Below are 115,343 nucleotides of genomic sequence, written 5' to 3' on the forward strand. Positions count from 1 at the left end.
ACCCCGTTATTTTGAGCAATTTTCAGATGCGCTTTTAATTGCGGAAAAGCACCTTGAGTCATTAAAGATGCGCAAGTAATTAAACTACGTTCCCGGGCAGATAATTGCTTTTCACGTGACCAAACTTGACCAAATAAAACATCATCATTCAATTCAGCAAACTTCGGGGCCAGCTTACCTAAATTAGCACGTCCAGCTGTTTGTTTTTTCATCATTAATCCTCCAATTGTTGATATACTTCATCTGGTACTGGTTCAAGCCATTCTGGTGTACCACTTGTAATAGCCACATGCGCAAACCAACTATCCTTAGTCGCTCCATGCCAATGCTTGACTCCATCATGGACTACCACAACATCACCTGGATAAAGTTTTCGAGCCGGTTGACCCTCTGCTTGATACCAACCTTCACCAGCAGTTACCAATAAAATTTGAAACCCACCATTATGTTTATGCCAGTTATTACGACATCCAGGCTCAAAACTAACATTAGCTACATTAACATTGAGCTTGGGATCAGCTACTAAATTTTGCAAATAGCTTTGTCCAATAAAATATTTTTGGTAGGCCGTATTTTTTTCACCTAATGCAAATAGGGCTTGCTTAACTTCATTTTCATGTTTAATCATTTTGTTTCCTCTCCCTAATTCGATTTAAATAAGCTACAAAAGTTTCATCATCGGCAATGGTTGCATTTTTCTTACCTTCGTACCAAGCAATTTTTTGTTTAACAATGGTTAAACTATTTTTTAAATTAAATAATTGCGCTTCAGCCTGAACTTGGACTTGCTTGAGTAAAGCTAGGCGCTGACTAATTGTCTCATCTCCTTGAGCGCGTAAATCAACATATTTTTTCAGGTCAGTAATGGTCATCCCCGTGTCTTTTAAATGTAGGATAAAATTTAACCAAGCTAAATCTGCATCAGTATAAAATCGTTGACCCAAACTATCACGTTTTGGCGCCAACAAACCTTCTTGCTCATAATAACGCAAAGTTGCTGCTGGCAAATAAGTTACCTGACTAAATTGACCGATACGATACTTATTCGCCCTTCTCATTAATTACTCCTAATTTTAATTTAGACAAGAATACTGTCTGTTTTTACTAAATTATAGGATAACCATACCCCTTAAAGTTAACTTTAAGTCAAGTATTTTGGATGTAAAATATTTGGTTAGTAAATTTAGTAATTATAAAAACCGCTAGTTACAAGCGACTAGCGGTTTGATTTCTTTTTTTATAGCTCAATTAATATCAATTATTAATTCTGGTAAACTGGCCTAATTAACCCAAAAATGTTCCACTATTTTGTGTTCTGGGTTGGAGCTTGATAAGCACTATCCTTAATATAAATATACTTGACTACTTGTGCTTCCGCTTTAAAGCGTCCTTTAGCATTATCTGTCCGCTTTTTTAGTAAATAACCTTTAACCGGCTTGAAGATCGAAGCATAACTAACTCCTTCTTTCCCCCTTAAAATTTCACTTTGGGCAATCAAATTATTATCCTCATCCACATAGTTAACTAGAACCTGGCAATTACTAGTAGTTCCAGCTGTTGAATGCGGGGCTGAAACTTCAGGTTCAGTCACAGTCTCACTAGCAGCTGTAGTAACTGGTAAAATTTCTAATGCCGATGCTTGCTTATTAGACAATTTGTTTTTGTCAAAATTACACAATTTTTGTACAGCATTACCCATTACTTGCAATTGTTGCTTAGCTCTTTTTTTAAAGTTAGTTCTGTCAGCTAACAAGTCAGACCAAGAGATGTGCTTGTCTTTCAGTGATCGCTGTTGAAAATAAAAAAAGCTAACTGCCGCTGAAAGTACAATGCCACTCAACATTAATTTGGTGTGATGCTGATCGCTTCTTTTCATTTTATTCACCAATTACCCCTTCAATAATACAAAAAAATAAACTTTGCTTATAGTATAGCAAGTTAATTCAATACATGCACCGTTTAATAACTATAAAAAAATTTTATAACAAAAAAGACCATTCAGATTCCTCTAAAATAGTCTTTTACTGATTAATTAATCATCTAGCTTTTCTTTGTTAACAACCTTTAATTTGTCATCAAAAGTGTAGACAACTGGTTCACCAGTCTTCATTTCCAAATCCATAATATCTTCATCAGAAATGTTTTCAATGTACTTAGTCAAGGCACGAAGTGAATTACCATGAGCAGCAATAATAACGTTCTTACCAGCTAGTAAGTCAGGAGCAATATGATCTTCCCAGAATGGCATTACTCGCTCTAAGCAAACCTTTAAATTCTCTGTCCGTGGAATGATGTTCGGATCAAGATCAGCATAACGACGATCGTGCACTTGACTAAATTCTGAATCATCTTCCAATTTTGGTGGCAAAACATCATATGAACGACGCCAAATGTGAACTTGATCATCTCCATATTTGTCAGCAGTTGCTTGTTTATTCAAACCTTGCAAACCACCATAGTGACGTTCATTTAAACGCCATGATTTAGTTTCTGGTACCCATAGTTGGTCACTTTCAGCTAAAGCATAGTGCAAAGTCTTAATTGCACGTGTTAAAACTGAAGTATAAGCTTGGTCAAACTTAAGACCATGCGCTTTAATTAAACGACCAGCATTTTTGGCTTCTGCAACACCTTGTTCTGAAAGGTTAACATCAACCCAACCAGTAAACTTGTTTTCAAGATTCCATTCACTTTGTCCATGACGGATCAAAACTAATTTTGACATGAAATATCTCCTTTGCAAATTAAAAGCTTCACTTATTATTTTACACATTTAAATTTTGTTTTCATAGGGTTTAGAACTAAAAATCGTTTTTTAATTTAACATTTTACGATACAATAGAGATATTAATGATTATAAGAAAAGAGATTTTTTAACAAAATGAGATTAAAAAAAGTATTACTTGGTATGGGGCTCATTGTAGCACTGATTAGCAGTGGTTGTGCAGCACCAAAAAAGCCAGCTGAACCGGTTCTGAACAAATCAACCGTAATCAAAAAGTCACAACAAACTTTTAAAAGTGGCCAAGCCAAGCAGCTAATTAATTTAAAAACTGATACGGAAAGTCAAGTTATCACTTCTACATATACCTTTGGTGGTAATCCAACTATTTTTCATTTGAATTATCAAACTCAAGCTAAAGGCAAAAGCAGTAATTTAGAGGAATGGATCAGTAATACTAATAAGGCTTATATTAATGGGCAAAGTACGTGGTATGTTACTCCCCTTGATAAACTAACTGGACATTCATATAACGATATTGTCGACGCTGTTATGAATAACAAAATGCTACTAGATCCACCTAATAAACTCATTAATGCCTATCAAATGAAGCGGTCAAGTAATAAATATACTTTAACTGCAACACTTACTGATAAAAAAATAATGCAAGCTGCCGTTCAGCCAATCTTTAGGACAAATAACCAAAGCAAAAAACAATTACCAGCTTATAAACAACTCGCTCAAAAAGGGACCTATCAAAAAATGGACGTTAAACTTGTTGTTAAAAAGCAAAAATTGGCATCTTTTAGTTATAAAGTATATATGAAAATAGGAAAAATGATGCAACTTGAAGTTGGTCAAAGCTATGCCAATATTGGCACCCATGATTTTTTAAAGATGCCAAACAATGTTTTAGATGCGAAGCCTTTACCGCAAAAGAAAAAATAAAACTAATAAAAACACACTATAACCTTAGTTATAATGTGTTTTTTATTTTAGAGAGACAGGCACGCCTATTGCCCATCTATATCGAATCATCTAAGATTGAAGTAGTAATAGATATAATTTTTAAAAGGAGGATTATTCATGAAATTAGGAATCATTGGTAGTGGTATGATTGTACACGATTTTTTACAAACAGCAGATAAAATTGCCAATATGAAAATAACCGCTATTTCAACCACTGAACGCAGCCAACACGTTGCCCAAAGTCTGGCCAAACAATATAACATTAAAGATGTCTTTACAAATAACGAACTTTTATGTAACGATAACAACGTTGACACTGTTTATGTGGCTGTACCAAATTCATTACACTACCAAGTAGTAAAACAAGCTATTTTAGCTGGTAAAAATGTAATTTGTGAAAAGCCTTATGTAGCAACAGTTGCCGAAGCTACTGAACTCAAGCAATTGGCTGACCAGCATAAGGTAATTATTTTAGAGGCAATTACAAATATTCATTTAAAAAATTATCAAGCAATCAAAAAAATAATAAATAAAATTGGACCCATTCACATTATTTGCCTCAATTATACTCAATATTCTAGTCGTTATGATGACTTTTTAGCCAATAAAATTGCGCCTGTTTTCGACCCCACTAAGGGGGGTGGAACCTTAATGGACCTAAATATATATAATATTCACCTAGTAGTTGGTCTTTTTGGCAAACCGATTAGTGTGCAATATTATCCAGTTATGCAAAAAGGTATTGATACTTCAGGTAGCTTAAATTTAGTTTACTCAGATAAGCAGGCCATTCTTATTGCAGCTAAAGACTGCTATACTACACCCCGTTCTTTTATTGAAGGAGAAAAAGGTTCTATTTATTTTGATGGATCAACAGGTGTTATTAACGACTTTACAGTTGAAATGCGTAATGGCGAAACTAACCGCTTACGTTTTAATCAATATTCACACCGTATGGCTAGCGAATTCAATGATTTCAGTAAAATTATTGATCAACATGATCAGCAAATGGCTAACAAATTATATGAGCATAGTACTGCTGTCATTGATGTTTTAGCTAAAGCTAAGGCATCGATTAAAAATTAATTTTTCTACATAAAAAAACAGTCCAAGGAAACAACCTACATCACTAAATAAAACGGTTTTAGCGATTAACTAAAAATTTCCTTTGAACTGTTTTTAATTACTTAAAATTAGTTACTTTCACAAATTGGTTAGCATTAATTGGATAATAAAATTCACCTGCAATATTAATAGGACTACCATAAACTTTGACGGCTTGATCACATTTAAGTTCCGGCTCATTCATAAGCACACCAGCTGTATCATAAATATAAGCATCCTGCTTCAAAGTTCGCTTTGTACCAATAATATTACTTGCATCAACATATTGATTATCATCAATTTTTAAGTATGGCTTACCATTTATAGTCTTAGACCCACTCAAGGTTACTTGCGTTCCAGCTAGCATTAATGGGGCACTAGTTAACTCACCGTTAGCATCGTAAATATAGGAATCGTGCATCAAAGTCTTCGTTCCTGTTGTTTCAGATTCATTTATGCTAGGATTATCAGTTCTATCATTTTTAGGATTAGGACTAGGTTCTGCTCCTTGCAAATTATAGTAATATTTCAGTAAGGCATAAAATTGATCCATTGAATAACCCCACCTAGCAAAGTAATCATCAGGATCAGTATGATTTGTTCCACCTAAAAAACGGGAGACTGCATGATGTGACCAAACTGTACCCTTGCCTGTATTGCAGGCGTTACTTGGTTTAATATTATAACGATGAAGTAGCTTAGCCGCATAAATTGCATCATTATTTACACTTTTAGCAAATTTAGCACGCGTGTTCTCTTGGCATAATTCAATTTGAATATAGCGATTGTTAGCAATTGCTCCTGCACCCCATACACCATAATTTGGCGTCATCATTTGGATTACCTGGTCGTGATCGACAAAGGCATGCACATATGAATACATGTTCTTCCACTCACGATTAAAATAAATTGCCTCATTATAAGCTGATGCACCAGGAGTGGCTGTTTCGTGAATAACAATTCCTTCTGGCTTACCCTTACGGTACTTAATTTTGTTACCATTAGCATAAAACTTATTATAGCGAATATTTTGTGTTTGCAACATTTTATATAAAAAAGTAACATTGCTATAACTATTTTGCTTAGCAATTGAATTTACGGTAGCAGCTTCAACTACTTGATTTTGATTTATTTTAAAAATAGGGATAACTAAACCTACTCCGATAGCAATAGTAGTTATTAGTTTCTTTATCTTCATCTAAAAGTTAGTTCCTCATTTCTTGCTGATAGGGGTTGGTTAATTAAGGCTAAAATCTGCGCGCTTAATGTATTGGTTGACCCCAATACGGTAATATTGCACACCATAAATAGAGACTGCTGCCCCATAAGTGGCCACAGATTTACCTTTTTTCATAATTTCTTGGTTATCACGATTACCATAATTATTATAAACATAGGTATCATGTTTTAAAATTCTCATTGTACCATCAATATTGCCACCGGCAAGGTAATGGTTTTGCCCAATACGGTAATATTTTTTATTATTAATAGTCTTGGTACCATAAGTAGCAATTACCTTGCCGTTACCACTAACCTTAATGGCTTTCATACCTTTAGCTTTGTTACCTTTAGCATCGTAAATGTAAGCTGTATGCATTAAAGTCTTGTTAACTTTCTTTTCATTCTTTGGTGCCTGCGCTGCCGGTGGTAAGGCACTACCCATTTCCAAAACTGAGTCATTTACCCAGCCTTTACCTGAAATATATAGGCGTTGTTTACCATTATAAAAAGTAATGGTCTTAGTAACTGTCACCGCATCACCCTTACTAATCGAATCAGTCTTAGTCGTTACACTGTGATCAGTTGGCCAAGCATAAGTTGCACCTGACTTTTTAACAACATAAGACTTGCTGGTACTAGACACTTGCGGATCATATTGGGTTAAATTGTAAGTTGTAATTCTATTATTTAAGATGGTGTTGTAGTTATTGGCAGTCGCATATGTTCCTGTCAAAGCTTTAGTTGCATCAGTATATGCAGTGGCATTTTCAAGCCAAGCACCCTGATAACGGTCAGGTTGCCAAGAAACACCTTGGCGCAACTTCTTACCATTATCATCAAATGAGTTTTGATAACTAGGATATTTTCTAAATTTAGCAACGATATAATAGCTCTTGCCGTTTTTATCTTCTTCTCGCGTTCTCGCTGCATACGTTTCACCTGGCCAGCTATCATCAGCTTTCATGCCAAATAAATTATTAGCGTTCACTGCTAACCCTGATTGTCCCCAATTAGATTCAACAATTGCTTGTGCAATCATAACTGATGGGTATAAACCATATTTTTTAGCAACTTTTTGTGCTTGTGAAGCTGCAGTATTTAAAAATGTTGCTTCATTACCTTGAGCTGCTGAAACTGGCTTAGTTTGCCAAATAGAATTGGCAATCAGGTTGTTGGTAACCGGTCCAACAGCAGTTGTTGCAAGTACTGCTGCCGAAATACCGGTGATTAGTTTCTTTTTCATAAATCATGTTTCCTCCTTAACTGACACTTTTATTGTATCGAGCAATCTTACTATAAACAATAGATTAGTTTTAATTGTAGTCAAAAAGTAATATTGAATACGTTATATTACAAATCGTAATCTAAAATCAAAATTTTCCGTAAATGGACTAATAGCTGACGTTTAACTCGTTGCAATTGTACTCGATTAATCTGATTCTTTTGTGCAATAGATGTAATTGATTGTCCATTAATTAAATGACTATAAAATAACATTCTTTCAGTATTGTTCAGCTTAGGAAGCTCTTGTATTAACGCCAAGTTGAGCTCAGGACTACTAAATTGTCTATTTGTTATTAATAATTTCAAAATATGTTCAAGATTTTGGTTACGCTTTTCTTTACGTAATAAATCGATTGTATGCCAAACTACTTTTCGAAAACTCAAGCGGTTCAATTCCCTTGTCAACTTTCCATGCAGTTCAATCATTCCAGCATAAGTGATAATTCCTTCTTGAAATAAATCTTCATAACCTTGATAAGTTCGGCTAACATGTACATATTTCAAAGCATCTCGGACTAATTTTTGATTATGCCAAGCCAGCAAAAATGCCTGCTCACTAATCTTCATTTGTGACATTCCTTTCAATATATTGTCACAAGCGCTTGTGCATCATCAGATTAGCAAGTTTAAATTAATTCTGAAAACCATAATTAACCTGAGCTAAAATGCCATTAGCTTAATTAACCTTATTTTCTAGTATTATTAATATTTTACGCGGGCTTTTAACTGTAGGCGACCAAAATCCGGTTAAAAAACAGCTAAACCGAATTGGTTTAGCTGTTACTTTAATATAACGTATCTGGTCGTTTGCTTAAATAATATACTGTCTTATTTGCCTCAATTAAATAAGGCATTTCAAATTCGTCAGCTAAATAGTGTACATACCTTAGTTGCCTTTTTTGATTAACAGCAGAAATAATACTCTTCAAGGAAAGATCACCTATTGCCTTATGCGGATGAAAATAATCAGATTGATCAATCAACGAGGGCCCACGTTTTTTGGATAAAGTAATCCCAAAATAAATAGCTGCATGCTGTGCTAATAATTTAGAAATTACATGATTAAAAAATAAAGCATTAGATATCTTTTCAAATAAATATTTACTATGCTTATTGAAAATAAAACTGTAACGATGCCCGTTATAGTTAATTGTTTTAAAAATAACGGTTGCTGAACTTAAAAACTCAAATTTACTAATTTGATGTAAGGCTATCCAGTCAACATTGCTACTATTATAGCTTTGGAGGGAAAAGTAGGTTAAATTCCCAGTTGCAATTACATTATGTCCTTTTAAATTAAGTTTATCGGCTAATTCTCGTTGAAATTCTAACCCACCAAGTAAGACTTTTTGTGCAAAAGCAGTGATTAGGGCACTACTACTTTGCTGACAAAGTACAATCCCTTCTTGACAATCAAAAATCACGCTTTTATAAATTCCTAAAAATGGTTGCTGATGAAATTCATAAATTGCAAGTGTATTGGCATTAAGCAAATAAGTGTTAGTCCTAATTAAATATTGCTCTACTGCCTTATCTTTTCCAACTCGTTCCTGTAATAACTGCTTTGACCAAACTTGATAGCGCGGGTTATGTGGTAAGTGACAAGTAGTATGCGTCTTATTCATGATAATACTCCTTTCTAGCACAATAAAATATACATTTATAGTAATACTATCATGAACAACTTTAACTTAAACACCAAAAAACGGAAACGATAATCGTTTCCGCTCTGGTAATTAATTATTTAATTGACTAATTAATTAAAAGTTAGCAACTTTAACGTATTGCTTAGCAGGTCCACCGATACGGTAGTATGACTTACCATTCTTGAACTTGTAAGGGTTACCGTAAGTAGTTACCTTCTCACCCTTACGCAATACACGACGGTCAGCACGCTTGGTGCTAGTCTTGTAAACGTAAGCATTGTGAGTCAAAGTACGTACAGTACCATCAATGTTGTCAGCCATTACGTATTGGTTGTCACCAATCTTGTAAACTAAGCTACCATCAGCAAGCTTAGTAGCTTTACCATAAACGTCAACGTTAGTGTAAGCTGCTAAAGTCTTGTCGCCAACACGCTTGTGGTTAGCATCGTAAATGTAAGCATTGTGCATAACCTTCTTAGTTACCTTGTCGCCAGGTTTAACTGAACCATCAACGTACTTAGTTTCTACGTAAAGGTCTGAATCGGCACTGTTAATGTGAGTGTATGACTTACCATTAACTACAATTGCATCACCAAAAGTAGCAATTTGGTCACCGTTCTTAACAACAGTCTTAGTGTCAGTTACAGTGTTACCAGTAATCTTGTAAACTGGAACATCTACATCTGATTGAACAGTCTTATAAGTAGCACCCTTAGTACCAACAGTTAACATGAAGGTTACCTTAGTAGTCTTCTTGTCAGCGTTAGTAGCAGAAACAGTAACTGGGTACTTACCAGCAACCTTAGTGTTTACCTTGCTGATATCAACAGTTGGTGTCATAGCAGCTGCACCAGTAGTGTTACTTACTTTTGCAGTAAAGGCATCTTCAATAGCCTTCTTGTCAACTACACCATTAACTGGTACATAGTTGAAGCTTGCGCTATCTGGAAGAGCATCAATTGTCTTATTACCAACATAACCAGTACCATTGTAGCTGATTAATGGGAATGAATCATCAGTAGCAGCTTGTGGATTAACAGTAACTACAAAAGTAGCAGTTTTACCATTAGTTGACTTCAAGTTCAAAGTAACTGGGAAAGCAGCTGCTGGCTTATCAAAACTACTATCAGCCTTTACAGTTACACCAGCATTCTTAAGTGCAGCGCGAACATCTGCCTCAACATCAGCAAATGAAGCAGTAGCAGCATTAGCATCAGTAGTGGTGTTAGCAGCTACATACTTAGCGTTAATTGCAGCTACTACAGCAGCTACATTCAATTGAGCACTAGTAAGATCAACTGAGCCAGCATCTACAGCCTTACCATCAGTCTTGTTTTCTCTAACGTAAGGTGCACCAGTCTTAGTTGCATCAGCAAGGTTGAAGCCGTCACTTACAATACCAAAACCAGCAATTGTACCAGTTGCATCAGCATTAACAGTGTAAGTAGTACCATTAGCTGTAATCTTGTATTCCTTATTAGCTGTTAAACCAGTAAGAGTAATAGTAGCAGCAGCATAGTAAGTAGCACCAGTAGCAAGTTGTGTAACTTCAGTACCGGAACCTACTTTACCTTTAGCTGGAGCTGTAGCATCAGCTGTAGCTGTGTAAACCTTAGCTTTTGAAACAGATACTGAAGCACCTGTTGGCAAAGTTGGGGTTGCAAGTGATGCAGTTACTTTAGAAGCTGGATCATTTGCTGCTAAACTAGCAACGTTAGTGATGTTTAACTTGATTGAAGCTTCAGCTGGAGCTGTATTAGTAGTTCCACCTTCAACCGGTACGTTAATATCAGCTGAAACAGTTGATACAACAGAAGTAGCAACTGGGGCTACGGCTAATAATGCAGCAGCAGCAGCGCTAACAATTCTTAAATTTTTCTTCATGTGGTCTTTCCTCCTTGTGTATATACAAAATAGTAATAGGCTATAGGTTCAGTCGTTTTGATCCTACATTGTTACAACACCCTTCGAGTCGAATTCATAAGTTTATAACTCTTATGAGGTAGCTCTCCAACTGAAGAACGCGCATGCGTACAGGCTGTCGAACCTGAAGCATAGCTATTACTTACCACATTCCATATTGTACCTAGCTTTAAACTAAAATGCAAGGTATGGGGTTATTTTACATACTTTTGTAATAAACGGTTTCATTTTTTTCAAAATGACTAAATTTTGCAATATTAATTAAGCCTATGAATTCAGTTTTTTTATCAAATTAAAGTTATAATCGTTATTTTATTTTACTTTTTATTTTACAAAATATTAACAAAATAATTTGAATATATCAAAAAAGTCACGCGTTTTATAGTTTGCGTGACTTTAACGGTGAAATAATTATAGTTTACGCCATAAATGGCGCAGTTTATAACTTATTTTTTGCAGTATCATCAGAATTTGCAGATCTACTTTCCTAATTTCTAGTATGGTCGAACAAACTAGTAACAGTTCGTTCAATATATGAAGCAGACTGAGGAATTTTATACAAATCAACTCCATCCTTACTAAAGCTGTCTGCTTGAGCAATTTGATTCATTGCCCTTTCAACAGTGACTGCAGTTAAATTTTCAATTGCATCCGGTAAAGCAACATTAGTCTTTTTACCAGCACCATTTAAGAATGTTAATTGCAAAATTTTACTTTTTACGGACATGATTTTTGCCTTTCTTCCTATCATTATTAATCTTTAGTCTTGCTCATTTAGCTTAATTGCTTGCTTTTGAATTAAAGTCGCACTGCCTAAGCTATTACCTTGCAAACTGGCAATGGCAGTGCCAAATTGGGCCAATCCCGTTGCTGTTGCTCCCTTTTTAACATGGGGAAAGATACGATTTTTGCCTTTTTTAGAATTACTGTTTTCATCGACAAACGTATATTCTATTGCTTGATCAATTAGTTCAAAATTCATTTTTATCAACCTTCCTTAATTAAAACTGTTTTAAGTAAGCAATCTGCGCGCTAGATCTCTTACACTATTAATAACGAATTAAAAAATCAAAATGTAACATTTTTTAAAAAATTGACTTTCTTTTATTAAAAACAGCCCTTAGGTAGTCAAATCAATCCAAACAAACTATAATTAATATTAATATTAGTAAGGAGGACAAATTCCTATTATGAAAAAAACTACGATTTGGACAATTGTAGCTGCAGTAGTTGTTGTCTTAGGAGGCAGTTTCTTTTTTGTTAAACAAAATTCAACTAATAATCAAGTTGAAGCTTCCTATAATCAAGCAATTACACATGGTAAAAAAGCAGTCGCAAATAAAAATTATGCTGAAGCTAGTAATAAGTTTAAGCAGGCACTAAATATTAAAAAGACCAAACAAGCAGCTGCTTATAAAAGTCAGGCTGATAACATGCTTGTTACAATTAAATATGCCCAAGATGGTAAATATAATCAGGCATTAAAAGCTATCAATCAAGTCATCACTAAAAGTAATGGGTATCCTGTTTTAACCAAACAGGGAGAAAAGTTGAAGTCTCTTGTTGAAGACGTAGAAGATGATTATAAACACGAAATTAAGCCAATTTTTGCAACCGCCTCTCAAGCTGAGGCTGATAAACAATATTTAAAAGCTATTGAACAATACCAAAAAGTTTTAAATTTACCTTACATTGGCGATAAATACTACCAAAAATATAAAAATATCGCTCAAGCAGGAATTAAAAAGGATAAAAAAGCTGCCACTAATGGTAAATCTGCTATTCAGGGTTATGCCGCTATCTCAGGTAATGGATCCAGTTCAAATAACCATGCTAAAAGCAATAATGCCCAAAATAGTATTGGCGCAACTGGCAATGCTGGCAAAACTGGTGAAGGCTCAATGGGCAATCACCAAGTTAACGGTAAAACTGTTGCCAAAAATCAAATTGCCCAATTACGTAAACGCGTTGGTAAGTTGGGTTACGATGCTATGTCATGGAGCCCACAGGACTTAATTGATCTTTACCGTAGCTCTAAGCGAGCTAATCCTAATCTAATTACTAAAAAGGATGTGCAAAAATATCTAAAGCCCTAATTTAACTCCAAAAAATCGCCCTTAACTTGGGCGTTTTTGGTTATCTTGTACTATTGCTAATGGAACTACTCGTTTTACTCATGCATATAGTAAGAAAGACTAACCCTATTAAGCAGCCATCATTAGAATAGTTGCTTTTACTAGCTAAAGTCGGTAAAATTACTATTGACTTTCACGTTTCCTATTTTTATTAAAGGAGTGTCCGCTTTGACTGAAAAAGAAAATAATATCAAAGATACAGATAACGAAAAAGAACAAGATAAAGAAAAAGAATTAAAAGAAGAAGAACTAAAAGTAGTTATGCCTGAAGCAACATGGACTACTATGCCACAGACTGAGTTTACTGAACAGCCTGACTATCTCCAAGTTTTTACTTACTTTTACATTGCTAAATTCAACCAACAAGATTTGGAAATCATGAATTTATATGATACCAATTCTAATATGGTTGACATTAACCATTACCTACTTGATAATATTCATTTTGAACAAAAAGAGCTTATGCGGCATGCTTTACAATACCATGCGCAAAATCTCCAAAACATTGTCGATGAAATTATTCATCAAGATAATATCAAAGCAGCAGAGATGACTTCATATGACGATTGGAATAATTGGTATGAAAATCGTCGTGATAATATTTCTACTTCTTTGTCATAATTTACTTGTACTATAACTAAAAAAAGAACAAAATATATCCTTAGATGAGAATGTCAAGTTGACATTCTCTTTTACTTAAACAATTTTTATATTAATCTATTGGAGTATAGAATAACTATGGATCGAAAAAAGAAACAGATTTCAGTAGCAGGTCTGCTGATTACGATAGGAATTGTTTACGGTGATATTGGTACTAGTCCGCTATACGTTATGAAATCAATCGTAACTGGCAACGGCGGTATTGCCAATGTTAACCGTGAGCTAATTTTAGGTTCAATTTCTTTGATTTTTTGGACTGTTACCTTATTGACGACTGTTAAGTATGTCATGATTGCTCTCAACGCAACTAATCACGGCGAAGGAGGAATTTTTGCATTATATGCACTTGTTCGTAAAAGAGCTAAGTGGCTAGTAATGCCAGCATTAATTGGCGGTGCAGCATTACTGGCTGACGGCACCTTAACCCCTGCAGTAACAGTAACAACATCAATTGAAGGGCTAAAAAATATGCACTTTGGTTCAAGCATCCCTGTTCCTGATCAAAATTCTGTCATTATCATTACTATCGTAATTTTATTACTATTATTTTCAATTCAAGCTTTTGGTACTAGCATAATTGGTAAGGCATTTGGACCAATTATGTTAATCTGGTTTAGCTTCTTAGGCTTAATTGGCATCCACAATATGATGCAAGATTGGTCTATCCTAGAGGCACTAAATCCTCTTTTAGCTATCAAAGTTTTATTTAGTCCTGCTAATAAAGTTGGTATCTTTATCTTAGGTTCAATCTTTTTGGCAACAACTGGCGCAGAGGCCTTATATTCTGATGTAGGTCATGTTGGTCGTGGTAATATTTTAGGTTCTTGGCCATATGTCTTTATTTGCTTAGCACTAAACTATCTGGGACAAGGCGTTTGGATTTTGCAAAATCCAAACTACCATACAAACGGAACGGAGCTAAATCCCTTCTTTGAGGCGGTACCCACTAATTTACGTTTATTTGCAATTATCTTAGCAACAATTGCTGCTATTATTGCTTCGCAAGCTTTAATTACCGGATCTTTTACCCTTGTGTCTGAAGCAAGTGGACTTAAATTCTTACCGAGAATGAAAATCAACTACCCTACAACTGAACACGGGCAGATTTATATCCCTGCTGTTAATAAAATGATTTGTGTAGTCACGATTGCAATTGTTATGTTCTTCCGTACCTCAGAGCATATGGAAGCTGCTTATGGTCTATCTATCACGGTTACCATGTTAATGACTACCTTGCTTCTATTTGAATATTTAGGTGCCAAAGACCATCCACTGATTTTACGTCTTTGTTTCCTTATCGTTTTTGGTTTCATCGAAGGTATGTTTTTAATTTCTAGTTTAACTAAGTTCACCCATGGTGGTTATGTTACAGTCTTAATTGCTGGCTTCATTGGAATTATTATGTTTATCTGGTTCTTCGGTAATAAGGTTCGGGACAAACATGAAGGAGCGAACACTTATGTTCGTTTAGATAAATATACTGATATGCTGACTGATCTTAGTCACGATGATGATTATCCAGTCTATGCTACTAACTTAGTCTACATGGCTAAAGTGAAGTATAATAAATTTATTAAACGTGAAATTTTATATTCAATTTTGGATAAAAGGCCAAAAAGAGCGGGAGCCTATTGGTTTGTTTCCGTAAACATTACTAATGAACCATATACAGCAAAATATGCCGTAAATACTTATGACACCAAGAATGTAATTAACGTTCAATTGTATTTAGGTTTTAAAAAGCAAACTAGTGTAAATGTTTATTTACGCCAAGTGGTTCATGATCTAATTAAAGATGGAACAATTGAATCGCAACCACAAGAATATACAACCTCACCTGGTCGAGAGGTAGGTGACTTTTCATTCGTCATTGTCAAAGATGCCGTCAGCCCACTAACTAAATTAAAAGGCTTTGAAAAATGGATTGTTACGGCTCGCGTTTGGTTACAAAATTTGTCCTCTAATCCTGCATCTTGGTTTGGCTTGGAATATACTGATACTGTAGTCGAAAGCGTACCATTAATCTTAGGTCGACCAAGTAGGGATTTACATATTAAACGAGTCGCCTCATGTGATTATTCTCATTTAAAAAATGAAGATGAAGTAATTCAATAGTTAATAATCCTGCATATAAAAAAACACTGATCAAAAATTTTTGATCAGTGTTTTTTGTTACGTTGTTTGCCAATTACCAAATATCTACGCGTTTATCGGGATCTAGCCACATGCCATCTTCAGGTGTTACCGCAAAAACTTTATAAAAGTCATCTTGGCATTGAATTTGTACATTAGCCCGTAACGGACCAGGTGCATGCACGTCGACGGCTGTTTGCGTCTTGATTGATTCAGTTAATTGCTTATTTGCCCAAATACGAGCAAAATTCTCAAATAGTTTCTTTAAATCATCATTTTCATTCTTAGCAGCTTCAACAGCAGCGGTCAAGCCTCCTTGATCAGCAATATTTTCCGAAACAATTTGCTTACCGTTCAATTTCACTGGTCCATATTCAATACCATCAAACAAATCAATTTCTTCTTGTGTTCGCTTTTTGAATTCAGCATAGTCTGCTTCGGTCCACCAATTAGTCATATTACCTAATTCATCAAATTGAGCACCATTATTATCAAAAGCATGTGAAACTTCATGAGCAATAACCGTCCCAATGCCACCAAAATTAGTTGCTCTATCCTGCTTTAAATCATAAAATGGTGCTTGCAAAATGGCTGCTGGAAAAGTCAAATCATTTCTTTGGGGATCATAACAGGCATTAACCAAATTACCCGGCATTGCCCAAACCGTACGATCAACCTTTTGATGTAGTTGCTCAATATTGTACTTTTGTTCTGCAACAGCAAAGGCGCGCTCATTAGAATAAAGGCTACCGCCTTGACTGGCTGGAATCACTTTCAGCCGATTGTAAATTTCTTCTATCTTATCTGGGTACCCAATCTTAAGCTCTAAAGCCTCAAGTTTAATGATTGCCTTTTTCTTAGTTTCAGCAGACAGCCAGCTATTTTGCTGTAAACGATCTTTATAGACATCCAACATCCGCTGAATCATATCTTCAACATCTTTTTTCGCATCAGCGCCAAAGTATTCTTTACCATAATACACACCAACTACTTCACTAAAACTTCCATCAGCGATATGGTAAGCTTGTTTATTGCCCTCAGCCAATTTAGGTTGACCAGATAGGGCTTGACTAAATGGAAAAGCAGCTTCACGAAACTCTTGCGACAAGTCAGAGGCAGCACCATTAATAAAGTTAACAATCATCCAGCCTTTTATTTCAGCGAAGTTATCCTTATTAATAATTTCATTAATATGGTCAAGATAACGTGGCTCTTCGACAATAATCCGCTCGGGTTCTTCACCAATTACTTCTTTAAGATAATGTTGAATCTTAAATTCACTAAATTTATCTTCAAAATCAGCAATCGCCATTGGGTTGTAGGTAGCTGGATAATCAGCCCATTCTTCAGCAGACTTGACTACTTTAGCCAACTTAGCATCAAATTCAATAGCAGCTGCCGCATATTTTTGAGCTTCATCTTCAGCAATACCAGCCATTTGAAGTAACTTAACTGATTGCTGTTGTAAAATTGCCAATAACTTGGGAGCATCTGCGGTTTGATAAGTGGTAGTATCTGGTAAAAATGTACCTGGACCAGCAAAGTATAATACATTAACTTTGGTATTTTTCATGTCAGGCTCCACATCAAAACCAAATGGTAGCGATGCAAAGGTAGTCAAGTCAGGAGCAGTTAAATTAAAATCAGAAAAATCCTTGATACCGGTCAAAATATTCAAATCGGCTTTGATTGGCTCAGCACCTTCTCTGTTACGCTTATCAAAATCACTAGCTAATTGATATAATTTGACTGCCTCTGCTAAATTAGGGATAGCAGGAATTTCTTTTTTGCCAGTAGCAAAGTCTGCAAAATCTTGCATTAAATGTTTCTCAACATTAACATCAATACCATCAAAAGATGCCATTCGCGAGCGATCACTCGGAATCTTTGTCTTTTCAATCCATTCCGAATTAACTGCCAAATAAATATTGTCTTGCGGTCGAGTACCTACTTTAGGCTCAATTACATCACCGCTACCGCCACGAACTGCAAAATTTTTTCTCATGCTAACACTCCTTTTAAATTAAAATTAAAATTTGAATAAATTAATATTGTCATTTTAATTATACAGCTTATCAACAAATATTTAACACATTATTTATATAACTTAATATATTTCCTTAACTTAGCATACAATGGTAAAAGTAATAGTACCATTAAAAATATCCCACCAGCAGCAATAATAAAAAAGGGAATATATCCTGCACGATCAATTATCATTCCCCCAAATAAGGGACCAAAGGCTTGGCCAATTCCCCGCGCTACATTAATCACGCCCTGATACTTTCCCTTACTGCTAAGCGGAGATAACTCATTAACATATGCTGGAACTGCGGGAAACGCCGTTGCTTCACCTAAGGTTAGGACCACCATTGATAAGGCAAAATGAACAAAATCACGAGCAAAAATAAGTGTAGCAAAAGAAATAGCAAACATTAATGTACCAAAAATAATTTGTTGAAATAGGTTTTTAAATAAATAGGGATAACGAGCTAAAATTACTTGTACAATTACGATAATTGCCCCATTAAGCGTCCATAGCAAACTATATAAATGAAATGGTATACCTAATGACACCATGTACACTGAAAGGTTCGATTCCCAATTCATATACATTAACCAAGTGACTGCCAAAGACAATAAAAAACCACACATTAACATCGTATTGTACTTAGGCATTGGTTCAAATTTATTTTTTTCCCCAACTTTTACACTTGTATGCCTTTGCCGGTGAAAATTACTAATTGGTCGATAGTGAATTGCTGCGTTAATACAACCAATTATAAATAAAGATGCCGCTAATAAAAATAAGAATTCAATTGAAAAATCGTACAAATAACCCACTAAAAGCGTACCTGTGACAGTACCTACATTTTGGGCAAAATAAATCAAATTGAACACATATTTTCCTGGATATTTACGCAAACTTGTCGCAATTGAATTAATTAGGGTCCCATCCCAGCCACTAGCAAATCCTGTCAAAACAAGCCAAAACCAATATTCAGGCCAACCATGAAATAAAGCCATCAAAATTAAAATTAAAGCATCGATTCCCAAACCAATTACAATTAGTGGATATGGGTTATATCTATCATAAAGCCAACCTGCGACAATTGATCCTAAGACATTACTGGCACAATTACAAAATAATACAATACCAATTACTGACAAACTAATATGCAATTGTTTATTCAAATAGACTGAAGTTAACGGCCAAACAAAGCTTGACCCAATCCAGGTTACTAATTCGCCTAGTAATAGCCAACGCAATTTGACTTCTGTTTCATTATTTGATCCATGTGAGAGTTTCATTTATTCCGTCCTTCCCAATTAGCATTCCATTTACCAGTTTAACAAGAAGCGTGCAAAAAAACACCCCGACTAATAATCTAAATATTATAAAAATCAAGTTATTGCCTTTGAGACATTATAAAATCATTAAAAAGCTCATCTCTTAAGTGAGATGAGCTTTTAAAATTATTGTTTCTTCTGCTGAATAAAGAACTGTCCTTTATTCACTTGATAATACTTTTGATAACGCCCTATATAATTATGGAACATATATTTAAGTAGTAGCCAACGCTTAAAATTACGATCTTTTTCATAAAAAACCGTAGTACCATAACGTCCTTCATGAATTAATTCTTCAGCTAGACGTTTAGCATTATTATTAGTAGCATACTGCTTAAATACTTTTACCGGAATTCCTAACCATAAAGTATGTTGCGACTTAAGTTTATTACCATAAACTGGCTCTTTTTCCTGCAAACTATCGGTAACATAGTCATCAACGTACCATTTAGCCAAATTATAACCATTTAAAGTAACGTAAAAGCTTGATCGACCTTGCCGCAAATTAATTTCGAAAAACTTATACTTACCATCTCGATTATCATATTTAATATCAAAATTAGCCATCCCGACATAATTTAATTTTTCTAAAAATGATTCAACTTGTTCATACAGCTTTTCATCATATTCAGGCAAAATCGCCATATAATTACCAATTGCCTGCGGAGTAGGATCCTCTAGCAATGGGTGACCTAAGCACATCATTTTAACATGATGATTTTTATCAACATAGGCATTTAAAACACGCATATTAGAATCATCACCCGGAATAAAGTCCTGTAAAATTAAATCTGCTTTGTAGCCATTGCTATAAATTTTACTAATAATATCTTTTAATTCAGCTTCATTATGAATTGTAAAAGCTTTTTTACGTCCTTCAAAATGAACATCAAGCCAAGATACCGGATCTTCTGGCTTTAATTCGATTGGATAATCGAATGGAAGCTTTAAATAATTTTCTGCTTGATAATCAGCTACGGTCACAATCTTAGTCTTAGGATAAGGAAGCCCATATTCTTCGGCAATTTGATAAAAGCCCTCTTTTGAAATTAATTTTTTCAACAGATCATAATCAATATAAGGAACAATGAAAGTTGCTTCAAGTTCTTCCTTGTGTTTAGCTAATAGTTCGGCATAGCCATCACCACAAGCAATTAAGATCACCGGCTCTTGATGATCTTGGTAGATTTTCATCTGGTCACGCATAACTTCAATAAAAGTTGGATCTTCACTAAACCCTTGATGTAGTTCAACGCTTACAATTTTGGAGTAACGAGTTGGCGCCAATTGACTATCAGCTAGTGCTTTAACTTTAATACCATATTCTTCATTGAATGAACGAGCCATACCATAAACGTTAATATCACTACCTAGTAGAATTGGTGTAAAATCCTGTTTCATTTTTTAAAATTTGCTCCTAATTAGACTAACTTGCCTTGTTCAATTAAGTTAGCTACTTCCGGTTGTACATGCTGATAGCGGTTGACTGTCTCATCATAATCAACAAAGAACAATTTGTACCAAACAAGGAAAGTATAAATTGTCCAAATTTGTCGCCGATGCGAACCATCACCCTTGTAATTATCATCAAGTAGCTGCAAAATTTTATCCTGTTCAAAAATATCCTGAACAAAAGCTTCACTAAATAGTTCACGTACCTGTTTATAAAAACGAGGTTCTTGCAGCCATTGTTTAATTGGAGTTGGAAAACCTAGTTTAGGACGTTTAGCCCATTCAGCTGGTAATACCTTTTCAGAAGCCTTCCGCAAGGCATACTTAGTATCGTGCTTATTAACAAGATATTCTGTGGGGATTGAATTAGCCCGTTGCGCTATTTTTTTATCCAAATACGGTACCCTTAATTCCAAAGAGTGCGCCATGGAAATCTTATCAGCCTTCTGCTCAATGTCATTAAGCATAAAATGATGCAAATCAATATACTGCATCTGACGAACATTATCAAGGTCTTTAACCTTTTTAAAGTCTGTTTGATAGATACCATTAACAGTTAATTTATTACGATAAGATGGTTTCAAAATACTATTAGCATCTTGAGAAGTAAATATCGTTGGATAATCCAAATCATAAATAACCGATTGACCAACATAAAATTCACTTGGTTCCGCTAAGTTAGTATAAAGATGAACTTTCCCTGGAAAATTGGGCATTTTTTTAATTTTATGGGCTAACTTAACTTTAGTCTTCTTAGGTAATTTTTTGCATTGATTTGTAAATGCTTTGATCACATTGTTATGTGTGTGCATACCATAATTAACATAACCTGCAAACAGTTCATCTGCACCTTCACCTGATAATGCTACCGTAACATGCTTACGTGCCATCTTACACAAGTACCATAAAGGGATAATGGATGGATTAGCATCAGGCTCATCCATATGATATTGCATCTCAGCAAAGTCATGCATTGCTTCATCAGCATTTACCTTATCTGAGAAAAATTGCCAACCTTTAATATCAGCTAGTGCCTTAGCCTTAGATGATTCATCATAAGTAGCATCATCAAAAGAAATCGAAAAAACATCATCCGGATTTAAAATACTAGTAATATAGCTGGAATCGACTCCCTCTGACAAAAAGGCACCTACTGGAACATCAGCATTATGGTAGAGCTCAACTGTTTCACGTAAATCTTCATCAATCTTATTAACAGTTTCTTCAAAGCTTAAATTATTCGCTTTATATTCCGCATCCCAATATTGATGCATCTTCATTTTGCCAGCTTTATACTCAAACCAATGTCCAGCCGGGAAACGATGAATCCCTTTAAAAAAGGTTTCAGCCAAATCATTGTATTGATTCATCAAATATGGCTTAACTGCTTCAGTATTTAAACGACGTTTAAAACCTGGAAATTGCAAAAAGCTCTTAATTTCGGAGCCCATAAGTAGCTGACCATTGTCATCACTATAATATAATGGTTTAATGCCAAAAAAGTCACGTGCACCATACATTGTTTGTGTATTATCATCCCAAATAATAAAGGCAAACATGCCTCGTATGCGCTTAAGTAACTCAGCCATTCCCCATTCCTCATAGCCATGAAGTAAAACTTCAGTATCAGCCTTAGTAGTAAAGGTATGACCCTTTTCAATCAATTCTTCTCTTAACGGCTTGAAATTATAAATTTCACCATTAAAAACAATTGCCCGCGTCTTATCTTCATTAAAAATCGGTTGACTTCCACCACGCAAATCAATAATTGATAATCGTCTAAAGCCAAGCGCCACTTTATCATTAGTGTAAAGTCCATCTGAGTCTGGACCACGGTGCTTAATTGCTGCCATCATTTTGCCAATTGCAGCTTGTTTATCGTTTATTTCTGGATTATAAAACGCGACAATTCCGCACATAGTTTATCTTCCCTTATTTTCAGTAATTTATTTTTTAGTCTAGTCGCTCTATTATATGCTAAAAATCACATATTTACCAAACTACTTGTGAATTTTTACTAAATATAAAAAAATCGTCTCTTACTTGCAGCACCATAGCCAAATACTTGAATTAAGTGTCGATGTAAATCAATATTCACAACATAACCCGCAAATTCTGCTTGATGATCAATCTGTCGTTTCCAATTTTTATTATACTTAGTAGTTAAAACATGTTTAGGACCCATCAAAGCCGAACAATTAAATAAAATATATTGAATACCATTAATTCGATATTGGTCTTCACGGTGCCGATGTCCACAAAAATAGGCGATAATTCGGGCATTTTTGACATTAGTGAAATCAAAATCATTAGCTAAGCGAAATTCCGCAGGAATACCATAGCTAGAATGCATTCGTCCTTTTTCACCTTGATTAAAGGCTACTAATAATTCATGAAGAGAACGTCCATTATATTTCAAAGCATTAGAAGCTTTACGATTAATTGGATTAGCATGGCTCATAAAAATAATATTTTTATTCGAAGACTGCTCCAAAATTTCAATAATTTCTTCAATTTGATCTTCTCTAACACCTAAGGTAATTTTGGCATCATATTTTTTACGGCCTTGCGCATCCAAATAATAGGGTAAGTCTGAAGTATTAACCGCAATAAAGCGAACATTATCTATATCATAGTAACAAACCCCGTGCTGGCGCGAAATATAGTTAATCTCATCTTGTGCGTACATCTGCGGCCACATAATATGTTCGAATTCATTTTCTGGAAACGATGCTTTTAAGTCATGATGCTCATCATATTTATCATTTTCATCATGATTTCCTTTAATCATTATATATGGAATGCAGTTTGACTTAAAAGCATCACGTAATTTAATAAGTTCCCTCTCACCTAAAAATCCGGTATCTGACCCATCAATCCAGTCTCCTAGGTGAACTTTTAAATCTAATAAACCTAAATTATCTAAATAGGAAAACTCACTAACATGGGTTAGCCCATTCCAACCATAAAAATCGATACTGTTGGCATCTTTATAATGGGTATCAGTAATCACACTGACATTTACCGAGTTTTCTCCTTGGCGGACATGCTTTTTTACTCGTTCAACAAATTGTTCTAAATATTCTTCAACCACGTAGCGGCGACCGGTATTCCGATTAGCAAAGGCACGATAGCAGCCTAATTCTTGATTAAAATCACGGACATATTCCGGTTCTAACTTAGTTGTACTTTCTAAACTAAGTGCTTGATGTAAAACACCTTCATCATCTTTATAAACCGTTAATTTATATGGCTGATTATGCGGCGTATGTTGTTCCTCATCAACCCGGTATTCTCCTACGGTTAAGTAATCCTGCATCGGATCAAGTGAGACATTTTTATTTTGCGATAGTTTCTGCTCTCTTACACTACTAATCCGATTAACTAATCCTTTAGCATATCTAAAAAATTCCATTATTCTGCCTCAAGCTAAAGAAAAAGCTGGGCATTAGCCACAGCCTTAATTTTTATTTATTATTTGCCAATGCGTATGCTGCTAACCCAATTGACAAAACTGCATCTTTAGACAATACTGTTTGTAATTCTTGAGCTGCTACTGCTTGAACGGCACCAATTACCTTCAAACTATAGCTAACAACATGAAAATCGACTACATTATTATAAAAATCATCTTCGAAAGGATTTTCATGATTATAAGTCAGATTAATCTCATGTTGATCCACAAAACCATCTACATGATTAGTTAAGATGCGATCATGCAGGTCAGTCAAGTTTGCTGATAAATTAATCAAAGTTAATTTATGATCACTCTCGGTTTCATAATACTGTTCTTGTGTCATTGCAAAGTATTCTTTGACTGGCTTATGCAGTACTTGCAAGCTGTCAATTACACGATAAACAGCCTCGGCATCAAAATCTATTTCTTGGTTTAAAATACTTTCTTGGTTCATGGCCAAATCATCGGCCAAAGTCACTATAGCTAACTTTTCCATGATATCCTCCTAAAGTTCATTCTATATTATACCAAAAAAACTACTATTGCACTTTTTCGAAATAAATTTTTACTCTGTTAACAAAGAATTAATAATTAGAATAATGTTTTTAATTAAAACGGACTACAATTTGTTTATTTTTATCTAAAAATATAAATTTTATTAATTTCATCGACAGCACAGCAAAAACTAACGGTAAATATGACATCCCGATAATAAAAAAAGTAATGCAGTTTTACCTGCACTACTTTTTATTTATACTAATTTTTTACGAATCCAACCAGAAATTGCATCAATAACAATTACCATGACAATAATACCGAGTAAAATAATTCCCACTCGATTCCATTGCCGATACTGTAAAGCAATTATTAAAGGATAGCCAATACCACCAGCGCCAACAAGACCAAGAATTGAAGCTGATCTAATTGAAACATCAAACCGGTATAAGGTATTAGAAATCAGGGCAGGCATTAAGTTAGGTAGGATTGAAAACATGATTATATTCATTTTTGATCCACCAGCCGCAGTTACTGCTTCATTGGGACCATCATCTAAATTTTCAATTGCTTCTGAAAACAATTTAGCTAACATTCCCACTGAGTGAAAACCTAAGGCTAAAACACCAGCTGCTGAACCGGGGCCAACCGCTTTAATAAACATTAAAGCCAAAACTATTTCAGGGAATGACCGAATAATTGCTAAAACAATCTTACCTAAACGTGATATGTACCATTTTTTATGCTTTGTATGTGCTGCCCAAAAAGCAAATGGTAAGGAAATAATTGCTGAGATAAAGGTCCCTAAGAATGCAATACAAACAGTTTCCCATAATTGAGAAACTAAATCTTCACCGGTTCCATTATAAATGTAGGACCAATCAGGATTAAAAATACCTGTAAATATTGCACCAGCAATTTGGCCAGCAGTTTCCTTAATACCACCAAAATCAATCCCTGTACAAGACCAAATAATTAAGAAAACTGTAATTATTGCTATAGCCCAATGTAAGATGCGTTTTTTCCATTCAATTGGCTTAGGAGGCAATTTTTTCATAGTAGTATCCATTAGTTCATCAACGCCTCCCGTGATTTAGATGAAATGTAATCAATTAGTACCACAACCAAAATAATTACAATAATAATTGTCCCGGTTTTTGCATAGTCAAAGACTTGAAGTGTTTGTTGCAAATACAAACCAATCCCACCAGCACCGATATAACCAAGGACTGTTGAAGCCCGCACATTGATTTCAAAGGCATATAGGCAATATGAAATGAAGTAAGTGATAACTTGAGGTAAAACTGCAAAAACAATAATTTGCAATTTATTAGCACCTACAGCAGTTAAAGCTTCAATGGGACCTGGGTCAATTGTTTCAATGGCTTCATAAAATAATTTAACCACTATTCCAAACGTACAAATCGCCAATGCCAAGATACCTGCTACCGGACCAATACCCACAATTGCCACAAAAATTGCTCCCAGGAGTAAGTCAGGTATCGTTCTAATAATATTCATAATTACCCTTAGAATACCAGTTACTGTTTTATTCTTAACAATATTACGTGCAATTAATAATGCATAGATAAAGGCTAAGACTGAACCAATTACAGTTCCCAAAACAGCCATCTTAATCGTCTCCAGCAGAAGCGGAATCACTGCGCCAAGATATGCCCAATTCGGATGAAGCATTTGTAAGAAAATATCAGCAAATTGCCCAAAGTTACTAAAAAAAGCACCTAAACTTGTTTTAGTAACACCAGTTGAAATAAACAAACCGCCAATAAAAATAATCACCCAAATTAAGTTCCAGAATTTGAATTTTTTCTTAGGCAATGTCATTAATTTTTCTGGATCAGTGCTATTCATCTTTTTCACCACCACTGTATATTTGGTCAAAGGTGGACTCTGGCGTTTCACTCATTTTGCCATCATAAATGATTTCACCAGCACGTACGCCGATTACTCGCTTACCAAATTCTTTTGCCAATTGCACGCTATGTAAATTAATAATAACTGTCATACCATGCTTTTCATTGAGCATCTTTAAATCTTGCATTACCCGCCGTGAAGTTTGGGGATCAAGTGACGCTGTAGGCTCATCAGCTAAAATAATATCAGGATTCTGAGTTAAAACCCGAGCAATGGCTACACGTTGCTGCTGACCTCCTGAAAGTTCATCAGCTCGGCTATATACTTTATCAGCCAAATCAACCTGTTGCAGAGCATCATATGCCCTTTGTTTATCCTCTTTAGTAAATAGATTTAGGGTACTCTTCCAAGTTGGATAATATGCTACCCGCCCAGTTAAAACATTACGTAAGACACTCGAACGCTTAACTAAATTAAAGCTTTGAAAAATCATTCCAATATTACGGCGCAACATTCTAAGCTCTTTACCTTTAGCCTTAGTAATTGATTCACCGGCAATTAAAATATCACCGGCACTAATGTCGATTAAGCGGTTGATTGAACGCAGCAAAGTTGATTTTCCTGCACCAGATAAGCCAACAATAACGACAAATTCACCCTTATTAATAGTTAAATTGATATCTTTTAAACCAACAATATCTTTACCATAAATTTTATTTACATTTTTTAATTCAATTATTGGTTTAACTGCAGAATCTGCCATTATATACTTCCTTTTTTATTTTTTAGTTGATTCGATAATCTCTTCATATTTACGAACTGTATTAAAATCGCTGTCTTTACTATTGACATACCCTTCGTGCGTATAAATACTTTCGATAATCTTCTTACCTTTCTTTGATTTACCAATATCAATAAAGGCATTAGCTAACTTTTTCCGAAATGCTTTAGGCATACTTGGAACAACCGAAATTGTGTCATTAGGAATTGGCTTGGTAAAGTAAATTGGCACAACTTGTTTCATAATATTAGGATTATCATCTTTAACGATTGTCCGTGCATCTTCGAAAACAAAAGCTGCATCCGTATCACCGTTTAAAACATTTAAAACAGATTGATCTTGACCTGTAACAGTTACTAATTTGCAACTCTTTCTTACATCAAGCCCTTTTTCCTTTAATTCAGCAATTGGATATACGTAACCAGCTGAAGAGGTCGGACTTTGAATGGAAATTGATTTCCCTTTTAAATCTTTCCAAGTTTTAATCTTAGAACCCTTTTTAACTAAAATTTCTGCACGATAATAGTTAACTAACTCTTTAGTTGGCCGACCATCAGGTTGCTTAACGCCATATCTTTGAGCTTGCAGTAAAACATCTGCTGCCTTTTGCTTATGTGCTAAAACATATCCATTTGGTGGCAAAAAGCCTACATCAACTTTTTTAGACTTCATTGCTTCAACTACTGTGTTATAGTCCGTTGACATTGAAACATGGACTGGAATGCCTAAGCGGTCAGATAGCATTTTTTCTAGCGGCTTGGCCCTTGATTCTAGTTTAGTTGCCGCTTGACTTGGTACAAACTGAACATTTAAAGATTTAGGTGCAGCATTATCTGTACTCTTACTTTTACTTGAGTTACCTGAACAAGCAGTCGCCATCACAGCTACCAGCATCACCGCAAAACCAGCAAGTATTTTTTTAAATTTATTCATCATGCCCTCCCAGACATAAAAAAAGACTTTAGCTAAGAACACAAACGTGAATCATACTAAGTCTTTTACCAACAATATTATTTAAAAAGCGAACAATAACATCATTTTTAAAGAAACAAAAAAGCTTAACTGCAAAATCTCTAATGGATACTTCATTTTGCATCAGCCTTTGCCCCCTTTTCGATGCTTCGGTAATTATTCTATCAAATAATAACAGAAATACTTTATTTAGCAAAGTAAAATATATAAAAATAGCTCATATAAATTAAAAATTATTTTTTGATTGTGTCCATAATTTTATTATATTGTCTAATGGTATCATAGTCACTATCTTTAGCGTAAACATAGCCTTCATGACTATAGACGCTCTCTATAATTTTCTTACCTGCTTTAGACTTACCAATAGCAATAAACGCTTTAGCTAATTTTTTTCGGAAATTTTTAGGCATACTGGAAATAACTGAAATCGTATCGTTGGGAATTGGTTTGGTGAAGTAAATAGGCACAACTTTAGTCATAATATCAGGTTCATCATGTTTAACAATATTGCGCGCATCCTCAAAAACGAAGGCTGCATCCGTATCACCATTTAAAACATTCAATACCCCTTGGTCAGCGCCTTTAACAGAAACAACTTTACAGCTCTTAGTGATATCTAACCCCTTTTGTTTTAATTCAGCGACGGGGAAAACATAACCTGAGTCTGAGGTAATGTCCTGAACAGAAATTGATTTACCTTTAAGATCTTTCCAGGTTTTAATAGCAGAATCTTTTTTAACTAAAATTTCACCACGATAAAAGTTGACTAACTTTTTAGTTGTCACTCCACCGGGTTGCTTTATACCATAGCGAACTGCTTGTAAGAGCAAATCAGCTGCTTTTTGCTTATGTGCCATGATATAAGCATCAGAAGGCAAAAAACCCACATCAACTTTCTTAGACTTCATTGCCTCAACTAGCCCGCTGTAATCAGTTGACATTGAAACATGTACTGGAATACCTAACCGCTTAGAAAGTAGTTTTTCCATTGGCTTTGCCCGCGCTTCTAATTTATTAGCAGCAGAACTAGGAACAAATTGGACATTAAGTGACTTGGGTTCATTACTACTTGAAGAAGTCTTTTTATTTGCACACGCCGTTAAACTAACTGCAAATAATAAGGCCATCATCGTTACAAGAAATTGTTTGACTTTTTTCATTTCTATAATACTCCTATATTCCATGTACAAACTGAAACTTTTTGATTAAAATAGCAAATTCAGTTAATCAATTTCAGTTAAATTACGTTCAATACATTTAAATATTATCATTAATATTCGCAAATTTATAGGATAATATTATTAATTTTTTTATGTACGTTTACGCTATCGCTAAATACGAACATTTAGTTTATGCTTTTCGTAAATAAAAAACATACGATTTACTCGTATGTTCCAATTAATTATTGTTTTTATTTTGCTTTAACTATAGTTCGGATTGCTCTTTAAATTACTTAATTGGCTTATTGTTAATATCCGTTCTAACAATTAAGACATCTGCTAATGCATGTTGATTGACGTATTCAGTTACTGAGCCCATCAACATTCTTTCAACAGCGTTTAAACCAGTTGAACTCATAATAATTAAATCGTCATGATGATCTTGAATAAAGTCATAAGAAATAATGGCCTTGGGACTACCATAACGAATGTGATAATCAAGATTGTCAAAACCAAGGCTATCATGAGCCCAATCTTTTAAACTTTTTAAATATTTTTCTGCATCTTGAGTCATTTGATAAATAGTATCACCTGTAATTACAGTATCTTGGATTTCGCCCAAAAATTGTCTAGTATCAATTACATTTAACAGATCAAGATGAGCATCTTCAGTCATTGCTATTTTTACTGCCTTGTCAAAAGCACGTTCGGCTGCTTCAGAACCATCAACCGGCACTAAAATCTGTTCTTTTTTCATAGTCATAATTCACCCTTTATAATGTACAATCGTTAATTTCCTATATTTTAACATATTTTGGGCTTAGCAATTTTTTTGGAATTTCTTAGAATTGTTTGTACTTTAGTTTATTGCTAAAATGATATTGGAACTCAAAGTGTAAAAGGTGGAGAATTTAATGACTAAAAATTTAACAAATCAACTTATCCCAATCAAGAATGGCCGTAATTTTCGCGAACTTGGCGGCTATAAAACCATAGATGGTAAAACCATCAAAAAGCATAAACTACTTAGAACAGCTAATTGGGCGACACTAGATAAGGCTGACCTTCAATTTCTACAAGATTATGGTGCTAAATATATCGTTGATTTTAGAAGTAAAGACGAAGTAAACCAAGAACCTGATCGTGTTCCTGAAGGGGTAACATACAAGTTCGACCCGGTTTTCAGTGAAGATTTAACTAACTCTTCTAAGGGAATTGATGAAATTATTAGTCAAGAAAATGATGATCCTAAAGCCGGCTTTAACCACATGTTTATTGCCTACGATGATATGATTAAAAGTGAATCAGCTCAAAAGGCATATCGTAAGTTTTTTGACATCTTATTGGCTAACACAGAATCCGATAAAAGTGTACTATTTCACTGTACTGCTGGTAAAGACCGGACTGGCTTAGCGGCAATTTTAATTTTATCTGCTTTGAATGTGCCGCTTGCAACCATTAGAGCAGACTATTTATTTACCAACACTGCCACTGAAGATTTCGTTAATAACTTTTTGCAAAAGGCCAAAGACAAGGGTGCCAATGATGTAGCAATTAGTAATTTAAAAGACTTACAAACTGTTTGCCCAGAGTATTTTGATTACGTTATCAATACTATAAATAAAAATTATGGTAGTCTAGAAAACTATTTGCATGATATTATGAGACTAACTGATGATAAAATTGCTCAATTACGCAAAATTTATCTAGATTAAAATGATAAGGAGAGAAAAATGGGTAAAACAAAGACTGTTTATTTTGGCGCAGGCTGGTTTAACGAAAAACAAAATAAGGCATATCAAGAAGCAATGTCAGCTTTAGCACAAAATCCAACAATTGACCTTGAAAACAGTTATGTTCCATTAGACCACCAATATAAGGGTATTAACGTGGCAGAGCATCCCGAATACTTACATGATCGAGAATGGGCAAATGCTACTTATCGGGGTGACTTAACTGGTATTAAAGCAAATGACGTCATGATTGGCGTTTATCTTCCTGATGAAGAAGATGTAGGCCTGGGCATGGAACTGGGCTATGCGATGTCCCAAGGTAAGTATATTGTTTTAGTAATTCCTGATGAAGATTTTGGCAAATCAATTAACTTGATGAGCTGGGGGGTGTGTGATAATGCCATCAAAATTAGCGAGTTAAAAAATTTTGATTTTAACAAACCAACTTTCAATTTTTATGATGGTGGTGTCTACTAAACTAAAACAAAAACCGTTTCACAAGATGTGAAGCGGTTTTTTTATGTCTCAATTTTAAGCCTGATACCGTGACTCTCCTTCTAAGTAAGTTTCACTCAAAGTCATATCTTGATTTAATACTAAAAAATCAGCCGCCTTGTCAGGAGCAATTGAACCACACTTATCTAAAACATGGGCACTTTTAGCAGGTACATAAGCAGCCATCATTACTGCTTCTTCTGGTGTGGCCACATTCCAATCAACAACATTCTTTAAAGCAGTATTAAGTTGCAAAATACTACCAGCTAGGTTATCACCTGTTTTAAGGCGGGCCATCCCAGCTTTAACATAAACTGGTAATTCGCCAAGCATATAATCTCCATCTGGCATCATTCCAGCTTCCATACAATCTGTTATCAAACAAATGTGTTCTGGTCCCTTAGCCTTAATCAAGGCACGGACCATTTCCTTATTCACATGGTGCCCATCACAGATTAATTCGGCAGTTACATTATTTAAGGCCATTGCTGCATTAGAAATGGAAGTATCATGATGAGCCGGATCAGGCATGCCATTAAAAGTATGAGTAAACATTGAAGCCCCTGCCTCAATACCAGCCTTGGCTTGGGTATAATCGGCACTAGAGTGTCCTAAAGCAACAACTACTCCTTCTTTAACAACTGCCCGAATAAATTCTTTGGCACCCTTTCTTTCTGGTGCAAGTGAAATTTTATTTAGTAAGCCTTGCGAATCCTCACGCCACTGCTTAAATTGATCAATATCCGGATCAAGCAAATACTTAGGATTCTCTGCCCCAGCATGCTCGGCAGTAAAATATGGTCCTTCAAAATGGAGCCCTTGAATTTTAGCACCAGTTTCTTCACCTTTATGCTCACCAAACATTCGGCAAATTTCAGTTAAAGTTCTTGCGCTAGCAGTATATGTGGTCGGCAACCAACTAGTTACACCTGATTGTAAAAAACCTTCTGACAGCCGATTAACCCCGGCCCAGTCGCTACGCATTATATCTTCATTAAGAGAGCCATGAACATGTGTGTCAACTAAACCTGGAGCAATCCACTTGCCACTGTAGTCAATAATTTTACCTTGAGGTTTTTCATTTTCAGAATAGTAAAAGCCAAATTTACCATTATCTTGAATTTCTAAGTAACCACCATCTTCAGTTACATTTTCAAGAAAAAATTTATCTGCATGGATATAATAAGTCATTATTTTACCTTTCTTTACAAAATTCAGCTTAATATTTTCATCTTCATTTTAGCTTAATAAATTTACCTTTACCAGTTCAATCACAAATACTACAGAAAGTTTCTATTTTTTAGTTATAATAGTAGTAAGAATAGTTAACAGGAAAGCAATAATTATGATACAAAAAACAAGCAAACATCAATTAGGAGCGTTAACTGGTGCTAACAGATGTGAAAACTTTTACGAATTACACTTTGCTACCGGAGAAGTAGCACATTTTTACATTTTAGCAGATGGTATTTTTCGCTTTTTACTTGATCCAGAACAAAACTTCAATGAAAACCGTACAACTTATATTCAATTAAATAATTTTGACGAAAGTGCATTTAAACTTTCACGTGTCCATGCAACCAACGATTCATTAATTATTCATGCAGGTAATTATCAAATTATTTTTGGGCAAAATCCTGTATTAATGAGCATCTTTGATGAAAAACTACATCGCATTCGTATGGCCCAGGCCAAACCACTAGAACTATCAAATGAAGCTACAAGTGAAGCTCTCATTCAGAAAAAAAATGAATTTTATTTTGGTGGCGGCTTACAAAATGGCTATTTTAGTCATAAAGGACGCAAAATTATGATTAAGCATGATCAAATTACTGGAAAAGGCGGCATTCCGCTACAGGTACCATTTTTTTGGTCAAATGCTGGTTACGGTGAGATCCGTAATACTGCCCAAGAAGGTATATATGATTTTGGACAGCAAAATCCCGAACTAACATTGATCAAACATCAAGACGTGATTTTTGATAGTTTTTATATAATGGGCGAAACACCCCACTCTATCTTAAAAAAATACTATTCTTTAACTGGCCAACCCCAGCTATTGCCTAAATATGCGTTGGGCTTGGGACATATTGGCAATTTTATTACCACTCTTTGGCAACCAAGTCAGGCCAAGGAACGCAATGCCAGTCGTTTTGACAATAGTTATTATACTCGTACTAATGACCCCACTGTTGCCTCTGGTAAAGCTTCGCTTAATGGTGAGGAAGACTATCAATTTTCTGCTCGTGGTCTTATTGATCGTTATAAAGCAATGAACTTCAACTTAGCCTGGCTTATCCCCAACCATGGTGTATCAGCTGTTGATTACCAAAGATTTAATTTTTTCAATGATTATGCTATCGACCAAGGAGTTCAACCAGGATTTTGGTATGAGGGCCAGCCTACTTTACCATCTAAAAGTAGCTTTAGCTATGCACGTAATGAAACTGCAATCGGTACCGACCAGGAGCAATTGCAAAGTATTTTACAACCTAAACGTCCATTAATACTGCGGGATGGCGGTTTTATGGGGATGCAAAATAAAGCAGCCTTAATTTTTGGTGATGTTGGTGGAAATTGGGAAAACATCACCACCCAAGTTGCGGGAATGATTGGAGCCAATTTATCAGGTCAACCTTTAGTAGGAGCAGCAATTGACGGTGCTCAAGGTGGCGGAAATGCTCAAATTTATGTTCGTGATTTTCAATGGAAAACCTTTACGCCCTTCTTATTTAATATCGATGATCAAAGTAATTATAGTAAAACACCATTTTCCTATAATAATAAAATAACCAATATAAATCGTGCATATCTAGCATTACATCAACAGTTACAAAGCTATTTATACACGCTAAATGCTCAAGCTCGAACTGGAAATCCTATTATGCAACCATTATTTATGGCATTTCCTGACGAACGAATAAATTATACTGAGCAATTCAACAGCGAATTTATGTTAGGTAATAATTTTTTAATTGCGCCTATCACAAACGGACGCGAAGATGCTAATTGCGATTCACGTAAAGATAATTTATATTTACCCGGCAAACATATAATGTGGATTGATCTACTTACTGGAAAAAAATATGCTGGTAACCGCGTCTACAATAACCTGTCATTTCCCCTATGGCATTTGCCAGTATTTGTGCGTGGGGGGAGTATTTTTGACTTTGGTCACCGTAATTTCTTCTTTTATCCCCAAGGAGAAAGCGAAACTGTCATTTATAATGATGATGATTTAACTGCTTTTAGCGAGCATCATTACGAAACACATATTAAAAGCATAGTTAAAGGTGAAAAGCTGACCATTACAATTGATCCAATTAAAGGCGACTACTCCTCATTAAAAACTGACCAAGAAACCCAATTAACCATAATGTGTGATTCGTATTCTGATCAAGTTACAGTAAAGATCAATGATCAAGTTATACAAATACAGCAATACGGTACAATTGATGCCTTTAATCATGCACGCGAAGGAATCTTTTATAATACTAATTATGCTTTACCAGAATTTGCTCCATATCTGCAACAAGGACAAACTGCTTTTCAAATTAAACTAGCAAATCGGAATATAACCGATGCCAAAATTGAAATTACCATTAATAATTTTTCTTATAATAGCAAAGTCATGGTACCTGCTGTTACTAATGGGCTTCTCCCATCTCCCAAATTACCGTCAGTTGATTCAAATAAAATTTCAGCCCATTCATTTGAACTTACTTGGTCTCGCCCTGGCAATGTTGAAGTTGAAATTAATCATCTTATTTATGAAGGAATTTCCGGTAAAAGTTTCACTTTTCATGAATTGACCCCCAATAATCGTTATATTATCCGTATGCGCTATGTAGCTGGAAATAAGGTATCCGAGTGGTCTGATCTTTTTGGAGTAATTACTAAACACGAAGCAATCGAAAACGCAATTGCTGATATTCTAGTCACTAGCAATTGTGAAAGTAACTCTCATCACCCACTAACTTACTTAACTGATTTAAAATTAGCTAGCGAATGGCAGACTAACCAAGTTAGCTTGCAGGATAACCCACTCAAATTAACTTTTACTTTTGATAAAGTAGAAAATTTGAGCCGGATGGTTTTTGTGCCACGCAATATTGATCACAAAGCAAATCCAGTTGATGTTTCCATTTTAGTATCACCAGATGGCAAGAACTTCACCAGTTACATCGATCACTTACAATGGAAAGCAGATAGCAAAAATAAAGTAGTAGGCTTACGTGACGTAACTGCTAAAGCAATAGAACTTGTTATTTATCAATCATCTGGTTCGCTAGTTGCTGCACGTGAAATTTTCTTTTATCGCGCTAAAAAATAAATTATTTACATTTAAATAATCAAAAACTGCAAAATATTAATAATATTTTGCAGTTTTTGATTATGATTTTTTAATTATTAAATTCTATTACTTGAATTTCTTGGCCATGTTTCACTGCGCCTGCGTCAACTTCTGAAACAGAATTAATAATGTCCATATTGGTGTAGACAACTATTATAGTGCTATCGTATTGCTTGGTCTTGATCATCTCTAAATCCATCTTCACTAAAAGATCACCTTTTTTAACTAGATTACCTTCATGGACAAATACTTCAAATGGTTCGCCTGCCAAAGCAACAGTCTCTAGTCCTAAATGAATTAAGATTTCTAAACCGTTTGCTACCGTAATACCTATAGCATGCATAGTTGGAAAAACAGTTGTAATAGTCCCTGCAACTGGAGAATATATTTTTCCGTTGTTAGGCTTAATAGCATATCCATCACCTAACATTTTGGTTGAAAAAACATCATCTTCCACAGCTGTAATTGGAATTAAATCCCCATCACAAACCGCCTCAACAATAAATTTATTTTTTTTAAATAAGTTAAACATTTTAATACCTACTATTTTTTATATCTAAGCAAATAAATAGCACGAAACAAAGGCTAAAAGCTATTAAACAAATTACCGATATATTTTTAATAAGTTTATTCTCTGCTTGATATTTCTCTTTGAAACTACTTATGCGTAACAGACCAAAAATCGCTAAAATCAAACATAAAATATTGCCAACCATTAATTGACTAACTGCTTGACATAACATGAAAAAATGATAGTTTTTAGGATTTGCTATAAGTTCATCTTTTTTCAACCATAAATAATAGCCTAATAAAAAATCTGTAATTGCGATAATTATTTCAATACTAATAATTGGAAATTTAGCTAAAATCACTGGCATATTCTGTTTCATAATAGTTAATTCAAAGAATAAGAAACTTCCGAAACATAGTGGTATTAAAAGTAATGCATCGATATACAAAGTTAAGATTCTTTTTGCATTTAAATTGCTTTTATTTAAAAATATTAAAATATAATTATTTATATTAGATATCATTATTTTCACTTTTTCTATTTTGCCAGATACCAAAATTATTAACTAATAAGTCAATTAATAAATATGCGAGTATAAATGATACATTATTATCTGTACTAAAATTAACAGTTGGATAATAAAAATTATAATTAGCAAGCGAAGCTAATTTATTTTTCTTCAAGTCCGTAAATGACACATAACGCAATTTATTATTAACTAACTCAAATTTCCCTAATTCATCATTTATTTCTTTATTATCACCTGTATAAGAAATAATAAAAAGCATATCACCCTTTTTAGCTATCTTACCTACTCCTTGTAATTCACTCACAGCAGCAGGTAAAACAATGGAAGAAATCCCAAAAATTAATAATTCATGCGAAAGAAAATTTGATAGCATTTGTTGAATCCAACCAGTTGAATATATATATATGTTTTTAGCATTACTCAAATCTGTATAAAAATTTTTTAGGTCAAGCGATTGAAAATATTTCAATAAATTTGCCGTTTCTTTTGTTAAATCTGGACCAAAATTATTCGATATATCTATATTGCTCAATTTTTGTTTATTTTCTATATAAACCTCATTTAGATAAAACTTTAGTTCACTATATCCACTTAATCCTAAATGTTTGCATAATCGAAAAATAGCGGATTTCGAAACAAATAATTTTTCTGCAAGTTCCGAAAGACTTAATGTTTTACATATTTTGGCATTATCTAGAACAAATTGAATTATTCTAATTTCGGAATCATTTAATTTGCTACTATTTTGATAAACTAAAGATTTTAATATTGACATTAGTAAATATACGCTCCATATAAAGTAGTTACTTACATTTTATAACTTGCTTTTTATTTATTAAAGCGCTCTATTGCATTAAATATGCTAATTGTGACTACTATTGTCTTGATTTTTCTTTCGCAATTCTTGCATCGCTTCAAGTACTTGAGCAACATCAAGACCAACAATAACTTGAATTGCCTTACCATGATGAACTACACTGATTGCTTTGGCAGCCTTAAACTGAGCATCAGTTCCTAATTTTTCTGGATCCTTAACGGAAACTCTTAACCTAGTTGCACATGAACTCAACTCTTTAATATTTTCATCCCCACCAAGTAAGTCAAGAAATGCTATTGCTCTATCAATGTAAGGATTACTCTCTGTTTTATTATTATCAAAATTTTGTGATTGTAAATTTTTTCTATTTTGATATTCCTTCTTATTTAGTAGCTGAACTTCTTGATCATCATCCTCACGACCAGGAGTAATATAATTAAATTTTTTAATCATGAATTTGAAAATAAAGAAAGTAATAATTGCAAAAATAATACCAACTATAAATTGAATTAAAAATGTTTGCCAGTGATGGTTCCATAAGGGAATCCAATTTTCAGCAGCCATATCAATTGCACCGCCAGAAAAATTACCAACAACTCCCAAACTAAACATTACTGTATTCATAGTTGCAGCAATAATTGAGTAAATTATCCATAATATTGGAGCTGCAAATAAATAAGTAAAATCAATTGGCTCAGTAATTCCAGCAAAAAATGATGTCAAAGCAGCAGGAATAAGTAATGCTGAGGTTTGTTTTTTCTTACTCTTCTTTGCTGTTGCATAAAACGCTAAACAAATGATTGGAGCAAGAAAAACTTTTTCATTGCCATACAATTGGAAACCCATTGCTGGTGCTAATTGTTTCAAAGGATGAGTACTTAAAGCAAATTGTGATAAATGTTGTAACCAGTATGGTTGCAGTCCACCAGCAACCACTGCCGGACCGTATTGAAATGGAATATACACCAAGTGATGTAGTCCGGTTGGAATTAAAACTCTATTTAAAAAATTGTAAATCCATACTCCAATAACGCCACTCTTCACAATAAATTGCTGTATTCCACCAATTCCTAACTGAACCTTAGGCCAACCCCAACAGGTTAATACGGCTACTGGTATCATGATAAAAAAGCCTAAAATATAAACATATGTCGATCCTTGAAATGTCCCTAACCACTCAGGTAATTTTTTATCAAAATAACGATTGTGAAGCCATATTACAATTCCCGCAACAATTAAAGCTCCAATTATACTGGTATCCAATGTTTTAATTCCCGCTATTTCAGTTAATCCATAATTAGTTGAATTTTCAACAAGTTGAACTTTAGCAAAATTAGGAATACCAAAATTTTTACCCCAGTGAGTTAAAATTGCGCCAATAAAATAATTATAGGTCATGTAAGTGATTACAGATTCCATTGCCGCTCTGCCTTTTGCCTTGTTAGCCAGCCCAATTGGGAGTCCAACAACAAAAAGTAGTGCTTCTTGCTTAAAAACTGTCCAGCCGCCTGCTGAAATTGTATCCCAAATAGAATTCCAAGTAGTTCCAGGATTAGCTAGTGATCCTAAGACTTGTTGATTTGTAAATAAACTACCTAGCGCAACAACAATTCCTGCAAAAGAGAATAGAAGCACAGGTACAAACATTGCGGCACCAAATTTTTGAAACTTTTGCATCATAAGTAACTATCCTCCCTAGCAATTACTTAAGTTCTGGCCAATATGGCTTATTAACGGGGATCATATCATCAAGAATCTTTTTTGCCACCAATGCATCAGGAACTGTTTTATTAAGTGCAAAAGCTTGCCACATCTTGGTATATGACTTTTGTTCATAGGCATCAACAACTAGTTTTTCACATGTTTGTTGTTCCATAATCATTCCACGCTCAAATACTCCAGCTTCACCAGTTGCCATTGCTTGAACACCATCAGAACCAAACCAACAAGGCACCTCAACAATTGAATCAGGATCAATATTAGAAATAGCACCATTGTTAGCAATATTAGCAAAAAATTTCTCATGGGTGTTATAAGCTATAGCATGACAAATATCAACAATATAATTTGAATGCTCAACACTTGCTTCCCATAAATTACCTTTTGCTGTACCAGCTTTAACAATTCTTGCACATTCTTCAAAAACCAATTTTTCACGATATTCTCGAATTTCATCAGTTCGTGTATGATTTGGATCTGCATTGGAAACTTCATATTGTGGATAATAGTAATATTGCAAATATGTATTTGGTAATGCTTCAGGATCAAGGGCAAAACAGTCCTTAGCTTTCTTAAAAGTTTCAGCCCAACTTTCCTCTGTATCTTTATCAAATTCACCCCCAATCCAGTAACCATTTTTTGAAAGATGTTCTTTTAATAGTGGAGTCAAATCTTTACCCGTATTTTTATCTCTAACTTCTTTCCACCAACCAAAATGATTAAGTCCGTAGTAATTAACATCAAGATCATGGTAATCATTTAATCCACAAATTTGTGCCATTCTAGTCATAATTGCTACTGGCATATCACAAATGTTAATGACTCTTGAATTTGGTCTAAATCTACGACAAGCCTCTGCAACAATAGCAATTGTATTAGAATAATTAATCATCCAAGCATTAGGTGAATATTTTTCCATCCAATCAATAATCTGTATAATTGCAGGAATTGATCTCAAACCATATGCCATTCCACCGGGTCCTGTTGTTTCTTGACCATTAACTCCATATTTTAATGGTATTTTTTCGTCATGGTCTCTCATTTCATATTTACCTACTCTGATTGACCCCATTACAAAATCAACATCAGTAAATGCCTCTTCCGGATCAGTAGTATATGAAAACTCAATTTCTGGTGCACGCTCTTTCATAATAATTGCACACGCGTCACCAATTTTCTTTTGTCTGTTTGCATCATTATCATAAAACTTCAGTTTTCTTAATGGAAACCTATCCTCATTAGCAATTAAACTTAATACAAAGCCAGGTGTGAAGGTACTTCCTCCACCAGCAATCACAACCGAATAACGTTTATCATTTTTAGACATTTGTTTTCTCCTTTAGTTCATATATCCATATGGAGCAGTATTATTTTTGTAGCTAGCTTACAAGTTTATTTATAACATTTTTTCTACTTTTTGTATGCGCTTTCTTTAAAAGAAGACACGTATTTCATAACTTGAATTATTTGTTTCATTTTAAGAAATATTTTTCAAAATTCTTAATTGGTACTATACTTAACTACAGCTAAGCAAAAGCCATATCTCAAAAAAGATATGGTTTTCCCTTTTATTTATCAATCATCTGGTTCACTAGTTGCTGCACGTGAAATTTTCTTTTATCGCGCTAAAAAATAATATACTAAAAAGTCTAAGTTCTCGAATTTGAGAACTTAGACTTTTTGTTTAAGAATTATTATTGTGGTAACTTGTCTAAATTAAAATAAGTCATATCAGTGAATTTTTGCTTACTATATTTTTGAGCTAATTCTAACGTTGTAAAGTACTGATTGACTACTTTACCTGTATAATCTGCTTCAAAGACAACTTTAACGGTTTGCCCATCTATGTTTTCTTCATGCATGGTATAAGCTGTGGCCATCTTGGGAGCATGGTCATCCACTGGTCCAATCACGGTCCACTTTAATCCCCGCATCTTGCGTGTTTTTCCAATTCTCAGCGCTTTTTCATAATACTTGTCGAACTTACCTGTCATTTGCCAAGGATATTTATTCGTTCCCTTAACTTTGCCAACAACATAGACAACGGCGTAAAGCTTTTTGCCATTAGTCCCAGGTCTTGAAAAAGAATGCTTGGTAATCTTCATTGGTGACATATTTGAAACTTGGGTAAACCATGTCCCGCGTAAACTTTGCGGTAAGGTATAGCATTTGCCAAGGCCGTATTTATTACCTTGGGTGGTGGCGGTAGCTTGAATAGTTTGTTCAGGGTGCACAGCAACCGTAGCTACTCCTGCTAAGGATAGCCCCATGGCCGTAATTAATGTGATTATTTTTTCCTTTTTCATTTACTTTTCTCCTTTTCTGTAAGCATGACGGTTTCAGTATATGCTACAAATTATATTTCTTAAGATTCTAATAAGCAAGCGCTTTCAATAAGTATATTTAATTAATACTTAATTGTTTTAAAAAAATAAAACCGCATTCCATAGTGGAAACGGTTTATATTAGTTAAATTTATCTTGTTTAATTATCCGATAAATAGAAATCATTAAAACTAAAATTGAACATAACATTGCAATATATGCCATAGGTCCTATACTGATAGCCGCCATCGCCTGCTCATGCGCTAATCTATTTTCCATCGCATAAGCCACAATCCATTTACGCATTAAATAAGGGGTTAGTAATAAATCCACCGTAGCAATCAATGACGCAACTAAAGTGGCATTACGAGCATGTGGTTCACGAAAAAATTGAGCCAATACACAGAATGCTGGTGCCAACATTAAAAGTAAAACCCATATAATAATTAAACGACCTGCATTACTATTCATCATTTGCGCACTATTAGTGGCATAGCGGTACTTCCCCCATAATTGTCCCCCAGTTAAGGTATTAAGTAAACTTAAGAAATATGACCCTTGTTGTCCATAAATACCCGCACGATTTGATAAAATTCCTTGAATTACTTGTAACCCATCAGTTGAGCCTGCAGTTGAAAAATTAACCGTTACAACTTTTTTCATATAAGTTGCTAAAAACATAATAATTGAGCCACCAAATTGTAGCGAACGTAGCATACTTAATTTTCGTTGCGCTTTTAATTTAAATTCTAAACTCAATACTTGATTGGGATGATGGCTACGCGCAATCACCAACACACCTACTATCACCAATAATAGTAATAAAACTAATAGTAACCATAATTTAGCCATTATAAAGAAAATCGCTAATACTATAACTGTAACTGCTAAATAAGGCCGATCAGAAAATATTTCCCAAAAATTCAATTTGAGATGACGATAGTTAGTACGCGCTTTTTCAGTTTGAGATGTGCGCACCGTTGGGGAAGAACTACCGGCTTTTTCATTATTTGTCATGTATTTTTTACGGTACTCATTTCTAGTAATATGTGACTGCTTACCCATAGAACAATCTTCCTTTCAAAAGTACTATCCTAACACGTTTTAAGTATAATTTTTATGGTTTAGTAAATTCTTATTAAATTTATTGTGCTAGAATAAAAAAGACGATAATTTTTAATAAATTAAAAAAAGAAAGATGAGGGAATTTTGACACAATCGACTAAATTACCAGCTAATTGGCACAAAGCTTTTTATACCTTGTGGTTAGGCTGCTTTATTACCGGCATGGGCTATTCAATGACAATGCCTTTTATCTCATTATTTATTGCTGACTTAGGTCACTACACGCAATTACAAGTTAGCCTTTATTCCGGACTAGCTTTTGCAATGACTTTTATTGCCCAGGCAATAGTTTCACCTTATTGGGGAAATTTAGCTGATCGTAAGGGCCGCAAATTAATGTGTATGCGGGCATCTGGGGTAATGGCTTTAACAATCACAGCAACCGGTTTTGCACCTAACGCGATCTACATTATTGTAATGCGTTTTATTCAGGGCGCTTTTTCAGGTTATATTAACAATGCAACTGCTTTAATTGCTGGAGAAACCCCACACCAAAAAAGTGGTTGGGTTATGAGCCAGATGATGACCGCTGGAACCGCTGGTAACTTAGTAGGACCCCTTTTAGGTGGTGTTCTCTCAAACTTTTTTGGTAACTGGCTTGGAGGTGCTTGGGGCTATCGAATTCCTTTCTTTATTACAGGATTTTTGATGGTACTAGTTTTCTTAGGATCAACTTTTTTAGTTAAAGAAGATTTTACTCCCGTTTCGCGAGCAGAAATGAAACCAATGAGCGAAATTATGCATACTTTACCACATGTAAAATTAATTGCTGCTATGTTTGTCACCACTTTACTAGTCCAAGCTGCTAACATGTCAATTGATCCCATCGTTTCGCTTTATGTTAAATCAATGATGCCTAATAGTAAAAATATCGCTTTTGTCGCTGGAATTGTTGCTGCAACTCCTGGTCTTGGCACCCTATTGGCTGCATCTAAGATTGGCCACAAAATGGATGAAATTGGTCCACTTAAAATTTTACGTGTTGGGTTAATTGTTGGTGCTATTCTTTTTATTCCTATGGCACTTACACATTCACCTTGGATCTTAGCTGGTTTGCGCTTCTTGCTTGGAATTGCCAGTGCCGCAATGCTTCCCGCTGCACAAACAGTCTTAACTTTAAATACACCATCTGAAAGTTTTGGCCGTATCTTTAGTTATAATCAGTCTTTCCAAGCCGTAGGTTCTGTCTTTGGCTCATTAATGGGTTCTGCAATTTCTGGTGTGTTCAATTATGCAACCGTCTTTTGGACGACCGGACTGATGCTAGCAATTAACTTCGTCTTAATTATCCTATTTAGTCTTAAAAGCAACAATAAATAATATCAACTTAGTGATTAGAAGTTTTGCACTTAAATCCTTATATTGCGCTGAAACCTCTAATAACTAAAAACTTAACTGAATTTCAATTTATTTTATATGTGATTATTAAGATTGATACAAATAATTACTTACTAAAATTATTCAATAAAAAAAGCGTGATTTTAAATATCACGCTTTTTATTGATAAATAATTAGAGTTAGTATTACTTACTTGCTGCTTTACCAGCATCAAAGTATTTCAAACTGCCGATTTCACCAGCAAGCTTAAACTTGCCATCCTTATAAACTAATTTAGTAACCGCATCATTGGCCATTCCAGTTCCTTGATATTCTGGATAGTTTTGTGTCGATAAGAACAAGTTAATGGACATACCTGAACTAACTACCAAGACATTGCCACCTTTTTTCTGTTGCTTCTTAGCAATCATGGTCAAAACTTCAGTCATACGTTTTTCAACCGTCCCTGAGCTTTCTGCGCGATATTGCGCTGGAAGATTAGTATTCAACTTGTTTTGTTGATCTAAACCATAATAACCATCTTGCATCTTGTTTTGCAACATTTTACCGGTTTTTGCTTGAAAATCTTCGAGGCTAGTATAACCTAAATATTCTGCAATTTCCGGTACATTTTTAGCAATATCTGGTCGACCTTCGTAACTGCCATAATTACACTCACGCAAACGTGGATCTACTTTCAGTTGCACTTTTTTGTTACCAGAATATTTCAAGGCCCCTTTAGCCGTTTTTTCTTGCCGAGATAAGTCGCCCGAATAAGCAGCACTAAACTTAATACCTTTTAAGCCCTTCCCTAGATATTCTGCACCCTTAATGCCGTTTTCAGTTAACGTAAAGTCGCTCCAACCTTGCGCTAAATGCATCACATTAGCAGTAGTTTCTCCATGACGAGTTAAATAAATTGTTACTGGCTTATTGCTTTTACCTTTAGCGCTAACTGGATGTACACTAAATGAAAATGCACTGACTACACTAATTAATAGTACTAAAAAATGGGACAATTTATGTTTCATTTTCTTACTCCTAAATTATAAATTTTAGCTTAAATCTGCTCCATTAGTGGAGATAACTTGCTTATACCAATCGAATGACTTCTTCTTGAAACGGTTAAACGTTCCTTGACCTTCATCATCCTCATCAACATAGATAAAGCCATAACGCTTGGACATTTCACCTGTTGAAGCACTGACTAAGTCAATACAGCCCCAAGGGGTATAACCCATTACATCAGCACCATCAGCAATTGCTGCAGAAATAGCTTCGATGTGTTCACGCAAATAATCAATGCGGTAATCATCAGCTACATAATGATTTTCATCAGGTTTATCGACTGCTCCTAAACCATTTTCCACAATAAATAATGGCTTTTCATAACGATCAGATAATTGGTTAAGCGCAATTCTTAAACCAGCTGGGTCAATCTGCCAACCCCAGTCGCTTGACTCTAAGAATGGATTCTTAACACCACCCATTAAGTTGCCGTTAGCCGTTTCTTGATTTTCATGTGTTACATCAACAACAGATGACATGTAGTAGCTAAAGCCAATATAATCAACTGGATATTTGGCTAATAATTCTAGTTCCTCGTCAGTGTAGTCAATATCAGATAATTGAACCCCTTGACGGGCTAGCAAACTCTTCGTATATGCTGGGTAATGGCCACGTACTTGCACATCAGCACAGAAGAAATTATTAGCTTGATTAGTTTGCAAAGTAGCCAATTGGTTCTTAGGATTTGAATCGTAGCTATAAGTTGTCGCATAAAGAATCATGCAACCTATTTTCATTTCTGGATCCAATTCATGACCAATTTTAACTGCTTTTGAGCTAGCAACAAATTGATTGTGCCAGGCTTGATAAACGTTCTTCTTATCTAAGGCACCATTACTTACAGTTAAGCCCTGACTCATGATTGGAAAATGAGCTGCACTGTTGATTTCATTAAAAGTCATCCAATATTTAACTTTATCCTGATAACGAGTTAAAACAGTTCGAGCAAAGTTTTCAAAGAAACCAATTAACTTCTTATTCTTCCAGCCACCATATTCTTTAATTAAATGTAGCGGCATTTCATAATGCGAAATAGTAATAACTGGTTCAATATGATTCTTTAAACATTCATCAATTACGGCATCATAAAACTTCAAACCTGCTTCGTTAGGTGTTTCTTCATCCCCATTAGGAAAAATTCGGGACCAGGCAATTGAAAAACGGTAGCACTTAAAGCCCATTTCACCAAACAATTCAATATCTTCTTTAAAATGATGGTAATGATCTATACCAATGTGGTTAGGATAGACTTGCTTTGCATCAATTGAAAAGTCAAAATCTGGTGAAGCGATTATCTTCATTCGATCCTTACCACCAGGTAAAACATCAGCTACGGATAGACCTTTACCGTCTTCTTGATAAGCACCTTCTAATTGGTTAGCTGCAGTAGCACCGCCCCATAAAAAGTCTTTAGGAAAATTATTTGTAGTCATCATATACTTCTTTTACTTCTTTCTTTACTAATTATTTCAAATCTAGTAGTTGATCGCCAAAGGTCACATTACCACTAGTTAGAACTGTAACATCTTGATAGCTATTTGAATTAGTAACAACAATTGGTGTTGTTACCGGATAGCCAGCCTTCTTAATTGCCGCCATATCAAATTCAATCAAAGGTTCACCTGCCTTAACAGCTTGATCCTTCTTAACTAATATTTTAAAACCTTTTCCATCTAATTCAACCGTATCCATTCCAATATGAATCATTACCTCAGCGCCTTTTGCTGATTTAAGACCAATTGCATGTCCGGTTGGGAACACCATTGCTACTTCACAATCAAATGGTGCACAAACTTTACCTTCCTTAGGCTCAATAGCGACTCCTTTACCCATTGAACCACTAGCAAAAACTTCATCCTTAACTTCATTTAACGGCACAATTGTACCTGCTAAAGGCGCAACTAAAGTTTCAGCTTGGTTCATCGCTGTAGCGCTAGTTTTGACAACTGGTTCAGTTTGAGCTGCTGAAGCTGCTAAATCAGTATTGTTTGCAGCTTGACCATCACTTGGAGCATCAACACTATTTTTTCCAAAGAGCATTTGTAATAAGAACCCTAAGACAGTTGCCACAGCCATAGCAATCATTAAGCCGTAAACTGTCCCATCAACACCATTTTTACCAATTGCACCTGGAATTGAGAAGATGCCCATTCCAGCCATGATATAGAGCTTTGTACCAAACATACCAATTAGTCCACCGCCAATACCAGAGGCAATACAACTGATAATAAATGGCTTTTTACGTGGAAGTGTTAGTCCATAAATAGCTGGTTCAGTTACCCCAAAAATACCAGATACAAAAGCTGGAATAGCGATACTACGAGTTTTTTCATTCTTAGTTTGGAAAATCATTGCTAAAACAACACCAGTTTGCGCAAATGAAGCTGCCAGCGATAGACCAACAATTGGATCAAAGCCCATAGCGGCAATGTTAGTCATCATCACCGCAACAAAGCCCCAGTGCACACCAAAGATTACAAAGACTTGCCAGAAAGCACCCATTAAAATACCAGCTAAAATTGGACTAAAGTTGTAAATAGCACTAATAACTGCAGCAATTGCATTACCTGCCCACGTAGCCACTGGTCCAATGACTAAAAAAGTAACCGGTACAGTAATCAAAAGAACAACAAATGGTACTAAGAAAGTTTTAACCACATCAGGAATAATCTTACGCGCAATTTTTTGTACTTTTGAAGCAAACCAAATTGCTAAAATTATTGGGATAACTGATGAAGTATAATTCATCGAAATAACAGGAATTCCAAGGAAAGTCATGTGGACTGGAGCTTGCAAAATTGTGCCCTTGAAAACCGTAAAGAGTGCTGTTTTACTACCAGCCATAGCTACGATAGTTGGGTAACACAAAGCAGCTCCTATTGTCGCTCCTAGATACTCATTAATCCCAAACTTTTTAGCTGCAGAAATACCTAAAATGATTGGCAAGAAGTAGAATAAACTGTCACCAATGGCATTCAAGATCATGTAAGTCCCAGAATTGGCTGTTACTAAGCCAAAAGACAAAAACATTGCATTGAAACCCTTAATCATTCCGGCTGCACAAAGTGGTCCTAAAATAGGGTTAAAGATACCAGAAATCAAATCAATAAAACGATCAGCGATGCTCATGTTACTGTTATCAACATAATCATCACTAACTGCACCGCCATCGCTAAAGCCACCGACTTTAATTAAAGTATCATAAACATCGGCAACATTATTACCAATAACTACCTGGTATTGCCCCCCAGATTTAACTAATGAAAGTACTCCATCAGTCGCTTTCATCTTTTCGTCATTTGCCTTTTTCTCATCTTTCAATTTGAAACGCAAACGTGTCGTACAATGCACCACGCTAGCGACATTATCTTTACCACCAACATTGGCGATAATTTCTCGACTTAATTCTTCGTAAGCCATCTGATCCTCCTAATAAAAACAACAAAATAAAAACCCGCAAACCTAAAGAAGACCCCTTGCATCATTGCAATAGACTTTTCTTTACGTTCTCGGGTTAATGCCTGTAAACAGTAACACACCGTACAAACTAATATTTAAAATTACTCTGATTCCTTAGCTTTACTGTCTCCTTGTCGATGCGTTACCCGCCAAACATGGAGTGTTAAATAAACTTCATCATCAGGTTGTAATTTCCAACCGGCCTGTTTAAGTAAATAAGTGCCAATTTTCAAAACTGTTTCGTATGACTTTTTGTACTTTACCTTCATCAATTCTAATAGAGACTGATCTAATTCACTACCATTATCTTCATCATTAATTTGATAAAGGTGACGCACCATAAACGAACGTAAATGGGTCATAAAGCGATTAAAATTGAAAGACTCCGTATCTAATTGCATACCATATTGATACTCAATTATTTCAACTACGCCACTAATTAGTTTAGTAATTTTGACAGTATCTTGGAGTCTCGTCTGCTTAGAACTGGCATTAATAAAGTGATAAGCAAGATAGGCTACTTCTGATTTAGGAAAAGAAGAGTTAGTTTTTTGTTCAATTAAAGCTAAAGCCTCTTTTGCAACAGTATATTCTTTAGGAAAAAGTTTCCTTATTTCCCAGCTGAGCGTATCCGGACCCAAAGTAAAGCCTTCGTCTGTCCTTTTAAGCATAAAATCAATGTGATCAGCTAAAACTAAATATTGGTAATCAGAAAATTTTACTTTTAATTTGATTGATACTAAATTGATAACATCAGTAGTTAGTGCCAAAGTCCGCGAATCGATATCTTTAACACTATCAATCATTTTAATGTTCTTTTCAACAGCAACAAAACGTCGCGTTATTTTTTGTTCATCAACAAAATCGCCCGGCTTTTTGCCAAAACCAATTCCATTACCAATTACTACCCAATCAACATCAAATTCATCTGACACTAAAGCAGCATTGTTGTTAAAATTTTTAATAAATTTCACTCAGCTTACTCCTACTTCAATAAAAAAACCTATGAGCAGCATGAAAAACTTGTTGTTCATAGGTTAATGCCTGATCGAATCAGTAACACACTTATTTACTTAAAAGATTATACATCATTGTTAAAGCGATTTCAACAATTATTTGTTATTTAAAGTTTGGATTTTTGGCATTACAATTACTTATAGTCTTGTAGTTTGTCAAAGTATCTATTTTAATATAAAGTACATGCAAAGAAATTTATTTTTTAAAAAAGGATAATTATATGACTAAAAAAAAGCAAAATTATTCAGCTAAAAATAAACTATGGGCCTCCATCCGCTTATTAGTTAGTGGGCTACTATTTTATTCAGGAGTTGCTCTAATCTTTTTTGGTTCTGGTTTAGGAAACTCATACTTGGTTCAATTAAATGCTGAACAGGCCAGTTCCAAGCTAACAGCTAAAAAAGCAGATCAAAATAAACAACATAAAACAACTTATGATGCTAGTAAGACTGAATCAATTACTACTAAGCGTTTACTTACTTCTAGACACAAAAAAGCATATGCCATTGGCCAAATTGCAATACCGGCCGTTAACATCCATACCCCTTTATTTGCAGGCTATGGTAGTCATAATCAAAATTTAGCTTATGGCGTAGTAACTTGTCTACCTGAGCGAATTATGGGGGGACAGAATAATTACGTTCTGGCTGGGCACTATATGGGAACTTATGGTGGAGCTGTTTTAGACAACTTACACCTCGCTAAAGCGGGCGACATAGTCTACGTGACCGACTTACATCATATTTATGCTTATCGTATTCAAAACATATCTTTTACTATTAAACCCACCCAAGTCGAAGTAGAAAATAATGTACAAAAAAAGCGACTACTTACCCTAATTACTTGTTCTGATTTCAATACTTCTAAATATGGTTATGGTGCTCACCGTACAGTGGCTCAAGGAGAACTAATCGGCAAAGCAAAGGCGACTAGCAAGAATCTATTGGCAGCAGAACTTACCGGAAAGCAGGAATCTAAGCAAACAAGAAAAATAACCCTAGTAACTGATAAAGGTCATAAAACAATTGCCCCTCAAAAACAAACTAGCTTAATTACACAGCCTAGTTTTTTTCAAAATACTAGGACATTAAGCACAATTATTATTTGCTTAACAATTCTGTTCTTATTAATCATAATTGCAGCGCTAAGCAAGATTTGGTTTTAATTGCAGTATACTTCACTAATTTATAATTAGAAGTTTTTTTATATTAAAACTAACTCTATACTAAATACATTTTTCGTAACTGCTGGTAATCCATGATACTAAAGCCTAATTCTTTTTTGAAAAAGGTAGCAAAGTCACCCCAGCCCTGACGAATGGTTTCGGTAATGCCTTTAATTGCAATTCCTTCCCCCTTAGTTACATTCATCTTAGCGACCATTTGGGAAATCTCATCATTACTGGGCAGCTGACGCGAAACCGCGAAATCGTAAAGCTGGTTAGTTAACAGATAATCGCGGGCAATTGTGTCATCCGCAATTCCCAAAGCCATTAACACTAAGACTGACACCATACCGGTTCGATCTTTACCAGCACTGCAATGATATACTAAGGCTTCCTCTTCGGGTAAGGTTAAAAGTTCAGCAAATACTTTAGCAAACATCGTCTGACTATGTGCATTAAGTAAAGTTTGCTGGTAAATTCGACCCATAAAATTGTTATTTAGACTGAGTAGTTGACCCAAAAACTGAGAATTATAATGTTCCTTTGATTTATCGGCCCCGACTTCAGCATATACAGGGATATCAATCAACTTGACATTTGCCCATAAAATATCTGGCGCAGCATTTTTTTCGTATTGCGAACGCAAATCACAATCAGTAGTAATCCGCAATTGGGCTAATTTTTTTTGATCACTTGCGCTTAAAAAGCTGAGCGAATCTGAGCGATAAATTTTATTCCATTTAACTGTTTGTCCATTTTCATTTTGATAGCCACCAATATCTCTAAAATTTAGTGGTCCATCTAATTTAATGATTCGTTTGTGTGCCAACTTACTCACTCTTTCCTACTTGTTCAATGCTTCTTCACCATGAGCAAAAACTTGCGTAGCTTTAACCGCCCTTTTCCATCCTTGATACAAGCGATTGCGTTCTTCCTCTACCATTTGACATTCAAAAGTTTTGCCCACAACAAATATATCTTTTAATTCATCAAGATCTTTCCAATATCCTACTGCCAGCCCTGCTAAAAAGGCTGCGCCTAAAGCAGTTGTTTCTAATGTTTGAGCACGTTCAATTTTAATTCCTAATAAATCAGCTTGAAATTGTAGAAGATAATCATTATTTGATGCGCCTCCATCTACACGTAAAGTTGGAATTTTGATTCCTGAATCTATCTGCATTGTATCAACTACATCACGGGTTTGATAGGCTAATGACTGCAGTGTGGCCTTAATAAAATCATTACGATTTGTTCCACGTGTAACCCCAAAAACTGCCCCACGGGCTGCCGAATCCCAATATGGAGCACCTAAGCCAGTAAATGCTGGCACAACATAAACTTCATTTTCAGATTTGGATAACTTAGCTGCTGTTTCAGATTCAGCTGCTGTTTTAACCATTTTCATTGAATCGCGCAACCATTGAATAGCACTCCCTGAAACGAAAATAGAGCCTTCAAGAGCATAGTTAATTTGACCATTAAGTCCATAAGCAATAGTCGTCAATAAATTATTATCCGATTCAGTCGGTTCTTCACCAGTATTCATTACAATGAATGAACCAGTTCCATAAGTGTTTTTTACCATTCCTTTTTTCAAAGCCAATTGACCAAAAAGAGCCGCCTGCTGGTCACCAGCAATACCACAAATTGGTACTTTGCCACCAAAAAAAGTATACGAATTAGTGTAACCATATATTTCAGAATTAGATTTAACCTCTGGCAACATTTTTTTAGGAATATTTAACAATTCAAGTATATCTTCATCCCATTTTAAATCATGGATATTAAATAACATTGTTCTGGAAGCATTCGTATAGTCGGTCACATGAACTGCACCGTCCGTTAATTTCCACAACAACCAACTGTCAATCGTCCCAAAAAGCAAGTCACCCTGTTCCGCTTTTTGCTGTGCACCTGCAACATTATCTAAAATCCAACGAATTTTGGTAGCACTAAAATACGGATCAATAATTAGACCGGTTTTTTTATGGATTAATTTGCTATACCCAGCATTTTTCAATTTTTCAGCCAACTTAGTTGTCTGACGAGATTGCCACACAATTGCATTATAAATTGGTTTACCAGTCTTTTTATCCCAAATTACCGTTGTTTCTCTTTGATTAGTAATGCCAATACCTTTAATCTGTTCTGGACGAATTCCTGAATTAATAATCGCATTAGCAATTGTAGTTTGAACTGCATGCCAGATTTCCTCTGCTTTGTGCTCAACCCAACCTGGTTGTGGAAAATATTGCGGAAATTCCTTTTGTGAAGAAGCAACTTTTCGACCTTGATGGTCAATAATCATTGCCCGCGTTGAGGTTGTTCCTTCATCAATTGCCATAATGTAATTTTTCGCCATAAATTGTCCTTTCTATAAGAAAGCGGTTCATCATAATTTTACTACCCCACCTTGCTTTTACAAGAAATAATTATAGCATTGTCCTTATTTTTTAAGTTATACTGTGAACATAAAACTTTTATTTAAAAGAGGATTACATAATAATGAAAAAAGAAATTATTACTCTGACAATTGCAGGGAATGATAGTGATGGTAGTGCTGGAATGACTGCAGATTTACATTCATTTTATGCCCGAAAAGTATATGGTATGGGGCTTTTAACTGCCGCTGTTGCTGGAAACACCACGGGAATCTACGCCCAAGAAGTAATGCCCATTTCATTTATTCAAAAGCAATTTGATGTTCTAAATGATGACTTTGCAATTTCAGCTCTTAAAACTGGAATGCTGGCTAATAAAGAAATTATTACTTGCGTTGCAGCTAACTTGCGTAAATATGATATGGGTAAGATTGTCATTGATCCTGTTATTATGACTAAACATGGCAATACCCTGCTTGACGATGACGCTTACCAAGCTTTCTTAGATGAACTACTACCACTTGCTGATATCATTACACCTAATTTTTATGAACAACAAAAATTAACAGGGCTTTCTTTGGATTCAAAAGAAGAAGTGCTGATGGGGGCAAAAATGTTACAAGCAATGGGAGCGAAGAATGTTTTAATGAAGGGGCGCCACGATAGTCCTTACCAAACCCAAGTAACCGATCTACTGCTGGCTGCTGACGGTCAGGTTTATGAATTTACTAAACCGTTTATTAATACTGAACGAATTAACGGCACAGGCGATACCCTATCAGCAGTTATTGCTGCTGAACTTGCCAAAAAAATGTCAATTATTGACAGTGTTAAAATTGCTAAAGATTTTACTTATGAAGCAATCGCTCATCCAATTGAAGTTGGCTCAAAATATGGTCCAATTAATCATTTCGCTGCCCAAGAAGATATTGAATAATTATCTTTTGCTCACGCTTTACCTTTAGGATATACTTTAACCAAAGAATAGAGGTAGAGATAAAATGGCAGATAAATCAATTAAAATTGCATACTTATACGAAGACCTAATGAATACCTATGGTGATTCTGGTGATGTCAAAATTATTCGCTATTTACTAAAAAAACAAAATTATACAACTCAAATAGATAATATTTCTTTAAACGATAACTTTGACGCTTTTGACTATGACTTTGTTTTTTTTGGTGGTGGCCAAGATTTTGAACAAACTGTAGTTGCCAAAGACTTACCACGTCATAAAGATACTTTAACCAACTATATCAATAGTGACGGCCCAATGTTAGGTGTTTGTGGGGGCTATCAATTAGTTGGTACTTATTACAAAACTAATTCTGGCATTACAATTAAAGGACTAGATATCTTACCCTTCCACACCGTTTTTAAGTCAGATAAGCGAATGATTGGTGATACTAGGTATCTGAGCGACTGGGGTGAAGTTAGTGCCTTTGAAAACCATTCAGGACAAACATATTTTGATGATAAAGAAAAACTGCATCCTTTAGGCAAAATGATTGAAGGTTATGGTAATAACCCCCAAGATAAAGTCGAAGGGCTACGTTATCATAACTTTATTGGTACTTATTCTCATGGACCATTATTAAAAAACCTTAATGTCGCCCAAGCAATTGTTGATATGATTTTGGCTCGGCATGAAAAACGACTTGCGGCTCAATAAGTTAAAATAAAGTTTAATTTTAAAAAATTCTGTATATTAAAATAATACCTGCATTTAAATATTCGGGTATTTTTATTATGTATCTCCAAAGAAGGATTTATAATGTCTACAATAAAAGATGTTGCAGCTTTAGCAGGAGTCTCAATTGGGTCTGTTTCAAATTACTTAAATGGCAAACAGCAGCGAGAGAGCACTTCTAAACGAATAAAGAAAGCAATGAAGCAATTAAATTATCATCAAAACATCATTGCTAGTGGCCTTAAAAAAAATAAAACAATGTCAATTGGTATTGTAATAAATCAGTTAACTGATTTTTTCTCAATGTCGATTGTTTCTGCAATCGAAACTTATGTTGAAAAATTTGGTTATAGTATTATTGTTTGTGACTATCATGATGATAAAGAACGTTTTGAGCAAAAAATAGATTTTCTACTCAACCGCTCTATTGATGCAATAATAGTTTTTCATCAAGACCACTCTACTCCCATGCTTCAAAAGGTTGTTGAAAATAATATTCCAATTGTTGCTATTGATGCTCCAATTCAAGGAATTAATTCCGATGTAGTTGTAGTTAATAATTATGATTCTTCTAAGACTGGCGTAAACTACCTGATTAACAAGGGTTATAAGAATATTGGTATCATTGCTGGATCACCCAAAAATTATATTTCACAAAAAAGGCAAAGAGGATACGAGAGTGCGTTAAAACAAAATGGTATAACAATTAAATCTGAATATATTTGGCAAGGAGATTATACAATTCAGTCAGGCTACGAAGGCTTTACTCAACTAATAAACACGGTTAACTTAGACGCAATATTTATTATTAATTACTATATGTCTTTAGGAGCTATGAAAGCTTATCTCAAAATTAAGAAGCAACCAAAAATTGAATTCCTAGTCTATGATCATTTTTTTGTTAATGACATCTTTTATCCAGATGTAAATTCAATCGAACAACCAGTTGAAAAAATAGGGGTAACAGCGGGTAAGTTATTAATAAACCGTCTAGAAAGCCTGACTACTAATAAGGACTATCAAATAGTTTATTGTAACAATTTTTTTAGACACACTTAGAAAGCGCTTGCTTTTATAGAAGCAAGCGCTTATAATTTGATTGTAATTTGAAACGATTCATTTTATTTAAAAGGAGGAAAAATTATGAATATTTTATTAGCTTGTGGTGGCGGAATGAGCTCATCACTTCTTGCAACTACTTTAACCAAAGAGGCAGCTAAACACAATCAAAAATGGAATGTTCAAGAAACTAGTATTGACAAAGTTACTGATAACTTAAATAGTACAGATTATCAATTTATACTACTGGCTCCACAAGTATCTTTTAAAAAGAAGGATTTTGAAGCAGAGGCAGAGCGCCATCATACCAAATTCATTCTAATTCCTATGACCATGTATAACCCTGCGAGAGTAGGTAAATTATATGATTTAATTGCTAAGGAGACAGAATAATGAATTTTGATTCTATTTCAGAAAAAATGGGAAGTATAGCAAATAATCGTTATTTGACTGCTATTAGAGACGGTATGTCCGTCATCATTCCTGTTTCAATCATTGGTTCATTTTTTACAATACTACTTAACTTACCTATTGATTCCTGGAAAACTTTCATTCAACCATATTCCTCAATTTTGTCAGTACCAATGTACTACTCAATTAATTTGATGGCTATTTATTGTGTTTTTTCTATTACAGCACATTTATCTAAATACTATAAAATTGATCCAATCTCTACTGGAGTACTGGCTGAAATGTCCTTTTTCATCCTAGCAATTCAACCTCTTGTTTTGGATAAGCCTAAGGGTGGAATAGCTCCAGGTACTTATGTATCAATTGCAAACATGGGCGCACAAGGGTTATTTACTGCTATACTTTGCGCAATTTTTACTGTTGAAATTGTCCGCTTTTTTAATGAAAAAAATTTAGTGATTACCATGCCAGATGGTGTACCAGCAGCTGTGGGAAAATCCTTTAGTGCACTATTCCCAGGCATTGTAATCATAGTTATTTCATTTGTTCTCAAAGAAATCTTTAAATTAGATATCAATGGCATTTTGACTTGGATCTTTTCCCCAATTGGCTATTTTGGTCGGGATACTTTCTTATCAGCCATTGTTCCGGTTCTTTTGATAACTTTAATTTGGCTTTTTGGTGTACACGGAATGGTTATCGCTACACCGATTCTTTATCCATATTGGTATGCGAACCTTAATGCTAACGTAACTGCAGTTGCTCATAACCAGGCGCCAGTACACTTTATGACTGAACAATTTTTCCAGTGGTTTGTCTGGGTTGGCGGAGCAGGGGCAACACTGTCATTAGCCATACTCTTACTTTTATTTGGTAAATCAAAATTTAGTAAAACAATGGGGGCAGTGACCATTGTTCCTTCAATTTTTAATATTAATGAGCCCCTAATATTTGGCATCCCTATTATTATGAATCCCTATTTTGCAATTCCATTTGTTTTAGCACCTACAGCAATGGCAGCTGTAACCTATGTAGCAATGAAACTTCACTTAGTTGCTTATACTACTGCAGTTGCACCATGGACTTTACCTGGACCAATCGGTGCATGGATGGCTACAGGATTTGACTGGCGGGCAATCGTTCTATGTATTATTAATATTTTAATTTCACTAGTCATCTATTATCCCTTCTTTAAAATGTTTGACAATAATCAATTAAAATTAGAACAAGGAGAAAATTAATGAAGGGAATCTCGGTTTACCCAAATAAAAGTAACGTTGATGATTGCATTCATTATATTGATCGCGCTGCTACTTTAGGATACAAGCGTATTTTTACTAGTCTACTAGAATTGACTGGTGATTGCAGTGAAATTCTAAATCGATTTAAAATAGTTTTATCTCATGCTAAAAAACAGAAAATGTGGGTTAGCTTAGATGTTAATCCAGGGCTATTCGACCAATTAAATGTCAGCTACAATGACCTTTCTTTTTTTAAAGAATTAGGTGCTGATATAGTTCGACTAGATTCAAACTTTGATGGCATGCCTGAATCAGTCATGACTTACAATCCCGAAAAGCTAACAATAGAAGTAAATATTAGTAATGACACAGGTAATTTAGCAAATATTATAAGTTATAGCCCTGTTAAAAAAAGAATTATTGGCTGTCATAATTTTTACCCACAACGTTATACCGGATTGGACACGAAATATTTCTTACATACAACTAAAAAATATCATGATTTAGGAATACGCACAGCTGCTTTTATTTCCTCACCAACAGCTGAAATTGGTCCTCATCCCTACAATGCTGGATTACCAACTTTGGAAATTCATAGAGACTTACCAATTGAACAACAGGCACAGTACTTAATTAATACTCAATTAATTGATGATATTATTATAGGTAATTCATTTGCAAGTGATGCTGAATTAGAAAAAATAGCAAAATTAGATTCAAATATTCCCCAATTTTTTATTAAATTTAGTTCAACAGCAACTGAATTGGAAAAAGAAATTGTGTTAAATAACCTACATTTTAATCGTGGGGATATTAACAGTTATGCCATACGTTCTACTTTTGTCAAACTAAAATATAACCAATATGATTTACCAATTAATAATCCAGTCGATAAGTTGCGGCGCGGTATGATTACGATTGGAAATAATGACTTTAAACAGTACAAAGGCGAATTAAATATTGTAAAACAAGAAATGAATAATCAGGATCATTTAAAAAATGTAGTTGCACATATATTAACTCGTGACTTACAATTTATCGACTTTATCAAACCATGGGATAAATTTAAATTTGTTGATATTGACAGTTATTAAAGAATCAGGAAGTAATTTATGGAAAATTTAGAAGAAATTAGTTTTGAAATTATTAGTCACTCGGGACAGGCAAAATCTAATATTATGGAAGCAATTACTAAATCGCGACATAGCGATGAAAATCCACAACCTTTATTAGATTTAGCTAAAAATGAGTTAAAACAGGCTCAAGAAGCTCACTTTAAAGTTTTATCGTCTTTTGCTAAAACAGGTGAAAACAAAATAGATCCTTTATACATGCATGCAGAAGACCAAATGATTACGGCTGAAAGTTTCCTTGATTTTGCAACAGAATTAATTAAAACCAATTTAGAATTAATCAAACTAAAACAGGAACTTGTAAATAAGTAAACTATCCTGTAGTTTAATAATTTAAGTTGACTAAAGGAAAAATAATGCATATAGAAACCAAAATTAAAAATTTTGAAAAAATGGGAATTGGGTTATTTATTCATTGGGGACTATATTCGAAATTCTCTCAAGGTGAATGGTCTCAAAATATCCTAAAAATCAAAAATTATCAATCTGCATTTCAAGAATTTAAACCAATTGAAAAAAATATTACAGATTTAGTTAAATTAGCAAAAAAAGCTGGTTTTAAATATATTGTACTGACAGCTAAACATCATGATGGTTTCTACTTATTCGATACAAAAGGTATTAATTCTTTTGATTGTGTCCACACCCCATTTAAAAAAGATATTATTAAAATTTTTACTGATGAATGCCATAAACAAGGTATAGCACCATTTATTTATTACGCTACATATGACTGGAATAATACTAAATATCATGAAAACTTCAGTGAGTATTTAATAGAATTACGTAAATTAATCAGGCTGATTTGTACTAACTATGGACAAATCGGTGGTTTCTGGTTTGATGGTAATTGGAATAAACCACAAGCAAATTGGCAAGAAGAAACATTATATCAAGAAATCAGAAAATTACAGCCACAGGCAATTATTATCAATAATACCGGACTAGAAAAGCAAGGGCAAAGTGAAGGGAAAAAAGTTGATGTCATAACTTTTGAACGCGGTAATCCAAAAATAGTTCACCATGTTCAAGATAATCGTTATTTAGCGGCAGAAACATCATTAACTCTAAATAAACACTGGGGAAATGCTAAAAATGATCTCAACTATATCTCAGCTAAGCAATTAATTGAACAAATATGCCATACACGCAAAGTTGGCGCAAATTTATTAATTAATGTTGGACCAGAATTTGATGGTTCATTGAATGTTCATTGCCAATCATTACTTGAAATTGTAAGTCATTGGATGAAAATAAATCACGAAGCAATTTACGGTACTGCTAATTATGAATACCCAACATATCCTTCAACATCAAACATTCATGATTTTATCAAAGGTCGTTATCTCTTCGTTGATAATCTTGGTAATATTGGTAATAGTAATGTTATTTTAGGCGGTGAAAAAGCTCGTCAACTTGTTTTTAATAATTGGCCAAATAATCAAAAAATTAGTCATATTGTTTGGTTAGATAATAATAAAAAATTAAGCTTTAAACAAAACTATACTCAAAAATCACTAGAGATTTCAGCTGATGGATTTGAATATGGAACTAATTTAATTGAACGAGTTGCCAAAATTTATTATAAATAATGCACATATTTTATTTCCACTGCTCTTTTGCGTAAGCCATTTGCCAAAACTGTAATTCGTAGTAGCTACTGCGAATAAAAGCTGTTTGCATCATTTGACGATCAGTTGCGGTGGCTTGACTAGCCAAAATATTTATTAATTGCAAAATATGTGTCACATTGACCTTATACCAGTCACTATCATAAGTATCTATCCATGTTTGATAGAGTGCTACGGGTGAGCCAACTTCAGCTAATTTTTGCCCAATTTCTTGATACAACCAATAACAAGGAACAATTGCAGCGATTGCTGGGGCAAAGCCATCACGTTCGAGTGTCAGATACATATGATTGACATAATTATACGCCGTAGGCGCAACCGCTGTTTGTCTAATTTCCATTGGAGTAATTTTTAATTCCGTAAAAAAATCACTGCGGACAGACCATTCGCAAGCCTTAAGATCTGCTTCACTCTGCAATAAAAATTGTTTGATTTGCGGATTACCTGCTTGTTCAGCTAATAGATGATGGAACTTACTAAATTCAACTAAATAATATCGATCCTGCAGTAAATAAAACCGAAATTTTGTTAACGGTAGTTGGCCACTTTGTAATTCTGTAATGAAAGGATGCACCAGACTTTTTTGCCATATATTTTGTACTACTTGATGCAATTGCTGCGTGAAACTCATTAATTTGCCTCTTTTCTACTTTATTAATTTTATTCTTATTTTATGCCTATTTTTAATTGTATTAAACAGAAAAAATCATTATAATAGAAAGCGATAACACGAGGGGAGCCCCCATCGCGGCTGAGATGGAACTACGTTCTAGACCCTTTGAACCTGTAAGCTAATTCTTGCGTAGGAACGTGTCAATAACCGTTAAGCTTTGACACATGATAGTGTCAAAGCTTTTTATTTACGCAAGTAGGCTAGTGCAATTGTTGGAGGTTGAAATGAAGTTAAATATTCTCAATGAATTACGAGAAAAAAATCCGGTTGTTTTAAATGCTGCTAATTTTGTCACCGTTCAAGATGTTGCTAATAGTTTAAATGCTATTGGTGCTTCACCAATTATGAGTAAGGAAATTGCCGAAGCCGAAGAAATGGTTAAGATGGCTTCAAGCGTTACCCTTAATCTCGGCACCTTAACCCAGTTGCAAATTGCCCAAATGAAAAAAATAGGCGCTTTAGCTACCCAAGATAAAAAGCCTATCGTATTTGACCCTGTCGCTGTAGGAGCGGTTAATTATCGTCTGCAAACAGCGCAGGACCTCCTCCACAGATTTCCAGTTAGCATAATCCGTGGTAATGCTGGCGAAATTGCAGCTTTAGGGGGTTTTGAATGGAATGCCCGAGGAATTGATGCCGGTTCGGGTTCAGGTAATCTTGACCAAATCACCCAAAAAACGGCTCAAAAATTGGACTGTGTTGTTATTGCTAGTGGTGCAACAGACACAATCAGCAATGGCAAGAAGATTGCACATGTTTACAACGGCACCCCGCTATTTCAAGCCCATGTTGGCTCAGGTGATGTACTATCTAGTATTGTGGCAGCTTTTGCATCAGTTGGGGCTGATCCATTTGAAGCAGCTCAAACTGCCACCTTGGTATTTGCAGCTACTGGCGAATTACTAGCTAAAGACCATCCAAAAATTGGCCCTGGCACGTTCGGTATGCATCTGATAGACTACTTGGCTAAAGTTCAAGTTGCCGATATTGAAAAAATAGCAAAATTTGACTAAAGGACGGCTTTTTATGACTGAAAAAATTAATTCTTTCCCCCAAGTATTAACAATCGCTGGAACCGATTCTGGTGGTGGTGCTGGTATTATGGCCGATCTTAAGACTTTTCAAATGCAAAAAGTTTTTGGTACAGCAGTGGTGGTAGCTGTTACCGCACAAAATACCCTTGGTGTACAAGACTCTTTTTTAATACCATTAGAACTAATTGACGCACAATTTACTTCACTTGCCGCTGATTTTAAGATCCGTGCCTGCAAAACAGGAATGCTTGGCGATGCAGCTCACGTGCATCAAGTTGCTCTTAACCTAAAAAAGTATGATTTTGGTCCCATTACAATTGATCCCGTAATGGTAGCTAAAGGCGGTGCACCCCTGCTAAGTAAGGATGCTGTTAAAACTGTCAAAGAGGAACTTTTACCACTTGCAGATTTAGTAACACCCAACTTGCCCGAAGCTGAAGTACTGACGGGAATTAAGGCAAGCAGCGAAAAACAGTATCCCGCATTAGCTCATGCCTTACAAGAGATGGGTGTGAAAAATATTCTAATCAAAGGTGGTCATGCTGAAAATGAACTAGTACGCGACTATGCCCTCTTAGCCGATGGTACCGATTTTTGGATTAGCAGTCCACGTATCCACACCAAAAGAACTCATGGCACCGGTGACACTTTAGCTGCAACAATTACAGCTCAGCTCGCTCACGGTCAAACTTTAAGTGCTGCAATTAAACTTGGTAAACAATACGTAGCCAAAGCTATCGCAGAAACCATCCAAGTTGGCCATGGTCACGGACCACTTAATCATTGGGTAAAAATAAACTAGGAGAAATTATGCAAAAATTTGATTCCACACAGTTAACCGCATATTTTGTCTGTGGAACACAAGACCTGCCCGCAAACAAAAGTCTACCAGAATTAGTAGAAGAAGCTCTCAAAGCTGGCATTACTGCTTATCAATTCCGTGATAAGGGTCCTAAATCAACTTTGAAACAAAGTGACCGCTTATCAATGGCTGAAGAACTACATCAGCTTTGTCAAAAATATGATGTGCCATTTTTTATCGATGACGATGTTGCTTTAGCCAAAAAAGTTCACGCTGAAGGAATCCATGTTGGTCAAGATGATGAAGATATTGCCCAGGTAATAAATGAAGTAGCCGGCCAGATGATTGTGGGCTACTCGTGTTCTACTATGACAGAAATTGCCAAAGGCGACCTTATTGCTGGCATTGATTATTATGGCAGTGGTCCAATTTTTACCACACAATCAAAAGACGATGCTGATCCAGAAATAGGTCTTACTGGTTTAGCTAAACTAGTCAAGCGCACTCGTAGACCAATCGTTGCAATTGGTGGCATTAAGGTTACAGATTTACCAGCAATTGCCCAAACTAATGTAGCTGGCGCAGCGGTCATTTCAATGATTTCCCAAAGTAAAGATATTAAAAAAACGGTTGCAGCAATGCTTACCACCAATTGGCAGCGACAATAAGAACAGTTAGCTTCTTCCTCGTTATTTAAAGTCTTAGCTAACTTCAAAAAAGGCAGTACTATCTTCAGTACTGTCTTTTTTACTTCTTTAAATATACTTCATAAGAGTAGTCTTTACTTTGCTTCAAATTTTTTCAATACTAGGAGGTTTTTAATACGGCTAGGTGCATTGTTACGGCTCTTTTAAATATAATTAATCGAAATTGAGACAAATCTACTTGATCCTCGCAGAATTACCGTTGGACCATTGCCTTTTGCTGTACCATTAATTTCTACTTCACCCAAAATAGTAGCTAAATTGTCCTTAAGTTGCCATGACAATGGCAAGTAGATTGCAACCTCACTCATTAAAGCATTGACATTAATTATCACCGTATCGCCAGCCGGTTTAGCAGAATCTAGATAAACACTAGTTGTACCCATTGTTGAATTAATAGTGACCGTTTCTAAGTTTTGTGAATGAACGTAGCGCGAAATTTCCGATAATTTTTGGTTAATCACGATATGACGTTCATCATTTTCACTGTTGTCATCACCAAAATCACTTTTGGTAGAGGTGAATTCGCCCTCCGTCCAACCTCTGCTTTGACGCTTATTGAAAAAATAAGATGTGTGATAGTGATGCCAGCTTTTTGCAAAAATCAAATGTAATCCCGCATACACTAAACAAGTTGCTAAAAGTAACGTCCACGGAACAATACTAGTGATGTGTAGTGGTTCAGCATAAACAATCAATAAAAAGGCGACTGAAAATACTGTACCAAACAAATTATGATTAACGAGGCTATTGATTAAGCTTACTGCAAAAATTACTGTCCAAAAAATAGTGGCCAAGCCTAAATGAAAAGATAAAAGCTGTAATTGATTAAGAATTAAGAAAACGGCTGCTGCCACTAAACCAATGCCCCACAAAATTTCTTTAATCTTTTGTTTTCTCATGATAAGGACCTTCTCTCATTTAATTTATCACTCAAATTATGATAATAACGGCGCGAAACGTAAACAACTTTGTAAGAATCTCGAAAATGTACTTGGCAATTAGAAATTGATCTAGTCAATGCATAAACCTGTTTTAAATTTAAAATAGTCGATTTAGAAACACGCATAAACTGCCAGCTAAGCAATTTCTCTAATTCATATAATTTATAATTAACGCTAAAAGAATTACCTTTTGTATGCGCAACTACTTGACGACCTTCCGTTTCCAAAAAGAGAATATCATCTAAATTTAAATAGTATGTCAGCTCATTTTTGTAACATTCTAGTTGATTGGGTCGTTCGCTTAGTTCTTGCAGTTGCCGATAGATTTCTTCTACTTCGGCTGTTAATTCTGGTGCCTGAATAGTAACCATTGTTTCAGCAGTATCCGCATTCAAATCAATTTTAACTTTCAAAACTCTCACCTGCCTCTCAATTGGTAATTTTAATTAAACCCTAATTTAAACGTAAAAGCCAGCAACATGGTGCAAGTGGTTCCTTTATCTAAGTAAGCGGTCAATTTTAATAAGTAAATATCATAGTTAGAATTTTTTCACAAGTAATTGAAAAGATCCTGCTAAGAAAGATAACCAGCTAATAATTAACCATTTTGTTTTTTAAAAAATCGTTCTAATTCTTTGCCATACTCAGGCATACCTAATAAAGAAAAATTCTCAATTGCTATTTTAATTGGAAATTTTTGACACGTTGCACTTATTTTTTCCTAAAATTAATGAAATAATAAATACTTATACAAAAATGGATTCCTAAATTTAATAATTTAGGAATCCATTTAATATTTTTAGTTATCGTCTAATAGCTACAGCAAATAAACTAAGTTAAGGTACTTGTTTAGTTAATTACTATTTATCCAGTCCCAGCTTTTGAAAAATTTCATCGACATGACGTAAATGATAATGATAATCAAACGCATCGTTCACGTCTTCTTGTGAAAGATAATTCATAATTTGACTATCTTCAACTAGCTTTTTAAATGAAAGACCTTTATCCCAAGACTTAGCCGTCAATCTTTGCACCATGTCATAAGCTGTTTCACGTGATAATCCTGCTTCATCAATTAATTTAAGTAATAATCTTTGAGAATATATCAAGCCATAAGTTTTATCCATATTCTGACGCATAGTGTTGGGAAAAACATCCAGGTTAGTTAAGATACGATTGAATCTAGTTAGCATATAGTCAATGCCACTTGTTGCATCAGGTAAAATAATTCGCTCAGCACTAGAATGGGAGATATCACGTTCATGCCAAAGAGCAACATCTTCGTAAGCAGTAAGCATTTGCCCTCTTAAAACTCGAGCCATCCCACATAGATTTTCTGAACCAATCGGATTACGTTTATGTGGCATTGCCGAAGACCCCTTTTGACCAGCACGAAAATGTTCTTCAACTTCATGAATTTCTGATCTTTGTAAACCGCGTATTTCCGTGGCCCAATTTTCAATACTAGTTGCAATCAAGGCCAACGTTGCAATATATTCTGCATGTAAGTCACGTGGTAAAATTTGGCTTGTAATTGGTTGCTGCGTCAAATCTAACTGTTTTAAAACACTGGTCTCAACCGCAGGTAAAACATTAGCAAAAGTACCAACTGCACCAGAAATTTTCCCCGATTCAACGCCATGGGCAGCATGTTCAAAACGTTCAATATCTCGGTTAATTTCAGCATACCACCGTGCTAATTTTAAACCAAAAGTTGTCGGCTCAGCCTGAACCCCGTGAGTCCGTCCCATTTCAACTGTATTTTTATATTTAATAGCTTTTTGGGCAATTGTTTGCCGTAACAGTAGTAAATCTTGCCGGATCAATTCATCAGCTTGTTTTAAAAGGTAACCTTGAGCCGTATCTACTACATCAGTAGAGGTCAGCCCATAATGGACCCACTTTTTTTCTGGTCCAAGACTCTCGGAAACTGCCCGCGTAAAGGCAACCACATCATGATGAGTAACTTGTTCCAATTCATGCACTCGTTCAACAGTAAAATTAGCATTTTGAGCAATTTTAGTTGCCTCATTTTTAGGTATCGTACCAACTTCACTCCATGCATTAGTAGCAGCAATTTCTACCTTTAACCAGGCTGCATACTTGTTTTTAGTTGACCAAATTTTACCCATTTCTGGGCGTGTATAACGTTCTAACATAATTTATTTTTCCCAAGGATTTTGTAAAACAATAGTTTGTTCCCGCTCTGGTCCGACCGAGACTGTTACTAAAGGAACCCCCACCACTTCTGTTATCCGTTGCAAAAATTTTTGGGCATTTTCTGGCAAATCTTGCCAAGTTTTGACGTTGGTAATATCTTCTTGCCATGCTGGTAGCTCTTCATAAACTGGCTTGCAGCGCGCCAGTTCTTTTAAGCTTGCTGGATAATAGTCAATTTGCTTGCCGTCCAATTCATATGCAATAGCAATCTTAACTTTATCAAAGTCACTAAAAATATCTAATAAGTTCAAACTTAAGGCATTAATGCCCGCAACTCGCTTTGCATGACGCAAGGCAACTGCATCAAACCAGCCAATACGGCGTGGTCGACCAGTAACTGTACCATATTCATGCGCCGTTTCGCGAATGCGATCACCAGTCTGGTCAAATAATTCGGTAGGAAATGGACCGGCTCCGACTCTTGTAGTGTAAGCCTTACATACACCAATTACGGTATCTAAACGATTAGCACCAACACCAATGCCACTAGTTAAACCACCTGAAATTGTATTTGAAGATGTTACAAAAGGATAGGTCCCTTCATCAAGATCAAGCATAATTCCTTGTGCTCCTTCAAAAAGGACTTTTTCATTTTGATCAAGTGCTTGATTGACTAAAACTGAGGTGTCAGTTACATATTTTTTAATTTTTTGTCCATATTCATAATAAGTAGCAAAAATATCATCAAAGTTAAGTTCTGGCTTGTGATAAATTTGCGTAAATAAGGCGTTCTTTTCCTTTAAATTAGCACTTAATTTTGTGGCAAAAGTAGCTTTTTCAAGTAAATCACAGACGCGAATTCCAATTCTAGAAGCCTTATCCATATAGGCTGGACCAATTCCATTTTTAGTTGTACCAATTTTATTGGCTCCTTTTGATTCTTCTTGGTATTCATCTTGCTTAATATGATAGGGCATAATGACATGTGCACGGTTAGAAATTCGCAGTTTACCAGTATCAATGCCATTTTCAGTTAAATTTTCTAATTCTGCTAATAAAACTTCTGGATTAATAACTACCCCATTACCAATAATGGCTCCTTTATCTGCTGCAAAAATTCCGGACGGGAGTAAACGCATTTTAAAAGACTTATCATTAATTTCGATTGTATGCCCTGCATTATTGCCACCATTGGAACGAACTGCATATGAAGCTTCTTTACTTAGAAAATCCGTAATTTTCCCTTTTCCTTCATCGCCCCATTGACTACCAACTACTGCAATTGCTGTCATTTTTATCCACCTCATACAAAAATATACCAATATAACATGAATAGTTTAGCAATTTACTTTATGATAGTCAAATATAAACACGAATTATTATAGATTGTTAATTATAAATAGTTCGATTTTTAATTGACAAAATTAAATAAATTTATTATAGTTGCTTTGGTTAATAGATATTTATTTAGGAGCATATTTTTTATGAGTAATTATTTTGGCATGGAAGCCTTTGATTATGATGATATTCAGTTAGTACCAAATAAAGGAATCATCAAAAGTCGTCACGATGCTGATACTAGTGTTAAATTTGGAAACCGAACATTTAAAATACCAGTGGTTCCAGCAAATATGGAAAGTGTGATTAATGAAGATTTAGCAATCTGGCTCGCTAAAAATAACTACTATTATGTAATGCATCGCTTTCAACCAGAAAAGCGGCTTAGCTTTATTGAAATGATGCATCACATGGGCTTATTTGCATCTATTTCCGTGGGTATCAAAAAAGAAGAATATTCTTTTATTGATCAATTAGCTGAAAAAGATATTATCCCTGAATACATTACTATCGATGTCGCACATGGACATTCTAATTTTGTAATTGAAATGATTAAGTACATTAAAGCCAAATTACCAGATACCTTTTTGACTGCTGGTAATATTGCCACGCCTGAAGCTGTACGTGAACTAGAAAATGCTGGTGCTGATGCCACCAAAGTTGGCGTTGGACCTGGTCGAGCCTGTATCACCAAACTAAAGACTGGATTTGGAACTGGCGGTTGGCAACTAGCAGCGCTTAGAATGTGTAGTAAAGTTGCCAGCAAGCCAATCATTGCTGACGGCGGTATTCGTTATAATGGTGATATTGCCAAATCAATCCGCTTTGGCGCAACAATGGTCATGATTGGTTCAATGCTTGCTGGTCATGAAGAATCACCGGGCAATGTTATTAAAATTAATGGTAAAACATACAAACAATATTGGGGATCAGCTTCTGAAGTTCAAAAGGGCGCTTATCGTAACGTTGAAGGTAAGCAAATGCTAGTTCCGTTTCGCGAATCAATTACTAATACCTTGAAGGAAATGCAAGAAGATTTACAGTCCGCGATTTCTTATGCAGGTGGCAACAATCTTAATTCCATTAGATTAGTCGATTACGTTATTGTAAAAAATACAATTTTAAATGGCGATAAATAACTCTCAAAATATTTTTTTGATAAACTTTTATTTTAATGTGGTAATATAAAAAAAATTCCGTTAAAATAATATTTATCTCAGTATTGTTAGGTAGTCAGTACTGAGATTTTTTTTGCAGTTTTTAATTAAAATCTATAAATAACAACGTAGCAATAAAACCACCCTGCCAAAATTATACTTATATATGTTATTGTTTTCATTAAATTCATTTGCTAAAATATACACAACAAGTTTAAGTATAGAAAGATTTGACAGATATGAAAACTACAAAAAAAGCTTTAGAATTTTTAGCTGTTAATTTTATTTTTTTATTAACAATTGGATTAGTTGGCTTTACCCCGAAAGTAACTGCAGCTACCAAAAGTGACGTCAAGGCAAATGTAGCCAAAAAAGAAAATAAATATATAACTGATGAGCAAATTAAGAAGATATTTGATATATTAAAACCTTCATATGGTAAATATTTTGACGATTCAAAAACTAATAAGCAATCGAATAAAACTACCCCTTCTAAGTCAAAGAAAAATAAAACACCTAATAAAAAGCCAAAGCAAAATAACAATGCTGCTACCTTTATGGACTTTCTTTCTACTAATAATTCACTGACTGCCGCCCAAAAAGCAGCTGCTAAAACAGCTGCTACTCTGCTCAGAACTGGTAAATTAGGTAATAAATCAGCTCCTGTTTGGTTTAAAGCTTACGTTGACTTGAATAGCGCAAAAGATGCTACCAGCATTAGTAACATTCAGGCTACCCTTAAAAATTTGAGCAATGTTAATAAAGTACGCGCTCAGCTTAAAGAAAAACAATTAAGAATTTCGCCCATTTTAACCGCACTTTCAATGATTGATGCAGATTATCAAAAGCGTGGCACCTTAACTGAACCACAATATTATGAATATACGAATAATTTAGAAAACTTAGCTAGTGGAACTGATCCCGTCAAAAAATGGCTAAGTGAACAAGCTAATTGGAAAGCAAATGTCACTAAAACACCAAGCTTAGCACCTTACGAATTTTCTCCTAACTGGAAGAACAATAAATATGGATATGCCGTTTATGGCGCTAATGGTTATAAAGAGTCAGGGCATTATTTAAACTTAGTGAACAAGAATCATTGTATCATGGGCATGGCGCATATGATTCCAAACGGTAAGGGATATGTCGATGTTTTTAATGCTGCAGATACCGGAACCGCAAGTTCTTTAAAAGTTAGTGAGTATAAAAAATTAATCACTGAATGGCTACATAAGTAATTAAAAAAGCATTCATTTTAAAAATGAACGCTTTTTTAATACCATTTTTAGCTATATATTAGGGACTCTTACTAAATTTTTACGTACTAAACATTCCGCGATTTCAACTGTATTAGTCGCAGCTCCTCTTAATAAATTGTCGGCTACGACCCACATATGAAAAGCACCCAAGTTTTCCTGATCTGCTCGAATCCGACCAACGAAGGTCTCCCTCTTACCTGCAATCTGCAATGGTTGCGGATAAAGTTGTTTTTTAAAATCATCCTGTAAAATTAGCCCAGCTGTTTTTTGAATTTCAGCTTGGATTTCCTTAACCGTCACCTGTTTATCTTGCAGTATAAAATAAACCGCCTCGCCATGACCAATTTCTACTGGAACTCGAACACAAGTAGCCGTTACTTTAATTTGATTCGAATCTTGGTCATTAAACAAAATTTTTTTAGTTTCATGAATCATTTTCCATTCTTCATGAGTATAGCCATCAGCTTCAAAAATATCGATTTGGGGCAAAAGATTAAAAGCTAACGGATAGTGCTTCTTAGCTGCTGGAGTAGGTAAAATAGCCGCTGCCACCTGCTGATTGTCTAGCCTAGCTTGGGCCTGCCCCAGCATTTCATCCCAAGCTTTTTTACCTGCTCCTGATACTGCTTGATAGGTTGAAACTACAATCTGCTTGATACCCCAACATCTATGAAGCGGATATAATGCAGCAACCATTTGAATAGTAGAGCAGTTAGGATTGGCAACAATTCCTTGATGCTGGGCTAATTGCTGGTCATTGACACCTGGAATTACTAACGGGACGTTTTCTGCCATCCGAAAAGCACTAGTATTATCTACACAAACTGCTCCCCGTTTGACTGCTTCGGGTAATAATTTTTTCGAAATTGCTCCACCAGCAGATGATAAAACTATGTCAACGCCAGTAAAAGAATCTGGTTGCGCCTGCTCCACTACTATTTCTTGGTTCTTAAATTTTAGCCTTTTACCAACCGACTTTTTCGAAGCAAGTAACTTAACTTGTTTAATTGGGATATTTGCTTGAGCTAATTCTTTGATCAAGCGTTGGCCAACGGCACCAGTAGCCCCCAGAATTGCCACTACATACTCTTTCATTCTAATTCTCCTTAACTAAAAAATTTTGGATACGTAACATCGCAAGTTGTAACTCAGTCTCACTAGCTGCATAAGAAAAGCGAATGTACCCTTGACCTCCAACGCCAAAAGCACTACCAGGAGTACCACCAACTTTAGCTTGATCAGCTAAGTCCAAGGCAAATCTTAAATCATCTTTGCCGTACCGCTCAGGAATTTTCACAAAAACATAAAACGTACCTTCATTAGCTATTGTTTTTAAGCCCATTTTATTAAGACTTGATCGCACGTAGTCACGCCTGTGGCGATAAATTTCTCTTGCTATTACCGGATCCTGATCGCCATGTTCTAAGGCTTCAGTTGCTGCTGCTTGGGCTGGATTAGACGGTGCAGTTACCATAAAGGCATGCATTTTAGCAACTAAATTAATTATTTTTTTAGGCCCTGCTAGATAGCCAATCCGATAGCCAGTCATTGCATGTGATTTAGACAGACCATTAATTATTAAAGTACGTTCAGGCAAATAGCGAGCAATAGAAACATGTTGAAAATCATAAGTCAGTTCACTATAAATTTCATCAGCAATCACATAAAGATGGTAACGGGCAATGATTTTTGCTAAGCCTTTTAATTGTTCCTTTGAATATGTCCTTCCAGTTGGATTAGTTGGGTAATTCAATAAAATCGCTTTAGCCTGTGGATATTGTTGTAAAGTCTGTTCTAAAAGACTAGGAGTTAAAACAAAATCACTAGTCGCTGTATTAATCGGTATTAAATGAGCCTTAGTATATTTAATTAAGGGAAAATATAGTGCATATGATGGCGTAGGAACAATAATTTCATCTCCTGGTTGAAATAAAGATAGCATACTAGCTGCTATTGCTTCGGTAGCACCAACAGTGACAATAATTTCACTATTACAATCATAAATTAAGTTCTGTTTGCGCTTTAGGTAATTACTAATCGCTTGCCGCAACTCTAATGTACCTTTTTGCGCTGAATAATGGGAATCGTTAGTAATAATACTTTTAATTGCCGCTTGTTTAACATGTTCAGGTGTATCTAAATCTGGTTCACCTAAAGTTAACTTAATTAAATCAGGAATATCATTAATCTTTTGGGCAAATGCGCGAATACCCGACGGGGGAATTTTTTCAAGTGGCGTATTAATAATTTCAGCTAAATCAGCAGCTAATTGAGGCATTTTTTCTCCTTCTATTTATAATATTTTTTCTAAACCAACCACTAATTCTGGTAATTCCATAATATGTTCCAAAGCTAGCTTCACCCCTGACATAAAAGAAGACCGGTCAAAAGAATCTTGTCTAAGCGTAAGGGCTTCGCCTAATCCACCAAATAATACTTGTTCATGCGCAACATAGCCTGGCAGGCGAACTGAATGTATCGGAATCCCAGCATAATTTTCCCCTCTTGCCCTTGACTCATTGCTGCTATTTTGGTCAATTGCTTGCTCTTGGTTAGCAGCAATCAAACGCGCTGTAGCAATTGCCGTTGCCGAGGGTGCGTCTAATTTATCAGCATGATGCATTTCTATCACTTCTGCATCGGGAAAATAACGAGCAGCTTCTTGGGCAAATTTCATTAACAATACAGCAGATAAGCCAAAGTTAGGCGCAATCAGACCACCAATTTTTTGTTCCTGCGCCCTTTTTCGCAATTGCGTAATCTGCTCTGTCGTCAAGCCACTAGTACCAATCAGTGGACGTATCTGATGCTCAATCGCAAATTTAGTATTTTCAAAGACCGCCACTGGGGTCGTAAAGTCTATCCAAATATCAGCTATCAGGTTATTAATATCACTTAAACTTTTATAACATTTAACTGACTGCTTAAAATTTGAGTTACTCGCCATGCTTGGCGCTAAAACAGCTACCAATTCACAGTCAGACTGATTTTCAATCAATTTCACTACTTGCTGCCCCATTGATCCGGTAGCACCAGCTACTATAATTTTCTTCATTAATCTTCTCCTAAATACTTGCCAGTGGATGTAACAAAGCAGTTTTATTCAAGCCCAAGCCTAAGGCTAGTTGCTGCTTTTCTTCATTATTTAATTCAACTATTGGTAGCCGACACCCACCGGCTGCTAGTCCTTGCGCAGTTAAAACTGCTTTAACTGGGGCTGGCGAAGGATACATAAATAAGGCTTGCATTTTAGGCATTAACTGTCGTTGTAATTTACCCGCTTCTGCTAAATTACCTTGCGCTAAATTGTCATACATTTGACGCATCGCTTTACCATAAATATGCGAAGCTACTGAAATCACACCTTGTGCACCCAAAGCTTTAGCCGCTAAAGCCTGTAAGTCTTCCCCTGTATAAACTAAAAAGTCATCATCAGTATGCTCAACTATGTATTCTAAGTCTTCTAAATTAGTGCATTGTTTAACGCCAATAATTTGTGAATTACGCGCTAAATCTACCAAAGTTTCTTTAGCAATCTTTATTCCCGTTCGACTCGGAATGTTATAAATTAATACTGGCAACTTAACGTGACTTGTAATAGCTTCAAAATGAGCTTTAATTCCCCGCTGATTAGGCTTGTTATAATAAGGAGCAACTACTAGGGCAGCATCAATTCCAGGTATCTGCGCCACCTCTTGCGTAAATTGGATTGTTTGAGCGGTATCATTACTGCCAGTGCCTGCAATCAATGGTACCCGCTTATTAATTATCTGGGCAAAACGAGTATACAGTTCAATTTTTTCATCATGTGTCATTGTTGCTGCTTCGCCAGTTGTGCCTCCAATTACAAAACCTTTAGTACCCGTTTCAATTAAATGCTCCGCCAGCTCTTCTAAGCCAGGATAATCAATCTTTCCCTGCCGATCAAACGGCGTAATTAGTGCTGTTAAAATGTCTGCGTGTGTCAAATCTATCATTGCAAGTGCTCCTTTTAATTACTTACATATGTTCCTGTAAAAAACCTATCATTGTTTTAACTCCAGTCATAATTGCTTTTTCTTGGGGGGAAAATGTTGCTGAATGCAGCTGTGAGGTATCTCCTACTCCCAACCAAAACATAGTTCCGGGAATTTTGGCTAATAAATAGCCAAAATCTTCTCCCGTCATTGCTGGTGGAGTTGCTTGATAGTTCGCTTCGGGGTTTTTTTTCAGATAATCAATAAATTCAGTCGTAATTTCTGAATTATTTTCTACCGGCCAATAACCACCTTGATTAAATTCAATTTCTACTTTTGCCCCAAAGCTTTGCGCAATTCCTTGTGTAACATCTTGTAATCGTTGTTCAATTTGCTCAATCATTGTTTGAGTTAAACCGCGAATAGTTCCTTCTAATCTAGCATGACCAGCGATTGCATTCCTAATTTTCCCCGCTCGTAGCTTGCCAATAGTAATTACGCCACCTTCAATTGGGTCAATGCTACGTGAAACAATCGTCTGAATTTGCCCAATCATAGCAGCTGCTGCAACAACCATATCATTACCCCTTTGGGGATAGGCCGCATGCCCATCTTGACCATAAAGATCAATATTTACTTCAGCTGCCCCAGCAAATAAAGTTCCTAAACAACAGCCAATTGTGCCCACCGGTAAATCCGGAGTAACATGCAAGGCAAAAAATTCATCTGGGCGCCATTGACCGGTAAAAATTCCTTGTTCATAAGCAAGTTTACCGCCATTTTTACTCTCTTCTGCTGGTTGAAAAAAAAATAATAAATTATCTTGAGGTTGATGCTCGCTATAATAACTTAAAATTCCTAAAGCTACCGTCATATGTATGTCATGGCCACATGCATGCATCTGACCCGGATTTTGTGAAGAAAAGGACAGGGCTGTTTTTTCTTGAATCGGTAAAGCATCAATATCGGCCCGATAACCAATTGTTTTTTTAGGATTGCTGCCTTGAACATGGACTAATAATGCTGTGGGCATTGCTGGACAAGTTTTAATTTGTAAATATTGCTGGTTAAAGCGGCTGATTATCTTAGCTAAATATGCTTGCGTTTTAAATTCCTGTAGAGCCACTTCAGGAATTTGATGTAAGTTACGTCTTATCTCATTTAGTTCATTTACTGATAGCATAAAATCACAACCTTCTTAAATCTGCTTCAATCTTTGTTTTAGCAGTAGTTTTTTGTGTTTTTTGTTTAATGATTTTTGCAGGAACGCCCGCAACGACTGCATTTTCTGGTACGTCCTTAGTTACCACAGCTCCGGCTGCAATTACTGCATTATCGCCAATTTTAACCCCCTCTAAAACAACCGCATTAGCTCCAACTAACACGCCATTTCCCACTCTAACTGGTTGGGCAGATGCTGGTTCTATAACACCAGCTAGGACTGCTCCAGCCCCAATGTGACTATTTGCTCCCACAATTGCGCGGCCACCTAAAACAGCATTCATATCAATCATGGTTCCAGAACCCACTTGCGCTCCAATATTAATTACCGCGCCCATCATAATCACTGCATTATCACCAATACTTACTTGCTCTCTTATTAAAGCTCCAGGCTCAATTCGAGCAGAGATATTTTTTAAATCTAATAGTGGAATAGCGGAATTACGACTGGCATTTTCTACTTGATAATCAGTAATCAAATCAGCATTATCTCTTAAAAAAGGAGCAATTTCTTGCCAATCGCCAAAAACAACTCCCATATGACCTTCAATAAAAGTTTTTACTTTATCAGGCCAGGTCAATTTATCTAGTTCACCTTTAAGATAAATTTTAACTGCAGTTTGCTTAGGTGCTTGAGCAATAAAATCAATTATTTCGCTTGCTGACATATTCTCCATACTAAAATCTCCTTTTACCTAATAAAAACAATCATGACTAACTAAATCAGCATAAGTCTCCCGCCTAATTACTTCTTGAGCATGTCCAGCTTCTGCAAAAATCACTGCTGGACGCGGTACACGATTATAATTAGATGCCATACTATAGCCATAAGCACCAGTAGCTAAGACTGCCACTACATCACCTGCTTCAACTTGTGGCAAGGAAGCTTGCTTAATCAAAATATCACCAGATTCACAATAGCGACCAGCTAGGTGCACTACCTGCTTGGGTTCAGCTTGTGGACAGCGCGCTAGTACTGTCTCATACTCAGCTTGATAAAGCGCCGGTCTGATATTATCACCCATACCACCATCTACCGTTATATACGGCATAAGGCCGGGAACTGTTTTACTTGAGCCAATCGTATATAAGCTATAGCCTGCTTGGCCTACAATTGAGCGCCCCGGTTCAATCCAAATTTCAGGCAGTTCCAAGTGATATTTTTGCGCATAAGCACGCATTGTCTGGACAATTTCTTTAATAAAGATGTCCGGTGCTAAAACTTGATCTTGCGCAGTGTAACGGATACCAAAGCCGCCACCTAAATTTAAAATTTGTGGTTGATAAGCATATTTTTGGGCCCACTCATGTATTAAATGCATGAGCTTTTTTACTTCTAATTTAAAACCGCCTACCGCTAAAATTTGTGAACCAATGTGGGCATGAATACCAATTAATTTCAATTGTTTATTAGCTTGTACTTTAAGCAATGCTTGTTCAGCTTGACCCGAAGAAATATCAAACCCAAATTTGCTATCTTCTTGACCTGTCTGTACATATTGATGAGTATGAGCTGTAATACCGGGCGTTACCCTAAGCATAACTGACACACGCTTAGACGTATTATTCAGAATCTGCTCAAGTAGTTCAATTTCATGAAAATTATCAAGAATAATTACACCAACTTGATTTTCAACAGCCAATGCTAATTCTTCTTTAGTTTTATTATTGCCATGAAAGCTGATTCTATCTGTCGGAAAATTTGCTTTAAGCGCGGTATACAATTCCCCCCCAGAAACCACATCAATATGTCCTTTTAACTGATTAATCAGTTGATACATAGCGATGGCAGAGAAAGCTTTACTAGCATAACTTATTACGGAATTTACTTTTAGGTTGGTAAAAGCTTGCTGAAATGCTTGAAATTGTTGCCTAATTTGGGCAACATCATAGACTACTAATGGCGTACCATAATTTTTAGCTAGCTCTAAAGCATCAACCCCACCAATTATTAAATGTCCTTGGTTATTGGTTTGGTAATAATTATTCATGCGTAAAATCCTCTCTATGTAAAAAGGACTCTTTTGTGCGCACAGTACACAAAAGAGTCCTCAGATTGAAATTATAATTGGATTCAATTTTGGCCGATAGCGCTCCGCAAACTTACATTTGCGACAGTCCGTAATCTATTAAATTACGTCCCAGCTAATTAATCACTGCAATAATTAATGCTTCGGCAACTTCCCCTTTTACTAGTTTCATTGTTTATGCAGAAACTCGGCTAGCTACTCATGTTAGTTGCAACCTCTTCGATTCAACCTCTTCGATTTATTAAGAATATTATTATTAATTAATATTAATGTCAATACATTTCAGCAAGATTTAATATTTAAAAATATAATTAGCAATTAACTAAGTCATTGTTGCATATTTAAATTAGAATGTTAAAATGCAAAACTAATAAAACTAAAATTAATTTAATTTAAGAAAGGGATTAGGAATGAAAGTCGTTAAATTTGGTGGTAGTTCGCTAGCTAATGGAACACAATTTCAAAAAGTTATTAATATTATCAAGGCCGATCCTGCACGTAAAATTATTATTACCTCTGCTCCTGGTAAAAGATTTGCTGATGATTTTAAAGTAACAGATTTATTAATAAAATATGCTAAACAATATTTAACCCAAAAAAATTATCAGCCTGTAATTAAAGAAATTTGGGCAAGATACCAAGAAATAGCAGCTTATTTTAAAATAACACCTGCCTTACTACAACCGCTAAAACAGCAACTATTTGATTTACCAAAAAATAATTATCGTAATTCTGATTTTCTAATTGCTGCTTTTAAAGCTCAAGGAGAAAAATTAAGTGCTGAGTTATTAGCCTTAATTTTGCAACAAGAAAAGCTACCAGCCTGCTTTTTAGATCCTCAAAATATTAAATTCATGGTCACTGATAGTGCCAATGATGCTCAAATCTTACCTCAGACCTATCACAATTTATATGAATGGCATCACACTAATCAATTATTAATTTTTCCAGGCTTTTATGGTATTACAAAAAAAGGGGATATTGCCACTTTTTCTCGTGGTGGTTCAGACATTACTGGAGCAATTTGGGCGCGTGGAGTACAAGCCGATTTATACGAGAATTTTACTGATGTTAATGCAATCTATGCAGCCGACCCCCATATTGTTAATAATCCTTGCGCTATTAAAGTTATGACTTATCGCGAATTAAGAGAATTATCCTATGCTGGATTTTCTGTCTTTCATGATGAAGCTCTTATACCAGCCATTCAAGGTCAAATACCAATTAATGTTAAAAATACTAATTATCCTGAATTACCTGGGACTAAAATTGTACCCGCAAAAAATTTCCTAGCACAAAATATAGTTACAGGCGTAGCTAGTTCTAATCATTTTGCCGCTTTATACTTACATAAATATTTATTGAATAAAGAATTGGGTTTTACGCTTAAATTACTCCAAATATTTTACAAGTTTAAAATTTCATACGAGCATATGCCTTCTGGAATTGATGATTTAACGGTTATTTTTGATAAACGGCAATTTACAGCAGCAATTCAGCAAAATATGTGTGATGAAATCCAAAAAGTTCTAAAACCTGACTATCTTGAATGGATTGATGATTATGCCATCATTATGGTAGTGGGAGAAGGAATGAGAAATAAAATTGGCGCCATGAGAAGCATTACTGCACCATTAGCCAAAAAGAAGGTTGCAATCCATATGATTAATCAAGGTGCTTCGCGTATATCAATCATGTTAGGCACTAAAAAAGCTGATGCCCCGATAGCCGTTAAACAAATTTATCAACAATTTTTCAATTAATTTCCGGAGGAGTAAAAATGGTACAACTATTAAAGGTTCATGGTTCACAAAATAGCTTTTTTTTACTTGATCAAACACAACTTAATCAAGCATTTACCCAACTGGAACTAGTCAATTTAACAAAGCAATTAACTAATTCGCACAATCTTTTAAATGGGGCTGATGGTCTTTTAGTCGTGAGCCCATCTTCTCAACCTAGTGCTTGTGGCAAAATGCAGGTAATTAACGCTGACGGTTCTATTGCCTCAATGTGTGGCAATGGATTACGAACAGTCGGGCGCTATTTAGCAGAAAAATATCAGCAGCAAAATTTAATCGTCGAAACTGCCCAAGCTAATTTAAGAGTTAGTTGTCAGCCAGATTGGGCACCACACGTCAAAGCAGTTAGTGTGGAAATTAGCCCGGTTAGTTTTCAGCAGCAAGACTTACCCTTCAGCAATTTAGGCAAAAAAGAGCTAATTAATCAACCCGTTCCCGAATTTGCTGCTAACTTGAAATTTACGGCAGTTGCTGTTCCTAATCCTCATCTGATTAGCATAGTATCAGCCGATCTGATGCAAACAGATTTATTAAAACAATTGGGAACCCAGCTTAATCGATCTAATCCTTATTTCCCTGATGGCGTTAATGTTAGTTTTGCCCAAATTATTAATCCTCAACGCCTTTTTGTCCGCACCTTTGAACGTGGCGTTGGTTTTACCAATGCCTGCGGAACTGGCATGTCGGCAGCTAGTCTAATTCATGCCCTAACTTATCCCCAAAACTGCCTATTTAATAACCTAATTACTGTCACTAATCCAGGAGGCTTTGTACAAACTATTGTTCATCAGGATAATAATCATTATTGGATTGAACTAATTGGTAATGCCACTTTTACTCACTACATCGAAGTTGCTGAAAATGAGCTGCATCAAAATGTAATTGATTTTACTAAATTTAAAGTTAAATCGACAGTTGAAAATCAGGCGTATCAAGAATTTATTACTAAACATTCTTGATTAAATTTATTACTATTTGCCATTTTAAAGTGCCTTTATGCACTTTTTTTTTGCTTGCAATGGATTAAAATTAAATAAAGCGATTTCATAAAGGAGTAAAAAATGACTGAACCAGACTATCAAAAATTAGTTAATAAAATGCGTACTGAATTTAAACAAGGAGATGATAAACGCGATGCAGGATTACCAACACAAATTCCTGAAGTTGAGCGCTTTGACAATCTATCCTACGGGGTCGTACCGCAATTTCAGTCGCTTGATGTTTATCTACCCAAAAAAAGAACCGACCAAAAATTGCCTGTAATTGTTAATATCCATGGTGGCGGTTGGGTTTATGGTACAAAAGAAACATATCAATTCTACTGTCTTGCTTTAGCTAAAGCGGGCTTTGCCGTAGTCAACGCCAATTATCGTTTAGCGCCCGATGTAGTCTATCCTGATGAACTTGATGATCTAAATTTAGTTTTTCATTGGATAGCAGACAGTACAAATGCCAACAACTACCAGTTTGATCTTAATAATGTCTTCATTGTCGGCGACAGTGCTGGCGGACAGATGGCAGAACAGATTTTAGCAATTTATACTAATAATGAGTATCGTAAATATTTTGGCTATGCTTTACCCAATCTAACCATTAAAGCAGCCGCACTAAATTGTGGTCTGTACTTTTTAACAGAAACTAACTTAATAGTTGGTGCCCCAGAAGCTTACTTTCGTCCAGAAATTCGTTTAACTAAGCATGATCAATTGAACGTAGAACGCTACTTAACTCAAGCGTTACCACCAATTTTTTTAATGACTAGTAATGGTGATTTTTTACGAAACAGTGCCTTTACACTTTCTGGGTATCTATCTGCTAAAAATATTTTTCATGAAATGCATTTCTATGGTGATACTGACCATCTGCGTGGACATGTATTTCACATTAATCAAAAAGATGATTTAGCCAGACAATGCAATTTAGACGAATTAAACTTTTTCCGAAAATACATAAATTAATGCATGAGCAAGCTAACGAAATAATGGTTGACATAGGAGCTAAGTGTTTAATCATTTTTTATAAAGGTAGAAAATATGAACACTGATATACACGAATTAGTCCAACTAGATAAATTACCAATTTATATTAAAGTGCATCAAAAGCCAGGAAAAACTGAAGTTCCACCTCATTGGCATCAAAGCATTGAATTAAGCTTTACCATGAGAGGTAAAATTGATCATTTTATAATTGAAGGTCTAGATTACCAAACACACCCAGGTGAAATTCTAGTTATTAATACACAAATCGTTCACAGTATACAAAACATTAACAATAAACAAACAGATTTGATGTTAACGATACTTTTCCCTTATTCACTAGTTTTGAGTATGTTTCCCGAAATAAATCATTATCTGATTGTTTTAAAAAATGTATCAGAGTTAGCATTTAATCAGCTAAGCCAGTATTACCGCCTACAAACTCTGCTTAGTCAAATGATAACCATCAGTTTAAATAATAGTGACACATTTAAAAATTTAGAACTAACTATCCTGAGCTACCAAGTTCTCGAAATTTTACTCAAATATTTCCTAGAGCCGCGAGATAATAACAGTCGCCTATCTGATAACTTAATTATTACTGGTCATTTACGTAATGCATTAGATTTTATTCAAACTCATTATCAAGAACAAATTTCACTACAAGACATTGCAGATAATTGCCATTTAGCACGCCAATATCTACAAAAAATTTTTAGGCAAAATATGGGGATTACTTTAGGAAAATATCTTAAAAAATATCGAGCACAAAAAGCTTATCATGAACTTTGTAATACCTCCCATACATTAACTACTATTGCAAGCAATACTGGTTTTAGCGGCGTCCGCTCAATGAATCGAGCACTAGTTGCTAATTATGGAAAAACAAGTATGCAAATAAAAAGAGTTACTCAACGCCATATCTAAGTTACTAAAAATCAAAATAACAGTGTATCTATTTTAGAAAAGAGGAATTATATGAAAAAAGCAAATCCCCAATCTGGATTATTCAAGATTGCCCTATTATCAATTTCACTATTATTAATGATTGCTCCCCAAATTTCACCAGTATTGCCTTTAATGTATTCGTCCTTTCCTACTATTTCTAGAGCCGGCGTCGAAACCTTAAGTACTATTCCTAATATTGGAATTGTTATCGGCTTAATGCTAAGCCCATTTTTAATAAGACTAGTTGGCAGTAAACCGACAATTATATCTGGATTATTAATTATTTTATTAGCAGGTACTTATCCTATATACTCTACAAATTATTACATGATTCTAATTTCCCGTTTCTTATTAGGTTTAGGCATTGGTTTATTTAATTCATTAGCGGTTAGCCTATTAGCAAAATTTTATCAGGGTAATGAATTATCAACCATGCTAGGATTTCAAAATTCAATGGGAAGCATTGGTGCGGCACTTTTTTCATTCTGTGTAGGATGTTTAGCTGGACAGGGTTGGCACACTACATTTTTAATTTATTTAGCTGCATTACCAATTTTAGTTTTATTCAGTTGGTTAGTGCCACTGCCTCGTGAGCAAAATCAAATAGCTGCATCACAAAATCAGATGACTAAAAATGATAATAGATTAAATATTCAGGTAATAAAAATTGCTTTACTAATGTTTTTTATGTACATCTTCTTCATGCCAATGACTTTTAAATTACCACAATTAGCAATTAGTCAAAAAATAGCTGATGTTAGTCAAGTTGCTTTTGTTTCTTCAATGATAACTCTTATCGGCATTCCGGTCGGGTTAGCTTATGGCTATTTAAAAAAGAAATTGCAAGATTTGATTTTACCAATTGGTTTATTTTTACAAGTTGTTGGCTTATTAGCAATTGCTGTTTCAGCAAATCTTCTAATGTTAATATTTGCTGCTATTGTCTTAGGTACCGGATTTGGTCTATCGGTTCCCTATATCTTCAACTGGCTAGGTAATGTTGCCCCCAAAAACTCAATTAATTTTGCAACAACGATTACTTTAATTTTAGTTAATATAGGTTGTGCTGTTTCACCAACAATTATTAATTGGCTAGGTAATACTCTAGGTAATGGATCCGCACGTACCGATATAATAATTGCTAGTTTAGGTATGACAATCTTATTTTGTTATAGTGGCGTTCATTATCTACAAACTAAAAATAAGCATTAGTTATTAGGTACTAACGGTTTAACTAATAACAACAGTTAATTACTTTCTAAAATATATTTTATGAGTCCACAATAAATACCCCCTTTGAGCTACTACTCTCAAAGGGGGTATATTGTAATTAAAGATAAGATTATTTAATTACATAATATTTATCTATAAATTACTGTTGCCGCCGTTCTTTTCTGGAAAACCAGAACATAAATAATGGTAAAATAACAAAACCAAAAATCATCATCAAGATTGCGTACCAATTAATCCCGATAACTTTTCCATTTGCAATAATACCAAACTGTGCTTGCCAATTATAATTAATCAATAAGAAGATAACTAAGATAATTGATAAAACAGGCACAATAATGTCGGTTAAAAGATTTTTAGCAGCAGGTAAAATTGCCTCTTTATTTTTACCATAATAAAAACAAATAACGGCCAATGGAACAATGATAAAACCCAGAAAACGTACCATGGCGCTCAAGGTAATTAAGTTGCCCATATTATATTGAAAAGCCAACGGTACTAAAAGAGCTAAAGCTGCGGAAATGAAAAATGTTCTAATTGGAAAATTATTTTGCGTTCTTTTAGTCAACGAGATTGGTAATTGATGTTCACGGGCCATGGCCTCTAAAATGCGGGGCGCATTGAAACTAGAAGCAACATTAATACCCAACATTGAAATTAAGGCACCTACTAAAATTACATCTCGTAAAATTTCATTATTAAAGATTGCACTAATTGCGACTACCTGATTAGTCGTCATCAGTGCTCGCGGATTCAGTACCATCGCTACCGCTACAACGCCAATGTAAATTGCTGCAATCACAAAAATTGCCAAGGGAATCGCCCGCGGTAGATTTTTTTCGGGTGCTTGCATATCGTCTGAACCTGAAGCAACTGATTCAAACCCGGTAAAAGCATAAAAAGCAGATACAATTGCCATTACAAAACTAGTGGTTGTTAATGTTGGGACAATTTTTTGACCATTTTGTGTAATTTGATCAACTTCTGCTAAATTATGGGATGCACCACTTGTGATCAAGAGTGTCACACCTGCAACGATAATCAAAACTAAAGCAGCTAACTTTCCAGCTGTAGCAAGATTCATTACAAATTTAACAAATTTTTGCCCGAATATATTAATGACCGTAATTGCTACCATCAAAATTACAAAGCCAAGGGTCACTGCACTAATATTATCTGGATTGCCACCAAAAATAGAAATAGCTGATTTAATTACCCCTACTGCCATTACGCCCCAAGCAACACTAGCCGAAAAATAACGTAAAATACCAACATAAAAGCCAATGTTATCCCCAAATGCTGCTTTAGCATAGGCATATGATGCCCCTGATTTGGTCACATACTTAGCCGCTGCCGAAAATGAAATAGCTAAAATGGCCGCAAAAGTTGCCGCAATCAAATAAATAAGTAATGCCTTACTACCTGCTTGTTTAACCACACTGCCTGGCGTTAAAAAGATACCTGAACCAATAATTGAATTAATTGCTAAAAAAACAATTGACCAAAAGCCTAATTTATCATTTACAGTTTTATTTCCTTGCATCCAATCACCTAGCCTTCTCAATCACAAATTTAAATAAATTATTCATAAACTTAACATGTTGATTGCGATGTAACATTTCTGGATGCCACTGCACTGCTAAAAGATTACCAGTTTGATTTTCTAATCCTTCAACTACACCATCGTCCGTTTTTGCAACTGCTTTTAAATCAGGAGCAACTGTTTTAATTAATTGATGGTGAAAAGAATTAGTTAAAAAGTCTGTCTCACCTAAAGTCTGTGCCAATAAACTAGCTGCTTCAACTTTTACCCGATGCGTTGGTAAATCTGGCGTATGCCCTTGTTCATGCTTAAAAGTTTTTTCTGACCGATATGTAATATCCTGATAAAGACTACCACCGTGGGCAACATTAATAATTTGTGCCCCACGACAAATGCCAAGAATTGGTTTACCCATTTTTTCTGCTATTTTCAATAATAACATGTCAAAATGATCACGCATTGGCCAAATTTCGCCAATTTGTGGCAATAACTCTTCACCGTATAAATGCGGATCAACATCGTGCCCACCAGACAAGATTAAACCTTGAACATGTTCCATTTGTGCTTTAATTACTTCCTCATCAGCTGAATATGGAATAATAAAAGGCACACCACCATTTTGCACTACTGAATCAATATAATCATCATTAACATAACTGCGCCGATAGCCAGGAAACATTCCACCAGAATCAATTATGATTGAACCGGAAATTCCTATAATTGGTTTTTTCATTTTTTATCTCACTTCTTTTGCTACACAATTCATTTTCTTACTAATAACATTATAATAGTAATCCGTTTATTTAGGGGGTTATTTGCCTTCTTCCTTATCTCTTTTAACTATTTTGTCCGCGTTAAGTCAGTTATTTTTTGCTTTAGTTGCTGGACTTTAGCGATTGCCACATTAGGGTCGGAAATAGCTTTAGCTAACTTAAACTTTAATAATTCTAATTCATTATTTTGTATACTTTTTTGGCTAAAATCGCTTTCTGGTAGAAGCAATTGCTGCTTTTTGATTTTCCAAGTTGGAAAATTCAAATTAGTTAAAAATTGTTGATCATGTGAAACCAAGATTACTGCAAAAGGATAGTTATTCAAAAAATTCTCTACCGCTTTAATTGCAGCAAGATCTAAGAAATTATTCGGTTCATCCAGAATTAATAAATCATGTTGCCCCAATAACACCCGTGCCAATTTATAACAAACTAATTGTCCCCCACTCAGAGAACATATTGTTGTTTTTAAAAAGGGTTGTAAATGTAAATCACCTAAAAATTGAAGCGTTGCTGTTTTATCAAATAAACTAAGTTGCATTATTTCACTTAGAACAGTCTTCTTATTTTTAGTTTCTTGCCGAAAATCTTGCCGAAAAAAGCCAATTTTAGCTTGAGGATTAAGCCATTCAACCAAAGTTTTCGCAACTAACTGACTTAAAAAAACAGACTTGCCGCAACCATTAGGACCCGTTAAAGCAACTTTTTGGCCAGTTTTAAGCTTTAGTTGCGTTGCGATTGTAAATAATTCACGCTGGGCAATAGTTATTTTTTGTGGCTCAATGCGGAGTAAGTTATCTTTTATAGAAATAGCTGAAGATTGCCACTTCAAATTATTTAATGTCATTGGTTTATGAATATATGGTCTTGCTATGTTTGTAGTTTCTTCTTTAATCCGTTGCTTAATTATCTTTTGTGTATGCGCCAAATGTTTTTCTTTACCACCATAATCTCGATTTTTCCATTCTGACCAAGATAAAGGTTTTTTCTTACGATTGGCACGATTGACTTGTTGTTGCTTTCGTTGCTGCGCCTTTTTTAATTTTTGAATTTGCTTTATTTGATTATGATACTGTATTTTCTCATTTTCTCTTCTTTTTTTGAGATCTTGTTCAAAATTTAAAAATGATTCTTTGTACGCAATAACTTTTTTATCATTCAAATACCAAATTGTATTGACAGTTTGTGTTAAAAAATGGCGATCATGACTAATTACAATATATGGGGTTTCGAGGTGATTTAAAATTTCAATGAGCCATTGCTGTTGACCAATATCTAAATTCGATGTAGGTTCATCCAATAATAGTAAAGTATTCTTACTATGGCGCATTTGCGCAATTGCCGTCATAATTTCCTGTCGCTCCCTTTCACCACCACTTTGTTTACCGTAACTTATAATCTGTGCTACCGTTGCCAATTGACAATTACGTTGAATTTGTCCCGTAACGCTAAATATCACCGGCTTTTGGCTGATTACATTAAACAAAGTCGTTTTACCCGTACCGTTTTTACCAATCAGGCCAATCCTCTGCCCATCTTGTACATTTAGTTTGTCAACGTATAATAGTTTTTCTCCTTGGTATTCAAGTTGCAATTGATTAATTTTGAGATATTCCATACCTAATAACTCGCTTTCTCGGGTAAAGAAAAAGCACTGATAACAGTTGCTTCCAACCTAAATTAGCAGTGCACAAAAAAGCCAGTGTCAAATACGACTACCTAAGCTAAATTCAATACTAATTTCTGATTATCAGCAAAGAAACACACACCGAAATGTATGGGTTATCAATCTTTTTCGCATAATAATATTTCAGAAATTAATTTTTCATTTTAGTAGTAGTCTCTCTTTCTTCATCTTTTAATTATTATATCATATTTGTTAAAAGATTAAATAAAAACTAATCAATCTTTTCAAAAACCTCACAAACCATTGGTGCTTGCGGATAAAATTCCTTATTTCCTTCTTCTTGATATTCTTTAGTAAAATACTCATCATGAATTCGGCGCCAATTTTGATAACTACCATCACCTTCATGATAGGCATGCTCAGCTGAAATTTGCTCATAGGGAATTATTTCAACTACTTTATCTTGAACTACACAAACTGGCCTAGCATCCTGATCAAGGATGATATTCCAATCCCCAACTTGTGGCAATGGCTCATCTTTTGTGTAAAGTTCATATGCAGAAGTCGTCGCCGTTTTAAGCCCTTGCTTTACTAAATTAGCTAATTTATCACTAGTAGTGCCAAACGACCAGGCCGTAACTGGCGTATTTTGAGGTAATTGATGTTTTTGACAAAAGTCTTGCCAATATTTAATTGTTTCTTCATTCATTAGAGCCTCCAGTGTGGTGTTAATTCACCCATTGTCATTACATTTGCTTGCTTATAATCTAGCATTACTTCAACTTTTTAATAATCTTTTTCCATTAATTGAACAATAAATTCACGGCAAGCGCCACAGGGGGCGCCATTTTGCCCATTTGACATAATCGCTAACACTCTAGTAATTCTTGTTTCGCCTTGAGTAAGCATACTCATTAAGGCGTTTCTTTCCGCACATAAACCCAACCAACAGGCAGTATCAACGCAAACACCAGTATAAATTTTACCGGACTCCGCTAAAACAGTGGCTGCTACACCGCCAACTTCCATGTGATTACCAATTAAGCGCAAGCCTTGGACTTTCTTTGCTGCCGCAAACATTTCTTGCCATTGCTGGTCCATTTTTTGCTCCTTCCAGCTTCTTTGCTAAATAATAGAGCTATTTGTGGACTTTTTCTAAGTCAATCGCTCTGACCCTTTTAATATACTTGCAATGCAAGTTTGTTAAATTTGCCGCCAAAATGCTGGCAAAACAAAATGAAAGTTTTTATTAAAATCGTCTTGTCTTATTTTTGCTATTTTATTAAATATAATTTATCAAAAAATTAAATAAAAATAAAGCCCCAAATGTTACTTGATAGATTTCAAATAGCATTGGAGCTTCAAGATAACTTTTAAGCTAATTAATTGATTGACCACCAGTCACACCATAAACTTGTCCCGTGATATAACTAGCCATATTAGAAGCTAAGAAAATATAGACTGGGGCTAATTCATCGGGCTGACCCGCCCGATTCAATGGTTCTTCTTGACCAAATTTCTCTAAAGCGTCGGTCGGCTGTCCCCCGGCCACTTGAAGTGGTGTCCAAACGGGACCGGGTGAAACACTATTGACCCTGATCCCCTTAGGTGCCAATTCCTGCGCCAAGTTGATTGAAAAGTTAGCAATAGCTGCTTTAGTTGCAGCATAATCAAGTAAAATTGGTGTTGGACTAAATGCCTGCAGTGAAGTCGTCGTCAAGATCACACTACCTGGTTTCATCTTTGGTACCACGGTTTTAACCATTTCATACATTGAAATAATGTTAACTTCAAACGTATCGTGAACTTGGTCCATTGATAAATCTGCCAAGCTAGCAGAGTTTTGCTGGATTGCTGAATTCATTACCAATAATTCTATACTGCCAAACTCTTTAATTGCCTGTTCACTCACCCGAGACGCTTCACCACGCTTGCGAAAATCGGCCGGTATCAGCACTGCCTTTTGTCCTTCTTGTTCAATTAGCTTTGCAACTTCTTTGGCATCATCAGCTTCTTCTGGCAGATACTGAATAGCAACATCGGCACCTTCTTTGGCAAATCCAATCGCTACTGCTCGGCCAATACCTGAATCACCTCCAGTAATTAAGGCATGTCGCCCAGTAAGTAAATTATGCCCCTCATAGTCGCGCATATCACCATTAGGTAACGGATCCATCTTACTTTGAATTCCCGGATATTTTTGTGACTGTTTGGAAAAATCATCAGCATGATAACGAGTTAACGGATTTATTAAGTTGTTGTCCATCATTATAATCTCCTTTCACTAACCTATCTTTAATTTATAGCGCTTACAATAATAAAGCAATATATATGCCTATACCTAAAATTCCAACTAACAATTTATTTGCCTTGACAAATATTTGACTTAGAGTAGCTTTAGGGGAATATACTTTTAATTAAGTTATAAATTAACAGGAGATGGAAGTAGGAACATTTATTAAACCCGGACTGATAGTTGCAAAAGATTATCCGAAGCTCAAATCACCAGCTGATGCTCTTTTAAAAATAGTTCGTACCTCAGTCTGTGGATCAGATTTATGGTAGTTCAGAGGACGCGCACAGCGTGAACCTAATACCACAACTGACCATGAAGCAATTGCAGTCGTTGAACAAGTCGAAGAAACCGGCACTGAACTAAAGCCTGGAGACTTTGTAATTGCGCCATTTACTCATTGCTGCTTGTTTAGCTGGATTTGACGGCGATTGTCTTAATAAAGGAAATTAGCCAAATGGTGGTTAGCAGGGGGAACAGTTAGCGTTTCATAACGCTAACTGGGTATTAGTTAAAATTCCTGGAAAACCACAAGACTATACAGATGATCAATTAAATGATTTATTAACTTTATCTGATGTTATGGTCACCGGTTACCATGCTGCCAAATTACTAGGAGCTAAAAAAATTATTGCTATGGCCGGCATGAAGAACGGCAAAGATTGGCGCTAGAATTTGGTGCAACCGATATCGTATCAGAAAGAGGAAAACAAGCAATCGAGCACGTACTGGAATTAACCAAGCAGGAAATACTAGTCGAATGGGCGCAGCTTAGCTCCAAGGGAAAAAATTTGACCAAATCAATTTAGTTGATTATAAAATCTATCAGATTAACCTGAACTTGACAGCTTAACAGGGAAAAAACTTTCAGTCTTCATACAAGGTAGCGACACAATTACGCCTGTAACAAAAATTGTGCAAAGATTTGCCCAAGTGGTACATATGAATTATATCGGTATTTCAAACTTTAATTAATGGCTCAAAATTAATAAAAAATGGCTTTGATCTAAAGTAATACGTGCAACTAACTTAACCATGGCCAAACTAAGTTTAATACTAAGGCTATTTTACATTAACTATTATAATATATACTAAGTATATTTAATTCATTTAACTAATATCCCTGTTATAATGTGCCCATCTAGGAGGTAGAGTTATGGACATCAAAAAATATTTTGTTGATTTTCCTTTAGAACTACTTGATCAAGTAAAAAAAACATCTAACCATTTTCCTAAAATTTGGCAAAAATTACTCAATCGTAATTACGCTTGGACTCAATCAGGCTTAGAACAAGTGGAAAAATTACTACTTAATTTTGCTAAAAGCCACAAACATGTACAACAGCAATTAACTCAATTGTCACATAAAGCAAATGCTGAATTAGTACCTATTTTTAAAAATCAAACTTTTTTAAGATTACTAGCTGACAAAATGAAACTTTCACCCAAAACAATTAACATAATTAAAAACTTATTAAATCGTTTTGATCAAAAAAGCGGTCCATTTTCAGCAACTAATTTATTAATTATTGTCCTTTTTATTGCACTTAGTACGCAAGCACCATTGATTTTCAAAGGCACTTTTAGCACTAAAAAGGCAGTTGTCTCAGTTGTTTCTGGTTTGGATTATGTATTAACCGCTATTGATTTAGCTAAAAAATTTCAAAATAGCCAACACAAATAATACTTCTACTTAATAAAAAAGCCTTGTTCTTAAAAGAACAAGGCTTTTTCTATTTTTTCGTATTACATAAAGTTATCCAAGAATTAATCCCTGTTTTTAAACGGTTCAAGCCATCTTGAAGCATGGTTAACGGACACGCCAAGTTTATGCGCAAAAACTGACTGCCATTTCCACGATAAACATTGCCTGATGCTAAAACTAATCCTGTTTCTTGCCGTAAATAAGCCGCTAATTCTGAAGAATTGCTACTTAACTGTCCAACATTTAACCAAAGTAGGTAGGTTGCTGACCCTGAAACAACTTGTATACTAGATATTTCCCGGGCAATAAAATCTGTTGCATAAGCAAAATTAGCTCTTAATTGCGTAAGTAAAGCTTGCCGCCACTCATGCCCTTGCTCGTAAGCAGCAATTGTTCCGGGAATTGCTAATAAATTTGGTTCTGCTACTTCATCACTATTTATTCCGCGATTAACCTGTGCTCGCAAATTAGCATCAGGCACTATGATTGTAGCAGCATGGAGCGCAGCCACATTAAAAGTTTTACTTGGGGAGACTAGCGAAATAACTTGAATTAGACTTTCGCCATTAACTGCAAAAGCCGGTGTATAATCTTTACCATTTCTGACTAAATCGCCATGAATTTCATCTGATAGTAAGATAACATGATTTTGATAGCAAAGATCCGCTAAATGTTGCACTTCTGCCTTAGTCCATACTTTGCCAATAGGATTATGCGGATTACAAAAAATCATTACACTGGTCAGCGGCTGGGCTAATTTTGCTGCTAAATCCTGCCAATCAATGTGATATTCATTATCAGCAAACTTTAAATCGCTACTCAAAACATGTCGCCCATTATTTTCAATCGAATTATAAAAAATATTGTAAACTGGCGCTTGTACTAGAACGTTGTCACCAATTTGCGATACACGACGCACAATTGCAGAAATAGCTGGCACTACTCCAGTAGTAAACAGCATCCACTCAGTTTTAGGACGCTGATTGTGTTCTTTTTCATACCAGTCAGCAACAGCCTCAAAATAATTATCTCTTGGCCATTCATAACCAAAGCAACCTAAGGAAATTTTTTCTTTCAGTGCTGCAATAATTTCGGGAGCTGTCTTAAAGTCCATATCAGCAAGCGACATGGGTAACTCCTCAGCTTGAACAGCCCACTTTACTGAATCAGTTTGGCGCCGATCAGGGGCATTAACAAAATCATACTTATTTTCCATTATTTAATCCTCGGGTTTCTGATTTAAATCTGAACAAACAGTTCTTATACCGATCTTATCACATACAACCTGAATCTTATCTGGAGAGACTTTATTGGGATCAATAATTAATGTACCTATTTCTGGCGCAACAATTTTACCAGAGATGGGATTTTTGACACTGTCAATCTTAGTCGTCACTTCAGCATCAAGCTTTGATACATATTCAAAAGCTAAGTCTGTATGAAACAAGCTAGTATTTTTCATTTTAAGTTGATTAATGTAATTTAAACCTTGATTGCTTTCAATTTTACAATTGATGAACTTAATATTTTTACTATTCCAAGCCAAATATTCACCAACAATTGTGGAATCATAGACAGTCACATTTTCACAATTCCAGAAGGCATCTTTTGAAATTAAGGTGGAATGATGTACCTCAACATTTTTTGCGCCATCAAAAGCATAGTTGCCAATAATACTTACCTGGTCAAGATAAATATTCTCACTATCTTTACCAAAATAAGCGCCATTAACCTGACAATTGGTCATTTTGATATCTTGGCAGTTCCACATTGTTTCTTCAGCATTAGCAAAATGAACGTAATCTAACTTAATGCCGGCTGACCTTCTAAACAACTTAGGAGCCTGAAGGGCTGAATTCGTCATTTTAATATTTTGGGTATACCAGATGCCACTGCGCGCCATGGTTTCAAACGTAGTATTCTCAACTTCAATATCGGTGTCATACCACAAAGGATATTTCCATTTGAAAATTGAATTTTTAATATTCAGATTATGCGCTTCTTTGAGCGGTGACTCACCTTCTCCAAAAACAATGCCTGCTAATTTGGTTTTTTTAAGTCCAAAAAGGATTCGTTCTCCTGTAAAGTAGTGGTTCTTAATACTATTCATTATCCCTCTCCCTATCATAATCTTTGCATATTTTAATTATTAAACAAAAATCATTTAATTTAAAATACCAATTACTTAATACTAAGTATTACTAAAAGTTATCGTCAGGGGGATAGTAAAATAGAAAATACTATTATTAATTATTTTAAAAAAATTGCTCAATTAATAAAAGCGATACCTAGTTATATACTCGATATATAGGCATCGCTTATTTTTTAGTTTTCTGTTTCTAATGGTTTAATCTTAGTGGTATAAACAGCTTTAACACTTTCACGGACTTCCGCCTTCCACTTCAGCCAATTAGTTAATTCACTAGCAGGATTATTTGCTCGATACTTTTCAAAATATTGTTTGCTAGTTAAATTGCTCATTCCTTTGGATGTTTTAACATCAGGATCATAATTCTTAACAACATATTGCAGATTGCTGTAATTTAATCCAAATTGTTTTGCAAGCTGGCGTAAGGTCTGCTCGTTTTCCTTAGCAATTGACTGTTCAAGAACATCCTCAACTTGGTCAGCCGAATATTTTTGCGGTTCACGTTGAATATCGCTCCACAGTGAACGAATGTGCGCGGCTCGCGGTTTGTTCGTTTTTTCATATTGGTCAAGATAGCTATCAACTTGAATAGACTCATCGTCAGTTTGAGCAGAAGCTGACTGCTTAATACTATCAGAAAGATACCTTTTGATTAAAGCCATAATGTAGCCTTCATCGACTTCTTTAGTATGGAAGGATTCAAGCTCGTAATCTTCATCAAGGTCAAGATCAGCCGGTTCGTCAGGCCCGTTATCTGCTTTCATTTTATCAAGAAGGTTTTTATACGTTCCCTGAAGTTTAGCTAATGTATCTGCTGGGAGATCATCAACATCTATTTGTTCAGCTGGTGGTAGATTATCTTGCTGGTCCAGTTCATCATATGTTTCAACAGCTGCACGAGCTTTGTCATATTCTTGGAAGGTTTTGATAAATTCCTTTTGCTCCTTAGCAGATGCATTCTCAAGGTAACTTAAAGCTGCCAAATCATCTACATATTTATCCATCTTGGCTCGCGCTTTCAAATAACGCTTGCGCGATATAGCCCAATCAGGTGCCAGAACATCATTACTGCCACCAGCGGCATAGAGTGCAAGTGCATTATCAATTGCTTCATTATACTGTTCTGGATCTTGAAAGGTTACTACTTGACCCCAAGTTTTATTATCAGTATAAATGCGATTAGTCCTTGAAAAAGCCTGAATTAAGTTTTGGGCATTCATTGGTGGTCGATCAAGATACAGCGTCGAAAGACGCGGCGCATCAAAACCGGTTAACAGTCGGTCGACTACAATGACCAGATCAAGGTATTGACCTGGTTTTTGATATTGCTTTTCTTTACCGGCTAAACGGTCGTTGACGTTGCGATTATAGCTGCCAAGTTCTGCCATTGAGAAGTTAGTTTGAAACAAGTTGTTATAATCGTTTAAGGACGACTTCATTTCTTCTTGGTTAGCCTTTGATTCAGTTTCATTCTGCGAAATAGAATAGGTAATAGCAATGCGGGGAAAATCAGGGGCAATTTTCTTAATTCGGTGTGGAACTTCACCATTGGTAATAGCTTCGCGAAATAGACAGTAGTATTTTTGCGCCTGCTTAATTGATGATGTAGAGAAAATGGCCGCGTAACGCTGACCGTTACTGAGTCCTTGTTTGCGATAAGCTAATTTTAAAACTTGTTGGACAACAGCTTGCATATGCCCGGTAGTCAAATAACGAGCGTCATTGTCACTTGAGTTATTGTCACCTTGATTATCAATGTTAAAACCAAAAACCTTATGGTCATGAATAGCATCTTCAATAGTATAAGTATGCAAGATGGGGCCATATAATTGCTCTGTCGTCCGCGCTTCTTGACCATTTTCTGCGCGAGCATTTTCTGCAAAAATTGGCGTACCGGTAAAGCCATACCATAATGGTTCACGATAGAAAAATTTATCTAATTCCCGTTTTTGCTTTGGGGTCACTGCCCGGTGGCATTCATCAACAATAAAAGCCAATTGTAAATCTTTTAATTTTGCATATTGCTTAGCTCTTTTAGAATCTCTTTCCATTTGCTTAAAAAGGGCTTGCATTTTCTGCTTCGTTGTTACAATCACGCTGCGATTGCCATCCCCTAGCTTGCGCGCTAATTCATAACTATTGGCAGTATCATTAATATCAATGGTATCGTTATTGGCATAAGTCTTGAAGGCAGTTGTTGTCTGCATATCCAAGTCTTTCCGATCAATAAGAAAAATGGTCTTGTCAATTGCTGGAATCTGCAATAAGTTACGGGCCACTTTATAAGAAGTCAACGTCTTACCAGAACCTGTTGCGTGCCAGATAAAACCAGATTGCCGTTTTTTAGAAGCTGTAAAAATAGCCTGAATCGCTTGAATTTGATACGGCCGCAACATAATCAGTTTTTGCGCTTTATCATCTAAGACCGTATAATCAGCAATCATGTGATGCGCCATAGGGATTGATAAAACTGCATGAGCAAAATCCAAGTAGTCATCGACTGGCTTTTTAGTTTCATCCAGCCAAGTAGTTAAAAAGTTCTTATTCAGCTGTGGTCCAGCGGAAATATAGCGCGTGCTCGTCCCGTTAGTGACGACAAACATTTCCACAAAGTTAAAAATGTCACCAAACTTACCTTCATCAATGTATTTTTGAATTTGTCTAACGGCATCCATATAAGGGTATTTAGGAGTCTTTAACTCAATCTGAATCAGTGGCAAACCATTAATGAGCAAAGTAACGTCAAAGCGGCGATCTTGGTCCAAAGGAGAAATATTTGTGGCATTAACTTCAACTTGATGAACCACCTCATAGACAGTTGAGCCCCCAGCAATATTAGTATTGTCTAGAATTAACAAATCGGCATCTGGTAAAGCAGAATTATCACGCTTTAAGTGGTGGCGTACTTGCCGATTAGCACCTGACAAAAATTTAGCGGCCTGGTAAAAATTAGGTTGAGTAATCTGCGTGCGAATGGTTGCTTTTTCATTAGGAGTCAAAGGGACATCATGCAGTTGATTATGATTATTCGCTTCTAGAATTTTAAAGAAATTAGCCCACAATTGGGGGATTGTTCTTAAATCATCCCGCAAATGCCATTGATTAACACCTTGAGTGAGATGTTCAATCAAGGCGTTTTCCATTTGTGCTTCATTACTTGATATTACTGCCATGTTAATCTTCTTTCTCGTTATTCAACAAACATATTTTGTAAAAGTGCCTTTTTAACTTGTTTAATCTTGTCCAATTTCTGTTGTTCAAGTTCAATTAAGTGATCAAGTTTGGCAAGGAAGGTGCCAATTTTTTGTTGCTCATCTAAAGTAGGCAAGTTTAAAGTGATTTTCTCCATATCTTTTTTAGATATTTCCAGAAATGTGGACCCTGAAGCTAGGGTATTCGCTTGGCGCTTAATTTCAAAGCCATATGAATATATAAAATATGGATAAGTACTATTTACTAATTCGATAGATTGAAATCCCTGATTAGTCGCTGCCGGTTTTTTTAAAATTGCCATATCACCTATACCCGCTCGACTAGTAAATAAAATTGTTGTGTCTGATGGGTGAATCTTAGCTGAACTCTTTTTCAGACCTAACTTAGTGATTTTTTTATTACTTGAATAAACATATGGCTTATTTCCTATTTCAGTTGGTGAATACCAATTAATATCTCCATCCCAATAATCACAATTTTTAGTATCAGGTGTTCCTCCACCTACAATTTTTGAAATCTCTTTTAGTCTTTTCTTTTCCCACTCATCCGCAAAGCCTTGAAAACGTAGTTCTGGTATTTTGGTACCCTGTGCCGGGAACAAATTTTGTAGTAGGGTCTTTTTCAGCAAGTCCAGCTGGTCGAGTTCTTGCTGCTGCAAATCAAGTAACTGATCGAGCTTGGCAAACAAGTTGCCAATTTTTTGTTGTTCAGATAATTGTGGTACTTTTATTATTTTTCTTTCCATTTCACTTTTAGTTAAATGAATCATTGTTGAACCATTAGTGTTAATCAGTAATTTTGCCCTATCATCAATCAATAACTGTAAAAGGAATTTCTTATCTAAGTAAGAGGAAAGTTCAATCTTCCATATATGATAATGATAAATAACTTTATTACCATTCCAAATATGTGGTCCAAAAGTTGCCGACCATGTATATAACAAATCACCTTTATTAGCATAAGCAGATTTAGGTAACTCTAAATTAGAATAATACCAAGAATCATTAGTATAAAAATTGCCAACTCTTAATACAGGATATTTTCCTTCAACTAATAATTCACTTTGTTTATACGCTCTGCCATTTAAGAACTTTACCATTTTACCTAAAATAGAATTTTCCCACTCATCCGCAAAGCCCTGGAACCTAATATGCGGCACTAATTGATGTTCATTCATTTTATTTCACCATATATTCTATAAAATATCTTTTAATTGCTCAAGCAACTGCTGCGCTTCCGGATCAGTACCAACTAATTCAGCCATTGCCTGCTTAAGTTCAGTTGTGACCTTAGTTTCCTCTTCTTTAATAGTCCGCATCTCGGCGGCTAACTGCTTAACATCAACCGGTGGCTCTTCTTCAAAAGTATCGACATAGCGAGGAATATTCAAGTTAAAGTCGTTCTCTTTAATTTCGTCAAAACTAGCCAGATGAGCATACTTATCAACATCTGCGCGTTTAGCATAAGTGGCTAAAATACGTTCAATATCTGCTTCACGCAATTTGTTCTGCGTTTTGACTTTTTCAAAATCCTTGGAAGCATCAATAAACATTACATCCCGGTCTGGTTTATCTTTCTTCAGCACCACAATGACGGTCGGAATACCGGTACTATAAAACAAGTTTGCTGGTAAGCCAATGACAGCATCAATGGCGCCACTTTCCAAAAGTTTTTGCCTGATTTTGCCCTCGGCAGCACCCCGAAATAATACTCCGTGCGGTAAGACAATCGACATCACGCCGCTATGCTTCAAGTGGTAATAGCCGTGAAGCAAGAAGGCATAATCAGCTTTAGATTTAGGTGGTAATACTCCAAATGAGGAAAAGCGCGGATCATCTAAAAAGCCCTTTGTCGCAGCCCATTTTTGTGAATATGGGGGGTTCATGACTACGGCGTCAAAATTATTAACTTCTTCAGCTGGCCAGTCTTCATCTAACGTATCACCGTTACGAAGACGGCGGTTAGCTTGATCAATATTGTGTAAAATCATATTCATCTTGGCTAAATTATAAGTCGAGGTGTTGATTTCTTGGCCATAGTAGGTAATGCGCTCAGGATTGGACACATACTTTTTAAAGTTCAAAAGTAACGAACCTGAACCCATTGCCGGATCGTAAACCGCCATGCCATTACGATAATCCTTACCTACTAAAGTTAAGCGCGTCAGTAATTCCGAAACTTGTTGCGGGGTATAAAATTCACCGGCTTTTTTACCAGATTCAGAAGCAAATTGACTGATTAAGTATTCATAGGCGTCGCCTAAACTGTCCCCTGGTGTCTTGACCAACTCGATTTTGCCAATTGCTTGGAGCACATTAGCAATCGTATCGGTTTTCTTCTGCGCAGTACTACCTAAACTGTTGGAGTACAAATCATAATCATTAAACAACCCGTCAAAATCTGGCGCGATACTTTCTAGTTTATTAAAGGCATCGCCTAATTGATTAACTTGAAAAGTATGATTATTAACGGCCTGCAAAATACTGTTATAAGTATATTTAGGTTCAATAATATATCCTAATGATAGCCGTAATTCATCGATTAGCTCTTGATCACCAGTATTTTCTTCATAAATTTGTTGTGCATGCTCTAATGTTCCATCTGGCTGATCAGATAGTAATTCCAACACATAATAAAGCATGCGATCAGATAAGTACTTATAGAAAACTGTTCCTAATAAGTAATTTTTATATTGGCTTGCATCCATTTTTGAACGTAATGCATCAGCTGCACTAAACAATCCTTGTTCTAGACTAGTTGTAGTTGTCATTTTGGTCCTCCATTAATATCGTTTTTATTAAGTAAACTAATAATTGCTTGTTTTTCTTTCTCTTGCCGCTCTTTTTGCAAGCCCTCCTTAATTAACAATAAGCGATATAGTTCTCCTATTTTTTGTTGCTTACTTAATGCTGGCAAATTAAGTTCAAGTTGTTTAAAACTGGTTAGCGTTACGCGGCGTAAGACTGTACCTTCCATTGTACTATATAATTGTCGTTTCATTGATTGCGCTTCATTTAATAAGTAACACAAATACCAATTATCCCCACGATTCGTAAAAGTTAATTTAGTAATGTGCTGGGGGATCACTTTGCCCGCTGAATGGGGCGAAACTATGGCCGTTTGATTAGTCATCATGTTGATTACTAGGTCCCCAGCATTTAAGATTGGTGACTTTTGTGTTTTGACATCATTTGTACGATAACCTTGATAAAGATCAAACTCTAAATCTTCATTGGTATAAGTTTCGTACTTATTGTATTTCTTCTTAAGCTCAATACTATTGGGCCCTGAAAAGAAATTAACTGCTTTTTCTAATTTCAATTGAAACTCCCTGGTTGATTTAACTAATAACTTACAGAAAATGGATTTACATTATCCTTAGGTATTGATAATTGAATTTTATCAAGTTTTTCAACATCTATAACAGAATCCTCTATAAAATCTTCCTTTAGCCAAGTCGAATCCCAAATAACATTTTTATTATCACGGACTTTTTGGCATAGTGGAGAATTATACTTGGTATATTCTTTATCAACAGCCACACTTATTCTTTGCAACCATACTTCTAAATAATCTGTATTGGGAATTGTATGCAATTTGGTAAGAATCTCGTCAATAAAGTTTCGAAAATTTTCAGGTACATCGTTTGAATCACTTTTTTTCATCAGAGCAAAAATATGACTAATAATTGCAACTCCTTGTGGAATAGCATTAGGATTTACAATAATTATATTAGCAATAATGCTTATTAGTTGTTTATAATCACTTGGTAATACATCTAAACTATCAATTCTATCTAGATATTCAGAAAAAGCTTTTTTAATACTTCCTGAATTTGGAAATTTTTTTGATAAAATATATATTTCTAATAAATGTTTTTGCAAATTCATATGATAATTTATCGAATATTTTTGCTTATTTTTCTCATTAGCTGATTTATCAATAGAAAAAATATTTATATTCCGATGATTCCAATACAACTTATCTGGTTTTATCGCCATCCCAATTAAGTCATCACCGCTTTTTGTTTTCCTTAAATTAAGGTGCATATTTAAATCTAATAGAGTATCTGCCAACATTTTAGTGATTACATCTGCTACTTCTTTAGAATTCGCAAATATTCTATAGTCATCTTTATATCTAATAACTTGATATTTTTTTCCTTTAGTAATGCTATTACTGTTGATTTTAGTAGACAAAACTTGGTCTGAATACCCCAACACAATTTCTGCAATAAAATCAAATAATGCCCCACCTTGTGGAATCCCATTGGTTTGACGATTCTGCATATTTCTTATTTTAGTATCTATTATGTTTCCTAATAACTTATTAGAATGGTTATCTTTTGCTTTATCTTTACCTTCTAGTGCCCAAGCAATGGTATGCGTATAAATTGATCCATAACAATTGGTTATATCTGTTTGAACACAATATGAATATTTGAGAGCCACTTCAATAGAATATTGCTCGAATTCTTCCCACCAATTTAATATATTTTCTTTTGTATTATTATTGTGTATTCCTAAAGCTTGTCTCGGTAAACTAATACATCTTATTGCCTTATCTTTTCTAAAATAATCAAATCTACGTAAAATCTGATTCCAATGACTTTTAGTAGTTATTATATTTACAAGGTCAACATAAGCAATTGGATGAACAATTTTAATAGGACGCCAATCATATTTACCATCTTTGTTTATAATAATTGTGTGATTTATTTCTTGACTATTTTCCTCGCTATTTTTATTAGTTTGTACGTCACTAATTTTATTAGCATCATATGATACTGGCTTTTTTTGCCTTAATTTTTTTTCAGCCTGTGCTAGAACCTGTTTAAAGGAAAAATACTCTGGAAGTTGCAAAGAGCAATAACTTTCTTCTTTCATAAAGAATTTTCTTGCTTCATCACAATTCATATCAAGAACAGATTGTCGTTTTTTCTCCATCCTTACCTCCTTCTTATATTTCAATTGAAATATGTTACGAGTGAATTATGCATATTTCGACTGAAATATGCAACATTTTTTTGAAATTAATATTCTCAATACCATAAAAAAGCTACCAAAGCATTGGTAGCTAAGCTTTTGTACTGATCTTTTAATTAATTACAAGTAAACATGGTAATGGTTAAAGTTACCTCACTTTTCCCTTATTCCCTAACTTCTTGTACCCAACCTTCTGAGCCTTCTTCGTTACCATATTGAATGACAACCAATTCTTGATATAACTTGGTCATAATTAGGTAATGCTAGTTTTCTGTATGTTAACCAACCGCTACTAGCGAGTACTTACTAAAATTTATTTTATACTTTACTTATATATCGGATGCCGATATACTAATAATAAAAAAGAATCGTGTCAATTTTGCATCCTGAACATATCATCTTAACAGAAGCCTATTACTACATCCTATTATCATTATTTAAACCATTACATGGCTATGGCATTATGAAGAAAATTGCTGAGCTATCTGACGGCAGAGTCATGCTAGCTGCAGGTACATTGTATGGGGCACTAAATAAATTAGAGCAAAATCAATGGATTAAAGCCTTGCCCGTAAACAACATTGATCACAAAAAACAATACGTTATTACTTCCCAAGGGAAAGAAATTGTAATCAATGAACTTAAGCGATTAGAAGAATTAGTAAATAATGGGCACAAAATTATGGAGGATAACTAAATTGGAAAAGAGGAAGTTCCGGCTATTTTTTAGTGACAAACAAGAAGAAACTTGGCTTAATCAAATGGCAACAGCTGGCTGGCAGTTAACCAAAATTAAGGGGTTATTATATTATTTTACTAATCAAAAGCCCAAGTATATTTATCGCATTGATTTTCTTGATCCTCAAGCTTTTAAAACGAAACAACAAGATTATATTAATTTTATTGAAGAGACCGGTGCCGAAAAAATTGCTCAAAGTGGCCAATGGATCTATTTCCGGCGTCCCGCAGTTCAAGGAGACTTTCAACTTTATTCAGATAACGACTCCAAGTTAAGCTATTTAAAACGCATTCGCAGACAAATATTACTCACAACGCTATTTCCATTACCACTAATTCAAATGCTCATGACTGATATTAGTAATGGCAATAGTGGCTGGGCAAGATACTTTGGCTTAGGTTTCTTTGTCTTATTTGAATTATTTTTACTCGTCAAACTAAGTACTTTATCAATCCGTATTAAAAAATTAATTGCTAGTTAATTTTTTCAATTTATGACAGTAAATAAAAGCGGCAACCATCATAATCGTTGCCGCTTGTTTTTTATTAAGATACCTAATTTTTTCGAATACGTTTAAAAAGTACCAACCATTCATAAATAAGGGCAATGATTGCTATTACATAGTCGTACCAATGGAAAGCATCCGCAAAACCAAATACGGAAAGTAGTAAAATCAAAATCAGCAATAAACTATAGCAAATAGGGGTAACATAGATTAGATTATGCTTATTAAGCCAAGAGTCTATTGGTAAAAGTTCAAAAGCTAAAATGAGAAAAATAATCAATAGAGTATCCATTTTTTTATTCCCTTATTCACTAATTTCTTGTACCCAACCTTCCGGTCCTTCTTCGTTACCATATTGAATGTCAACCAATTCTTGATACAGCTTGGTTGTAATCGGACCGGTTTCTTTTTCACTATAAATCACATGCTTTTGCCCCTGGTAAGTGATTGACCCAACTGGCGAAATAACAGCTGCTGTACCCATGGCGCCTGCTTCTTTCAATTCAAAAGCCTCTGCTAAAGTAATCTTACGTTCAACTGGATTTAAGCCTTGCTTTTTAGCCAATTCCAGCAATGATTTTTTAGTAATGGAAATCAAAATCGACGGGGATTTAGGTGTCACAAATTGCCCCTCTGGCGTAATGCCAAAGAAATTAGCCCCGCCAAATTCATCAATATACTTATGCTCGCGGGGATCAAGATAAAGACAATCAGCATAACCCTTTTGATGCGCCTCAACTGACGGCAATAAACTGCTGGCATAATTGCCAGCAGTCTTAGCTTGACCTGTCCCAGCATAAGCAGCCCGATCATAGTCACTGATAATATAAGCCGCCGGATTTAACCCCTTAATGTATGCGCCAACGGGTACGGCAAAAATACGAAAAGTATATTCATTGGCGGCTTGAACGCCCAAAACATTAGAAGTGCCTACCATGAATGGCCGTAAATATAAGGTGGCGCCACTATCATATGGTGGTACAAATTCTTGGTTAGCCAAAACGACTTGCTTAACTGCGGCCACAAATTGTTCTTCTGGAAATGGTGGCATCGCCAAGCGCTCCGCCGACAAAGTAAAGCGATGGGCATTTTGCTCCGGGCGAAATAAGTTAATCTTACCATCTTTTCTACGATAAGCCTTTAGACCTTCAAAGATTTCCTGGCCGTAATGTAAAATTTCAGCTCCTTCAGACAGAGTCAAAGTTGAAGCTTCGACTAATTTACCTTCCTGCCATTGACCATCTTTGTACTTTGCTTCATAGCGATATGGCAAATCGCGATACACAAAACCTAAGTTTTTCCAATCAAGATCTTCTACTCGTTGTTTCATAAAAAGTTCTCCTACTTGTTTTATTTAATCATAATTTAATTATTGATTAATTTATGCTATAAAACTCCTAATGTCAATAGTCAGGAAAGATTATTCTTAAAACAATTTGACTATTTGCTTAGTTAAGCCTCATACTTTATCCACCTATTATTAATTATTTGTATAAGTTCAAGACTTATTGATACAAAAATAGCAAAAAAGAAGCAATCAGTAAACATCAGTATCGTAAGCCTCCTATGTAAAAATTTAGAAAAGCTAAAAGGTCAAAGCCTGCTGAAACTAGCTTAAATAACCGCTATTGGTTACTCCAATCACTATTTAAGTAACTAAACCTCAACATAAACTGTCAACTCTATATTGTTATGCGCAGTTTAATTAAATACAATTGTATAAAAAATACCTTAAGTTCAAACGAACTTAGGGTATTTTTCTATTTTTACAATACCGCTCTACGTTGGGCAATTAGTTGTACATTTGCTAATTCAATTATTAATCTTCCTAATCATTAATAAGGGGTAACAACGTTAGCGACTTTGATATATCTATTATGACCAATACGATAATATTTTTTGCCTTTAATAGTGTAAACTTCACGATTACTCATAACTGTCTTTTTCTTGGAAAGCAGACTTTTTAGTACACGTTTACCTGTCTTAGTATACTGATATGACGCTCTATTTAAATATAACTTAAGTAGTTCATCATGCTTTTTACTATATGGGAGCACGTTAACTGCTTTAATATATCTATTATGCCCAATACAATAATACTTTTTGCCTTTAATAGTGTAAACTTTACCATTACTCATAACTGTCTTTTTCTTGGAAAGTTTGCTTTTTGGTACACGTTTACCTGCTTTAGTATATTGATATGAGGCTCTATTTAAGTATAACTTAAGTCCAATTTTTGGTGTTGGTAGTTCACCTGGTGTAGAAGTATCATTACCTGCATCGGGTGTAGAAGTATCATTACCTGCACCTGGTGTAGAGGTACCATTACTTACACCTGGTGTAGAAGTATCATTACCTGCACTTGGTGTAGAAGATACGGCAGCATGAACCGGTGTTACTTGGTTGTTAGCTGATATACCAAAGCAAGTTAGTGCAATTCCACAAACCATAGTTGCTAATTTTTTTCTTGAGTTCATTTTATCTCCTTTAATATTTATATAGTAAAATATCACATAAGTTGTTTTATTATAGCATATTATCTTTTTTTGGTTTACATATATGTTAAATTAATTTCTAATATCTATATTTTGTATAAATCATATCAAATACAAGTACACATGTAATCATATTTATAATTGTACTAAAAAACATGATTATGCGTATTAATTATTATAAATACAAATATACTTATATTGTATCAACTATATTTTTTGCTATTTCTTGCCTTTTTTCCACTCGATTTTGGCTTTCTGCAAATCTGCAAAGAAGTTAAGCTAAGTTGATTGTTTACATACAAGTTATGGCTAAAGCTCTTACTTAGATACCTAATAAAACTTTAGTTTTATGGTATGAAAAAAAGTAAATTATACTATAAGCAATTAAAAGTAATAAACAAGTTGTAATGATTGGTTCCCCCACCATCTGAAAAGCGCCTAAAAATTTTATTACGTCGTTAGCTAAAAAATTAAATCTGAATCCAATGAAAGCCATTAAACCATTCAATCCGCCCATAATTATAGGTGGTAAGAATATCAATAAGTTATTAGCAGTAGCCGCTTTGCGTAGCTGCTTTTTATTATAGCCGATATCACCTAAAAATTTGAATTCATCAGTCACACCTAAAGTATCCATGAGTATAGTGAAATAGAGAATACAACCAATAAATACAAAAAACAATACAGAGATAAAAGTTGCCATTAAGAATGCTGCACTATTATATGAAAGTGCATCTTTATTAGTTTTGTAGGCACTTAGAAATTGGAGCTTTAACTCTTTGATTTTGTTGTAAAGTTCCTCATTGTCGCGTAGGTTGGCACCATTAATTGCATAAATTGTCTTACTGTTAGCATGTTGACTTATTTTTTTAAACTGTTGGTCATTAACAGCTATGTAAGCAAAATTACCTTTAGCGAATATGGGCCAGATATTGGTCTCTTTCAAACTGACTTTTTGCTTGTTAATATTTACCGTACCACGAGAATTCTTTATCGTATATGGTGTAAAAAGATACGCTAACTTCTTAGAAAATTTGGAATTATGCTGCGGTTTATTATATTGTTGCTTTAATAACCCTTTAAAAGTACTGAGATTAATAATTCTACATTTTTTGGTAGCCATTTTTTCACTTAGTACTATTGGTCGTTTTGCAGTCGCATTAATCACTTTTACCGTTTTAAAATCACCACCGTAATTTTTAGTGATTTGCTTCACCTTGGTCACTTGATCAGGCTTAAGTTTCTGGTCAATTTCAATAGCCGAAGGAACTGTTTTTATTAATGAAGCTTTTTGATAATTTATTAGTAAAAAGCAAGTTGCAGTAAGAGCAATAACAGCCGATATAACTAAAGACAATACAACTAATAGATTTGATTTAGTCTTTAATTTAAACAGCGATTCTGGCAAAAAGATATTATTCGTTGGTCGATACAGCTGATGATGGTTATTGATTTTACGATTAATAAGATAAGCTAAAGTACTTTTGATAATTAAAAATGTGCCAATTATTACCAATACTAATGTAATCAGTGCCATTGGTACAAAACCGATTTTGACCCACAAAGATTGTTGTTTAACAAGATCTAAAACCAAGACATAGCCTATTAATAACGAAATTATCCCTAAGTAAGCTGTCCAAGACTTGGTCTTAACAGCCTTTTCGCCAGCTTGATTTAAATTAGAGATATTTATGATGGATAAGCACTTAATCAAATGGTGATTATCAAAAAAGATAACTAATAATATAAAAATAGAAAGTGCTATTGTAATTAAGAATGGTAAAAAGGTGAACTGCGTTAGATACGGTATATCAAGCTTTAAAGCTGCAATCAAAAGTATTTTTATTAAACTATAAAACAAAATACTAAGAAAGATACCAGCAAAGCAGGCCATTCCAATAATAATGGTGTTTTCTATCATTAAAATTGAAGTAATATTCTTCTTTGACATGCCTAACATTGAATAAATTCCTAGCTCTTCAGCACGCTGCTTTAAGAAAAAATGATTAAAGTAAATAATAAAGAAAATTGTAAATAAGGTAAATAATATCGAAGTAACATAAGACATGAACTCCACTTTTGCTGAACTTGATAAAGAATCAGCAATTACATGGTCTTTAGCGAAAATTTGCAGAGTATTGAATAATCCTAGAATTAACGAAAGCGAGATAAAATAATTTTGGTATAAGCCAAAGCCGTTTTTGATATTGTTTTTAGCTATTACTTTGTAATTCATAATTAATTTCACTCCCCTAAGCTTCTACTTCGGCTAATTTTTGCGCCAATAGTTGTTGAAAAGCATCATTACTATCTTTTTTAACAATTTGGTCAACAATTTTGCCATCTTTTAGAAAAATAACCTTGTTAGCATAACTGGCCGCTAAACTATCATGAGTAACCATTAAGATAGAAGTATTAAATTTTTGATTCACTTTTGCTAAATATTCCATGATTAATTTAGCTGCTTGAGAATCCAACGCACCTGTAGGCTCGTCGGCCAATAAGAGTGCTGGATTCTTAATGATGGCCCTAATTATCGCTACACGCTGTTTTTGACCACCAGATAAAGCCACTGGATATTTATCAAGTTGATCACTTAATCTAAAATATTCGGCTAACTTATCAATCTTTTGATCGATTTCTTGGTCATTTCTACCGAGTAATGACATAGGAACGGCAATATTCTGTCTTACCGTTAAGCTTTTTAATAAACGATAGTTTTGAAAAACAAAACCTAGTTTTTTCTTACGAAAATTGGCAGCCTCATCATCAGATAATTTGGAGATTTCATGATCATCAACATAGATTGTGCCTCCAGAAGCTGTATCTAATGTCGAAATCATATTAAGCAACGTAGTCTTGCCAGAACCAGACGCACCCATGATTGCTACAAATTCGCCAAAATCAACTGCAAAGTTAATACCGGCTAGTGCTTGGTATCGCTTTTCATAAAATTTAGTAACATTATTTACTCGTAAAATTTTAGTCATAATTAATCCTCGCTTCCTGTTTCCTTGTACTATATATCTAATACAATAAATCTAATAGAAAACGCTGTCAATTAGTATCCTAGAAAGTAAAAAAAGAAATCCAAATGAGTTGAAATAAAAGTTGAAATATTATTTTTTCTAATTAATTTTTATAAAGCTCTAATTCTAATATCGAAGGGACTTTCTTGAGATATATGGTTCTCAATAATTCATATGCCGTTCCTGACATACCTGTCATCAATCCAAAAACATTTCTTTTTTGTGGAATACCAGATAGCCAGTTTTTATTAGCACAAAGATCAGTAGTAATTTTTTAGGCTTTTTTAAGACTCTTTAAATAATTGGTGATAAAATATCGGTGATAGACATTCTATGTTGCCTAAACTGCTATGACAAAGGCAATCACTACACCAATGCCTTTTTCTAAAATGCAAGACTTTGCTAATTCAATATCTATATTTAAGATTATAAATTAGTCAATAATATGAATTTTTTTATCCTAGTCATACAATGGAGTTTTGAAATATGAATAAATTTAAGTTAACTGCTAAAATGTCATACCTAATATGTGGTATATTGCAATTTTTAATTGGAATAATTTACTTTATTTGTTCAAAAAGAAACATAAGTTTTTTGATAATCTTTATATTTTTAGGCATAGCATTGATATTGATACCTTACTTGAAGCCAACAAAGATAGAAAGCAAAAAAAACGATAAAGTAATAGGAATATTATTGATTTGTACAAGCATATTAATGCTTTTATTAGTTCCAAATGATTTGATCTTTTTACTATTTTTGGATTCAGGATTGATTAATTTGATAATCTAACGCGGTAGTTATATCTTCTATAAAATTGCAATAACCTGCCGCGCAAAATTTTAGCTTGTCATACCTTCGCCAAATTATATGAAAAAAGATTAGATTGCCTCTATCAAGTCAAGTAGCATGTTCAACTTAAAATTACAATTTTCGCTTTAATTTAATTGGAAAAAAGACGAAGGAATGATTCAAATACAAAACAGCGCTGACATATAGTTAATTGCACAATGAACAAAAACTAAAATTAAAAAAGGCAAACCACATTTTTAGTGGTTTGCCTTAATTCTTTGTTAGCATAAACGGATTAGTTTTTCTCAGAAGCGTTTGTAAAAAATATTAAAATTTTACTTGTGTGTCTACAAAATAATAAAACGAAACTTTTTATTAGTAGCCGAAATTTACATAAAACTATCCCATAACTGACAGTAAATCAATTGCAATATCACTATTTTTAATAATATATTGAGATTCTATATTGACTTTATCTTTTACCTCGCTAACAAAATAAAAACACCGCTTGGTTTCCCTAGCGGTGTGAAATTAGTATTCTGATAGTTAATTAAACGACCTATAACAAAAGGTGAATTAATTTAATTTTCCTTCAGCAATAAGTTTATCGTCACGCTCAACAAGTTTTTGTTATGTGCTTTGTAACCCTGATTTCCATTAAATTTGCAGCCACGTTTCTTAAAAGTTTTAAATTTCTCGTCCAATTAAAATTTTATTACCATAAATTGGCTACTTTTTATATTGTGGATAGTCATTCAAATAATTACTATCACCGTAACTATACAGATGGCTTCCATCTCCATCATTAAAAGTATCTTTTGCCTTAAATGACTTCTTTTGATGTTTTTGCTGATTTAGGTTTTTCAGGCTTATTTGTATTATTTACTGCTGGATAAGGCAGGAATTCATCATGATCATTTGCTAGTAAAATCTGGGGCTTTAACCATTTAATTTCTGCCTTTAACTGCTTAGTAAACCTCTTAGTATATTTAGTATTAATCAACTCAAAGTGTTTTAAACATTTTTGGTAAAGTACAACTTGTTTCTGTAGTGATAGCTTTTGCCCTTGCTTAACTAGCTGGTTAAATGCGCGATTGGCACGTTTATGTTGCTTTGACCAGTTTGCTTTCTCTCTAATGCTATGCAGCTTTGGTTCTGGTTCAGCTTTCTTGGGATTAGCTGAAGTGACAGCTGCCTTGTTAGTATTTTGCTTATTAGTGTCTGTTTGCGTATTAGCCGTATCTGCTGAAACTACAGCAATTTGGCTAGTTATAGGTGCAAGCATTGCAACACCAGCAATGGCTAACGAAATAATTTTCTTATTTATTTTCATCTCATTACCTCTTGGGTATCAAACATTTTAAATACTATACAATTATAGCATATGTGCTAATAATAACAGATTTAATTTATTAAATTTTGCTACTTTAGTAAGCAGTATAGTCATTTTCTTTTACTTTCACCCATTAAGCCGCGCATAAAAAAAGAAGGCTGTTGTTACCAGCCTTCTTTTTTGTTATCCACAGTAATTACCAAGGCGCTATTTAGTTTCTTAGCGCTTTGTACTTACAGCATTATTTTGTCTTACTTTCTGCCTGGCCATCCTTATCTACAGATTGTACATCAATATCAATAATGGCATCCCCGTTTAAGTAGACATGTGCCCCATCAGCCGTGAAGTTAACTTCCTTAGTGTCTGGCGCCTTCATTAATAGTTTAGCAATTGGTGTTTCCATTTCCTGTTCCACCACGCGCCGTAATGGTCTTGCACCAAATTTCTTGTCATAACCTTTTTGTGCAAAGTAAGCTTTAGCCTCAGGTGAAACCACCAATTTGACGTCTTTTTTAGCCAAGACATGCGTCATTTTCTTCAAGTAAATATCGATAATCTTTGTCATATCGGTTGGCGTAAGTGCATTGAACGGAACAATTGCGTCTAAGCGATTCAAAAATTCTGGTCTGAAGTAAGCCTCTAGTGCCTTGATCAACTGCTCATGGTCAACTTGACCATCCTTAAGTAAGTTATCTGAGTAACCTGCATTTGACGTCATGATTAAAATCGTATCCTTAAAGGAAACAGTTCGCCCTTGCGCATCGGTTAAGCGACCATCATCCATAATTTGTAATAAAGCATTAAAAATCTGGGGATTAGCTTTTTCAATTTCATCAAATAAAATCAAGCTATATGGTTGGTGGCGTACTTTTTCGGTCAATTGACCACCTTCACCATAGCCAACATATCCTGGAGCTGAGCCAATGAGCTTATTCACAGCCATCTGGTCTTGATACTCCGACATATCTAAGCGAATTAAATGATTTTCACCCCCAAACAATTGAATTGCTAATTGCTTAGCAAGTTCTGTCTTACCAACACCAGTTGGACCTGTAAGTAAAAATGAACCAGTTGGACGATTATTATCTTTGAAAATTTGCTTACGAGCAATCGCATCAGTAATAACTTCAATTGCCTTGTCTTGATCAATCACTGTTGCCTTTAATTTTGCCGCTAAATTTAAGTTTTTCTGTCCTTCACTGGCATGTAATTCACTCATTGGAATCTTAGTTTTAGCCTCAATTAGAGCATAGATATCTTGATCTGTAACCCTAGGCGTATCTGCATCATCAAGATGGTCTAATTGGTCACGTAATTTTTCAAGCTGCTGTTTTAAGTCACTGGCCTTAGCATAGTCTTCATTTTGAGCAGCAACTTTTTTGTCATTTTCTAAAGTTTTAATACGCTGTTTCAGTCCTGCTTCATCGCTAGGGGTTGCATCAAGTCCTTTCTTTGCTCCAGCTTCGTCAAGTAAATCAATGGCCTTATCTGGTAAGTAACGACCTTGAATATAACGTTGTGATAATTCTACGGCAAGCTGCAGAGCGCTAGCACTATATTTTACATGGTGATACTCTTCATACTTTTTCTTTAAACCTTCCAGAATCTTCACGGTCACATCAGTTGAAGGCTCTGGCACATCAACTGGTTGGAAACGCCGTGCTAAAGCCGCATCGTTTTCAATTTGGCGATACTCACTAGTAGTTGTCGCCCCAATCAAATTTAAATCTCCACTAGCTAAAGCCGGTTTTAAAATATTAGCTGCATCGCCACTATTATTTTCCGAATCAGTCGAACCAGCGCCAACAATATTATGTAATTCATCTATAAATAAGATAATATTAGGATTTTTCTTTGCTTCATCAATAATTTTCTTTAAGCGTTCTTCAAAGCTACCCCGTAAACTTGAGCCAGCAACCATATCATTAATATTAATGGCAATGATATGCTTATCTTTCATTTTTTCAGGAACGTCCCCTTGGGCAATTTTTTGGGCTAAACCTTCAACAATTGCGGTCTTACCGACACCTGCTGGTCCAACTAGAACCGGATTATTCTTCTTACGTCGACTTAAAATCTCAATTACTGCTTGAATTTGCTCATCGCGCCCAATTACAGGGTCGAATTTATTATTTTTAGCTTGTTCAACTAAGTCAATCCCAATTGGTTGCTCTTTTTGAGTTGGAACGTTTTGCTTAAGGTTTTGTGGTGCCATATTCATACTGCTTGAATAGTGAATAGGAATCGAACCGTTATTATCACTCGAACTATTAAAGAAAGAATTGTTTAATTCGTTAAATAGGTTATCAAATTCGTTGTCAAAATATGTCATATCTAAACACCCCTTGTATTCGTTATAATTTTTTAATTAGCACTCAAAAGCATTGAGTGCTAATTTCTTATACTTGTAATTATAGCAGGTTATCCACAGATAGCAAGAAAAGTAACTTACTTTTCCACAATTATTTTTCAAAAGCAAAAAAGCCTTATCTATTAGGATTTAAGGTCCTAAATAAGGCTTACTATTTAGTTATTTTTGGTATAACTGAAACTGGGCACGTAAATATTTTGCTGTCAAACTCTGCCTATTTTGCGAAATATCCACAGGTGTACCACAAGCAACTATTTGCCCCCCATTCGCTCCTCCGCGCGGGCCTAAGTCAATCATATAATCACTGTTAGCCATAATATCTAAATCGTGGGTAATCGTAATGATTGTCGCCTGCTTATTTAAAAGTTGTTGAAAAACTTGCAATAGCGTTCTAACATCTTGCGGGTGTAGTCCTACTGTCGGTTCATCAAAGATAAACAAGCTGTCTTTTTGTTGCCGGTGCAAATGACTAGTCAACTTTAGCCGCTGAGCTTCACCTCCTGATAAAGCGGGTGTTGCTTCACCAAGATGCAAGTAGCCTAAACCCATTTGACTTAAAGTTGTTAATGTTTTTTGAATTTTAGGCTCTGTTTGAAACAAATTTTGCTGAAGTAGCTCAGCTACTGAGTAGTCGAGTATCTCGGCAATACTTAATCCTTGCCATTTTACCCTTAACACATCTTGATTATAGCGGTGTCCTTCACAAAGTGAGCAAGTTTCAACCATATCGGGCAAATATTGAATATCAAGCGATATTACACCACTACCCCCACAAGCTGGGCAAGCTCCCTCTTTATTATTATAGGAAAAATGACTGGCACGATACTTATAACTCTTAGCTTGCGGTTGTTGGGCAAACAATTTACGCAAATTATCCATAATATCCGTATAAGTAGCTACTGTAGAACGTTGATTTTTACCTACTGGTGAAGAATCAACACTAATTACATTTTTAATTGTCTTACCCTTAAACTGCTTAATCCATTTAGGCATTGGTTGATGTGCTTTTTGCGCCTGCAAAGCCGATAACAAGGCATCAAGAATTAACGTGGTTTTCCCTGCTCCAGAAAAACCAGTAACTGCCGTCATAAAGCCACACGGAATTTTAACTTGTACGTCTTTTAAATTAAAACGCTGGGTGATTGCTAGGTCAATTTGTCCTAATGAAAAAAGTTCTCTACTAGCCGCTGGACGAACAAGCAGCGGTGCATTACCAGTTAAATATGGGCCAATTAACGAATTAGAATTTTGCTTTATTTGTAACGGGGTACCCTGAGCAATAATTTGTCCTCCCTGACTACCAGAACCAGGGCCAATTTCAATAATCCAATCAGCTGCATTGATAATTGCAGTTTCATGATCAACTACTACTAAAGAATTTCCTTGATTAACTAATTGGTGAAAAATATCAATTAAGCCAGCTACATTATCAGGATGCAATCCTACTGAAGGTTCATCTAACACATATAACACCCCAGTAGTTTCCGTCCTTAAAGTTCGGCCTAATTGTATGCGCTGTAATTCGCCAGTCGACAAACTATTAGCTGACCGAGCTAAACTTAGATAATCTAAACCTAACTTCAATAAAGGCTTAACCTGATGTAGTAATTCATCGCTTAAATTTGTAGCTAAGTCTTGCATTGACTCCGGCAACCAGTCCTTTATTGCTTGCATATACTGGGGCAACTCACCTAAAGTTAATTGCTCAGCTGTCACAATATTTTTCCCAGCAACTAATTGTTGCCAACGGGTCGAATCAATACGATAGCCCTGGCAATGCGGACACGTATTGAAATGATAAAAGGAATTTATTCGTTCAAGCCCGCGTTCAGACTTAGTAGTCTTACGCGAATTAATCACTGCATTATAGGCATTTTCATATAAGGCATCAAGATGATAAATACGTCCAGTCGAAGTTGGAACATCTACTGGTACTTTTCTCTCTTCACCATGAAGTACGATTGCTTTTTCTTTCTTAGTTAAGTCGCGGTAAGGAATATCTGTACGAACCCCTAATTCACGGGCAATACGCCACAT

General features: G+C 35.0%; 103 protein-coding genes, 1 pseudogene and 2 riboswitches (2 of these 106 cut by a window edge). Of the genes and pseudogenes, 32 read left to right on the forward strand and 72 right to left on the reverse strand.

The features are described from left to right. From F5ESL0225_RS07135 to F5ESL0225_RS07155, 5 genes are all read right to left on the reverse strand, one after another. A protein-coding gene (locus F5ESL0225_RS07135) for a carboxymuconolactone decarboxylase family protein (protein WP_122048152.1) crosses the window boundary here: on the reverse strand, window positions 1-215 show its 5' portion. 106 nt of this gene lie to the left of the window's left edge; the window shows 215 of its 321 coding nt (coding positions 1-215); its start codon is at window positions 213-215; its stop codon lies off the left edge, out of view. Then, window positions 215-628, reverse strand: a complete 414-nt coding sequence (locus F5ESL0225_RS07140) for a cupin domain-containing protein (protein WP_090092545.1) — start codon at window positions 626-628, stop codon at window positions 215-217. Before F5ESL0225_RS07140 ends, F5ESL0225_RS07135 begins: the two co-directional genes overlap by 1 nt. Then, on the reverse strand, window positions 621-1,058 hold the full coding sequence (locus F5ESL0225_RS07145) for a MerR family transcriptional regulator (protein WP_122022260.1): 438 nt from the start codon (window positions 1,056-1,058) through the stop codon (window positions 621-623). Before F5ESL0225_RS07145 ends, F5ESL0225_RS07140 begins: the two co-directional genes overlap by 8 nt. A 245-nt stretch (window positions 1,059-1,303) precedes the next feature. Then, window positions 1,304-1,876 carry a MucBP domain-containing protein gene (locus tag F5ESL0225_RS07150; protein ID WP_147440990.1) on the reverse strand — a complete coding sequence of 191 codons (573 nt, stop codon included), beginning with the start codon at window positions 1,874-1,876 and terminating at the stop codon, window positions 1,304-1,306. Window positions 1,877-2,032: 156 nt separating this feature from the next. Beyond that, the gene (locus tag F5ESL0225_RS07155) at window positions 2,033-2,725 is read right to left on the reverse strand and encodes a 2,3-diphosphoglycerate-dependent phosphoglycerate mutase (RefSeq protein WP_090092548.1); all 693 of its coding nucleotides are present in this window, start codon (window positions 2,723-2,725) and stop codon (window positions 2,033-2,035) included. 156 nt (window positions 2,726-2,881) lie between these two features. On the opposite strand from F5ESL0225_RS07155, the gene F5ESL0225_RS07160 reads away from it, so the two are divergent. Beyond that, complete coding sequence (locus tag F5ESL0225_RS07160; RefSeq protein WP_233551954.1) at window positions 2,882-3,670, forward strand: hypothetical protein; 789 nt, start codon at window positions 2,882-2,884, stop codon at window positions 3,668-3,670. A 138-nt stretch (window positions 3,671-3,808) separates the two neighbouring features. Beyond that, window positions 3,809-4,777 (forward strand): Gfo/Idh/MocA family protein, encoded by a 969-nt coding sequence (locus tag F5ESL0225_RS07165; protein ID WP_122048153.1) that lies wholly within the window; start codon window positions 3,809-3,811, stop codon window positions 4,775-4,777. A 97-nt stretch (window positions 4,778-4,874) separates the two neighbouring features. On the opposite strand, the gene F5ESL0225_RS07170 is transcribed toward F5ESL0225_RS07165, so the two are convergent. From F5ESL0225_RS07170 to F5ESL0225_RS07200, 7 genes are all read right to left on the reverse strand, one after another. Beyond that, a complete protein-coding gene (locus F5ESL0225_RS07170; RefSeq protein ID WP_122048154.1) occupies window positions 4,875-5,993 on the reverse strand; it encodes an SLAP domain-containing protein in 1,119 nt (372 codons plus the stop codon). A gap of 39 nt (window positions 5,994-6,032) precedes the next feature. Continuing rightward, window positions 6,033-7,259 (reverse strand): glucosaminidase domain-containing protein, encoded by a 1,227-nt coding sequence (locus tag F5ESL0225_RS07175; protein ID WP_122022264.1) that lies wholly within the window; start codon window positions 7,257-7,259, stop codon window positions 6,033-6,035. Between the two features lie 107 nt (window positions 7,260-7,366). Further along, a complete protein-coding gene (locus F5ESL0225_RS07180) occupies window positions 7,367-7,867 on the reverse strand; it encodes a sigma-70 family RNA polymerase sigma factor (protein ID WP_122048155.1) in 501 nt (166 codons plus the stop codon). Window positions 7,868-8,085: 218 nt separating this feature from the next. Continuing rightward, window positions 8,086-8,925 carry a hypothetical protein gene (locus F5ESL0225_RS07185; RefSeq protein ID WP_122022266.1) on the reverse strand — a complete coding sequence of 280 codons (840 nt, stop codon included), beginning with the start codon at window positions 8,923-8,925 and terminating at the stop codon, window positions 8,086-8,088. Between the two features lie 135 nt (window positions 8,926-9,060). After that, entirely contained in the window at window positions 9,061-10,830 is a 1,770-nt protein-coding gene (locus tag F5ESL0225_RS07190) for an SLAP domain-containing protein (RefSeq protein ID WP_122022267.1), read from the reverse strand. A gap of 526 nt (window positions 10,831-11,356) precedes the next feature. Beyond that, the gene (locus tag F5ESL0225_RS07195) at window positions 11,357-11,620 is read right to left on the reverse strand and encodes a DUF2922 domain-containing protein (protein WP_233551666.1); all 264 of its coding nucleotides are present in this window, start codon (window positions 11,618-11,620) and stop codon (window positions 11,357-11,359) included. A gap of 9 nt (window positions 11,621-11,629) precedes the next feature. Next, window positions 11,630-11,851, reverse strand: coding sequence for a DUF1659 domain-containing protein (locus F5ESL0225_RS07200; RefSeq protein WP_122022268.1), 222 nt, complete (start codon window positions 11,849-11,851; stop codon window positions 11,630-11,632). A 208-nt stretch (window positions 11,852-12,059) separates the two neighbouring features. Between F5ESL0225_RS07200 and F5ESL0225_RS07205 the strand changes: the two genes are divergently transcribed. The 3 genes from F5ESL0225_RS07205 to F5ESL0225_RS07215 all read left to right on the forward strand — a co-directional run bounded on the left by F5ESL0225_RS07205 (window position 12,060) and on the right by F5ESL0225_RS07215 (window position 15,779). Further along, the gene (locus F5ESL0225_RS07205; RefSeq protein WP_122022269.1) at window positions 12,060-12,965 is read left to right on the forward strand and encodes a hypothetical protein; all 906 of its coding nucleotides are present in this window, start codon (window positions 12,060-12,062) and stop codon (window positions 12,963-12,965) included. 207 nt (window positions 12,966-13,172) lie between these two features. Continuing rightward, window positions 13,173-13,625: a hypothetical protein gene (locus tag F5ESL0225_RS07210; protein WP_199716454.1), complete on the forward strand. Its 453-nt coding sequence runs from the start codon at window positions 13,173-13,175 to the stop codon at window positions 13,623-13,625. Between the two features lie 117 nt (window positions 13,626-13,742). Continuing rightward, window positions 13,743-15,779, forward strand: coding sequence for a KUP/HAK/KT family potassium transporter (locus F5ESL0225_RS07215; protein WP_122048156.1), 2,037 nt, complete (start codon window positions 13,743-13,745; stop codon window positions 15,777-15,779). A 73-nt stretch (window positions 15,780-15,852) separates the two neighbouring features. Here the strand turns inward: F5ESL0225_RS07215 and F5ESL0225_RS07220 are convergent, their stop codons facing one another. The 13 genes from F5ESL0225_RS07220 to F5ESL0225_RS07275 form a co-directional block, all read right to left on the reverse strand. Next, window positions 15,853-17,802: a M13 family metallopeptidase gene (locus F5ESL0225_RS07220; RefSeq protein WP_122022271.1), complete on the reverse strand. Its 1,950-nt coding sequence runs from the start codon at window positions 17,800-17,802 to the stop codon at window positions 15,853-15,855. A gap of 89 nt (window positions 17,803-17,891) precedes the next feature. Next, window positions 17,892-19,109 (reverse strand): MFS transporter, encoded by a 1,218-nt coding sequence (locus F5ESL0225_RS07225; RefSeq protein ID WP_122022272.1) that lies wholly within the window; start codon window positions 19,107-19,109, stop codon window positions 17,892-17,894. Window positions 19,110-19,274: 165 nt separating this feature from the next. Continuing rightward, window positions 19,275-20,549 carry a carboxylate--amine ligase gene (locus F5ESL0225_RS07230; RefSeq protein ID WP_122022273.1) on the reverse strand — a complete coding sequence of 425 codons (1,275 nt, stop codon included), beginning with the start codon at window positions 20,547-20,549 and terminating at the stop codon, window positions 19,275-19,277. A gap of 20 nt (window positions 20,550-20,569) precedes the next feature. Beyond that, complete coding sequence (gene asnB, locus F5ESL0225_RS07235) at window positions 20,570-22,519, reverse strand: asparagine synthase (glutamine-hydrolyzing) (protein WP_122022274.1); 1,950 nt, start codon at window positions 22,517-22,519, stop codon at window positions 20,570-20,572. Window positions 22,520-22,617: 98 nt separating this feature from the next. Continuing rightward, window positions 22,618-24,015, reverse strand: coding sequence for a metallophosphoesterase (locus tag F5ESL0225_RS07240; RefSeq protein ID WP_122048157.1), 1,398 nt, complete (start codon window positions 24,013-24,015; stop codon window positions 22,618-22,620). A 52-nt stretch (window positions 24,016-24,067) separates the two neighbouring features. Next, entirely contained in the window at window positions 24,068-24,553 is a 486-nt protein-coding gene (locus tag F5ESL0225_RS07245) for a hypothetical protein (protein WP_122022276.1), read from the reverse strand. 255 nt (window positions 24,554-24,808) lie between these two features. Then, window positions 24,809-25,621, reverse strand: a complete 813-nt coding sequence (gene phnE / locus F5ESL0225_RS07250; RefSeq protein WP_122022277.1) for a phosphonate ABC transporter, permease protein PhnE — start codon at window positions 25,619-25,621, stop codon at window positions 24,809-24,811. Next, window positions 25,621-26,424, reverse strand: a complete 804-nt coding sequence (gene phnE, locus F5ESL0225_RS07255; RefSeq protein ID WP_090092583.1) for a phosphonate ABC transporter, permease protein PhnE — start codon at window positions 26,422-26,424, stop codon at window positions 25,621-25,623. Before phnE (F5ESL0225_RS07255) ends, phnE (F5ESL0225_RS07250) begins: the two co-directional genes overlap by 1 nt. Then, a complete protein-coding gene (gene phnC / locus F5ESL0225_RS07260) occupies window positions 26,417-27,190 on the reverse strand; it encodes a phosphonate ABC transporter ATP-binding protein (protein WP_118896182.1) in 774 nt (257 codons plus the stop codon). Before phnC ends, phnE (F5ESL0225_RS07255) begins: the two co-directional genes overlap by 8 nt. Before the next feature lie 15 nt (window positions 27,191-27,205). Next, window positions 27,206-28,141, reverse strand: coding sequence for a phosphate/phosphite/phosphonate ABC transporter substrate-binding protein (gene phnD / locus F5ESL0225_RS07265; RefSeq protein ID WP_118896183.1), 936 nt, complete (start codon window positions 28,139-28,141; stop codon window positions 27,206-27,208). Between the two features lie 28 nt (window positions 28,142-28,169). After that, complete coding sequence (locus tag F5ESL0225_RS08530; RefSeq protein WP_255409286.1) at window positions 28,170-28,304, reverse strand: hypothetical protein; 135 nt, start codon at window positions 28,302-28,304, stop codon at window positions 28,170-28,172. A 109-nt stretch (window positions 28,305-28,413) separates the two neighbouring features. Then, window positions 28,414-29,340: a phosphate/phosphite/phosphonate ABC transporter substrate-binding protein gene (locus F5ESL0225_RS07270; protein ID WP_122022278.1), complete on the reverse strand. Its 927-nt coding sequence runs from the start codon at window positions 29,338-29,340 to the stop codon at window positions 28,414-28,416. Window positions 29,341-29,629: 289 nt separating this feature from the next. Next, complete coding sequence (locus F5ESL0225_RS07275) at window positions 29,630-30,103, reverse strand: universal stress protein (protein WP_199688778.1); 474 nt, start codon at window positions 30,101-30,103, stop codon at window positions 29,630-29,632. A gap of 151 nt (window positions 30,104-30,254) precedes the next feature. On the opposite strand from F5ESL0225_RS07275, the gene F5ESL0225_RS07280 reads away from it, so the two are divergent. Together F5ESL0225_RS07280 and F5ESL0225_RS07285 are read left to right on the forward strand one after the other, a co-directional pair. Further along, window positions 30,255-31,055 (forward strand): tyrosine-protein phosphatase, encoded by an 801-nt coding sequence (locus F5ESL0225_RS07280; RefSeq protein ID WP_122048158.1) that lies wholly within the window; start codon window positions 30,255-30,257, stop codon window positions 31,053-31,055. Between the two features lie 18 nt (window positions 31,056-31,073). Further along, window positions 31,074-31,550 carry a nucleoside 2-deoxyribosyltransferase gene (locus F5ESL0225_RS07285; RefSeq protein ID WP_122022281.1) on the forward strand — a complete coding sequence of 159 codons (477 nt, stop codon included), beginning with the start codon at window positions 31,074-31,076 and terminating at the stop codon, window positions 31,548-31,550. 54 nt (window positions 31,551-31,604) lie between these two features. On the opposite strand, the gene nagA is transcribed toward F5ESL0225_RS07285, so the two are convergent. Then, window positions 31,605-32,759 carry an N-acetylglucosamine-6-phosphate deacetylase gene (gene nagA, locus F5ESL0225_RS07290; RefSeq protein ID WP_122024998.1) on the reverse strand — a complete coding sequence of 385 codons (1,155 nt, stop codon included), beginning with the start codon at window positions 32,757-32,759 and terminating at the stop codon, window positions 31,605-31,607. A 154-nt stretch (window positions 32,760-32,913) separates the two neighbouring features. Here nagA and F5ESL0225_RS07295 point away from each other — a divergent pair, with 154 nt between their 5' ends. Then, window positions 32,914-35,901, forward strand: coding sequence for a TIM-barrel domain-containing protein (locus F5ESL0225_RS07295; protein ID WP_122048159.1), 2,988 nt, complete (start codon window positions 32,914-32,916; stop codon window positions 35,899-35,901). 70 nt (window positions 35,902-35,971) lie between these two features. Here the strand turns inward: F5ESL0225_RS07295 and F5ESL0225_RS07300 are convergent, their stop codons facing one another. The 7 genes from F5ESL0225_RS07300 to F5ESL0225_RS07330 form a co-directional block, all read right to left on the reverse strand. Continuing rightward, complete coding sequence (locus F5ESL0225_RS07300) at window positions 35,972-36,454, reverse strand: PTS glucose transporter subunit IIA (protein WP_122048160.1); 483 nt, start codon at window positions 36,452-36,454, stop codon at window positions 35,972-35,974. A gap of 1 nt (window position 36,455) precedes the next feature. Then, complete coding sequence (locus F5ESL0225_RS07305) at window positions 36,456-36,956, reverse strand: hypothetical protein (RefSeq protein ID WP_122022285.1); 501 nt, start codon at window positions 36,954-36,956, stop codon at window positions 36,456-36,458. After that, window positions 36,946-37,737 carry a MurR/RpiR family transcriptional regulator gene (locus F5ESL0225_RS07310; protein WP_090092598.1) on the reverse strand — a complete coding sequence of 264 codons (792 nt, stop codon included), beginning with the start codon at window positions 37,735-37,737 and terminating at the stop codon, window positions 36,946-36,948. Before F5ESL0225_RS07310 ends, F5ESL0225_RS07305 begins: the two co-directional genes overlap by 11 nt. Window positions 37,738-37,824: 87 nt before the next feature. Then, window positions 37,825-39,459, reverse strand: a complete 1,635-nt coding sequence (locus F5ESL0225_RS07315) for an alpha-glucoside-specific PTS transporter subunit IIBC (RefSeq protein WP_122048161.1) — start codon at window positions 39,457-39,459, stop codon at window positions 37,825-37,827. A 22-nt stretch (window positions 39,460-39,481) separates the two neighbouring features. After that, window positions 39,482-40,825 carry a 6-phospho-alpha-glucosidase gene (locus F5ESL0225_RS07320; protein ID WP_122025002.1) on the reverse strand — a complete coding sequence of 448 codons (1,344 nt, stop codon included), beginning with the start codon at window positions 40,823-40,825 and terminating at the stop codon, window positions 39,482-39,484. Between the two features lie 367 nt (window positions 40,826-41,192). Next, window positions 41,193-41,804 carry a hypothetical protein gene (locus F5ESL0225_RS07325; RefSeq protein WP_122048162.1) on the reverse strand — a complete coding sequence of 204 codons (612 nt, stop codon included), beginning with the start codon at window positions 41,802-41,804 and terminating at the stop codon, window positions 41,193-41,195. A 159-nt stretch (window positions 41,805-41,963) separates the two neighbouring features. After that, window positions 41,964-42,887: a cytochrome C5 gene (locus F5ESL0225_RS07330; RefSeq protein ID WP_122048163.1), complete on the reverse strand. Its 924-nt coding sequence runs from the start codon at window positions 42,885-42,887 to the stop codon at window positions 41,964-41,966. A 144-nt stretch (window positions 42,888-43,031) separates the two neighbouring features. On the opposite strand from F5ESL0225_RS07330, the gene F5ESL0225_RS07335 reads away from it, so the two are divergent. Next, window positions 43,032-44,267 (forward strand): MFS transporter, encoded by a 1,236-nt coding sequence (locus tag F5ESL0225_RS07335; RefSeq protein WP_122048164.1) that lies wholly within the window; start codon window positions 43,032-43,034, stop codon window positions 44,265-44,267. Window positions 44,268-44,470: 203 nt separating this feature from the next. Here F5ESL0225_RS07335 and F5ESL0225_RS07340 read toward each other — a convergent pair whose 3' ends face one another. The 4 genes from F5ESL0225_RS07340 to F5ESL0225_RS07355 form a co-directional block, all read right to left on the reverse strand. Continuing rightward, window positions 44,471-45,295 carry a histidine phosphatase family protein gene (locus tag F5ESL0225_RS07340; protein WP_122025005.1) on the reverse strand — a complete coding sequence of 275 codons (825 nt, stop codon included), beginning with the start codon at window positions 45,293-45,295 and terminating at the stop codon, window positions 44,471-44,473. Between the two features lie 24 nt (window positions 45,296-45,319). Further along, window positions 45,320-46,765, reverse strand: coding sequence for a glycoside hydrolase family 1 protein (locus tag F5ESL0225_RS07345; protein ID WP_158592408.1), 1,446 nt, complete (start codon window positions 46,763-46,765; stop codon window positions 45,320-45,322). A gap of 31 nt (window positions 46,766-46,796) precedes the next feature. Continuing rightward, window positions 46,797-48,752: a beta-glucoside-specific PTS transporter subunit IIABC gene (locus tag F5ESL0225_RS07350; RefSeq protein WP_122022293.1), complete on the reverse strand. Its 1,956-nt coding sequence runs from the start codon at window positions 48,750-48,752 to the stop codon at window positions 46,797-46,799. 140 nt (window positions 48,753-48,892) lie between these two features. Then, window positions 48,893-49,765, reverse strand: a complete 873-nt coding sequence (locus tag F5ESL0225_RS07355) for a PRD domain-containing protein (RefSeq protein WP_090092606.1) — start codon at window positions 49,763-49,765, stop codon at window positions 48,893-48,895. 263 nt (window positions 49,766-50,028) lie between these two features. Here F5ESL0225_RS07355 and F5ESL0225_RS07360 point away from each other — a divergent pair, with 263 nt between their 5' ends. Continuing rightward, on the forward strand, window positions 50,029-50,973 hold the full coding sequence (locus F5ESL0225_RS07360) for a class A sortase (protein ID WP_122022294.1): 945 nt from the start codon (window positions 50,029-50,031) through the stop codon (window positions 50,971-50,973). Window positions 50,974-51,028: 55 nt separating this feature from the next. Here the strand turns inward: F5ESL0225_RS07360 and F5ESL0225_RS07365 are convergent, their stop codons facing one another. Beyond that, window positions 51,029-51,802: a tyrosine-protein phosphatase gene (locus F5ESL0225_RS07365; protein ID WP_122048215.1), complete on the reverse strand. Its 774-nt coding sequence runs from the start codon at window positions 51,800-51,802 to the stop codon at window positions 51,029-51,031. Window positions 51,803-51,817: 15 nt separating this feature from the next. Continuing rightward, window positions 51,818-53,335, reverse strand: coding sequence for a glycerol kinase GlpK (glpK, locus tag F5ESL0225_RS07370; protein ID WP_122048166.1), 1,518 nt, complete (start codon window positions 53,333-53,335; stop codon window positions 51,818-51,820). 143 nt (window positions 53,336-53,478) lie between these two features. Here glpK and thiD (F5ESL0225_RS07375) point away from each other — a divergent pair, with 143 nt between their 5' ends. The 8 genes from thiD (F5ESL0225_RS07375) to F5ESL0225_RS07410 all read left to right on the forward strand — a co-directional run bounded on the left by thiD (F5ESL0225_RS07375) (window position 53,479) and on the right by F5ESL0225_RS07410 (window position 60,481). Further along, window positions 53,479-54,291: a bifunctional hydroxymethylpyrimidine kinase/phosphomethylpyrimidine kinase gene (thiD, locus tag F5ESL0225_RS07375; protein ID WP_369931604.1), complete on the forward strand. Its 813-nt coding sequence runs from the start codon at window positions 53,479-53,481 to the stop codon at window positions 54,289-54,291. Between the two features lie 64 nt (window positions 54,292-54,355). Continuing rightward, the gene (locus tag F5ESL0225_RS07380) at window positions 54,356-55,027 is read left to right on the forward strand and encodes a type 1 glutamine amidotransferase (RefSeq protein WP_122022298.1); all 672 of its coding nucleotides are present in this window, start codon (window positions 54,356-54,358) and stop codon (window positions 55,025-55,027) included. 102 nt (window positions 55,028-55,129) lie between these two features. After that, window positions 55,130-56,104, forward strand: coding sequence for a LacI family DNA-binding transcriptional regulator (locus F5ESL0225_RS07385; RefSeq protein WP_122048167.1), 975 nt, complete (start codon window positions 55,130-55,132; stop codon window positions 56,102-56,104). 84 nt (window positions 56,105-56,188) lie between these two features. After that, entirely contained in the window at window positions 56,189-56,497 is a 309-nt protein-coding gene (locus F5ESL0225_RS07390; protein WP_122022300.1) for a PTS sugar transporter subunit IIB, read from the forward strand. Next, window positions 56,497-57,756, forward strand: coding sequence for a PTS sugar transporter subunit IIC (locus F5ESL0225_RS07395; RefSeq protein ID WP_122022301.1), 1,260 nt, complete (start codon window positions 56,497-56,499; stop codon window positions 57,754-57,756). The genes F5ESL0225_RS07390 and F5ESL0225_RS07395 overlap by 1 nt, the downstream gene beginning before the upstream one ends. After that, a complete protein-coding gene (locus tag F5ESL0225_RS07400) occupies window positions 57,756-58,850 on the forward strand; it encodes a DUF871 domain-containing protein (RefSeq protein WP_122022302.1) in 1,095 nt (364 codons plus the stop codon). Before F5ESL0225_RS07395 ends, F5ESL0225_RS07400 begins: the two co-directional genes overlap by 1 nt. 18 nt (window positions 58,851-58,868) lie before the next feature. Further along, window positions 58,869-59,201 (forward strand): PTS lactose/cellobiose transporter subunit IIA, encoded by a 333-nt coding sequence (locus F5ESL0225_RS07405; protein ID WP_122022303.1) that lies wholly within the window; start codon window positions 58,869-58,871, stop codon window positions 59,199-59,201. 44 nt (window positions 59,202-59,245) lie between these two features. Next, window positions 59,246-60,481, forward strand: coding sequence for an alpha-L-fucosidase (locus F5ESL0225_RS07410; RefSeq protein ID WP_122048168.1), 1,236 nt, complete (start codon window positions 59,246-59,248; stop codon window positions 60,479-60,481). Window positions 60,482-60,491: 10 nt separating this feature from the next. Here F5ESL0225_RS07410 and tenA read toward each other — a convergent pair whose 3' ends face one another. Continuing rightward, window positions 60,492-61,151 carry a thiaminase II gene (tenA, locus tag F5ESL0225_RS07415; protein WP_122048169.1) on the reverse strand — a complete coding sequence of 220 codons (660 nt, stop codon included), beginning with the start codon at window positions 61,149-61,151 and terminating at the stop codon, window positions 60,492-60,494. Between the two features lie 91 nt (window positions 61,152-61,242). After that, window positions 61,243-61,346: riboswitch (TPP riboswitch) on the forward strand. 71 nt (window positions 61,347-61,417) lie between these two features. Between tenA and thiM the strand changes: the two genes are divergently transcribed. From thiM to thiE, 3 genes are read left to right on the forward strand one after another with little or no spacing between them, the layout of a single operon-like run. Beyond that, window positions 61,418-62,206: a hydroxyethylthiazole kinase gene (gene thiM / locus F5ESL0225_RS07420; RefSeq protein WP_122022306.1), complete on the forward strand. Its 789-nt coding sequence runs from the start codon at window positions 61,418-61,420 to the stop codon at window positions 62,204-62,206. 13 nt (window positions 62,207-62,219) lie between these two features. Further along, window positions 62,220-63,029 (forward strand): bifunctional hydroxymethylpyrimidine kinase/phosphomethylpyrimidine kinase, encoded by an 810-nt coding sequence (thiD, locus tag F5ESL0225_RS07425; protein ID WP_122048170.1) that lies wholly within the window; start codon window positions 62,220-62,222, stop codon window positions 63,027-63,029. A gap of 5 nt (window positions 63,030-63,034) precedes the next feature. Then, window positions 63,035-63,697, forward strand: a complete 663-nt coding sequence (gene thiE, locus F5ESL0225_RS07430) for a thiamine phosphate synthase (protein ID WP_122022394.1) — start codon at window positions 63,035-63,037, stop codon at window positions 63,695-63,697. Window positions 63,698-63,879: 182 nt separating this feature from the next. On the opposite strand, the gene F5ESL0225_RS07435 is transcribed toward thiE, so the two are convergent. The 4 genes from F5ESL0225_RS07435 to F5ESL0225_RS07450 form a co-directional block, all read right to left on the reverse strand. Then, window positions 63,880-64,635, reverse strand: a complete 756-nt coding sequence (locus tag F5ESL0225_RS07435; RefSeq protein ID WP_122022308.1) for a hypothetical protein — start codon at window positions 64,633-64,635, stop codon at window positions 63,880-63,882. Continuing rightward, window positions 64,632-65,090 carry a LytTR family DNA-binding domain-containing protein gene (locus F5ESL0225_RS07440; RefSeq protein ID WP_090092622.1) on the reverse strand — a complete coding sequence of 153 codons (459 nt, stop codon included), beginning with the start codon at window positions 65,088-65,090 and terminating at the stop codon, window positions 64,632-64,634. Before F5ESL0225_RS07440 ends, F5ESL0225_RS07435 begins: the two co-directional genes overlap by 4 nt. Window positions 65,091-65,537: 447 nt before the next feature. Beyond that, entirely contained in the window at window positions 65,538-66,836 is a 1,299-nt protein-coding gene (purB, locus tag F5ESL0225_RS07445; protein WP_122048171.1) for an adenylosuccinate lyase, read from the reverse strand. A gap of 3 nt (window positions 66,837-66,839) precedes the next feature. Further along, window positions 66,840-68,129 carry an adenylosuccinate synthase gene (locus F5ESL0225_RS07450; RefSeq protein ID WP_122048172.1) on the reverse strand — a complete coding sequence of 430 codons (1,290 nt, stop codon included), beginning with the start codon at window positions 68,127-68,129 and terminating at the stop codon, window positions 66,840-66,842. A 192-nt stretch (window positions 68,130-68,321) separates the two neighbouring features. Between F5ESL0225_RS07450 and F5ESL0225_RS07455 the strand changes: the two genes are divergently transcribed. Together F5ESL0225_RS07455 and F5ESL0225_RS08460 are read left to right on the forward strand one after the other, a co-directional pair. Continuing rightward, entirely contained in the window at window positions 68,322-69,314 is a 993-nt protein-coding gene (locus F5ESL0225_RS07455; RefSeq protein ID WP_122048173.1) for a GMP reductase, read from the forward strand. 257 nt (window positions 69,315-69,571) lie between these two features. Next, window positions 69,572-70,570 (forward strand): CAP domain-containing protein, encoded by a 999-nt coding sequence (locus tag F5ESL0225_RS08460; protein WP_233554107.1) that lies wholly within the window; start codon window positions 69,572-69,574, stop codon window positions 70,568-70,570. Window positions 70,571-70,621: 51 nt separating this feature from the next. On the opposite strand, the gene F5ESL0225_RS07465 is transcribed toward F5ESL0225_RS08460, so the two are convergent. Genes F5ESL0225_RS07465 through lysA form a run of 7 tightly spaced genes read right to left on the reverse strand, consistent with a single transcriptional unit; the run spans window position 70,622 to window position 77,759 of the window. Then, window positions 70,622-71,686: an aspartate-semialdehyde dehydrogenase gene (locus tag F5ESL0225_RS07465; protein WP_122022319.1), complete on the reverse strand. Its 1,065-nt coding sequence runs from the start codon at window positions 71,684-71,686 to the stop codon at window positions 70,622-70,624. A gap of 1 nt (window position 71,687) precedes the next feature. Beyond that, entirely contained in the window at window positions 71,688-72,869 is a 1,182-nt protein-coding gene (locus tag F5ESL0225_RS07470; protein WP_122025019.1) for an aminotransferase class I/II-fold pyridoxal phosphate-dependent enzyme, read from the reverse strand. Between the two features lie 15 nt (window positions 72,870-72,884). Next, window positions 72,885-73,646: a 4-hydroxy-tetrahydrodipicolinate reductase gene (dapB, locus tag F5ESL0225_RS07475; RefSeq protein WP_122048174.1), complete on the reverse strand. Its 762-nt coding sequence runs from the start codon at window positions 73,644-73,646 to the stop codon at window positions 72,885-72,887. A 10-nt stretch (window positions 73,647-73,656) separates the two neighbouring features. After that, entirely contained in the window at window positions 73,657-74,568 is a 912-nt protein-coding gene (dapA, locus tag F5ESL0225_RS07480) for a 4-hydroxy-tetrahydrodipicolinate synthase (RefSeq protein ID WP_122048175.1), read from the reverse strand. A 22-nt stretch (window positions 74,569-74,590) separates the two neighbouring features. Continuing rightward, a complete protein-coding gene (locus tag F5ESL0225_RS07485) occupies window positions 74,591-75,730 on the reverse strand; it encodes an N-acetyldiaminopimelate deacetylase (RefSeq protein WP_122048176.1) in 1,140 nt (379 codons plus the stop codon). 4 nt (window positions 75,731-75,734) lie between these two features. Next, window positions 75,735-76,445, reverse strand: a complete 711-nt coding sequence (gene dapD / locus F5ESL0225_RS07490; protein ID WP_122022324.1) for a 2,3,4,5-tetrahydropyridine-2,6-dicarboxylate N-acetyltransferase — start codon at window positions 76,443-76,445, stop codon at window positions 75,735-75,737. 18 nt (window positions 76,446-76,463) lie between these two features. Further along, window positions 76,464-77,759: a diaminopimelate decarboxylase gene (gene lysA / locus F5ESL0225_RS07495; protein ID WP_122022325.1), complete on the reverse strand. Its 1,296-nt coding sequence runs from the start codon at window positions 77,757-77,759 to the stop codon at window positions 76,464-76,466. An 89-nt stretch (window positions 77,760-77,848) separates the two neighbouring features. Beyond that, window positions 77,849-78,025: riboswitch (Lysine riboswitch) on the reverse strand. A gap of 183 nt (window positions 78,026-78,208) precedes the next feature. Between lysA and F5ESL0225_RS07500 the strand changes: the two genes are divergently transcribed. From F5ESL0225_RS07500 to F5ESL0225_RS07520, 5 genes are all read left to right on the forward strand, one after another. Beyond that, window positions 78,209-79,561, forward strand: coding sequence for an aspartate kinase (locus F5ESL0225_RS07500; RefSeq protein WP_122048177.1), 1,353 nt, complete (start codon window positions 78,209-78,211; stop codon window positions 79,559-79,561). 17 nt (window positions 79,562-79,578) lie between these two features. After that, window positions 79,579-80,559, forward strand: coding sequence for a diaminopimelate epimerase (dapF, locus tag F5ESL0225_RS07505; RefSeq protein ID WP_122022327.1), 981 nt, complete (start codon window positions 79,579-79,581; stop codon window positions 80,557-80,559). Between the two features lie 102 nt (window positions 80,560-80,661). Then, window positions 80,662-81,558: an alpha/beta hydrolase gene (locus F5ESL0225_RS07510; protein WP_122048178.1), complete on the forward strand. Its 897-nt coding sequence runs from the start codon at window positions 80,662-80,664 to the stop codon at window positions 81,556-81,558. Window positions 81,559-81,633: 75 nt separating this feature from the next. Then, window positions 81,634-82,503 (forward strand): AraC family transcriptional regulator, encoded by an 870-nt coding sequence (locus F5ESL0225_RS07515; protein WP_122022329.1) that lies wholly within the window; start codon window positions 81,634-81,636, stop codon window positions 82,501-82,503. Window positions 82,504-82,554: 51 nt separating this feature from the next. Beyond that, on the forward strand, window positions 82,555-83,736 hold the full coding sequence (locus F5ESL0225_RS07520; RefSeq protein ID WP_122048179.1) for an MFS transporter: 1,182 nt from the start codon (window positions 82,555-82,557) through the stop codon (window positions 83,734-83,736). 160 nt (window positions 83,737-83,896) lie between these two features. Here the strand turns inward: F5ESL0225_RS07520 and F5ESL0225_RS07525 are convergent, their stop codons facing one another. The 6 genes from F5ESL0225_RS07525 to F5ESL0225_RS07550 form a co-directional block, all read right to left on the reverse strand. Further along, window positions 83,897-85,297, reverse strand: coding sequence for an APC family permease (locus tag F5ESL0225_RS07525; RefSeq protein ID WP_122022331.1), 1,401 nt, complete (start codon window positions 85,295-85,297; stop codon window positions 83,897-83,899). Between the two features lie 4 nt (window positions 85,298-85,301). Beyond that, a complete protein-coding gene (locus F5ESL0225_RS07530; protein ID WP_090092647.1) occupies window positions 85,302-86,030 on the reverse strand; it encodes a gamma-glutamyl-gamma-aminobutyrate hydrolase family protein in 729 nt (242 codons plus the stop codon). Window positions 86,031-86,137: 107 nt separating this feature from the next. Beyond that, window positions 86,138-87,688, reverse strand: a complete 1,551-nt coding sequence (locus tag F5ESL0225_RS07535; RefSeq protein ID WP_122022332.1) for an ATP-binding cassette domain-containing protein — start codon at window positions 87,686-87,688, stop codon at window positions 86,138-86,140. A 280-nt stretch (window positions 87,689-87,968) separates the two neighbouring features. Then, on the reverse strand, window positions 87,969-88,406 hold the full coding sequence (locus F5ESL0225_RS07540; protein WP_122048180.1) for an ASCH domain-containing protein: 438 nt from the start codon (window positions 88,404-88,406) through the stop codon (window positions 87,969-87,971). Between the two features lie 77 nt (window positions 88,407-88,483). Beyond that, on the reverse strand, window positions 88,484-88,798 hold the full coding sequence (locus F5ESL0225_RS07545) for a cytidine deaminase (protein ID WP_233554108.1): 315 nt from the start codon (window positions 88,796-88,798) through the stop codon (window positions 88,484-88,486). A gap of 277 nt (window positions 88,799-89,075) precedes the next feature. Further along, complete coding sequence (locus tag F5ESL0225_RS07550; RefSeq protein ID WP_122048181.1) at window positions 89,076-89,966, reverse strand: SDR family oxidoreductase; 891 nt, start codon at window positions 89,964-89,966, stop codon at window positions 89,076-89,078. Between the two features lie 170 nt (window positions 89,967-90,136). On the opposite strand from F5ESL0225_RS07550, the pseudogene F5ESL0225_RS08465 reads away from it, so the two are divergent. Next, a pseudogene (locus tag F5ESL0225_RS08465) lies at window positions 90,137-90,730 on the forward strand (alcohol dehydrogenase catalytic domain-containing protein); the annotation flags it as partial. A gap of 416 nt (window positions 90,731-91,146) precedes the next feature. Beyond that, window positions 91,147-91,674: a hypothetical protein gene (locus F5ESL0225_RS07555; protein ID WP_122048182.1), complete on the forward strand. Its 528-nt coding sequence runs from the start codon at window positions 91,147-91,149 to the stop codon at window positions 91,672-91,674. 49 nt (window positions 91,675-91,723) lie between these two features. Here F5ESL0225_RS07555 and F5ESL0225_RS07560 read toward each other — a convergent pair whose 3' ends face one another. The 7 genes from F5ESL0225_RS07560 to F5ESL0225_RS07590 all read right to left on the reverse strand — a co-directional run bounded on the left by F5ESL0225_RS07560 (window position 91,724) and on the right by F5ESL0225_RS07590 (window position 102,003). Then, window positions 91,724-92,911 carry a MalY/PatB family protein gene (locus F5ESL0225_RS07560; RefSeq protein WP_122048183.1) on the reverse strand — a complete coding sequence of 396 codons (1,188 nt, stop codon included), beginning with the start codon at window positions 92,909-92,911 and terminating at the stop codon, window positions 91,724-91,726. A 3-nt stretch (window positions 92,912-92,914) separates the two neighbouring features. Further along, window positions 92,915-93,805: a DUF3737 family protein gene (locus tag F5ESL0225_RS07565; protein ID WP_122048184.1), complete on the reverse strand. Its 891-nt coding sequence runs from the start codon at window positions 93,803-93,805 to the stop codon at window positions 92,915-92,917. A 215-nt stretch (window positions 93,806-94,020) separates the two neighbouring features. Then, a complete protein-coding gene (locus F5ESL0225_RS07570; protein WP_122048185.1) occupies window positions 94,021-97,017 on the reverse strand; it encodes an HsdR family type I site-specific deoxyribonuclease in 2,997 nt (998 codons plus the stop codon). 17 nt (window positions 97,018-97,034) lie between these two features. Then, on the reverse strand, window positions 97,035-98,234 hold the full coding sequence (locus F5ESL0225_RS07575; protein WP_122048186.1) for a restriction endonuclease subunit S: 1,200 nt from the start codon (window positions 98,232-98,234) through the stop codon (window positions 97,035-97,037). Window positions 98,235-98,252: 18 nt separating this feature from the next. Further along, window positions 98,253-99,827: a type I restriction-modification system subunit M gene (locus tag F5ESL0225_RS07580; RefSeq protein ID WP_122048187.1), complete on the reverse strand. Its 1,575-nt coding sequence runs from the start codon at window positions 99,825-99,827 to the stop codon at window positions 98,253-98,255. Next, on the reverse strand, window positions 99,824-100,378 hold the full coding sequence (locus tag F5ESL0225_RS07585) for a restriction endonuclease subunit S (protein ID WP_158592409.1): 555 nt from the start codon (window positions 100,376-100,378) through the stop codon (window positions 99,824-99,826). The genes F5ESL0225_RS07580 and F5ESL0225_RS07585 overlap by 4 nt, the downstream gene beginning before the upstream one ends. A gap of 23 nt (window positions 100,379-100,401) precedes the next feature. Further along, entirely contained in the window at window positions 100,402-102,003 is a 1,602-nt protein-coding gene (locus F5ESL0225_RS07590; protein ID WP_122048189.1) for an RNA-directed DNA polymerase, read from the reverse strand. A gap of 409 nt (window positions 102,004-102,412) precedes the next feature. Between F5ESL0225_RS07590 and F5ESL0225_RS07595 the strand changes: the two genes are divergently transcribed. Continuing rightward, on the forward strand, window positions 102,413-102,739 hold the full coding sequence (locus F5ESL0225_RS07595) for a PadR family transcriptional regulator (RefSeq protein ID WP_199716456.1): 327 nt from the start codon (window positions 102,413-102,415) through the stop codon (window positions 102,737-102,739). Window position 102,740: 1 nt separating this feature from the next. Further along, on the forward strand, window positions 102,741-103,262 hold the full coding sequence (locus tag F5ESL0225_RS07600) for a DUF2812 domain-containing protein (protein ID WP_158592410.1): 522 nt from the start codon (window positions 102,741-102,743) through the stop codon (window positions 103,260-103,262). A 328-nt stretch (window positions 103,263-103,590) separates the two neighbouring features. On the opposite strand, the gene F5ESL0225_RS07610 is transcribed toward F5ESL0225_RS07600, so the two are convergent. The 8 genes from F5ESL0225_RS07610 to F5ESL0225_RS07650 form a co-directional block, all read right to left on the reverse strand. Continuing rightward, a complete protein-coding gene (locus tag F5ESL0225_RS07610) occupies window positions 103,591-104,616 on the reverse strand; it encodes a branched-chain amino acid aminotransferase (protein ID WP_122048192.1) in 1,026 nt (341 codons plus the stop codon). 505 nt (window positions 104,617-105,121) lie between these two features. Next, on the reverse strand, window positions 105,122-105,763 hold the full coding sequence (locus F5ESL0225_RS07615) for an SLAP domain-containing protein (protein WP_122048193.1): 642 nt from the start codon (window positions 105,761-105,763) through the stop codon (window positions 105,122-105,124). Window positions 105,764-106,103: 340 nt separating this feature from the next. Then, entirely contained in the window at window positions 106,104-108,017 is a 1,914-nt protein-coding gene (locus F5ESL0225_RS07620; RefSeq protein WP_122048194.1) for an FtsX-like permease family protein, read from the reverse strand. 16 nt (window positions 108,018-108,033) lie between these two features. After that, window positions 108,034-108,771: an ABC transporter ATP-binding protein gene (locus F5ESL0225_RS07625; RefSeq protein ID WP_122048195.1), complete on the reverse strand. Its 738-nt coding sequence runs from the start codon at window positions 108,769-108,771 to the stop codon at window positions 108,034-108,036. Window positions 108,772-108,913: 142 nt separating this feature from the next. After that, window positions 108,914-109,081, reverse strand: a complete 168-nt coding sequence (locus F5ESL0225_RS08570; RefSeq protein ID WP_122048196.1) for a lanthionine synthetase LanC family protein — start codon at window positions 109,079-109,081, stop codon at window positions 108,914-108,916. A gap of 1,344 nt (window positions 109,082-110,425) precedes the next feature. Next, a complete protein-coding gene (locus F5ESL0225_RS07640; RefSeq protein ID WP_122048198.1) occupies window positions 110,426-110,935 on the reverse strand; it encodes a hypothetical protein in 510 nt (169 codons plus the stop codon). 241 nt (window positions 110,936-111,176) lie between these two features. Then, complete coding sequence (locus F5ESL0225_RS07645; protein ID WP_122048199.1) at window positions 111,177-113,267, reverse strand: ATP-dependent Clp protease ATP-binding subunit; 2,091 nt, start codon at window positions 113,265-113,267, stop codon at window positions 111,177-111,179. Between the two features lie 198 nt (window positions 113,268-113,465). Beyond that, a protein-coding gene (locus F5ESL0225_RS07650; RefSeq protein WP_122048200.1) for an ATP-binding cassette domain-containing protein crosses the window boundary here: on the reverse strand, window positions 113,466-115,343 show its 3' portion. Its footprint extends 651 nt past the window's final position; the window shows 1,878 of its 2,529 coding nt (coding positions 652-2,529); its start codon lies beyond the right edge, outside the window; the stop codon is at window positions 113,466-113,468.

Origin of the sequence: Lactobacillus sp. ESL0225 (genome assembly GCF_003692905.1) — a bacterium.
GTDB lineage: Bacteria > Bacillota > Bacilli > Lactobacillales > Lactobacillaceae > Lactobacillus > Lactobacillus bombicola.

Excerpts from the sequence above, each read along its gene's own strand:
- F5ESL0225_RS07140 (WP_090092545.1), bottom strand. The coding sequence starts at position 628 with ATGATTAAACATGAAAATGAAGTTAAGCAAGCCCTATTTGCATTAGGT.
- F5ESL0225_RS07145 (WP_122022260.1), bottom strand. The coding sequence starts at position 1,058 with ATGAGAAGGGCGAATAAGTATCGTATCGGTCAATTTAGTCAGGTAACT.
- F5ESL0225_RS07150 (WP_147440990.1), bottom strand. The coding sequence starts at position 1,876 with ATGAAAAGAAGCGATCAGCATCACACCAAATTAATGTTGAGTGGCATT.
- F5ESL0225_RS07155 (WP_090092548.1), bottom strand. The coding sequence starts at position 2,725 with ATGTCAAAATTAGTTTTGATCCGTCATGGACAAAGTGAATGGAATCTT.
- F5ESL0225_RS07160 (WP_233551954.1), top strand. The coding sequence starts at position 2,882 with ATGAGATTAAAAAAAGTATTACTTGGTATGGGGCTCATTGTAGCACTG.
- F5ESL0225_RS07165 (WP_122048153.1), top strand. The coding sequence starts at position 3,809 with ATGAAATTAGGAATCATTGGTAGTGGTATGATTGTACACGATTTTTTA.
- F5ESL0225_RS07170 (WP_122048154.1), bottom strand. The coding sequence starts at position 5,993 with ATGAAGATAAAGAAACTAATAACTACTATTGCTATCGGAGTAGGTTTA.
- F5ESL0225_RS07175 (WP_122022264.1), bottom strand. The coding sequence starts at position 7,259 with ATGAAAAAGAAACTAATCACCGGTATTTCGGCAGCAGTACTTGCAACA.
- F5ESL0225_RS07180 (WP_122048155.1), bottom strand. The coding sequence starts at position 7,867 with ATGAAGATTAGTGAGCAGGCATTTTTGCTGGCTTGGCATAATCAAAAA.
- F5ESL0225_RS07185 (WP_122022266.1), bottom strand. The coding sequence starts at position 8,925 with ATGAATAAGACGCATACTACTTGTCACTTACCACATAACCCGCGCTAT.
- F5ESL0225_RS07190 (WP_122022267.1), bottom strand. The coding sequence starts at position 10,830 with ATGAAGAAAAATTTAAGAATTGTTAGCGCTGCTGCTGCTGCATTATTA.
- F5ESL0225_RS07195 (WP_233551666.1), bottom strand. The coding sequence starts at position 11,620 with ATGATAGGAAGAAAGGCAAAAATCATGTCCGTAAAAAGTAAAATTTTG.
- F5ESL0225_RS07200 (WP_122022268.1), bottom strand. The coding sequence starts at position 11,851 with ATGAATTTTGAACTAATTGATCAAGCAATAGAATATACGTTTGTCGAT.
- F5ESL0225_RS07205 (WP_122022269.1), top strand. The coding sequence starts at position 12,060 with ATGAAAAAAACTACGATTTGGACAATTGTAGCTGCAGTAGTTGTTGTC.
- F5ESL0225_RS07215 (WP_122048156.1), top strand. The coding sequence starts at position 13,743 with ATGGATCGAAAAAAGAAACAGATTTCAGTAGCAGGTCTGCTGATTACG.
- F5ESL0225_RS07220 (WP_122022271.1), bottom strand. The coding sequence starts at position 17,802 with ATGAGAAAAAATTTTGCAGTTCGTGGCGGTAGCGGTGATGTAATTGAG.
- F5ESL0225_RS07225 (WP_122022272.1), bottom strand. The coding sequence starts at position 19,109 with ATGAAACTCTCACATGGATCAAATAATGAAACAGAAGTCAAATTGCGT.
- F5ESL0225_RS07230 (WP_122022273.1), bottom strand. The coding sequence starts at position 20,549 with ATGAAACAGGATTTTACACCAATTCTACTAGGTAGTGATATTAACGTT.
- asnB (WP_122022274.1), bottom strand. The coding sequence starts at position 22,519 with ATGTGCGGAATTGTCGCGTTTTATAATCCAGAAATAAACGATAAACAA.
- F5ESL0225_RS07240 (WP_122048157.1), bottom strand. The coding sequence starts at position 24,015 with ATGGAATTTTTTAGATATGCTAAAGGATTAGTTAATCGGATTAGTAGT.
- F5ESL0225_RS07245 (WP_122022276.1), bottom strand. The coding sequence starts at position 24,553 with ATGGAAAAGTTAGCTATAGTGACTTTGGCCGATGATTTGGCCATGAAC.
- phnE (WP_122022277.1), bottom strand. The coding sequence starts at position 25,621 with ATGGATACTACTATGAAAAAATTGCCTCCTAAGCCAATTGAATGGAAA.
- phnE (WP_090092583.1), bottom strand. The coding sequence starts at position 26,424 with ATGAATAGCACTGATCCAGAAAAATTAATGACATTGCCTAAGAAAAAA.
- phnC (WP_118896182.1), bottom strand. The coding sequence starts at position 27,190 with ATGGCAGATTCTGCAGTTAAACCAATAATTGAATTAAAAAATGTAAAT.
- phnD (WP_118896183.1), bottom strand. The coding sequence starts at position 28,141 with ATGAATAAATTTAAAAAAATACTTGCTGGTTTTGCGGTGATGCTGGTA.
- F5ESL0225_RS08530 (WP_255409286.1), bottom strand. The coding sequence starts at position 28,304 with ATGCAAAATGAAGTATCCATTAGAGATTTTGCAGTTAAGCTTTTTTGT.
- F5ESL0225_RS07270 (WP_122022278.1), bottom strand. The coding sequence starts at position 29,340 with ATGAAAAAAGTCAAACAATTTCTTGTAACGATGATGGCCTTATTATTT.
- F5ESL0225_RS07275 (WP_199688778.1), bottom strand. The coding sequence starts at position 30,103 with ATGACTATGAAAAAAGAACAGATTTTAGTGCCGGTTGATGGTTCTGAA.
- F5ESL0225_RS07280 (WP_122048158.1), top strand. The coding sequence starts at position 30,255 with ATGACTAAAAATTTAACAAATCAACTTATCCCAATCAAGAATGGCCGT.
- F5ESL0225_RS07285 (WP_122022281.1), top strand. The coding sequence starts at position 31,074 with ATGGGTAAAACAAAGACTGTTTATTTTGGCGCAGGCTGGTTTAACGAA.
- nagA (WP_122024998.1), bottom strand. The coding sequence starts at position 32,759 with ATGACTTATTATATCCATGCAGATAAATTTTTTCTTGAAAATGTAACT.
- F5ESL0225_RS07295 (WP_122048159.1), top strand. The coding sequence starts at position 32,914 with ATGATACAAAAAACAAGCAAACATCAATTAGGAGCGTTAACTGGTGCT.
- F5ESL0225_RS07300 (WP_122048160.1), bottom strand. The coding sequence starts at position 36,454 with ATGTTTAACTTATTTAAAAAAAATAAATTTATTGTTGAGGCGGTTTGT.
- F5ESL0225_RS07305 (WP_122022285.1), bottom strand. The coding sequence starts at position 36,956 with ATGATATCTAATATAAATAATTATATTTTAATATTTTTAAATAAAAGC.
- F5ESL0225_RS07310 (WP_090092598.1), bottom strand. The coding sequence starts at position 37,737 with ATGTCAATATTAAAATCTTTAGTTTATCAAAATAGTAGCAAATTAAAT.
- F5ESL0225_RS07315 (WP_122048161.1), bottom strand. The coding sequence starts at position 39,459 with ATGATGCAAAAGTTTCAAAAATTTGGTGCCGCAATGTTTGTACCTGTG.
- F5ESL0225_RS07320 (WP_122025002.1), bottom strand. The coding sequence starts at position 40,825 with ATGTCTAAAAATGATAAACGTTATTCGGTTGTGATTGCTGGTGGAGGA.
- F5ESL0225_RS07325 (WP_122048162.1), bottom strand. The coding sequence starts at position 41,804 with ATGAAAAAGGAAAAAATAATCACATTAATTACGGCCATGGGGCTATCC.
- F5ESL0225_RS07330 (WP_122048163.1), bottom strand. The coding sequence starts at position 42,887 with ATGGGTAAGCAGTCACATATTACTAGAAATGAGTACCGTAAAAAATAC.
- F5ESL0225_RS07340 (WP_122025005.1), bottom strand. The coding sequence starts at position 45,295 with ATGAAACATAAATTGTCCCATTTTTTAGTACTATTAATTAGTGTAGTC.
- F5ESL0225_RS07345 (WP_158592408.1), bottom strand. The coding sequence starts at position 46,765 with ATGACTACAAATAATTTTCCTAAAGACTTTTTATGGGGCGGTGCTACT.
- F5ESL0225_RS07350 (WP_122022293.1), bottom strand. The coding sequence starts at position 48,752 with ATGGCTTACGAAGAATTAAGTCGAGAAATTATCGCCAATGTTGGTGGT.
- F5ESL0225_RS07360 (WP_122022294.1), top strand. The coding sequence starts at position 50,029 with ATGACTAAAAAAAAGCAAAATTATTCAGCTAAAAATAAACTATGGGCC.
- glpK (WP_122048166.1), bottom strand. The coding sequence starts at position 53,335 with ATGGCGAAAAATTACATTATGGCAATTGATGAAGGAACAACCTCAACG.
- thiD (WP_369931604.1), top strand. The coding sequence starts at position 53,479 with ATGAAAAAAGAAATTATTACTCTGACAATTGCAGGGAATGATAGTGAT.
- F5ESL0225_RS07380 (WP_122022298.1), top strand. The coding sequence starts at position 54,356 with ATGGCAGATAAATCAATTAAAATTGCATACTTATACGAAGACCTAATG.
- F5ESL0225_RS07385 (WP_122048167.1), top strand. The coding sequence starts at position 55,130 with ATGTCTACAATAAAAGATGTTGCAGCTTTAGCAGGAGTCTCAATTGGG.
- F5ESL0225_RS07390 (WP_122022300.1), top strand. The coding sequence starts at position 56,189 with ATGAATATTTTATTAGCTTGTGGTGGCGGAATGAGCTCATCACTTCTT.
- F5ESL0225_RS07395 (WP_122022301.1), top strand. The coding sequence starts at position 56,497 with ATGAATTTTGATTCTATTTCAGAAAAAATGGGAAGTATAGCAAATAAT.
- F5ESL0225_RS07400 (WP_122022302.1), top strand. The coding sequence starts at position 57,756 with ATGAAGGGAATCTCGGTTTACCCAAATAAAAGTAACGTTGATGATTGC.
- F5ESL0225_RS07405 (WP_122022303.1), top strand. The coding sequence starts at position 58,869 with ATGGAAAATTTAGAAGAAATTAGTTTTGAAATTATTAGTCACTCGGGA.
- F5ESL0225_RS07410 (WP_122048168.1), top strand. The coding sequence starts at position 59,246 with ATGCATATAGAAACCAAAATTAAAAATTTTGAAAAAATGGGAATTGGG.
- tenA (WP_122048169.1), bottom strand. The coding sequence starts at position 61,151 with ATGAGTTTCACGCAGCAATTGCATCAAGTAGTACAAAATATATGGCAA.
- thiM (WP_122022306.1), top strand. The coding sequence starts at position 61,418 with ATGAAGTTAAATATTCTCAATGAATTACGAGAAAAAAATCCGGTTGTT.
- thiD (WP_122048170.1), top strand. The coding sequence starts at position 62,220 with ATGACTGAAAAAATTAATTCTTTCCCCCAAGTATTAACAATCGCTGGA.
- F5ESL0225_RS07435 (WP_122022308.1), bottom strand. The coding sequence starts at position 64,635 with ATGAGAAAACAAAAGATTAAAGAAATTTTGTGGGGCATTGGTTTAGTG.
- purB (WP_122048171.1), bottom strand. The coding sequence starts at position 66,836 with ATGTTAGAACGTTATACACGCCCAGAAATGGGTAAAATTTGGTCAACT.
- F5ESL0225_RS07450 (WP_122048172.1), bottom strand. The coding sequence starts at position 68,129 with ATGACAGCAATTGCAGTAGTTGGTAGTCAATGGGGCGATGAAGGAAAA.
- F5ESL0225_RS07455 (WP_122048173.1), top strand. The coding sequence starts at position 68,322 with ATGAGTAATTATTTTGGCATGGAAGCCTTTGATTATGATGATATTCAG.
- F5ESL0225_RS08460 (WP_233554107.1), top strand. The coding sequence starts at position 69,572 with ATGAAAACTACAAAAAAAGCTTTAGAATTTTTAGCTGTTAATTTTATT.
- F5ESL0225_RS07465 (WP_122022319.1), bottom strand. The coding sequence starts at position 71,686 with ATGAAAGAGTATGTAGTGGCAATTCTGGGGGCTACTGGTGCCGTTGGC.
- F5ESL0225_RS07470 (WP_122025019.1), bottom strand. The coding sequence starts at position 72,869 with ATGCCTCAATTAGCTGCTGATTTAGCTGAAATTATTAATACGCCACTT.
- dapB (WP_122048174.1), bottom strand. The coding sequence starts at position 73,646 with ATGAAGAAAATTATAGTAGCTGGTGCTACCGGATCAATGGGGCAGCAA.
- dapA (WP_122048175.1), bottom strand. The coding sequence starts at position 74,568 with ATGATAGATTTGACACACGCAGACATTTTAACAGCACTAATTACGCCG.
- F5ESL0225_RS07485 (WP_122048176.1), bottom strand. The coding sequence starts at position 75,730 with ATGCTATCAGTAAATGAACTAAATGAGATAAGACGTAACTTACATCAA.
- dapD (WP_122022324.1), bottom strand. The coding sequence starts at position 76,445 with ATGGAGAATATGTCAGCAAGCGAAATAATTGATTTTATTGCTCAAGCA.
- lysA (WP_122022325.1), bottom strand. The coding sequence starts at position 77,759 with ATGAATAATTATTACCAAACCAATAACCAAGGACATTTAATAATTGGT.
- F5ESL0225_RS07500 (WP_122048177.1), top strand. The coding sequence starts at position 78,209 with ATGAAAGTCGTTAAATTTGGTGGTAGTTCGCTAGCTAATGGAACACAA.
- dapF (WP_122022327.1), top strand. The coding sequence starts at position 79,579 with ATGGTACAACTATTAAAGGTTCATGGTTCACAAAATAGCTTTTTTTTA.
- F5ESL0225_RS07510 (WP_122048178.1), top strand. The coding sequence starts at position 80,662 with ATGACTGAACCAGACTATCAAAAATTAGTTAATAAAATGCGTACTGAA.
- F5ESL0225_RS07515 (WP_122022329.1), top strand. The coding sequence starts at position 81,634 with ATGAACACTGATATACACGAATTAGTCCAACTAGATAAATTACCAATT.
- F5ESL0225_RS07520 (WP_122048179.1), top strand. The coding sequence starts at position 82,555 with ATGAAAAAAGCAAATCCCCAATCTGGATTATTCAAGATTGCCCTATTA.
- F5ESL0225_RS07525 (WP_122022331.1), bottom strand. The coding sequence starts at position 85,297 with ATGCAAGGAAATAAAACTGTAAATGATAAATTAGGCTTTTGGTCAATT.
- F5ESL0225_RS07530 (WP_090092647.1), bottom strand. The coding sequence starts at position 86,030 with ATGAAAAAACCAATTATAGGAATTTCCGGTTCAATCATAATTGATTCT.
- F5ESL0225_RS07535 (WP_122022332.1), bottom strand. The coding sequence starts at position 87,688 with ATGGAATATCTCAAAATTAATCAATTGCAACTTGAATACCAAGGAGAA.
- F5ESL0225_RS07540 (WP_122048180.1), bottom strand. The coding sequence starts at position 88,406 with ATGAATGAAGAAACAATTAAATATTGGCAAGACTTTTGTCAAAAACAT.
- F5ESL0225_RS07545 (WP_233554108.1), bottom strand. The coding sequence starts at position 88,798 with ATGGACCAGCAATGGCAAGAAATGTTTGCGGCAGCAAAGAAAGTCCAA.
- F5ESL0225_RS07550 (WP_122048181.1), bottom strand. The coding sequence starts at position 89,966 with ATGATGGACAACAACTTAATAAATCCGTTAACTCGTTATCATGCTGAT.
- F5ESL0225_RS07555 (WP_122048182.1), top strand. The coding sequence starts at position 91,147 with ATGGACATCAAAAAATATTTTGTTGATTTTCCTTTAGAACTACTTGAT.
- F5ESL0225_RS07560 (WP_122048183.1), bottom strand. The coding sequence starts at position 92,911 with ATGGAAAATAAGTATGATTTTGTTAATGCCCCTGATCGGCGCCAAACT.
- F5ESL0225_RS07565 (WP_122048184.1), bottom strand. The coding sequence starts at position 93,805 with ATGAATAGTATTAAGAACCACTACTTTACAGGAGAACGAATCCTTTTT.
- F5ESL0225_RS07570 (WP_122048185.1), bottom strand. The coding sequence starts at position 97,017 with ATGGCAGTAATATCAAGTAATGAAGCACAAATGGAAAACGCCTTGATT.
- F5ESL0225_RS07575 (WP_122048186.1), bottom strand. The coding sequence starts at position 98,234 with ATGAATGAACATCAATTAGTGCCGCATATTAGGTTCCAGGGCTTTGCG.
- F5ESL0225_RS07580 (WP_122048187.1), bottom strand. The coding sequence starts at position 99,827 with ATGACAACTACAACTAGTCTAGAACAAGGATTGTTTAGTGCAGCTGAT.
- F5ESL0225_RS07590 (WP_122048189.1), bottom strand. The coding sequence starts at position 102,003 with ATGGAGAAAAAACGACAATCTGTTCTTGATATGAATTGTGATGAAGCA.
- F5ESL0225_RS07610 (WP_122048192.1), bottom strand. The coding sequence starts at position 104,616 with ATGAAACAACGAGTAGAAGATCTTGATTGGAAAAACTTAGGTTTTGTG.
- F5ESL0225_RS07615 (WP_122048193.1), bottom strand. The coding sequence starts at position 105,763 with ATGAACTCAAGAAAAAAATTAGCAACTATGGTTTGTGGAATTGCACTA.
- F5ESL0225_RS07620 (WP_122048194.1), bottom strand. The coding sequence starts at position 108,017 with ATGAATTACAAAGTAATAGCTAAAAACAATATCAAAAACGGCTTTGGC.
- F5ESL0225_RS07625 (WP_122048195.1), bottom strand. The coding sequence starts at position 108,771 with ATGACTAAAATTTTACGAGTAAATAATGTTACTAAATTTTATGAAAAG.
- F5ESL0225_RS07640 (WP_122048198.1), bottom strand. The coding sequence starts at position 110,935 with ATGAAAATAAATAAGAAAATTATTTCGTTAGCCATTGCTGGTGTTGCA.
- F5ESL0225_RS07645 (WP_122048199.1), bottom strand. The coding sequence starts at position 113,267 with ATGACATATTTTGACAACGAATTTGATAACCTATTTAACGAATTAAAC.